101 protein-coding genes and 3 pseudogenes (1 of these 104 running past the window's edge) are annotated in these 115,343 nt (G+C 73.1%); 35 read left to right on the top strand and 69 right to left on the bottom strand.

Annotated features, from left to right (window positions below; all coding sequences use genetic code 11):
* The 14 genes from D7044_RS24555 to rimP all read right to left on the bottom strand — a co-directional run.
* Positions 1–1,283, bottom strand: the 5' portion of a protein-coding gene (locus tag D7044_RS24555; RefSeq protein WP_120677140.1) for a polyribonucleotide nucleotidyltransferase. Its footprint begins 1,075 nt before the window's first position; 1,283 of the gene's 2,358 nt are visible here — the first part of the coding sequence; the start codon lies at positions 1,281–1,283; its stop codon lies beyond the left edge, outside the window.
* Between the two features lie 226 nt (positions 1,284–1,509).
* The gene (gene rpsO / locus D7044_RS24550) at positions 1,510–1,779 is read right to left on the bottom strand and encodes a 30S ribosomal protein S15 (RefSeq protein WP_120677142.1); all 270 of its coding nucleotides are present in this window, start codon (positions 1,777–1,779) and stop codon (positions 1,510–1,512) included.
* Positions 1,780–2,029: 250 nt separating this feature from the next.
* Entirely contained in the window at positions 2,030–2,959 is a 930-nt protein-coding gene (locus tag D7044_RS24545; RefSeq protein ID WP_120677144.1) for a bifunctional riboflavin kinase/FAD synthetase, read from the bottom strand.
* Between the two features lie 83 nt (positions 2,960–3,042).
* Complete coding sequence (gene truB / locus D7044_RS24540; protein ID WP_120677816.1) at positions 3,043–3,927, bottom strand: tRNA pseudouridine(55) synthase TruB; 885 nt, start codon at positions 3,925–3,927, stop codon at positions 3,043–3,045.
* A gap of 116 nt (positions 3,928–4,043) precedes the next feature.
* A complete protein-coding gene (locus D7044_RS24535) occupies positions 4,044–5,363 on the bottom strand; it encodes an MATE family efflux transporter (RefSeq protein WP_120690327.1) in 1,320 nt (439 codons plus the stop codon).
* A gap of 667 nt (positions 5,364–6,030) precedes the next feature.
* Complete coding sequence (locus D7044_RS24530) at positions 6,031–6,240, bottom strand: DUF6186 family protein (RefSeq protein WP_199716764.1); 210 nt, start codon at positions 6,238–6,240, stop codon at positions 6,031–6,033.
* Entirely contained in the window at positions 6,240–6,647 is a 408-nt protein-coding gene (locus D7044_RS24525; protein ID WP_120677150.1) for a hypothetical protein, read from the bottom strand. Before D7044_RS24525 ends, D7044_RS24530 begins: the two co-directional genes overlap by 1 nt.
* 91 nt (positions 6,648–6,738) lie before the next feature.
* A complete protein-coding gene (locus tag D7044_RS24520; protein WP_120677152.1) occupies positions 6,739–7,812 on the bottom strand; it encodes a DHH family phosphoesterase in 1,074 nt (357 codons plus the stop codon).
* Positions 7,809–8,294: a 30S ribosome-binding factor RbfA gene (gene rbfA, locus D7044_RS24515; protein ID WP_120677818.1), complete on the bottom strand. Its 486-nt coding sequence runs from the start codon at positions 8,292–8,294 to the stop codon at positions 7,809–7,811. The genes D7044_RS24520 and rbfA overlap by 4 nt, the downstream gene beginning before the upstream one ends.
* Positions 8,295–8,451: 157 nt before the next feature.
* The gene (locus D7044_RS24510; RefSeq protein WP_120677154.1) at positions 8,452–8,745 is read right to left on the bottom strand and encodes a DUF503 domain-containing protein; all 294 of its coding nucleotides are present in this window, start codon (positions 8,743–8,745) and stop codon (positions 8,452–8,454) included.
* A gap of 90 nt (positions 8,746–8,835) precedes the next feature.
* A complete protein-coding gene (infB, locus tag D7044_RS24505) occupies positions 8,836–11,853 on the bottom strand; it encodes a translation initiation factor IF-2 (protein WP_120677156.1) in 3,018 nt (1,005 codons plus the stop codon).
* Between the two features lie 93 nt (positions 11,854–11,946).
* Entirely contained in the window at positions 11,947–12,279 is a 333-nt protein-coding gene (locus D7044_RS24500) for a YlxR family protein (RefSeq protein WP_120677158.1), read from the bottom strand.
* Positions 12,280–12,294: 15 nt separating this feature from the next.
* Positions 12,295–13,338 (bottom strand): transcription termination factor NusA, encoded by a 1,044-nt coding sequence (gene nusA / locus D7044_RS24495; RefSeq protein WP_120690326.1) that lies wholly within the window; start codon positions 13,336–13,338, stop codon positions 12,295–12,297.
* Positions 13,335–14,006, bottom strand: coding sequence for a ribosome maturation factor RimP (rimP, locus tag D7044_RS24490; RefSeq protein WP_120677162.1), 672 nt, complete (start codon positions 14,004–14,006; stop codon positions 13,335–13,337). Before rimP ends, nusA begins: the two co-directional genes overlap by 4 nt.
* Before the next feature lie 173 nt (positions 14,007–14,179).
* Between rimP and D7044_RS24485 the strand changes: the two genes are divergently transcribed.
* The 7 genes from D7044_RS24485 to D7044_RS24455 all read left to right on the top strand — a co-directional run bounded on the left by D7044_RS24485 (position 14,180) and on the right by D7044_RS24455 (position 20,860).
* Complete coding sequence (locus D7044_RS24485; protein ID WP_233563115.1) at positions 14,180–14,683, top strand: hypothetical protein; 504 nt, start codon at positions 14,180–14,182, stop codon at positions 14,681–14,683.
* Positions 14,680–15,129, top strand: coding sequence for a ferritin-like domain-containing protein (locus D7044_RS24480; RefSeq protein WP_120677164.1), 450 nt, complete (start codon positions 14,680–14,682; stop codon positions 15,127–15,129). The genes D7044_RS24485 and D7044_RS24480 overlap by 4 nt, the downstream gene beginning before the upstream one ends.
* Positions 15,130–15,195: 66 nt before the next feature.
* Positions 15,196–15,795 carry a PadR family transcriptional regulator gene (locus D7044_RS24475; protein WP_120677166.1) on the top strand — a complete coding sequence of 200 codons (600 nt, stop codon included), beginning with the start codon at positions 15,196–15,198 and terminating at the stop codon, positions 15,793–15,795.
* The gene (locus tag D7044_RS24470) at positions 15,792–16,526 is read left to right on the top strand and encodes an ABC transporter ATP-binding protein (protein ID WP_120677167.1); all 735 of its coding nucleotides are present in this window, start codon (positions 15,792–15,794) and stop codon (positions 16,524–16,526) included. The genes D7044_RS24475 and D7044_RS24470 overlap by 4 nt, the downstream gene beginning before the upstream one ends.
* Complete coding sequence (locus tag D7044_RS24465; protein WP_233565114.1) at positions 16,523–19,330, top strand: ABC transporter permease; 2,808 nt, start codon at positions 16,523–16,525, stop codon at positions 19,328–19,330. Before D7044_RS24470 ends, D7044_RS24465 begins: the two co-directional genes overlap by 4 nt.
* Before the next feature lie 86 nt (positions 19,331–19,416).
* Positions 19,417–19,911: a nitroreductase family deazaflavin-dependent oxidoreductase gene (locus D7044_RS24460; RefSeq protein ID WP_120690325.1), complete on the top strand. Its 495-nt coding sequence runs from the start codon at positions 19,417–19,419 to the stop codon at positions 19,909–19,911.
* 211 nt (positions 19,912–20,122) lie between these two features.
* Positions 20,123–20,860, top strand: coding sequence for a nucleotidyltransferase domain-containing protein (locus D7044_RS24455; RefSeq protein ID WP_233563117.1), 738 nt, complete (start codon positions 20,123–20,125; stop codon positions 20,858–20,860).
* Positions 20,861–20,879: 19 nt separating this feature from the next.
* Here the strand turns inward: D7044_RS24455 and D7044_RS24450 are convergent, their stop codons facing one another.
* Positions 20,880–21,596, bottom strand: coding sequence for a VIT1/CCC1 transporter family protein (locus D7044_RS24450; protein WP_120677171.1), 717 nt, complete (start codon positions 21,594–21,596; stop codon positions 20,880–20,882).
* A complete protein-coding gene (gene map, locus D7044_RS24445; RefSeq protein WP_120677173.1) occupies positions 21,593–22,450 on the bottom strand; it encodes a type I methionyl aminopeptidase in 858 nt (285 codons plus the stop codon). Before map ends, D7044_RS24450 begins: the two co-directional genes overlap by 4 nt.
* Before the next feature lie 93 nt (positions 22,451–22,543).
* On the opposite strand from map, the gene D7044_RS24440 reads away from it, so the two are divergent.
* Positions 22,544–22,858, top strand: a complete 315-nt coding sequence (locus tag D7044_RS24440) for an STAS domain-containing protein (RefSeq protein ID WP_199716758.1) — start codon at positions 22,544–22,546, stop codon at positions 22,856–22,858.
* An 85-nt stretch (positions 22,859–22,943) separates the two neighbouring features.
* Here D7044_RS24440 and D7044_RS24435 read toward each other — a convergent pair whose 3' ends face one another.
* The 8 genes from D7044_RS24435 to pcaF all read right to left on the bottom strand — a co-directional run bounded on the left by D7044_RS24435 (position 22,944) and on the right by pcaF (position 34,509).
* Entirely contained in the window at positions 22,944–25,343 is a 2,400-nt protein-coding gene (locus tag D7044_RS24435) for an ATP-binding SpoIIE family protein phosphatase (protein ID WP_120690369.1), read from the bottom strand.
* Positions 25,344–25,555: 212 nt separating this feature from the next.
* A complete protein-coding gene (locus tag D7044_RS24430) occupies positions 25,556–26,323 on the bottom strand; it encodes a 3-oxoacyl-ACP reductase (protein WP_120677175.1) in 768 nt (255 codons plus the stop codon).
* A gap of 5 nt (positions 26,324–26,328) precedes the next feature.
* Entirely contained in the window at positions 26,329–27,684 is a 1,356-nt protein-coding gene (locus D7044_RS24425) for an aldehyde dehydrogenase family protein (RefSeq protein ID WP_120690368.1), read from the bottom strand.
* A gap of 153 nt (positions 27,685–27,837) precedes the next feature.
* Complete coding sequence (locus D7044_RS24420) at positions 27,838–29,199, bottom strand: glutamine synthetase family protein (protein ID WP_120690324.1); 1,362 nt, start codon at positions 29,197–29,199, stop codon at positions 27,838–27,840.
* Positions 29,200–29,536: 337 nt separating this feature from the next.
* A complete protein-coding gene (locus tag D7044_RS24415) occupies positions 29,537–30,037 on the bottom strand; it encodes a DUF456 domain-containing protein (RefSeq protein WP_120690323.1) in 501 nt (166 codons plus the stop codon).
* Between the two features lie 177 nt (positions 30,038–30,214).
* Positions 30,215–32,380 carry a putative bifunctional diguanylate cyclase/phosphodiesterase gene (locus tag D7044_RS24410; protein WP_120690322.1) on the bottom strand — a complete coding sequence of 722 codons (2,166 nt, stop codon included), beginning with the start codon at positions 32,378–32,380 and terminating at the stop codon, positions 30,215–30,217.
* A gap of 5 nt (positions 32,381–32,385) precedes the next feature.
* A complete protein-coding gene (locus D7044_RS24405) occupies positions 32,386–33,195 on the bottom strand; it encodes an SAM-dependent methyltransferase (protein ID WP_120677183.1) in 810 nt (269 codons plus the stop codon).
* A 108-nt stretch (positions 33,196–33,303) separates the two neighbouring features.
* Positions 33,304–34,509, bottom strand: coding sequence for a 3-oxoadipyl-CoA thiolase (gene pcaF / locus D7044_RS24400; protein WP_120690321.1), 1,206 nt, complete (start codon positions 34,507–34,509; stop codon positions 33,304–33,306).
* Between the two features lie 126 nt (positions 34,510–34,635).
* On the opposite strand from pcaF, the gene D7044_RS24395 reads away from it, so the two are divergent.
* The 4 genes from D7044_RS24395 to D7044_RS24380 all read left to right on the top strand — a co-directional run bounded on the left by D7044_RS24395 (position 34,636) and on the right by D7044_RS24380 (position 39,031).
* Positions 34,636–35,601 carry a glutathione S-transferase family protein gene (locus D7044_RS24395; RefSeq protein ID WP_120690320.1) on the top strand — a complete coding sequence of 322 codons (966 nt, stop codon included), beginning with the start codon at positions 34,636–34,638 and terminating at the stop codon, positions 35,599–35,601.
* Positions 35,594–36,325 (top strand): DUF998 domain-containing protein, encoded by a 732-nt coding sequence (locus tag D7044_RS24390; protein ID WP_120690319.1) that lies wholly within the window; start codon positions 35,594–35,596, stop codon positions 36,323–36,325. Before D7044_RS24395 ends, D7044_RS24390 begins: the two co-directional genes overlap by 8 nt.
* A gap of 203 nt (positions 36,326–36,528) precedes the next feature.
* Positions 36,529–37,824 (top strand): dicarboxylate/amino acid:cation symporter, encoded by a 1,296-nt coding sequence (locus tag D7044_RS24385; RefSeq protein WP_199716763.1) that lies wholly within the window; start codon positions 36,529–36,531, stop codon positions 37,822–37,824.
* Between the two features lie 139 nt (positions 37,825–37,963).
* Positions 37,964–39,031 (top strand): NADH:flavin oxidoreductase/NADH oxidase, encoded by a 1,068-nt coding sequence (locus D7044_RS24380; protein WP_120690317.1) that lies wholly within the window; start codon positions 37,964–37,966, stop codon positions 39,029–39,031.
* An 88-nt stretch (positions 39,032–39,119) separates the two neighbouring features.
* Here the strand turns inward: D7044_RS24380 and D7044_RS24375 are convergent, their stop codons facing one another.
* The 3 genes from D7044_RS24375 to D7044_RS24365 all read right to left on the bottom strand — a co-directional run bounded on the left by D7044_RS24375 (position 39,120) and on the right by D7044_RS24365 (position 44,966).
* Positions 39,120–42,686: an ATP-binding cassette domain-containing protein gene (locus D7044_RS24375; protein ID WP_120690316.1), complete on the bottom strand. Its 3,567-nt coding sequence runs from the start codon at positions 42,684–42,686 to the stop codon at positions 39,120–39,122.
* 173 nt (positions 42,687–42,859) lie between these two features.
* Positions 42,860–43,699: a GNAT family N-acetyltransferase gene (locus D7044_RS24370; protein ID WP_120677198.1), complete on the bottom strand. Its 840-nt coding sequence runs from the start codon at positions 43,697–43,699 to the stop codon at positions 42,860–42,862.
* A 55-nt stretch (positions 43,700–43,754) separates the two neighbouring features.
* Positions 43,755–44,966: an MFS transporter gene (locus tag D7044_RS24365; protein ID WP_120690315.1), complete on the bottom strand. Its 1,212-nt coding sequence runs from the start codon at positions 44,964–44,966 to the stop codon at positions 43,755–43,757.
* A 159-nt stretch (positions 44,967–45,125) separates the two neighbouring features.
* Here D7044_RS24365 and D7044_RS24360 point away from each other — a divergent pair, with 159 nt between their 5' ends.
* On the top strand, positions 45,126–45,713 hold the full coding sequence (locus tag D7044_RS24360; protein WP_407663345.1) for a PadR family transcriptional regulator: 588 nt from the start codon (positions 45,126–45,128) through the stop codon (positions 45,711–45,713).
* A 142-nt stretch (positions 45,714–45,855) separates the two neighbouring features.
* On the opposite strand, the gene ispG is transcribed toward D7044_RS24360, so the two are convergent.
* From ispG to D7044_RS24340, 4 genes are all read right to left on the bottom strand, one after another.
* Positions 45,856–47,028: a flavodoxin-dependent (E)-4-hydroxy-3-methylbut-2-enyl-diphosphate synthase gene (ispG, locus tag D7044_RS24355; protein WP_120677204.1), complete on the bottom strand. Its 1,173-nt coding sequence runs from the start codon at positions 47,026–47,028 to the stop codon at positions 45,856–45,858.
* Between the two features lie 9 nt (positions 47,029–47,037).
* A complete protein-coding gene (locus D7044_RS24350; RefSeq protein ID WP_120677206.1) occupies positions 47,038–48,288 on the bottom strand; it encodes a M50 family metallopeptidase in 1,251 nt (416 codons plus the stop codon).
* Complete coding sequence (dxr, locus tag D7044_RS24345; RefSeq protein WP_120690314.1) at positions 48,288–49,499, bottom strand: 1-deoxy-D-xylulose-5-phosphate reductoisomerase; 1,212 nt, start codon at positions 49,497–49,499, stop codon at positions 48,288–48,290. Before dxr ends, D7044_RS24350 begins: the two co-directional genes overlap by 1 nt.
* 202 nt (positions 49,500–49,701) lie before the next feature.
* Positions 49,702–50,169, bottom strand: coding sequence for a MarR family winged helix-turn-helix transcriptional regulator (locus D7044_RS24340; protein ID WP_120677210.1), 468 nt, complete (start codon positions 50,167–50,169; stop codon positions 49,702–49,704).
* Positions 50,170–50,388: 219 nt separating this feature from the next.
* Between D7044_RS24340 and D7044_RS24335 the strand changes: the two genes are divergently transcribed.
* The gene (locus D7044_RS24335) at positions 50,389–51,234 is read left to right on the top strand and encodes an SDR family oxidoreductase (RefSeq protein WP_120690313.1); all 846 of its coding nucleotides are present in this window, start codon (positions 50,389–50,391) and stop codon (positions 51,232–51,234) included.
* Between the two features lie 230 nt (positions 51,235–51,464).
* Here D7044_RS24335 and D7044_RS24330 read toward each other — a convergent pair whose 3' ends face one another.
* Positions 51,465–51,956, bottom strand: coding sequence for a YcxB family protein (locus D7044_RS24330; protein ID WP_147434713.1), 492 nt, complete (start codon positions 51,954–51,956; stop codon positions 51,465–51,467).
* A gap of 134 nt (positions 51,957–52,090) precedes the next feature.
* Between D7044_RS24330 and D7044_RS24325 the strand changes: the two genes are divergently transcribed.
* Entirely contained in the window at positions 52,091–53,686 is a 1,596-nt protein-coding gene (locus D7044_RS24325; protein ID WP_120690311.1) for a phytoene desaturase family protein, read from the top strand.
* Between the two features lie 61 nt (positions 53,687–53,747).
* Here the strand turns inward: D7044_RS24325 and D7044_RS24320 are convergent, their stop codons facing one another.
* Positions 53,748–54,368 carry a TMEM175 family protein gene (locus D7044_RS24320; protein ID WP_120677831.1) on the bottom strand — a complete coding sequence of 207 codons (621 nt, stop codon included), beginning with the start codon at positions 54,366–54,368 and terminating at the stop codon, positions 53,748–53,750.
* A gap of 152 nt (positions 54,369–54,520) precedes the next feature.
* Positions 54,521–56,101 (bottom strand): Rieske 2Fe-2S domain-containing protein, encoded by a 1,581-nt coding sequence (locus D7044_RS24315; RefSeq protein ID WP_120690310.1) that lies wholly within the window; start codon positions 56,099–56,101, stop codon positions 54,521–54,523.
* A gap of 289 nt (positions 56,102–56,390) precedes the next feature.
* On the opposite strand from D7044_RS24315, the gene D7044_RS24310 reads away from it, so the two are divergent.
* Positions 56,391–56,615, top strand: coding sequence for a DUF2631 domain-containing protein (locus D7044_RS24310; protein WP_120677221.1), 225 nt, complete (start codon positions 56,391–56,393; stop codon positions 56,613–56,615).
* Between the two features lie 116 nt (positions 56,616–56,731).
* On the opposite strand, the gene D7044_RS24305 is transcribed toward D7044_RS24310, so the two are convergent.
* The 8 genes from D7044_RS24305 to D7044_RS33105 form a co-directional block, all read right to left on the bottom strand.
* Positions 56,732–58,036 (bottom strand): DivIVA domain-containing protein, encoded by a 1,305-nt coding sequence (locus tag D7044_RS24305; RefSeq protein ID WP_120690309.1) that lies wholly within the window; start codon positions 58,034–58,036, stop codon positions 56,732–56,734.
* A gap of 31 nt (positions 58,037–58,067) precedes the next feature.
* Positions 58,068–59,216 (bottom strand): dual-specificity RNA methyltransferase RlmN, encoded by a 1,149-nt coding sequence (gene rlmN / locus D7044_RS24300; RefSeq protein WP_120677225.1) that lies wholly within the window; start codon positions 59,214–59,216, stop codon positions 58,068–58,070.
* A gap of 145 nt (positions 59,217–59,361) precedes the next feature.
* On the bottom strand, positions 59,362–60,984 hold the full coding sequence (locus D7044_RS24295; protein ID WP_120690308.1) for a phosphatidate cytidylyltransferase: 1,623 nt from the start codon (positions 60,982–60,984) through the stop codon (positions 59,362–59,364).
* 345 nt (positions 60,985–61,329) lie between these two features.
* Positions 61,330–61,887 (bottom strand): ribosome recycling factor, encoded by a 558-nt coding sequence (gene frr, locus D7044_RS24290; protein WP_120677228.1) that lies wholly within the window; start codon positions 61,885–61,887, stop codon positions 61,330–61,332.
* Positions 61,888–61,968: 81 nt separating this feature from the next.
* Positions 61,969–62,736 (bottom strand): UMP kinase, encoded by a 768-nt coding sequence (gene pyrH, locus D7044_RS24285; RefSeq protein ID WP_120677230.1) that lies wholly within the window; start codon positions 62,734–62,736, stop codon positions 61,969–61,971.
* A 150-nt stretch (positions 62,737–62,886) separates the two neighbouring features.
* Positions 62,887–63,714, bottom strand: coding sequence for a translation elongation factor Ts (tsf, locus tag D7044_RS24280; protein WP_120677232.1), 828 nt, complete (start codon positions 63,712–63,714; stop codon positions 62,887–62,889).
* Positions 63,715–63,849: 135 nt separating this feature from the next.
* Complete coding sequence (gene rpsB / locus D7044_RS24275; RefSeq protein WP_120677234.1) at positions 63,850–64,680, bottom strand: 30S ribosomal protein S2; 831 nt, start codon at positions 64,678–64,680, stop codon at positions 63,850–63,852.
* Between the two features lie 282 nt (positions 64,681–64,962).
* Positions 64,963–66,258 (bottom strand): hypothetical protein, encoded by a 1,296-nt coding sequence (locus D7044_RS33105; protein ID WP_233565113.1) that lies wholly within the window; start codon positions 66,256–66,258, stop codon positions 64,963–64,965.
* 254 nt (positions 66,259–66,512) lie between these two features.
* On the opposite strand from D7044_RS33105, the gene D7044_RS24265 reads away from it, so the two are divergent.
* The 6 genes and pseudogenes from D7044_RS24265 to D7044_RS24245 all read left to right on the top strand — a co-directional run bounded on the left by D7044_RS24265 (position 66,513) and on the right by D7044_RS24245 (position 72,279).
* Positions 66,513–66,872: a YraN family protein gene (locus D7044_RS24265; protein WP_120677236.1), complete on the top strand. Its 360-nt coding sequence runs from the start codon at positions 66,513–66,515 to the stop codon at positions 66,870–66,872.
* 33 nt (positions 66,873–66,905) lie between these two features.
* Positions 66,906–68,426, top strand: a complete 1,521-nt coding sequence (locus D7044_RS24260; protein ID WP_120690307.1) for a YifB family Mg chelatase-like AAA ATPase — start codon at positions 66,906–66,908, stop codon at positions 68,424–68,426.
* Positions 68,427–68,638: 212 nt separating this feature from the next.
* Positions 68,639–69,838, top strand: a complete 1,200-nt coding sequence (locus tag D7044_RS24255) for a DNA-processing protein DprA (protein ID WP_120690306.1) — start codon at positions 68,639–68,641, stop codon at positions 69,836–69,838.
* Positions 69,839–69,913: 75 nt separating this feature from the next.
* Positions 69,914–70,331, top strand: a pseudogene (locus tag D7044_RS33585) (site-specific integrase); the annotation flags it as partial.
* Positions 70,332–70,555: 224 nt separating this feature from the next.
* Positions 70,556–71,053: pseudogene (locus D7044_RS33580) on the top strand (tyrosine-type recombinase/integrase); the annotation flags it as partial.
* A 44-nt stretch (positions 71,054–71,097) separates the two neighbouring features.
* The gene (locus D7044_RS24245; protein ID WP_120690304.1) at positions 71,098–72,279 is read left to right on the top strand and encodes an aminotransferase class V-fold PLP-dependent enzyme; all 1,182 of its coding nucleotides are present in this window, start codon (positions 71,098–71,100) and stop codon (positions 72,277–72,279) included.
* Between the two features lie 36 nt (positions 72,280–72,315).
* Here D7044_RS24245 and D7044_RS24240 read toward each other — a convergent pair.
* A pseudogene (locus D7044_RS24240) lies at positions 72,316–72,837 on the bottom strand (murein hydrolase activator EnvC family protein); the annotation flags it as partial.
* Positions 72,838–73,108: 271 nt separating this feature from the next.
* On the opposite strand from D7044_RS24240, the gene D7044_RS24235 reads away from it, so the two are divergent.
* Both D7044_RS24235 and D7044_RS24230 read left to right on the top strand, forming a co-directional pair.
* The gene (locus D7044_RS24235) at positions 73,109–73,744 is read left to right on the top strand and encodes an SAM-dependent methyltransferase (RefSeq protein WP_120690303.1); all 636 of its coding nucleotides are present in this window, start codon (positions 73,109–73,111) and stop codon (positions 73,742–73,744) included.
* 199 nt (positions 73,745–73,943) lie between these two features.
* Positions 73,944–75,074: a sulfite oxidase gene (locus tag D7044_RS24230; RefSeq protein WP_120690302.1), complete on the top strand. Its 1,131-nt coding sequence runs from the start codon at positions 73,944–73,946 to the stop codon at positions 75,072–75,074.
* 170 nt (positions 75,075–75,244) lie between these two features.
* Here the strand turns inward: D7044_RS24230 and D7044_RS24225 are convergent, their stop codons facing one another.
* From D7044_RS24225 to D7044_RS24165, 13 genes are all read right to left on the bottom strand, one after another.
* Positions 75,245–75,568, bottom strand: a complete 324-nt coding sequence (locus D7044_RS24225; RefSeq protein WP_007075222.1) for a DUF2469 domain-containing protein — start codon at positions 75,566–75,568, stop codon at positions 75,245–75,247.
* The gene (locus tag D7044_RS24220; RefSeq protein ID WP_120690301.1) at positions 75,565–76,539 is read right to left on the bottom strand and encodes a ribonuclease HII; all 975 of its coding nucleotides are present in this window, start codon (positions 76,537–76,539) and stop codon (positions 75,565–75,567) included. The genes D7044_RS24225 and D7044_RS24220 overlap by 4 nt, the downstream gene beginning before the upstream one ends.
* Complete coding sequence (locus D7044_RS24215; RefSeq protein ID WP_120690367.1) at positions 76,533–77,099, bottom strand: NUDIX hydrolase; 567 nt, start codon at positions 77,097–77,099, stop codon at positions 76,533–76,535. The genes D7044_RS24220 and D7044_RS24215 overlap by 7 nt, the downstream gene beginning before the upstream one ends.
* Before the next feature lie 48 nt (positions 77,100–77,147).
* Entirely contained in the window at positions 77,148–77,780 is a 633-nt protein-coding gene (gene lepB / locus D7044_RS24210) for a signal peptidase I (protein ID WP_120677251.1), read from the bottom strand.
* 10 nt (positions 77,781–77,790) lie between these two features.
* Complete coding sequence (lepB, locus tag D7044_RS24205) at positions 77,791–78,663, bottom strand: signal peptidase I (protein WP_120690300.1); 873 nt, start codon at positions 78,661–78,663, stop codon at positions 77,791–77,793.
* Between the two features lie 181 nt (positions 78,664–78,844).
* On the bottom strand, positions 78,845–79,201 hold the full coding sequence (gene rplS / locus D7044_RS24200; RefSeq protein ID WP_120677256.1) for a 50S ribosomal protein L19: 357 nt from the start codon (positions 79,199–79,201) through the stop codon (positions 78,845–78,847).
* 143 nt (positions 79,202–79,344) lie between these two features.
* Positions 79,345–80,118, bottom strand: a complete 774-nt coding sequence (trmD, locus tag D7044_RS24195) for a tRNA (guanosine(37)-N1)-methyltransferase TrmD (RefSeq protein WP_120677258.1) — start codon at positions 80,116–80,118, stop codon at positions 79,345–79,347.
* A gap of 39 nt (positions 80,119–80,157) precedes the next feature.
* Positions 80,158–80,712, bottom strand: coding sequence for a ribosome maturation factor RimM (gene rimM, locus D7044_RS24190; RefSeq protein ID WP_199716762.1), 555 nt, complete (start codon positions 80,710–80,712; stop codon positions 80,158–80,160).
* Positions 80,713–80,714: 2 nt separating this feature from the next.
* The gene (locus D7044_RS24185; RefSeq protein ID WP_199716757.1) at positions 80,715–80,975 is read right to left on the bottom strand and encodes an RNA-binding protein; all 261 of its coding nucleotides are present in this window, start codon (positions 80,973–80,975) and stop codon (positions 80,715–80,717) included.
* On the bottom strand, positions 80,950–81,396 hold the full coding sequence (gene rpsP / locus D7044_RS24180) for a 30S ribosomal protein S16 (RefSeq protein WP_120677264.1): 447 nt from the start codon (positions 81,394–81,396) through the stop codon (positions 80,950–80,952). Before rpsP ends, D7044_RS24185 begins: the two co-directional genes overlap by 26 nt.
* A gap of 331 nt (positions 81,397–81,727) precedes the next feature.
* Positions 81,728–82,375 carry a ribonuclease FAU-1 family protein gene (locus D7044_RS24175; RefSeq protein ID WP_120690299.1) on the bottom strand — a complete coding sequence of 216 codons (648 nt, stop codon included), beginning with the start codon at positions 82,373–82,375 and terminating at the stop codon, positions 81,728–81,730.
* Positions 82,376–82,444: 69 nt separating this feature from the next.
* A complete protein-coding gene (gene proS / locus D7044_RS24170) occupies positions 82,445–83,851 on the bottom strand; it encodes a proline--tRNA ligase (protein ID WP_120690298.1) in 1,407 nt (468 codons plus the stop codon).
* 177 nt (positions 83,852–84,028) lie between these two features.
* Positions 84,029–85,108: an amidohydrolase family protein gene (locus tag D7044_RS24165; RefSeq protein WP_120690297.1), complete on the bottom strand. Its 1,080-nt coding sequence runs from the start codon at positions 85,106–85,108 to the stop codon at positions 84,029–84,031.
* Between the two features lie 586 nt (positions 85,109–85,694).
* On the opposite strand from D7044_RS24165, the gene D7044_RS24160 reads away from it, so the two are divergent.
* The 4 genes from D7044_RS24160 (at position 85,695) to D7044_RS24145 (ending at position 91,185) form a co-directional block, all read left to right on the top strand.
* Positions 85,695–86,021, top strand: a complete 327-nt coding sequence (locus tag D7044_RS24160) for a hypothetical protein (RefSeq protein WP_120677272.1) — start codon at positions 85,695–85,697, stop codon at positions 86,019–86,021.
* 64 nt (positions 86,022–86,085) lie between these two features.
* Positions 86,086–88,194, top strand: a complete 2,109-nt coding sequence (locus tag D7044_RS24155; protein ID WP_120690296.1) for an NB-ARC domain-containing protein — start codon at positions 86,086–86,088, stop codon at positions 88,192–88,194.
* On the top strand, positions 88,191–89,900 hold the full coding sequence (locus tag D7044_RS24150; RefSeq protein ID WP_120690295.1) for a hypothetical protein: 1,710 nt from the start codon (positions 88,191–88,193) through the stop codon (positions 89,898–89,900). Before D7044_RS24155 ends, D7044_RS24150 begins: the two co-directional genes overlap by 4 nt.
* Positions 89,901–89,931: 31 nt before the next feature.
* Complete coding sequence (locus D7044_RS24145; RefSeq protein ID WP_147434712.1) at positions 89,932–91,185, top strand: hypothetical protein; 1,254 nt, start codon at positions 89,932–89,934, stop codon at positions 91,183–91,185.
* On the opposite strand, the gene ffh is transcribed toward D7044_RS24145, so the two are convergent.
* The 8 genes from ffh to ftsY form a co-directional block, all read right to left on the bottom strand.
* Complete coding sequence (ffh, locus tag D7044_RS24140; protein ID WP_120677280.1) at positions 91,151–92,692, bottom strand: signal recognition particle protein; 1,542 nt, start codon at positions 92,690–92,692, stop codon at positions 91,151–91,153. The two genes, D7044_RS24145 and ffh, sit on opposite strands and share 35 nt — an antisense overlap.
* Positions 92,693–92,846: 154 nt before the next feature.
* Positions 92,847–93,503 carry a response regulator transcription factor gene (locus tag D7044_RS24135; RefSeq protein ID WP_120690293.1) on the bottom strand — a complete coding sequence of 219 codons (657 nt, stop codon included), beginning with the start codon at positions 93,501–93,503 and terminating at the stop codon, positions 92,847–92,849.
* On the bottom strand, positions 93,500–94,627 hold the full coding sequence (locus D7044_RS24130) for a sensor histidine kinase (protein WP_233563119.1): 1,128 nt from the start codon (positions 94,625–94,627) through the stop codon (positions 93,500–93,502). Before D7044_RS24130 ends, D7044_RS24135 begins: the two co-directional genes overlap by 4 nt.
* Positions 94,628–94,949: 322 nt before the next feature.
* Positions 94,950–97,253, bottom strand: a complete 2,304-nt coding sequence (locus tag D7044_RS24125) for a [protein-PII] uridylyltransferase (protein ID WP_120690292.1) — start codon at positions 97,251–97,253, stop codon at positions 94,950–94,952.
* Positions 97,254–97,265: 12 nt separating this feature from the next.
* The gene (locus D7044_RS24120) at positions 97,266–97,604 is read right to left on the bottom strand and encodes a P-II family nitrogen regulator (RefSeq protein WP_165947298.1); all 339 of its coding nucleotides are present in this window, start codon (positions 97,602–97,604) and stop codon (positions 97,266–97,268) included.
* 24 nt (positions 97,605–97,628) lie between these two features.
* The gene (locus D7044_RS24115; RefSeq protein ID WP_120690290.1) at positions 97,629–98,993 is read right to left on the bottom strand and encodes an ammonium transporter; all 1,365 of its coding nucleotides are present in this window, start codon (positions 98,991–98,993) and stop codon (positions 97,629–97,631) included.
* Between the two features lie 271 nt (positions 98,994–99,264).
* Positions 99,265–100,104, bottom strand: a complete 840-nt coding sequence (locus D7044_RS24110) for a phosphotransferase (protein WP_222864357.1) — start codon at positions 100,102–100,104, stop codon at positions 99,265–99,267.
* 29 nt (positions 100,105–100,133) lie between these two features.
* The gene (gene ftsY, locus D7044_RS24105; protein WP_120690289.1) at positions 100,134–101,321 is read right to left on the bottom strand and encodes a signal recognition particle-docking protein FtsY; all 1,188 of its coding nucleotides are present in this window, start codon (positions 101,319–101,321) and stop codon (positions 100,134–100,136) included.
* Positions 101,322–101,472: 151 nt separating this feature from the next.
* Here ftsY and D7044_RS24100 point away from each other — a divergent pair, with 151 nt between their 5' ends.
* The 5 genes from D7044_RS24100 to D7044_RS24080 all read left to right on the top strand — a co-directional run bounded on the left by D7044_RS24100 (position 101,473) and on the right by D7044_RS24080 (position 106,478).
* On the top strand, positions 101,473–103,185 hold the full coding sequence (locus D7044_RS24100) for an alkaline phosphatase D family protein (RefSeq protein ID WP_120690288.1): 1,713 nt from the start codon (positions 101,473–101,475) through the stop codon (positions 103,183–103,185).
* A 24-nt stretch (positions 103,186–103,209) separates the two neighbouring features.
* Positions 103,210–103,647, top strand: a complete 438-nt coding sequence (locus D7044_RS24095; RefSeq protein WP_120677296.1) for a MarR family winged helix-turn-helix transcriptional regulator — start codon at positions 103,210–103,212, stop codon at positions 103,645–103,647.
* Positions 103,648–103,802: 155 nt separating this feature from the next.
* Complete coding sequence (locus tag D7044_RS24090; protein WP_120690287.1) at positions 103,803–105,404, top strand: MDR family MFS transporter; 1,602 nt, start codon at positions 103,803–103,805, stop codon at positions 105,402–105,404.
* A gap of 10 nt (positions 105,405–105,414) precedes the next feature.
* Positions 105,415–105,909 carry a universal stress protein gene (locus D7044_RS24085; RefSeq protein WP_120677300.1) on the top strand — a complete coding sequence of 165 codons (495 nt, stop codon included), beginning with the start codon at positions 105,415–105,417 and terminating at the stop codon, positions 105,907–105,909.
* A gap of 47 nt (positions 105,910–105,956) precedes the next feature.
* A complete protein-coding gene (locus D7044_RS24080) occupies positions 105,957–106,478 on the top strand; it encodes a DinB family protein (RefSeq protein WP_120677302.1) in 522 nt (173 codons plus the stop codon).
* A gap of 65 nt (positions 106,479–106,543) precedes the next feature.
* Here the strand turns inward: D7044_RS24080 and D7044_RS24075 are convergent, their stop codons facing one another.
* The 3 genes from D7044_RS24075 to D7044_RS24065 form a co-directional block, all read right to left on the bottom strand.
* Positions 106,544–107,164, bottom strand: coding sequence for an HAD family hydrolase (locus tag D7044_RS24075; protein WP_120677304.1), 621 nt, complete (start codon positions 107,162–107,164; stop codon positions 106,544–106,546).
* Positions 107,161–110,757 carry a chromosome segregation protein SMC gene (gene smc, locus D7044_RS24070; protein ID WP_120690286.1) on the bottom strand — a complete coding sequence of 1,199 codons (3,597 nt, stop codon included), beginning with the start codon at positions 110,755–110,757 and terminating at the stop codon, positions 107,161–107,163. The genes D7044_RS24075 and smc overlap by 4 nt, the downstream gene beginning before the upstream one ends.
* A gap of 379 nt (positions 110,758–111,136) precedes the next feature.
* The gene (locus D7044_RS24065) at positions 111,137–111,331 is read right to left on the bottom strand and encodes a hypothetical protein (RefSeq protein ID WP_076470495.1); all 195 of its coding nucleotides are present in this window, start codon (positions 111,329–111,331) and stop codon (positions 111,137–111,139) included.
* 372 nt (positions 111,332–111,703) lie between these two features.
* On the opposite strand from D7044_RS24065, the gene D7044_RS24060 reads away from it, so the two are divergent.
* Together D7044_RS24060 and D7044_RS24055 are read left to right on the top strand one after the other, a co-directional pair.
* Positions 111,704–113,158, top strand: coding sequence for a CAP domain-containing protein (locus D7044_RS24060; protein WP_411710996.1), 1,455 nt, complete (start codon positions 111,704–111,706; stop codon positions 113,156–113,158).
* A gap of 171 nt (positions 113,159–113,329) precedes the next feature.
* Positions 113,330–114,181, top strand: coding sequence for an endo alpha-1,4 polygalactosaminidase (locus tag D7044_RS24055; RefSeq protein ID WP_120677837.1), 852 nt, complete (start codon positions 113,330–113,332; stop codon positions 114,179–114,181).
* 11 nt (positions 114,182–114,192) lie between these two features.
* Here D7044_RS24055 and mutM read toward each other — a convergent pair whose 3' ends face one another.
* A complete protein-coding gene (gene mutM, locus D7044_RS24050) occupies positions 114,193–115,050 on the bottom strand; it encodes a bifunctional DNA-formamidopyrimidine glycosylase/DNA-(apurinic or apyrimidinic site) lyase (RefSeq protein ID WP_120690284.1) in 858 nt (285 codons plus the stop codon).
* Positions 115,043–115,343, bottom strand: a 301-nt coding sequence (locus D7044_RS33100; RefSeq protein WP_233565112.1) for a putative dsRNA-binding protein, incomplete at its 5' end; no start/stop codon positions are given. The genes D7044_RS33100 and mutM, both read right to left, overlap by 8 nt.

Raw genomic sequence — 115,343 nt, 5'->3', positions numbered from 1 at the left:
CCGATCTCGCGCCGCTTCGGCGAGCCGACCCGGCCGGTCTCACCGGTGGAGTACGGCGGGAAGTTGTAGTTGTGCATGTAGCGCTTGGACTTCTCCGGGGAGAGCGTGTCCAGCGCCTGCTCCATGCGGAGCATGTTGAGCGTCGTGACGCCCAGGATCTGGGTCTCGCCGCGCTCGAAGAGCGCCGAGCCGTGCACCCGGGGCAGCACGCCGACCTCGGCGGTCAGCGGACGGATGTCACGCGGGCCGCGGCCGTCGATGCGGATCTGCTCGCGCAGCACCCGGTTGCGGACCTCGGACTTGGTGAGCGACCGGAAGGCGGCGCTGAGCTCCTTCTCCCGGCCCTCGAAACGCGGACCGAGTTCCTCGGCGACCCGGGCCTTCACCCGGTCGAGGGCCTCCTCCCGGTCGGCCTTGCCGGCGATCTGAAGCGCTTCGGCGACCTCGGCGCGAGCCAGGTCGGCGACCGCCGCGTAGGCGTCGTCCTGGTAGTCCAGGAAGACCGGGAACTCGGTGACCGGCTTGGCGGCCACCTCGGCGAGCTCGCTCTGCGCGCGGCACAGCTCCCGGATCGCCGGCTTGGCGGCCTCCAGGCCGCTGGCCACGATCTCCTCCGTCGGCGCGGTCGCGCCGCCCGAGATCAGGGTGACGGCGTTCGGCGTCGCCTCGGCCTCGACCATCATGATCGCGACGTCGCCGTCCGGCAGGGCGCGACCGGCCACGACCATGTCGAAGGTGGCCCGGGCCAGCTCCTCCAGGGTCGGGAAGGCGACCCACTGGCCGTCGATGTGCGCGACCCGGGTCGCTCCGATCGGGCCGGAGAACGGCAGGCCGGAGAGCTTGGTCGACATCGAGGCGGCGTTGATCGCCACGACGTCGTACGGGTGCTGCGGGTCGAGCGCGAGGACGGTCTCGACGACCTGGACCTCGTTGCGCAGGCCCTTGACGAACGACGGGCGCAGCGGCCGGTCGATCAGCCGGCAGGTGAGGATGGCGTCCTCGCTGGGCCGGCCCTCACGGCGGAAGAACGAGCCGGGGATCCGGCCCGCGGCGTACATCCGCTCCTCCACGTCCACGGTCAGCGGGAAGAAGTCGAACGACTCCCGCGGCTGCTTGCTCGCGGTGGTGGCGGAGAGGACGACGGTCTCGCCCAGCTGGGCGATGACCGAACCGGCGGCCTGACGGGCGAGGCGGCCGGTGGAGAAGGTGATCTCACGGGTGCCGAAGGACCCGTTGTCGATCACGGCGGTGCGGGTTTCGGTGCCGAGTTTGGTCTCGGTCATGGTGCGGTAGTGCTCCTTCGCATCGGAGGGCTCGCGACGCGGGAAGCTGCTCAGAAGGCCGGTCTTCGATCGAAGCGCCCGGGCCACGGCGGTAAGCCGGGTACCCCGGGGGCCACTACCGGAGACCGGTACTGACCGGCTCCCCTACTTGGTTGGTCGCGCTGCCCTGTTCTCTTTCTGCGGTACCGGAGCGGGGGAGCGGCCGGATGGCCACTCCCCCGTCACGTCACCGACGCAGACCGAGCCGCTCGATGAGCGACCGGTAGCGGTTGATGTCCTTCTTCTGGACGTAGTTGAGCAGCCGACGGCGACGGCCGACCAGCAGCAGCAGCCCACGGCGGCTGTGGTGGTCGTGCTTGTGCACCTTCAAGTGCTCGGTGAGCTCGGCGATCCGCTTGGTGAGGACCGCGACCTGCACCTCGGGCGAACCGGTGTCGCCCTCGGCGGTCGCGTACTCCGCGCGGATCTTGGCCCTGGCTTCCTGGTCGAGCGCCATGTTCTCCCTGTTTCGATGGGTTGATCACTGATGTCCGTCGCTCCGGTCGATGGACCGGAGCCGGACCGGCACCTCGCACCCGCGGCGTCGAGCAGGCACGCGAGGCCCCGTCGGTCGTCCGACGTCCCCGCCAGACTACCAGCCGCGGCCGCGCCCACCGGTCAAGGGCCGTGCGGCGCTACGCGGGTGCCGCACGCGGACACCCCGTGCCGAGCCCCCGACGCCGGTCGCCGACCTGGTCGAGGGCGGTTCAGCCGAGCGCCTTGCGGGTCCGCTCCACGTCCTGGTGCATCTGGGCGATCAGCGGCTCGATCGAGTCGTAGCGGATCTGGCCGCGCAGGTGCGCCACGAAGTCCAGCGCCAGTCGCTCGCCGTAGAGGTCACCGTCGAAGTCCAGGGCGTACGCCTCCACCCGCCGCTCCCGACCGGAGAAGGTGGGGTTCGTGCCGACCGACACCGCCGCCAGCAACGGTTCCCGCCGGCCCCGACGGACCAGCCGGGCCGCGTACACCCCGTCGGCGGGGATCGCCGCGTACCGGTGGCAGAGCAGGTTGGCGGTGGGGAAGCCCAGCTCGCGCCCGCGCTGGTCGCCGCGGACCACCACCCCCTCCACCCGGTGCGGCCGGCCCAGCGCGGCCGCCGCCGCGCCGACGTCCCCGGCGTCGACGCAGGAGCGGATGTACGTCGAGGAGAAGACCGTGCCCTCCTCGGCCACCAGCGGGCCGCCCTCGACGGAGAATCCGAACGTCGCGCCCAGCCGCTCCAGCAGCGCCACGTCACCGGCGGCCCGATGCCCGAAGCGGAAGTTGTTCCCCACCACGACCCGGGTCGCGTGCAGGTTCTCGACCAGCACGTCGTGCACGAACGCCTCGGCCGGCAGCCGGGAGAACTCGGGTGTGAACGGCACCACGCAGAGCACGTCGACGCCGAGCTCCTCGATCAGCTCCGCCTTCCGGGCCGACTCGGTGAGCACCGCCGGGTGCGAGCCGGGCCGGACCACCTCGGCGGGGTGCGGGTCGAAGGTGAGCACCACCGACTGCACCCCGAGTTCCCGCGCGCGCGTCACGGCGTGCCCGATGGTCGCCTGGTGCCCCCGGTGCACACCGTCGAAGACACCGATGGTGACGACCGACCGCCCCCACCCACCGGGTGCCGCGTCGTACCCCCGCCACCGTTGCATGCCGATCCTCCCCTTTTCCTCCGCCGGTTCCTCCCCGGCGGCCACTGCCTCGCCCGACGCCGACCACCGCCGGCCGCCGCCCGTCAGGCCGGCGCGAGCACGATCTCCGCGCGGGCCCGCCCCTCCCGCTCGCTGACGATAGCGATCAGGCCGCCGGCCGGGTCGAAGACGGCGTACGGACCGGCGATCCCGGCCGGATCCAGCGGCCCGCCGTGCGAGAGCACCGTCGCCTCGGCGGCGCTGGCGTCGCGACGCGGGAAGAACCGCTCGGCCGCTGCGGCGAGCGGCAGGGTCACCACCTCGGGCGCGCGCCGCTCCAGCTCGTCGAGGGTGACGGCCTCGGCGAGGGGGAAGCCCCCGACCGCGGTACGCCGCAGCGCGGTCAGATGCCCGCCAACCCCGAGCGAGAGGCCCGCGTCCCGGGCGATGGCCCGGATGTACGTGCCGGAGGAGCAGGTCACGTCGACGTCCACGTCGACGACGTCGGGCTGGTCCCGCCGGACGGCGAGCAGGTCGAGCCGGGAGACGGTGACCCGGCGGGCCGGCAGCTCGACGCTCTCCCCCTCGCGTACCCGCTTGTACGCCCGCTGACCGTTGATCTTGATGGCGCTGACCGCGCTGGGCACCTGGTCGATCTCCCCGGTCAACGCGGCGAGCGCGTCCCGAACCGCCTCGTCGCCGACCTCACCGGCGGGGACGCTGCGGATCACCTCGCCCTCGGCGTCGTCGGTGACGGTCGCCTGACCGAGGCGGATGGTGGCGGTGTAGCTCTTGCCCGCGCCGATCACGTAGGTGAGCAGCCGGGTCGCCCGTCCCACCCCGATGACCAGCACACCGGTCGCCATCGGGTCGAGCGTGCCGCCGTGCCCGACCCGCCGGGTCCGGGCCAGCCGGCGCACCCGCGCCACCACGTCGTGCGACGTCATGCCGCCCGGCTTGTCCACCACGATCAGACCGTCTGCGCTCACGACCGACAAGCCTGCCAGAAGCACTCTTCGGGGCCCGCGTCGACACCGGCGGCGGCGGCGGACGTCACCGGGACCGCTGCGGGGCGGCGGAGGCGAGCGGGGCGGGACGGCTGCGGTCAGCGGACCGCGCCGACGACCGCCCATCTGCCGGAGCGCAGCCGCAGCAGCAGCGCGATCAGGCGGAGCACCACGAAGAGGGTGAGGCCGGCCCAGATCCCACCCAGCCCGAGGTCGAGCCCGTACGCGAGCCAGATCGCGGGGAGGAACCCGCCCAGCGCCGCCACCACTGTGAGGTTGCGCAGGTAAGCCACGTCCCCCGCGCCGATCAGCACGCCGTCGAGGGCGAAGACCACCCCGGCCAGCGGCTGCATCGCCGCGAACCACGGCCACGCCACCATGGCCTGCTCGCGTACCAGCGGATCGGAGCTGAACAGGGCCGGGACGACGCCCGCGCCCGCGCCGATCAGCACCGCGAAGGCGACCCCGCAGGCACCGCCGAGCAGGCCGATCCGGCGGGCCAGGGCCTTGGCGCCCGCCTCGTCACCGGCGCCGAGCGCCGCGCCGACCAGCGATTGTGCGGCGATGGCCAGCGCGTCGAGGACCAGCGCGGTGAAGAACCAGAGTTGCAGGGCGATCTGGTGCGCGCCCACCGCCGCCGCACCGAAGCGGGACGCCACGGCCGTGGCGGAGAGGAAGCTGGCCTGGAAGGCCGCACCTCGGATCAGCAGGTCCCGGCTGAGCACCAACTGCTGGCGGATCTGGTGGAGCCGGGGCCGCAGCGGGACCCGTTCGCGGACCAGGGCCGCGGCGAAGAGTGCGCCGCCGAGGGTCTGGGCGACGACGTTGGCGACCGCCGAGCCGGCCAGGCCGAGCCCGACCGGGTAGACCAGCAGCGGGCAGAGCACCGCGGAGAGCAGGTTGGGGCCGAGCACGAAGAAGAGCGGACGGCGGGTGTCCTGGACGCCGCGCAGCCAGCCGTTACCGGCCGCGGCGAGCAGCAGCCCGGGGGCGCCGAGCGCCGCGATCCGCAGCCACTGGGCGGCAGCGTCGGCCACCTCGCCGGAGCTTCCGACGAGGGTACGCGCCAGCGCCCCGCCGCCGAGCTGCATGGCCAGGGCGACCAGCACTCCGACGCCGAACGCGAGCCAGGACGCCTGCACGCCCTCGGCGACGGCGGCCGCCCGGTCCCCCGACCCGAACCGGCGGGCCGAACGCCCTGTCGTGCCGTACGCCACGACGGTGCCGAGCCACGCGGTGAGCGTCATGACCGTGCCGCCGACGGCGAGCGCGGCGAGCGGGGCCCGGCCGAGGTGACCGACCACCGCGGTGTCGACCAGCACGTAGAGGGGCTCGGCGGCGAGTACGACGAGGGCCGGCAGGGCGAGCCCGGCGATCCGGCGAGCCGCGGCGGGTGGGGCGGGGGCGGTCTGTGTCATCGCCGCCGATCCTGGCACGCGCGACGTAAGGATCGCAAGACAGGTGAGAACTTACCGCGCGGGGCGACTTCGGGGCGCGGCGCGGCCGGGTCCGGATGATCGACTCGACTTCCATGAAGTCGGGGTCATCTCCCGCCCTCGACACCCCGACTTCAATGACCTCGAGTGGATCATTGAACCGCCGAGGTGCCTTCCGGCCGGGCGGTCGGGCCAGCCCGGCGGTCGGGCGATGGGCGCGCCCGGGGCGGTGACGCGGTCGGCGCGGGACGCCGGTCGCGTCACCACCGGCCGGTACGGGTCACTGACGCGTGTCCATCGACGTCTGCAGCGCGCGGCGGAGCTGCTCGCGGGCCTCGTCGACGGGCTTGGGCTCGGGCTTGGGCTTGCTCGACATCGTGGTCTTCCCTTCCAGGGTGTGCGCCACCGACAGGCGGCGGCCCGCACGGGCGATCCTGCGAAGCGCCGTGACGGCGGTCCGGGGTCACCGGAGCGGCCGGTCGGGCGGCGCGGGCCCGGGTCTGTCGACCCTGGAGGGAGGCGGGGCCGGGTGCGGCACCACCCCCACGACCTGCGCCGATGAGCACGACGCCGGCCGATTCCCAAATTAGCGTTCAGTCAGCCGCGTCCGCGTACGGTTCCCGGCATGCGGACGGTCGGGTCTGCGCGTTCAGCGGGCCAGGAAGTGCCAGCCCAGCCACCACCAGAAGCCGAAGAGTCCGATCCGGCCCACCGGAACCGGGCCCACCTCGTAGCGCATCACGTAGGCGCACAGGTCGCCGAGCGTCGGGATCCGCGACCCCTCCCGACGAGCCAGCCACTCCATCACCGCGAAGAGCGCCAGCGCGGCGAGGAAGCCACCGATGGCCAACGCCCGCATCATCGCCGCACCAGCTCCCAGAACGCGGCCAGCCAGGCGAACCAGGCCACCGAACGGAGCAGATGATCCTCCAGCAGCGGATCGGCCAGCCGGGAGAAGGTGGGGAAGTCGTCACCCGCCGCGACCACGAAGGTGACGCCCTCGAAGATCCCGAACACCACGATCGGCAGGCTCCACCACACGGTGCCGGAGCCGAGCCGGGTGGGAGCCGGGCGCCGCGGCACCCGGTTACTCAGACCGAGCCAGATCAGCAGGCCGCCGGTGCCGAGGATGTAGAGATTGGCCTCGGTGGAGAAGGAGGCGAACCGGCCACCCACCAGGGAGAGGCAGGCCAGCACGGGAATGGAGACGGTAGGACGGTCCCAGGCGCGGGGCGCCTCGACGGTGAGCTCGTTCGGCTGCTCCATCCCATGATTCTCCCCGCGCCGGGCCGCTGCGGAAAGGCCGGCGTTTTCCCGGCGTGCCGCGCGGCGGCACGGGGCGGCGAGCCGTCCCGGATCAGGACCCGGCGGACGGGATCACCGCGGCGTCGAGCTGGCCGCGGATGCGGTCGACGACCTCCTCGGCCGTGCCCCTTCCGGTGAATCCGGCGGCGAACCGGTGCCCGCCGCCGCCCAGCGCGAGCGCCACCCGGCTGACGTCCACCGCGCCCTTGCTGCGCAGCGAGACCGCCCACTCACCGGGCGCGGTCTGCTTCAACACGCAGCTGACGTCCGCCTCGGCCGTGCACCGCACCGAGTCGATCAACGCCTCCAGCACGTACGGGCGCTGATCGTGCCGGACCAGGTCGTCCAGGGTGGCCCACGTCCAGACCAGCCCTCGGCCGTCGGCCGCGACCGGCTCCAGCCGGGCCCGGCCGAGCACCTCGCCGAAGAGCCGCACCGCGCCGAACGGCCGGGTGTCGAAGACCCGCCGCGAGATGTCGCCGGGACGGATGCCGGTAGCCAACAGCCGGGCCGCCAGCTGGTGCACGGCCGGGGTGGTGGCCTCGAAGCGGAACGAGCCGGTGTCGGTGGTGAGCGCGACGTAGAGGCACTCGGCGATCCCGGCGTCCAACCCGACGCCGAGTCGGGTCAGCAGCTGCTCGGCCACCACCGAGGTGGCCGCCGCGTACGGGTCGACCAGATTCACCTCGCCGAAGTGGGTGTTCGAGGCGTGGTGGTCGAGCACCAGCGACGCACCGGCGGTGTCCAGCCGGTCGACCAGTTCGCCGAGGCGCGACTCACTCGCCGCGTCGAAGCAGATGACCAGGTCCGGGGCAGGGTATGCCTCGGTCGCCGGCACCAGCAGATCGAGCCCCGGCAGTCCCTGCAGCGGCACAGGCACCTCCGGAGGGCCCGGGAAGGTGGCCTGCATCCGGCGTACGCCGAGCCGTTGCAGGCCCAGCGCGAACCCGAGCATGCTGCCCAGGGCGTCGCCGTCCGGGTTCACATGGCAGACGAGCAGCACCCGCGCCTCGGGAGAGAGGTTGCGCAGCAGCGACTCCGCCGCCGCCCAGTCGCCCGCGCTCGGGCCGGAGTCGGCCGGCGCCGCCTCGACGACGGAGCCGGCCGTGCCGGACGGCCCGGTCACCGCCGGTCCCCGCCGGCGGGCGGGGTGTCCTCGGCGTCCTCGGTCTCCTCGGCGTCCTCGTCGTCCTCGTCGAGCCGGTACGGCTGCGCGTCGCCCGCGTACTGGGCCTGGGCGGCGATCCGCTGCACCTCGGCGTCGGCGTTGCGGGCCGCCGCGAGCAGGTCGTCGATGTGCTTGACCTGATCCTGGACGTCGTCGAGGACGAAGGTCAGGGTCGGGGAGTGCCGCAGCCCGAGCGCCTTGCCGACAGTGCTGCGCAGCATGCCCTTCGCGCTCTCCAGCGCGGCGGCGGTGCCCGCCTGCGCCGCCGCGTCGCCGAGGACCGTGTAGAAGACCGTGGCGTCGCGCAGGTCGGCGGTGATCCGGGCGTCGGTGATGGTGATCATGCCGAGGCGCGGGTCCTTGATCTGGCTCCGCACCACCGACGCGACCAGTTCGCGCACCCGCTCCGCGTGCCGGCGTACCTTGGCCGGATCCGTCATCTTCGCCACCTCCACGGTGTCCCGCTCCCGGCCGGGACGCGGCCAGCTGACGCACCGCCGGCCCGACCGGCCAACATCTCGAACATTACCCGCGCGGTGTGACCCGGCGCGCGGAGCCGGCGGCGGCCCCACCGCGGGGCGACGCCGTTCACAGCCGTCAGTCGTCCTCGCCGTAGAGCCGACGACGGACCGAGAGCAGCTCGGTCTCGGGACGGTTGGCGACCAGACGCTCGCAGGAGTCGAGCACCTCGTGGACGTGTGCCGCCTCGGCGGCCACCACGGCCACCGCCAGTTGGGCTCGACCGTGCAGGTCGAGCGCCCCCACCTCGGCGGCGGAGACCTCGAAGCGACGCAGCGCCGCGACGATGGGTCGTACGTACGATCTCTTCGCCTTCAGCGACCGGGAGTCGCCGGGCAGCAGCAGGTCGAAGACCACGGTTCCGGTGAACATCGCCCCGGACGATACCCGCAGCCCACCCCACATGATCAAGGGGTTTACGCCGGACGGCGTAAACCCCTTGATCAGCGTGTCAACACGGGATCAGGCGCGCGGCTTCTCCCGCATCTCGAAGGTCTCGATGATGTCGCCGACCTGGAGGTTGTTGAACCCACCCAGAGTCAGACCACACTCGAAGCCCTCCCGGACCTCCGTGGCGTCGTCCTTGAACCGCTTCAGCGAGTTGATCGTGAGGTTCTCCGCCACGACCGCCCCGTCCCGCAGCAGACGCGCCTTCGCGTTGCGGCGGATGAGTCCGGAGCGGACGATACAACCGGCGATGTTGCCGATCTTGGACGAGCGGAAGACGTCGCGGATCTCCGCGGTGCCGAGCTCGACCTCCTCGTACTCCGGCTTGAGCAGCCCCTTGAGCGCCGCGTCGATCTCCTCGATGGCCTGGTAGATGACGGTGTAGTACCGGATCTCCACGCCCTCGCGGTCGGCGATCTCCCGGACCTTGTTGGCGGCCCGGACGTTGAAGCCGATGATCGTGACCGCCTCGGTCGAGGCGCTCGCGAGCATGACGTCGCTCTCGGTGATCGCACCGACGCCCCGGTGGATGATCCTGAGCTGGACCTCCTCGGGGATGTCGAGGTTGAACAGCGCGTCCTCGAGGGCCTCCACGGAACCGGAGACGTCGCCCTTGAGCACCAGGTTGAGCGAGGTCTTCTCGCCCTCCTTGAGCTGCTCCATGAGCGTCTCGAGGGTGGCCCGGCCGCGCGAGTTGGCGAAGGACGCCGCCCGCCGCCGTGCCTGCCGCTGCTCGGCGATCTGCCGCACCGTGCGGTCGTCCTCGGCCGCCAGGAACGTGTCGCCCGCCCCCGGCACCGCGGTCAGACCGAGCACCAGCACCGGACGGGCCGGTCCCGCCTCGGCCACCGCGTTGCCGTTCTCGTCGAGCATCGCGCGGACCCGGCCGTGCGCCCCACCGGCGACGATCGAGTCGCCCGCCCGCAGGGTGCCCTTCTGCACCAGCACCGTCGCCACCGCACCGCGGCCCTTGTCCAGGTGCGCCTCGATGGCCACACCCTGCGCCGGCCCGTCGATCGGAGCGGTCAGCTCCAGCGACGCGTCGGCGGTCAGCAGGACGGCCTCGAGCAGGTCGTCGATGCCGATACCGGGCTTGGCTGCCACGTTGACGAACATGGTGTCGCCGCCGTACTCCTCGGCGACCAGGCCGTACTCGGTCAGCTGCTGGCGGACCTTGTCCGGGTTCGCCTCCGGCTTGTCGACCTTGTTGACCGCCACCACGATCGGCACGTCGGCCGCCTTGGCGTGGTTGAGCGCCTCGATCGTCTGCGGCATCACGCCGTCGTCGGCCGCCACCACCAGCACCACGATGTCGGTGACCTGGGCACCACGGGCACGCATGGCGGTGAACGCCTCGTGACCCGGGGTGTCGATGAAGGTCACCGCCCGGTCCTCGCCCTCGTGCGGGACGTGGACCTGGTAGGCGCCGATGTGCTGGGTGATGCCACCCGCCTCGCCGGCCACCACGTTCGCCTTGCGGATCGCGTCGAGCAGCTTGGTCTTACCGTGGTCGACGTGACCCATGACGGTCACCACCGGCGCACGGCTGACCAGGCGGTCCTCCGCAACCTCGGCGTCGAGGTCGATGTTGAACTGCGCGAGCAGCTCGCGGTCCTCGTCCTCCGGGCTGACGATCTGCACGTTGAAGCCGAGGTGCTCACCCAGCAGCAGCAGGGTGTCGTCAGAGCAGGACTGGGTCGCGGTGACCATCTCGCCCAGGTTGAACATCTCCTGGACCAGCGAACCCGGGTTGGCGTTGATCCTGTCGGCGAAGTCCGAGAGCGAGGCGCCACGGGAGAGCCGGACGACCTGACCCTGACCCCGGGGGGCACCCGAGCTCATGGTCGGGGCCGACAGGTTGTCGAACTCCTGTCTGCGCTGCTTCTTGGACTTGCGGCCACGGGTCGGCCGACCACCGGGACGCCCGAAGGCACCCGCGGCGCCACCGCCACGGCCACGACCGCCGCCACCGGGACGACCGCCGCCACCGGCCGGGGCACCCGGACGGAAACCGCCGCCGGGAGCACCGCCGCCGCCACCACCGGGACCGCCGCGGTAGCCACCGCCACCGCCGCCGCCACCGGGGCCACCGCGGTAGCCACCGCCACCGCCGCCGCCACCACCGGGACCGCCACGGAAGCCGCCACCGCCGCCGGGACGGCCAGCGCCGCCACCGGGGCCGCCACGACCGCCACCGGGACCACCGGGGCGACCCGTGGTGGGGCGCTGGCTCGGCATGGAAGCCGGGCTGGGCCGCGGCGGCATGGAGGCCGGGCTGGGCCGCGGCGGCATGCCGGCCGGGCTCGGCCGGGGACCGCCGGCACCGGCGGCCGGCGGCCGCTGCTGCTGGCCGCCCTGGATACCGAACGGGTTGTTACCGGCGCCGCGCGCCGGCGGACGACCGCCCGGCCGGGGACCGGGGCCCGGGGTCGGGCCACCGGGACGACCGGCGGCCGGGGCGCCCGTACGCGGCGGCGCCGCGTTCGGACCCGGACGCGGACCCGGACGGGGACCGCCCTCGGCCGGGGGCTCCCGGCGGACGTTCTCCCGCTGCTGCTGGCGGGCGGCCTGCGCGGCCTTGACCGCGGCCTCCTGCTCAGCCTTGAGGGCGGCGGCGCGCGCCTCGGCGGCCGCCACCTCGATGTCGTGCGCGCTCGCCGGCTTGGCGACCGGAGCCGCCGGCTGCGGCGGGCCGGGGACCGGGCCCTTGGGCTTCGGTCCCGGGGTCGCCGCGGCCGGACGCCGGGGCGGCATGGGCCGGGCCGAGACCCGAGGGGCACCCGGGGTCGGCGTCGGCGAGGGTGTCGGGGTCGGAGTCGGCGCCGGGCTCGGGGCCGCCGCCGGAGCGGACGGCGCCGACGAACCGCCGGCGGACGCGACGAATGCGCCCCGCAGCCGTCGGGCGACAGGCGCCTCGACGGTGCTGGACGCTGACTTCACGAACTCGCCCATCTCCTTGAGCTTGGCGAGAACGGTCTTGCTTTCGACCCCGAGCTCTTTCGCAAGCTCGTGTACGCGGGCCTTACCTGCCACTGCACTCCTCACTCCGAGGTCGTGCGGGCAGCACCCGCAGCGACCTCACTCGTGCACTTGAAGCCTGGTCATTTCTGCGACTTCATCGTGTGCTCATGTCGGTCGTCCTACCCTGCTAGCGACCCGCGCCCGGTCGGGTTGACCGGACGTCGTGGTTGGCGCATCGATGTGCTCCGCAAGCTCACCGTCGTCAAGGACCCCGGTGACGCGCAGCGCCCGCCCGAAGGCGCGTCGCCGCACTGCCAGCGCGAAGCAGGCCGGATCCGGGTGCATGTTCGCTCCCCGACCCGGCATTCTGCGGTTCGGATCGGGCCGGAGGCTGTGACCAGCCCCGTCGCCGACCGCTATCACCCGCAGTAGATCACCGGCCGGCGCTCGCCGCCGGCAACCCACACAGGTGCGCTCCGGCTGCGCGCGTCGTGCCACTGAGAAAGTCTACCCCTAGCTGCCGGAGATCGCGCTGCCCGGCTCCCGCACGTGATCAGCTCCGCTCCGGCCGGCCGGCGCGGCCTGCTCCGCATCTGAACGGATGTCGATGCGCCAACCGGTCAGTCGGGCCGCCAACCGGGCGTTCTGCCCTTCCCGGCCGATCGCGAGGGAGAGCTGAAAGTCCGGCACGGTCACCCGGGCGGTCCGGGTGGCCAGGTCGACCACCTCGACCCGCAGCGCCTTGGCCGGCGACAACGCGTTACCGACGAAGTTGGCCGGGTCGTCCGACCAGTCGATGATGTCGATCTTTTCGCCGTGCAGTTCGCTCATCACGGCCCGGACCCGCTGACCCATCGGGCCGATGCAGGCGCCCTTGGCGTTGACGCCCGGGGCGGTCGAGCGTACGGCGATCTTCGTACGGTGACCTGCCTCACGCGCGATGGCGCCGATCTCCACGGTGCCGTCGGCGATCTCCGGCACCTCCAGCGCGAAGAGCTTCTTCACCAGCGCCGGGTGCGAACGGGACAGGGTGATCTGCGGTCCGCGGACGCCCTTGGCGACGTGCACCACGACGCAGCGAAGGCGCTCACCGTGCACGTAACGCTCGCCGGGCACCTGCTCGGACTGCGGCAGCACGCCCTCCAGCTTGCCCAGGTCGACGCTGACGATGCCCTTCTCGGCCCGCGCCTCGTGCGCCTGCACCACGCCGGTGACCAGGTCGCCGTCGCGGCCCACGTACTCACCGAAGTGAGCCTCGTCGGTGGCCTCCCGCAGCCGCTGGAGGATCACCTGCTTGGCGGTCATGGCGGCGATGCGGCCGAAGTCGTGCGGAGTGTCGTCCCACTCCCGCACCACCGCGCCCTCGTCGTCCAACTCCTGCGCGTACACCGAGGCCGCGCCGGACTTGCGGTCGATCTCCACTCGTGCGTGCGTTTCGGCGCCTTCGGTGTGCCGGTACGCGGTCAGCAGCGCGGTCTCAATCGCCGCGAGGATCGTGTCGAACGGGATCTCCCGCTCGCGCTCGAGTGCGCGCAGCGCCGCGAGGTCGATGTTCACCTCTCCTCGTCCTCCACATCTTCGTCGTCGATCTCGTCTGAATCACCGGCATCGCCGGCCTCACCGAACTCCGCCTCGTCGATCTCGTCGAGACGGTTGAACTCGACCTGCACCCGCCCCGGGCCGAGCTGGGCGTAGGCCCACTCGGCGCGGCCGGTGTCGGTCTCCAGCGCCACGCGCTCGTCGTCGGCCGAGACGATCCGGCCGGTGACCTGCCGGTCACCGGCGGGCTGCTCAGCGCGCTGCTCCGGCAGGGCCGCAGCGGCCCGGGTGGTCACCTTGACCAGCCGGCCGACGTTGCGCCGCCAGTGCCGGGGCAGCGTGAGCGGCCGGTCCACGCCCGGCGAGCTGACCTCGAGCTGGTACTCGCCGGCGACGATGTCGCCACCGGTCTCCTCCGCGGCGTCGAGCGCCGCGGAGACCGCCCGGGAGACGTCCGCGACGCCGTCCAGGTTGATCCCACCGTCGGCGTCCACGATCACCCGGACCACGTGCCGCCGGCCGGCCCGCGAGACGGAGAGGTCCTCGAGGTCGTAGCCCGCGTCGACGACCACCGGCTCGATCACAGCCCGCAACCGGTCACGCCGGGCGGCGAGGTCGCCACCGCGGGGGCGCTCCGCGCCGCGGGGCCGCCCAGTCGGCCTGGTCGCACGGCCACGCTGCGTCATCTCGCACTCTCTCCCACTCGACGGCGACCCTTGTCCCGCCCCATGCCGGCACGCCACCGGGGCGATCGCGCCCGGTGGCTGCGCAGAGCGTAACGCGCCGGGCCACCCCCCGGCCGAGCGGCGCACCGACGGCGATGACCCACGCACCGCGACGGATGGTGTTGACTTGTGCGGTGGCCAGAGGCACGACAGCACAGCGTATCGACGCAACCCGGCATTCCCGGCGCCATCTACTGCGCGTCGGAGGGCTGCTGGCCCTCGGTGCGGCGGCGGGACCGCTGACCGCCTGCGACCCGTTCGGTCGCGACGAGACGCCGCCGCCCCCCGATCCGCTGCGACCGCTGCTGGACGAGTCGCTGGCGCTCGCCACCGCGTACCGCGACGCCGCCGCGGCGCACGTCGACCTGGCCGCGCGGCTCACCCCGATCGCCGACGCGCACCAGGCGCACGCCACCGAGCTGGCCCGGCTGCTCGATGTCGACCTCCCGTCGACCGGGCCGACGCCGGGCGGCGCCGCCCTCCCCGACCCGGACGCCGCCCTCACCGACCTGCGCCAGCGGGAACGCGTCGGGCGGGACGCCGCCGTCACCGCCTGCGCCTCGGCGCCTGCGGCGCGGGCCGCGCTCGTCGGATCGATCGCCGCCGCCCGCGCCACCCACCTGGAGGCACTGAAGTGAACGAGCGCGCGGCACCGCCGACCTCCGCCGAGGCACTCGCCGCGGCGCTCACCGCCGAGTACGCGGCGATCTACGCGTACGGGCCGATCGGCGTGCGGCTCTCCGGCAGCGCGCGTACGGCCGCCCGGCAGGCCGAGGCCGCGCACCGGCGTCGCCGGGACGCGCTGGTCGTGCAGCTCACCACGGCGGGCGCCAGCGTCCCGCCGGGCCAGGCCGGGTACGCGCTGCCGTTCCCGATCACCGACCGGGCGAGCGCGCTGCGGCTCGCCGTCGAGGTGGAGGAGCGCACGGCGGCGCACTGGCGGGCGGCGCTCGCCGCCACCACCGGCGCTGACCGGGACCAGGCGCTGGACGCCCTGATCGACTACTCCGTACGGGCCACCCGCTGGCGACGAACGGCGAAGATCAGCCCGCTGACCGTGCCGTTTCCCGGTCGCCCCACCTGAACCGGCCGGCGCGGCGCAGATCACCTTCGGTTGCGAGTCGCATACCAGGTATGCATACTCCGGGCCATGTCCATCCGTCACGGGCTGCTCGCCCTGCTCGAACGCGGCCAGATGTACGGCTACCAGCTGCGCGCCGCGTTCGAGGAGTCGACCGGCTCGACCTGGCCGCTGAACATCGGGCAGGTGTACACCACGCTCGCCCGTCTGGAGCGGGACGGACTGGTGCGTTCCCTGCCGGAGAGCGAGGCGGGGCAGCGCCCGTACGAGATCACCGACGCCGGCCGGGCCGACCTCACGCTCTGGTTCGCCACCCCGGTGAGCCGCACCGACCGGCCCCGTGACGAGCTCTCCATCAAGCTGGCCCTGGCGCTCACCACCCCCGGGGTCGACGTCCGGTCGGTGGTGCAGACCCAGCGCGCCGCGACCATGCGGACGCTGCAGGAGTTGACCCGGTTGAAGTACGCCAGCGACCAGCCGGAGGAGCTGCCCTGGCGGCTGGTGCTGGACGCGATGGTCTTCCAGGCCGAGGCCGAGGTGCGCTGGCTCGACCACTGCGAGACCAGCCTCGTGCGGTACCGGCCCACCGTTCCCGGGCGGCGACCACCGGTCGCCGCGGACGGCTCCGCCGAGGCGGTGGTACCGGCCGACGAGGAGGCGCGGCGGTGAGCGGAGCGGACGGCACGATCCTCGACGTACGTGACGTCCACCGCACCCACGGCGCCGGACCCGCGGCCGTGCACGCCCTGCGCGGGGTGAGTCTGGCCGTCCGGCCCGGCGAGCTGGTCGCCGTGATGGGCCCGTCCGGCTCGGGCAAGTCGACCCTGCTGGCGCTCGCCGGCGGTCTGGACAGCCCCACCGCCGGTGAGGTGCGCGTCGACGGGCAGCCGCTGGCCGCGCTCGACCGGCGGGGGCTGGCCCGGCTGCGCCGCCGACGGGTCGGCTACATCTTCCAGGACCTGAACCTGCTGGGCAGCCTGACCGCGGTGGAGAACGTGGCACTCCCCCTCGAACTCGACGGCACCGGCGTACGGCGTGCCCGCGCGCTGGCCCTCGCCGCGCTCGCCGAGGTGAACCTCGCCGAGCTGGGCGACCGTTTCCCGGACCAGCTCTCCGGGGGCCAGCAGCAGCGGGTGGCGATCGCCCGGGCGCTGGTCGGCGAACGGCGGCTGGTGCTCGCCGACGAGCCCACCGGCGCGTTGGACTCGCAGACCGGCGAGGCGGTGCTGCACCTGCTGCGCCGCCGTGTGGACGCCGGAGCGGGCGGGCTGCTCGTCACCCACGAGGCGCGGCACGCCGGCTGGGCGGACCGGGTGGTCTTTCTCCGTGACGGGGTGCTGGTCGACTCGACGGCGCCGCTGGGCAGCGTCGAGCAGCTGTTGAGTGGCAGCGGCCGGTGACGCTCCGACCCGCCGGCCGCCTCCGGGCCGGCTCGCGTCCGGCGCGCACGCCCGAACCACCGCCGCCCGCTCTCGGCCGGCGGCGGCACGCGGCCGAGCTGATCGCCTCGTGGCGGGCGGCGCTGCGGATCGCCCGCCGGGAGGCCCGCCGGGCCCGCGGGCGTACCGCCCTGGTGCTGGCAATGATCACGCTGCCGGTACTGGTGTTGACGTTCCTCGCGGTCAGCTACGACATGTCGGAGCTGACCCACGCCGAACGTGTCGACCGCCTGCTCGGGGCCGCCGACGCGAAGCTGACCTGGGTCGGCGACTTACCGGTCACCCAGGACGAGCGAGGCGAGAACTGGTCGCCCCGGGACCACGGGCCCGTGGGCGAGGGCCCACCGCCCACCACCGGTCAGATCACCCAGCTGCTCGGGCCGGGGAGCCGGGCCACGGAGACCCGCGGCTGGGTGCCGCTCGCCCTGCGGGTGGCCGGCCACCGCAAGGCCGCCAGCTTCAACGGCCGGGTACTCGACCTCACCGATCCGCTCACCCACGGCACGTTCCGGCTGCGGCAGGGCCGGGCCCCGGTCGCCGCCGGCGAGCTGGCGGCGAGCCCGGTCGCGCTGCGCGAGCTGGGTGCCCGACTGGGCGACACGGCCACCGCCACCGACGGCAAGAACACGTACCGGATCGTCGGGGTGGTCGAGTTCCCGGACGACCTGGGTCCACTCGTCGCCCTGCACCCGGCCGCGGACCCGCGCGCCGAGCGCGCGACGGCGGAGACGAGCTGGCTGGTCGACCTGCCGGCGACGATGGACGCCGACCTGGTCCGCCGGCTCAACGAGCACGGCGTGGTGGTGATCAGACGCACCGCGGCCCAGGAGCACACGGCCCTGCGGGGGTGGCCCGACGCCGGCGCCACCAACCTGGACGAGCTGGGCAGCGGCGTACTGGTCAGCGGGCTCGGTCTGCTGGAGGTGGTGCTGCTCGTCGGGCCCGCCTTCGCGGTCGGGGTACGTCGGCGGCGGCGCGACCTCGCCCTGGTCGCGGTGGCCGGCGGGGACGCCGCGCAGCTGCGCAGGGTGGTATTGGCCGACGGGGTGGTGCTGGGTCTCCTCGGCGCCGCGGCCGGCCTGCTGCTCGGCGTCGTCACGGCGTTCGCCGCCCGCCCCCTCGTCGAGGAGTACGTCTTCTCCGCCCGCTTCGGCGGATACCGCTGCTGGCCGGCGGCGCTGGTGGCGATCGGCGGGGTCGCGGTGCTGGCCGGGGTGCTCGCCGCGCTGGCGCCCGCCTGGACGGCCGCCCGGCAGGACGTGGTGGCCGGGTTGGCCGGCCGGCGCACCCCGCCCCGCAACCGCGGCCGGTGGTTGGCGCTCGGCCTGGCCCTGACGGCCGGCGGCGCGCTGATCGCCGCGTTCGGCGCCGCCCGCAGCGTCCCGTCGCTGATCCTCGTCGGTCTGATCCTCGGCGAGCTCGGCCTGGTCTTCTGCACCCCCACCCTGATCGGGCTGCTGGCCCGGCTCGGTCGGCTGCTGCCGTTGGCGCCGCGGATCGCCCTGCGCGACGCGAGCCGCAACCGGGCGTCCGCGGCGCCCGCCATCTCCGCCGTGATGGCCGCCGTCGCCGCGAGCGTCGCGCTCGGCACCTACCTGACCAGTGACTCGGTCCGCAACGTCCACAACAGTCGGCCCACGCTGCCGGCCGGAACCGCGCAGCTCTACTCGACCGAGCAGCACGCCGAACCAATACCGCTGGCCGCGGTCGTCTCGGCGGCCGGCACCCACCTCCGCGCGGGCGCCGTCGCGCCGCTGAGCTTCGCCGAGTGCGATCCGGGGCGCGAGCCCGCCGGCGCCTGCTCCGTCGACGCGGTTCTCCCGCCGGAACAGGTCTGCCCGTGGCGGCCGAACGACCGGATGACCGTGGAGCAACGCCGTCTCGCCCGCGCCGACCCCCGCTGTCAATTTCCGTCCCCCGACTTCTACAGCCCCTACCTTCAGATCCTGGTGGACGACGGCACCGGGCTACCCGTCCTCACCGGCGCGTCGCCCGCACAGACGGCGGCGGCCACCGCCGTACTACGGGCCGGTGGCGCGGTGGTGACCGATCCGCGCTATCTGCACGAGGGCTCGGTGGCGGTCGCGGTGGACCGGAGCGCCGAGAGAGCGGGCGCCGAGACCACGGACCGCACCGTGAGCGTGCTGACCGGGTACGCGCTGCCCGACGCGGTCGGCTCCCCCCGGCTGCTGCTCTCCCCCACGGCGGCCACCCGGCTCGGGCTGACCTCGTTCACCCAGTCCTGGGCGATCACGGTGCCCGCCGCACCGGACGAGGAGCAGCAGCAGCGGCTCGCTGACGCGCTACGACCGTACGGCGAGTTCGTGCTGGATCTGGACCAGGGCCAGACCCCCTCGAACGACGCGCGGCTGCTGCTCCTGCTCGCCGCGGCGGCCGGGGTGATCACCGTGGGCGCGGCCGGGATCGCCACCGGGCTCGCCGCCGCGGAGGGCCGCGGTGACCTCTCCACCCTCGCCGCGGTCGGGGCCAGTCCACGGGTACGTCGGCTGCTCGCGCTCTGCCAGGCCGGGGTCATCGCCGGTCTCGGTTCGGTGCTCGGCATCGGGGCCGGCCTCGGCACCGCCGTCATCATCCTGACCTCCATCAACCGGCAGTACGCGGAGAGCTGGCCGGTCATGAATCCGTACCCCCTCGTCGTGCCCTGGGCGACGCTCGGCGTGCTGGTGGTGGTGCCAGTGGTGGCGATGCTCGGCGCGGGGCTGCTCACCCGGTCGCGACTGCCGATCGAGCGGCGTCTCGACTGAACCCGCGCGCCGCCGCGCGCCGGGCCTCGCGAGCCCCGGCGCGCAGAGGGGTGTCGCCGTGACGTGACAGGCGGCAGACTGTGCGCGTGTCCGTGCTCGGAACCATCACCCGCCGCGTCGGCCACCATCGCTGGTTCGGCGCGGTCGCGCGTCTCCTGGTCCCCGCCGACCGGGCCGTCGGTCGACTCACCCGGGGTCGGGTGGTGGCGCTCGGCCTCGTTCCGTCGCTGATCCTGACCACCACCGGCCGACGCTCCGGCAAGCCCCGCAGCAATCCCCTGCTCTACGTGCCGGACGACGACGCGTACGTGGTGATCGGCTCGAACTGGGGCCAGACGCACCAGCCCGGCTGGTCGATGAACCTGCTCGCCGATCCGGCGGCGGAGGTGGCCGTGAAGGGCCGCCGGATCCTTGTGCGTGCCGAACCGGCCGAGGGCGCCGAACGCGACCGTCTCTGGCGGCTGCTGGTCACCGAGTGGCCCGCGTACCGGACGTACGAGCGGCGGGCCAGCGGCCGGGAGATCCGCGTCTTCCGGCTGGTTCCGGTCGGGCGGGACGCGTCGCTCGGCGGCCGCGGCTAGCGCGGTGCGCGGTGACGTCGGCGGCGACGCGGCGACGTCCGGGCGGCGCGGCCCGCCGAACATCGCCGGAGACCGCACTACTGTGATGCGCAGCGGGGCGGACGGGTGTGGCCGGCCGGCGGCACCCGAGGTCGGGGCGAGCGGCGCGGGCCGCGCATCGACGTCCTGACCGGCAGCGGACGCGGCGCGCGCGTCCACGATCGTCGCGGGAGTGGCGGGCTTGAATGCCAACAGCGAGGCCGATTCGCACCTGACCGATCCCCGGTGGACGGTCGCCGAGCGGGTGGCGCAGGCCGCGCTCCGCCGGTTCCCCGCCGACGTGCTCGCCGTCGCGGTACACGGCCCGCTGGCCCACGGTGACGACGACGGCGGCGGGGACGGCGAGGTCGGGATGCTGGTGGTGACCTACCGCCCGGGTGCCGGACCGGCCCCCTGCACCCGTCGAGTCGACGGGGTGCTCGTCGACCTGACGGTGGCGGGCGCCGAGGACTACCTCGGTCAGGCCCGCGTGATCAACTCACTGTGGCCGCTGACCGCCGACCGGTACGTCACCACCCGGCCGCTGCACGACCCGACCGGCTGGCTGCGCACGCTGCGCGACGAGCACCTCGGTCGGTTGGCCCGGGCCCGGCCCGCCGAGTTCAGCGCCGCCGCCCGACAGGCCTGGTACCGGGGCTACGCGGCGCACGCCCGGGCCGCCAAGCTCGCCGAGTGGTACGAGACGGACCAGGCGCTGCTCATGCTCGGCGAGGCCCGGCTGGCGGCGGCCACGGTCAACGGCCTGCTGGCCCGCACGTACTTCCGTGACCCGGGCGACGCGGTCCGGCGTACCGGCCTGGCCGGTGCGGACATGACCGAGGTGGGCACGGTGCTGGCCCGGCACTCCGAGGAGCTGGCCGCCCGCGGTCAACCCGTCGACGGCACCGTCGAGGATCTCCTCACCCCGTGAGGGGGCCGGGCGGACGGGGTCAGCCGATGCCGCCCTGGACGCCGATCAGGGTGCCGATCGCGTACGTGGCGGCGGCGGCCAGGGCGCCCAGCAGCAGCTGACGCAGCCCACCGGACCACCAGGGTCGGCTGGTGAACCGGGCCACCACCGCGCCGGCGAGGAAGAGGCCGAGCCCGCCGACGCCCAGTGCGAGCCAGAGGCTCGTGAAGCCGAGCAGGTAGGTCAGCAGCGGCACGAACGCCCCGACGGAGAAGAAGAAGAACGAGGAGACGGCCGCCGCCCACGGGCTGGGCTGGTCGTCCGGGTCCACGCCCAACTCCTCCCGGACGTGCACCCGCAGCGCCTCCTCCGGGTTGCGCCGTACCGCCTCGGCGACCTGCTGGGCGAGGTCCCGGGGGAGCCCTCGGGCCACCCACGCGTCGGCCAGTTCCCGGGCCTCCGCCTCGGGGTGCCGCTCCAGCTCCCGCCGCTCCTTGGCCACCTCGGCGGCGACCTGCTCGTTGGCCGACCGGACGCTGGTGTACTCGCCGAGCCCCATCGAGATCGCGCCGGCCACCAGCCCGGCCGCGCCGGTGAGCACGATGCTGCGCGGCGACACCCCGCCGCCGCCGACCCCGGCGATCAGGGCGATGTTGGTGACCAGCCCGTCCATGGCGCCGAAGACGGCCGGCCGGAGCCAGCCACCGGAGACGTCGGCGTGGTGCGCCTCGCGCAGCGCGGCGGGAGCGTCGGTCACGGCAGGGTCAGGATCTCGTGGCCGTCCTCGGTCACCAGGATGGTGTGCTCGAACTGGGCCGTCCACCTACGGTCCTTGGTGACCACGGTCCAGCCGTCGTCCCACATGTCGTACTGGTAGGTGCCGAGCGTGATCATCGGCTCGATGGTGAACGTCATGCCCGGCTCGATGACCTCGGTCGGCCGCGGGCTGTCGTAGTGCGGCACGTAGAGCCCGCTGTGGAAGGCCTCGCCGATGCCGTGGCCGGTGAAGTCGCGCACCACGCCGTAACCGAACCGCTTCGCGTACGACTCGATGACCCGGCCGATCACGTTGATCTGCCGGCCCGGGGCGACCGACCGGATGCCCCGCATCATCGCCTCGTGGGTGCGCTCGACCAGCTGCCCGGCCTCCTCGCTCACCTCGCCGACGCAGAAGGTGGCGTTCGTGTCGCCGTGCACCCCGTTGAGGTACGCGGTGACGTCGACGTTGACGATGTCGCCGTCCTGCAGCGCCGTCGAGTCCGGGATGCCGTGGCAGATGACCTCGTTGAGGCTGGTGCAGCAGGACTTCGGGAAGCCCTTGTAGCCGAGCGTCGACGGGTACGCGCCGTGGTCGCAGAGGAACTCGTGCACCACCCGGTCGATCTCGTCGGTGGTCACGCCCGGCTTGCAGTGCTCCCCGGCGAGCTGGGTCGCCTGCGCGGCCAGCCGGCTGGCGACCCGCATCTTCTCGATCGTCTCCGGGGTCTGCACGTGCGACCCGCGCCACTGCTTGGGCGCCTTCTTGCCCACGTACTCCGGGCGGGTGATGCGGGCCGGAACCGCTCGCATCGGGGAGAGCGTGCCTGGGGTCAGCGGCGCACGGACGGTCATGGTCCAAGCCTATCGCCGCGACCCGGCGCGGTCCCTCGCGGTGGACGTCCGACGGTGGTTGCCCTGTCTGCCCCGGTGTGCCATGGTTGCGGGGTGGATCTAGGGGCCCCGCCGCCCGTCTTCTCGGCCACCGTCGAGAGCACCGGCGACCACGTCCGGGTGACGGTGACCGGCGAGGTCGACATGGCCACCGCGGACACGATGTTCCAGACGGCGCTGCGCGAGCCCGCCGGCCGGGTCACCCTCGACCTGCGTGCGGTCACCTTCTTCGACTCCGCCGCGATCCACGCGCTGGTCCGACTCGCCCGGCAGCTCCCGAACGCGCTCACCGTGCTGCCGTCCCGGCAGGTCCGGCGGGTCCTCGATATCTCCGGCCTCGGCGAACAGGCCTGGCTACGCCCGGAGTGACCCCCGCCCGCCCGGCCCGCCGCCGTGCCGTCGGGGACCTCGGCCGCCGATAGGGCCGCCGCTGCGAGCCTTCGTCGGCGGCCGCTCACTCCTGCAACCGCCGGCGCAGCGTCACCTCCGTCCCCGTCGGGGTGCGCCCGACGGAAAGCTCCCCCAGCGCCCGGATCAGCGCCAGCCCCCGGCCCCGGAAGCCGGTACCTGTCGACTCCCGCCACCGTCCGCTGTCGCGGACGGTGGCGACCACCGTGCGGTCCTCGATCGCCACCTCGACGCCGATGGTGGGCTCCGCCGGGTCGACCGGGTGCTCGATCGCGTTGGCGGCGGCCTCGGAGATCGCCACGGTCAGGTCGAACAGATCCGTCTCGCCGACGTCGTGGGCCACCAGGAAGTCCTCCAACCGCTTGCGCAGCAGGCTGAGCCGGGTCGGGTCGGCCGGCAGACGCAGGCTGAACCGGTGCGGCTCGGCCGCCTCCAGCGCGAGCACCGCCACGTCGTCGCGCCGCGGCCGTCCCTCCACCCGCCCCAGCACGGTGTCGATCAGGTCGGCCAGGTGCTCGCTCGGGCCGGCCGCGTCGGCGCGGAGCTGTGCCAGCGCCTCGTCGAGGTCGAGTTGCCGCTCCTCGATCAGGCCGTCGGTGTAGAACAGGATCCGGCCGCCGACCGGCAACTCCCCCTCGATGCTCCGGTACGCGGCGTCCGCCACCGCGCCGACCGGCGGGCCCAGCGCCCGGTCGTAGAGGAGGGTCACCTCCTCCCCGCCGATCAGCAACGGGGACGGGTGGCCGGCGCTCGCGTACCGCACCCGTCCGGTGTCCGGGTGGAACAGCAGGCAGACCACGGTGGCGAAGGAGTTGTGCCCGGTCGACCCGACCAGGCGGTTCAACCGGGTCAACGACTCACCCGGGCCGTAGCCCTCGAGCAGGTAGGCGCGCAGCGCGTTGCGCAGTTGACCCATCGCGGCCGCCGCCTGCACGCCCTTGCCGACCACGTCCCCGATGACGAGCACCAATTCCCGCTCGTCCAGGACCATCACGTCGTACCAGTCACCGCCGACCTCGACATCGGTGGTGCCCGGCAGGTACCGGCTGGCCACCAGGGCGCCGGCCAGCTGCGGCAGCGACCGGGGCAGCAGGCTGTGCTGCAACGTCGTGGCGACCCGGTGCTCGGCCTCGAAGAGCTGGGCGTTCTCCAGCCGCACCCCGACCAGGCGCGCCAGCTGGGTGAGCGCCGCGTCGTCGGTCCTCGCGCCGTCGGTGGGCGGACGCCATACCCGCAGCTCTCCGAGCGGCGCGTCGCCGGTGTCGGCGAGCGCCAGCACCAGCGAGGGGTCTGCCGCGGCGTCGCCCCCGGCGTCCGCCTCGACGCGGTGCTCACCCGCGGTGATCAGCACCCGGACGGCGTCGACGAGGTCGAGGGCGTGCCGGGCGGCGACGCGGAGCACGTCCGCGGTCGAGCGGGCGGTGTTGACCGCCACCGCCGCGTCGGCGAGCAAGCGGAGGCGGCGGACGACCTGGCCGCGCTCCACCGCGCGGGAGATCTGGACCGCCACCAGGTCGAGGAAGTCGTGGTAGCCCTCGGTCGACGGGAGCCGGTCGGACACCCCGACGACCAGCGCACCCACGGTCTGGTTCGTCGCGGTGATCGGCAGCAGGAGCGCCCGGTCGCCGGCTTCGGCCGGCGGCGTGTCGAGCAGGTCACTCACGGGGGCGCTGCGGCGGGAGTCGCCCAGCGCCCGGTCGAGCACCGCCTCCGCCGTGACCGGTGGCACCCCGCCGCTGCCACCGGCGAGGGTGAGCCGCTTCGCGTCGTCACGCAGCCAGATCTGGGCGAAGGGCACGTCCGCCCGGTACCGGTCGAGCACCGTGGCGGCGGCCCCGCCGAGCGCGGCAGCGGTACCGACATCGGCCAGTTCGGTGCCGAGTTCGGCCAGCAGGCGCAGCCGTCGCTCGCCCAGCACCCGGCCGGTGGTCTCGTTGACGATGCAGAAGACGCCGCCCACCGAGCCGTCGGCCACCCGGATCGGGTCGTACGAGACGGTGAAGTACGTCTGCTCCAGGAACCCGTGTCGGTCGATCAGGAACGGGTGGTCCTCGGCGTGGTAGGAGCGTCCCGTGCGGCGTACCCCCTCCAGCAGCGGAGCGAGCACGTCCCAGGTCTCGGCCCAGTGCGTCCGGGCGGGCCGGCAGAGCACGTCCGGGTGCTTGCCGCCGATGGTGGGCCGGTAGGCGTCGTTGTAGAAGGCGAGCTGCTCATCACCCCAGAACATGACGATCTGCGCGCTGGAGGCGAGCATCATGCCCACCGCACCCACGAGAGCAGCCGGCCAGTCCCGGGGGTGTCCCAGTGGCGTACCCGACCAGTCGAAGGTCGCGAGACGGCGACCCATCTCACCGCCATCGGCGAACATCGCAGCCAACGGTGGGGGCAGTTCGCCGTCGGCGGCGCGTAGTCGCCCCGCGCCCGCGCCCCCCAGCGCCGAACTCATGCAGCCTCCCGGTCCGGCCTCCACGCGGATGATCTTCACTCCCCTGTGCATCGCCTTGTACCCCCGCGGGAACACGACGTAACACATTCGCCGCGCGGCGCGCTGCTATCGGTCTCCGCCCGGCCCGCGCCGCTGACCGTGAACTCCGCCCGCCGGGCGGGGCGGCCGTCACCCGCGGCCTCGCCGAGAGGCGCCCGGGGGTGACGAGGATCTCAGAGCGGGGTGACGTACGCGCCCGTGATGCCACCGTCCACCACGAACTGCGCGGCGGTCATGAAGGACGCGTCGTCGCTGGCCAGGAACGCCACCGCCGCGGCGATCTCGTCCGGGCTGCCGAACCGGCCCATCGGCACGTGCACCAGCCGGCGGGCGGCTCGTTCCGGGTCGGCCGCGAAGAGTTCGAGCAGCAGCGGAGTCGCGACCGGGCCGGGACAGAGCGCATTCACCCGGATCCCCTCCCGGGCGAACTGCACCCCCAGCTCCCGGGTCATCGCCAGCACCCCACCCTTGCTCGCGGTGTACGCGATCTGCGAGGTGGCCGCTCCCATCAGCGCCACGAACGAGGCGGTGTTGATGATCGAGCCCTTGCCCTGCCGGCGCATGTGCGGAATGACGTACTTGCAGCACAGGTAGACGCTCGTGGTGTTGACCCGCAGCACCCGCTCCCAGGCGTCGAGCCCGGTCTCCAGGATCGAGTCGTCCTCCGGCGGGGAGATGCCGGCGTTGTTGAACGCCACATCCACCCGGCCGTGCCGCGCCACCACCCCGTCGAAGAGGTCCCGCACGGCGTCCTCGTCCGCCACGTCGGCCACCACGGCCTCGCCGTGCGCCTCGGCAGCGGCCCGCTCGCCCGCCTCCGCGTCGATGTCCACGCAGACCACCAGGGCGCCCTCGGCGGCGAACCGCCGCACCGTGGCCAGCCCGATCCCGCTGCCCGCGCCGGTGACGACGGCCACCCGGTCCCGCAACCGATCACGCACTTCGCTCACTCCTCCGCCGCGATGAAGACGTTCTTGACATCGGTGAACGCGTGCAGCGCGTCGGGGCCCAACTCCCGGCCGAGGCCGGAGTGCTTCATGCCGCCGAACGGGGTCCAGTAGCGCACCGAGGAGTGCGAGTTGACGCTGAGGTTCCCGGACTCGACGGCCCGGGTCACCCGGATCGCCCGGCCCACGTCCCGGGTCCAGATCGAGCCGGAGAGGCCGTGGTCGCCGTCGTTGGTGAGCCGGATCGCCTCCGACTCGTCGTCGAACGGCAGCACCGACACGACCGGGCCGAAGATCTCGTCCCGCCAGTGCCGGTCCGCCGTCGTGTCGGTCAGCAGCACGGTCGGGGCGTACCAGAAGCCAGGGCCGGCCGGCCGGGAGCCGGTGAAGGCGACCCGGGCGCCCTCGACGTAGCCGGCGACCCGGTCCCGGTGGGCCGCCGAGATCAGCGGACCCATCTCGGCCGTCTCCCGGGCCGGGTCCTCCACCCGGAATGCGCGCACCGCCGGTTCGAGCAGCTCCAGGAACCGGTCGTACGCCGAGCGCTGCACGAGGATCCGGGAACGGGCGCAGCAGTCCTGGCCGGCGTTGTCGAAGACGGCGTACGGGGCGGTGGCCGCCGCGCGTGGCAGGTCGGCGTCGGCGAAGACCACGTTGGCGGACTTCCCGCCCAGCTCCAGCGTCAGCCGCTTCACCTGCGCCGCGCAGCCGGCCATGATCCGGGTGCCGACGGCGGTGGAGCCGGTGAAGCAGATCTTGCGGACCGCCGGGTGGGTGACGAGCCGCTCGCCCACCACCGCGCCCTCGCCGGGAAGGACTGTGAACACGTCGTCGGGCAGGCCTGCCGCACGGCCCAACTCGGCCAGGCGCAGCGCGGTGAGCGGGGTCAGCTCGGCCGGTTTCAGCACGACGGTGTTGCCGGCGGCGAGGGCCGGAGCCAGCGCCCACGCGGCGATCGGCATCGGGAAGTTCCACGGCACGATCACCCCGACCACGCCGAGCGGCTCGTGGAAGGTGACGTCGAGCCCGCCGGGCACCGGGATCTGCCGGCCGGTGAGCCGCTCGGGCGCGCCGGCGTAGTAGTCGAGCACGTCCCGGACGTTGCCGGCCTCCCAGCGGGCGTTGCCGATCGTGTGCCCGCTGTTACGAACCTCCAGCTGCGCCAACTCCTCCCGGTGCGCGTCGACGACGGCCGCGAACCGGCGCAGCAGCCGCGCCCGCTCCCCCGGCGCCGTCCACCGCCACCGCTCGTACGCCGCCGCGGCCCGGGCGACGGCGACGTCGACCTCCTCGGCCGAGGTGGCCGGCACCTCCCCGATCTCCGTCCCGGTGGCCGGGTCGACAAGCGTCGTCACGCCCACCGCCCCGGCCCGTCGATCCGGCGCTTCAGTGCAGCCCCGCCCGGACCTCCGCGACCGCCGGGCCGGGTGGGCCGGTCAGCAGCGTTCGAAGCCACGGAAGAGCTCCCGGTCGGTGACCGCGGGGTCGAAGGCGGCGAGCTCGATCCGTCAGAGGCGTTCGAAGCCACGGAAGAGCTCCCAGTCGGTGACCGCGGCGTCGAAGGCGGCGAGCTCGACCCGAGCGTGGTTGGCGTAGTGGGCGACCACCTCGGGGCCGAAGGCGTCGGCGGCCGGCCCGGAGGACTCCCAGAGGGCGAGCGCGTCGCGCAGCGTGCCCGGCACCCGCTCGACGGACGGATCGTCGTAGGCGTTGCCGGTGCACTCCTCGCCGAGCTCCAGCTCCCGCTCGAGGCCGTACACCGCCCCGGCGACCAGCGCGGCGATCGCCAGGTAGGGGTTCACGTCCGCGCCGGGCACCCGGTTCTCCACCCGCAGATCCGCCCCGTGCCCGACCAGACGCAGGGCGCAGGTGCGGTTGTCGGTGCCCCAGTGCAGCGCGGTGGGTGCGAACGAGCCCGGCTGGTAGCGCTTGTACGAGTTGATGTTCGGGGCGAAGAAGAGGCTGAACTCGCGCATGGTGGCGAGCAGCCCGGCGAGCACCCGTCGGCCGGTCACGCTTAACCGGGCCGGCCCGTCGCCGAGCAGCGCCGGGTCGCCGTCGGCGTCGCGCAGCGAGAAGTGGATGTGGCAGGAGCTGCCCTCCCGCGCGTTCGGCTTCGCCATGAAGGTGATCGCCATGCCCTCCTGGGCGGCGATCTCCTTCGCGCCGTTCTTGTAGACGACGTGATGGTCCGCGCAGGCGACCGCCTCGTCGTAGCGGAAGGCGATCTCGTGCTGGCCGAGGTTGCACTCGCCCTTCGCGCTCTCCGGGGTCAGCCCGGCGCCGGCCATCTCGAGGCGGATGCGTCGCAGCGGCGGCTCCACCCGGGCCGTGCCGAGCAGCGAGTAGTCCACGTTGTACTGGTTGGCCGGGGTCAACTCCCGGTAGCCGCGCTGCCAGGCGTCCTCGTACGAGTCGCGGTAGAGCACGAACTCCAGCTCGGTGCCGGCGTACGCGGTCAGCCCGTGCCGGCTCAGCCGGTCGAGCTGTTGGCGGAGGATCTGCCGTGGCGAGGCGACCACCGGCCCGGAGCCGTCCAGCCACTCCAGGTCGGCGAGGAGCAGCGCCGTCCCCGGCTGCCAGGGCACCCGGCGCAGCGTGCCCAGGTCGGCCTTCATCGCGAAGTCGCCGTAGCCCCGCTCCCAGCTCGACATGGCGTAGCCGTCGACGGTGTTCATCTCCACGTCGACGGCGAGCAGGTAGTTGCACCCCTCGCTGCCGTGCCCGACCACGTGCTCGAGGAAGTAGGGGGCGTGGAACCTCTTGCCCTGCAGCCGGCCCTGCATGTCGACGAGCGCCAGCACCACGGTGTCGATCTCCCGCTCGGCGACGGCGACCCGGAGCTGCTCCAGCGTCAGGGGTGCTCTCATCGGCGGGCCTCCATTCCCAAGGTCTACTGGCAAACCCGACGGCCGTCAATGCCCATGCCGCCAGGCGGAGCGGAATTCCGGTTGCCCGCGGGCTCGCCGCGGCGCATCCTTGAGCCTGTGACCAGGCCCGATCGCCACGGGCCAGCGCCGGGCGCTCGGACCGCCCGGCAGCGCGGCGACGCGGGGCGGTCACCTCTCTCTCACCCGTACGGCGATCCGCCGTACGCGACGCAGGCCCCGCGTCGCCGCCGTCTCCTCGGCAGCCGCCATCCTTTCGCTTTCCTCGGCCGCTGTGCCGGGCAGACGGGCGACCCGGCCGGCGGCCGCGCCACCCGGGTCAGGTGAACAGCAGCCCGAGCACCCAGAGCACGGCGATCACCAGCCCGGAGAGGAACTCCAGCAGCATCGACAGGCCGGCCGCCGCGACCGCCCGCTTCGTGGCCGGCCAGGCGAGCCGCGAGTCACCGAGCCGCAGCCGCTCCGCCACCCAGACCCCGGCCACGAAACCGAGCACCAGCCCGATCACGGGGATGACGAAGAAGCCGACCAGGCCGAGCAGCCCTCCGGCGAGCAGTGAGGAGGTGGGCACGCCGCTGCGTTTCAGGTTGCGCCCCGGCCAGGCGTACTTGACGACGGTGCCGCCGACGGCGACCAGCGTCGCGGCGGCGAGCACCAGCCACCGCCCCCCGCCCGTGCCGCCGACGATCGCCCAGAGCAGCACCCCGGCCCAGCAGAGCGGCAACGCGGGCAGGCCCGGCACGATCACTCCGGCCAGCCCGGCCAGGATCGCCAGGGCCGCGACCACCGACACGGCGGTCTCGGAATCCGTCAGGCTCATCGGAGCCACCCTCCGTTCGCGACTACGGGGCGGGCGAGCGCGGCACGCCCGAACGCCCGAGCCGTTGCGTCAGTGGTCGCCGGACGCGCCGACTCAATCCTCACCCGTACCGGCGGCCGTCGGGTCCTCCCCCGCTCACCCGGGACCATCGCCGCACCGGCCGGACGCCGGCGGGGCTCACGCCGCCTCCGCGCCGGCCAGCCGGGCCGCGATCCGGTCGGCCGGCATCGGCGCGCCGAAGAGCCGCCCCTGACCGGTGTCGCAGCGCAACGCCCTGAGCCGCTCGGCCTGCACGCCCGTCTCCACCGCCTCGGCGGTCACCCACAGCTCCAGCGCGTGTGCCAACCGGACGAGCGCGTCCACGATGCGCTCGTCCCGACGGTCGGCCACCGCGTCCGCGTCGTCACCCCGGATGCCCTCGACGAACGGGCCGGCCAGTTTCAGGCAGTGGATCGGCAGCCGACGCAGGTACGCGAGGTTCGAGTAACCGGTGCCGAAGTCGTCGATGGCCAGCCGTACGCCCAGCGCCGCGAGCCGGTGCAGCGCGCGCAGCGGCTCCCCCGCGGTGCCCATCACCGCGCTCTCGGTCAACTCCAGCTGCAGCAGCTCGGCCGGCAGCCCGCTGGAGGCCAGCGCGTCCGCGACCGTCTCCACGATCGTCGGGTCGTCGGTCTGCCGGGCGGCCAGGTTGACGCTCACCACCAACCGGGCGTCCGGGAAACCGCGCCGCCACTGCTCCGCGTCACGGCAGGCCCGCCGGAGCACCCACTCGCCGAGCCGGACGATCAACCCGGTCTCCTCGGCCAGCCCGATGAACCGGTCCGGTCCGAGCAACCCCAGTTCGGGGTGCTGCCAGCGGACCAACGCCTCGACGGCGAGCATCCGACCTTCGAGCAGAGACACGATCGGCTGGTAACGGAGCACGAACTCGCCCCGGTCCAGCGCGGTGGGCAGCTTCGCGGCCAGCGACGAGCGGGCGATCTCCCGGGCGCTGCGTTCCGGGTCGTAGACGGCCCACCGGCCGCGCCCCTCGGCCTTCGCCCAGTAGAGGGTGGTGTCCGCGGCCTTCATCAGATCCGACGCGTTGGTCTCGCCCGCCGGGCACTCGACGATGCCGACGCTCGCCGAGACGGTGAGCTGCTGGTCGCCGATGTACACCGGGGTGGCGACCGCGGCCAGCGCCGCGTCCGCCACGGCCACCGCGTCGTCGAGCCCGTCGCCGCCGTCGACCAGGATGACGAACTCGTCGCCTCCCATCCGGGCGACGAGGTGTCCGTGGTCGGCGACGCAGTCGGCGAGCCGGCGGGCGATCACGACGAGCAGGTTGTCGCCCAGGTCGTGCCCGAGGCTGTCGTTGATCGCCTTGAACCCGTCGAGGTCGAGGAAGCAGACGCCGACCCGCTGCTCCGGGCCGGCGGTGTCGAGGAGCCGGCCCAGCGTCTCGAAGAAGAGGGTCCGGTTGGGCAGCCCGGTGAGCGGATCGTGCAGCGCCTGGAAGCGGAGCCGCTGCTGCAACGCGTACCGCTCGGTGATGTCCTCGATCATCGCGACGGTGAACCGTGGTCGGCCGTCGTCGTGCCGGACGAGTGAGACGGCCAGGTCGGTCCAGAGGCTGCTGCCGTCCTTTCGGTGGTAGCGCTTCTCCACCCGGACCGAGTCGCGCTCGCCGTCGATGAGCCCCTGGTAGAGCTCCCGCATCCCGGCGGCGTCGTCGGCGTGGAAGAGCGAGGCCACGTTGACGTGGCGCAGCTCCTCCACCGCGTACCCGAGCATGTCCGCGAACGACTGGTTCACCTCGATGATCCGGCCGTCGAGGTCGGCGATGCCGATCCCGATCGCCGCGCCGGTGAAGACCGCCCGGAACCGCGCCTCGCTGTCGCGCAGTGCCCGTTCCACCTGGTCGCGCGCCTGCCAGGCCGAGCGGGCGATCCGCTCCTGCTGGGCGAAGGTACGGTCGCGCAGCGCGCGGGCGAAGCCGGCGGCGAGCGCGCCCTGCAGCCCCGCGACCCGCTCGGAGGTGTCCCGCGCGGCCGCTCGGGCGGGCAGCGCCCGGGCCGCGAGGTTCTCGCCGAGGGCGCGAACCGACCACTCCAGCAACCGCGGTTCGGTCAGGTGCGCCTCGACCAGTGCCCGTCCGACGTCCGCGGCCGGCTGGTCGGAGAAGGGCTCGGCGCGCAGCGCCTGCGCGAGCCGCACGGTGTGCACGAGCAGCAGCCGCTCGGTCTCGGTCGCGCTGAGCGGCACGAAGCCGAAGCGGCGTGCGGCGCCGGCCCACTCGGCGGCGTACCCCTGTGCGCCGGAGAGGCTGACGTCGTCTCCGGTGGAGTCCGGGACGCCGGCCACGACGGTCAGCCCGCGAGGGGCCGGTCGTGGCGCGCCACCCCACAGAACGCGCCGAACCGCTCGGGGTGATCGTCCACGTCGGACGGGGCGTCGGGACGCCAGAGGGGCATGTGCACCACGCCGGGATCGAGGAGCGTCCAGTCGCCGAAGAGCCCCGTGACCTCGGCCCGCGAACGCAGGGTGATCTCCGTGTCGGTGCGCGCCGACAACCGCTGCGCGTCGAGCATCTCCTGCGGCTGGTCCTCGAAGGTCGAGTGGGAGATCACCAGGTGGCTGCCGGGCGCGGCGGCGGCCCGCAGGGTGGCGAGGAGGTCGGCGGGGCGGTCCGCGTCCGGAACGAAGTGCACCACCCCGGCGAGCAGGATGCCGACCGGACGGCCCAGGTCGAGCAGGCCGCGAGCCTCGGCGAGGATCCGCTCCGGCTCCCGCAGGTCCGCGTGGACGACGGTGGTCAGCTCGTTGCCGGCGAGCAGCTCACGGCTGTGCGCGACCGCCACCGGGTCGATGTCCACATAGACCACTCGCGCCTTCGGGTCGGCCCGCTGGGCCACCTCGTGCACGTTGCCCACGGTGGGGATGCCGGAGCCGATGTCGAGGAACTGGTCGATGCCCGCGTCCAGCAGGACCCGCACTGCCCGGCGCAGGAACTCACGCCCCGACCGCATGGTGGCCGGCAGGTGCGGCGTCATCGCCGCGATCTGCTCGGCGAGCCGCCTGTCGATCTCGAAGTTGTGCGCCCCGCCCAGGAAGTAGTCGTACACCCGGGCGGCGCTCGGCCGGGTCAGGTCGATCTCGGTCGAAGGTCCGTCCGGCATCTGCGCGCTCCCCAGTTCTTCGCCGCGCGGGTCGGCACCGGCCTCGGGATGCGCGCCGGCAGGCGGCGGCCCACGGGCCGACCCGCTGAGGGTGTGGTGAAGAACACTCTAGGCTGCGAACTCCATCATCAGGGAGATCCCTTGCCCGACCCCGATGCACATGGTGGCCAGCGCCCGCCGTCCACCCCGGCGACGCAGTTCGAGCGCGGCGGTGAGCGCGAGCCGGGCACCGCTCGCGCCGAGCGGGTGACCGAGGGCGATCGCGCCGCCGTTCGGGTTGACGTGTTCGGCGTCCTCGGGCAGGCCGAGTTCGCGCAGCACGGCGACGGACTGGGCGGCGAACGCCTCGTTCAACTCGATCACGTCGACGTCACCGACACCGAGACCGAGGCGGTCCAGCAGCTTGCGGGTCGCCGGCACCGGCCCGACGCCCATGATCCGGGGCGGCACGCCGGCCGCCGCGGCGCCGGTGACCCGGGCCAGCGGGGTCAGGCCGTACCTGCTGACCGCCGCCTCGGACGCGACCAGCAGCGCGACGGCGCCGTCGTTGACGCCGGAGGAGTTGCCGGCGGTGACGGTGCCACCCTCGCGGAACGGTGTGGGCAGCGCGGCGAGCTTCTCCAGCGAGGTCTCCCGCGGGTGCTCGTCGACGTCGACCAGCTTCGTCTCCCGCTTGCCGGCCGGCACCGTGACCGGGACGATCTCCTCGGCGAGCCGGCCGTCGGCCTGCGCCTTCGCCGCGCGCTGCTGCGAGCGGAGGGCGAACTCGTCCTGCGCCGCCCGGTCGACGCCGAACTCGGCGGCCACGTTCTCCGCCGTCTCCGGCATCGAGTCGATGCCCCACTGCTTCTTCATCAGCGGGTTGACCAGCCGCCAGCCGATGGTGGTGTCGTAGATCTCCGCCGCCCGCGAGTACGCCGTGCCGGCCTTCGGCATGACGAACGGCGCCCGGCTCATGCTCTCCACACCGCCGGCCACGATCAGCTCGGCCTCGCCGGCCATGATCGCCCGGGAGGCGATGGCGAGAGCGTCCAGGCCGGAGCCGCAGAGCCGGTTCACGGTGCTGCCGGGCACCTGATCGGGCAGCCCGCCGAGAAGCGCGGCCATCCGGGCGACGTTGCGGTTGTCCTCGCCGGCCTGGTTGGCGCAGCCGAGGATCACGTCGTCCACGCGCTCCCAGTCCACCGTCGGGTGCCGGTCGGTCAGTTCGCGGATCACGTGCGCGGCGAGGTCGTCCGGGCGTACCCCGGCGAGGCTGCCGCCGTAGCGACCGATCGGGGTGCGGACACCGGCCACCAGGTATGCCACGGTCATCGCGAGTCCTCCGGGGGTGGGAGAGGCAGGTCCTCGGGGTGGGGGGACGGGGGTCGAGCGTCCACCGGGTCGCGGGGAACGCCCGGCCGCCAGGATATCGGCGGCCGGAACGGATAGGTTGACGGCATGGCCCGGGCCCAGTTCAACGCGGAAGTCGGTGCGAGCGGCGAGTTCGTCCGCCAGGCCAACCGGTTCACCGACCGGGTCACCCCGCACTCGACGTCCCCACCCGGTGGCGGGCCGGACGAGCAGGGGCGTTGGCCGCTGGAGGCCGGCCGTTACCGGCTGATCTGGTGCCGTGCCTGCCCGTGGGCGCATCGGGCCCGGATCGTCCGGAGCCTGCTCGGCCTGGAGGACGTCATCTCGCTGGGCACCGTCGACCCGATCCGCGACGAGCGGGGCTGGCGGTTCGCCCTCGACCCGGACGGGTTCGACCCGGTGCTCGGTATCGGCTTCCTCTCCGAGGCGTACCTCGCCACCGACCCGGACTACTCCGGTCGGGTGACCGTGCCCGCACTGATCGACACGGTCACCGGGCGGGTCGTCACCAACGACTACCCGCAGCTCACCCTGGACCTCTCCACCGAGTGGCGGCGTCTGCACGCCCCGGACGCGCCCGACCTCTACCCGGTGGAGCTGCGGCCGGAGATGAACGCGTTGATGGCGGAGATCCACCGGGACGTCAACAACGGCGTCTACCGGTGTGGCTTCGCCACCTCTCAGGAGGCGTACGACGAGGCGTACACGGCGCTCTTCGCCCGGTTGGACGCACTGTCGGAGCGGCTGGCCGGGCGGCGCTACCTGATGGGCGACTCGATCACCGAGGCCGACGTCCGGCTCTTCACCACGCTGGTCCGCTTCGACGTGGCGTACCACGGGCACTTCAAGTGCAACCGGCAGAAGCTCACCGAACTGCCGGTGCTCTGGGCGTACGCCCGTGACCTGTTCGCCACGCCCGGCTTCGGCGAGACGGTGGACTTCGACCACATCAAGCGGCACTACTACGCCACCCACCGCGAGATCAATCCGACCGGGATCGTCCCGCTCGGCCCGGACACCTCCGGCTGGACCACGCCGCACGGGCGTGGCTGAGCCGGACCGGCCCGGGCCGCCCACGCCGCGTGCCGCCGCCGCGTCGGCCGCCGCCGGCTGCATCCTCGCCGGGACGGCCGCCGTCACCATCGCGGTGCTCGCCGGACCCGGCCCGGGTTTCGTCGGGTACGTGAGCGAGGCCGGCATCGCCGGCAGCGGCCATGCCCTGACCTACCGGATCGGGGTGTACGCCCTCGCTGCCGGCGTGCTGCTGCTCGCCGCCGCGTTGCCGCCGCAGCTGCGGTTGGCCGCCGCGCTGCTCGGTGCCGGCAGCCTGAGCACGGCGCTCTCCGGCACGGTGACGTGCAGCGTGGGCTGTCCGCTGCCGCCGTTCGAACGCGCCACGGTCGGCGACCTGGTACACGGCGGCGCGAGCATCACGGCCACCGGCGCGATCGTCCTCGCGATGGTCGCGGTCGCCCTGCACCGGGACGCCGACCGGCGGCTGCGGGGGCTCGCCGCCGGTGCGGCGGCGGTCGCGCTGCCGCTCTGCGCGACGGTCGGTCTGGCGATGCTGCTGGTCGGTCGCGGGGGCCTGGTGGGCGTGCTGGAGCGGGTGGTGCTCGCCGTCGCGGTGCTCTGGGGAGTGGCCACGGCCGTCGTGCTCGGCTTCAGGGGTCCCCCGGTCGGGCTCGTCAGAACGGGCGGGGCCGGCGCAACGGGCGACGGCGACCGGGATCCACCCTCGTCAGCGGGTGTCGACCATCGACGGCCACCTTCGTAAGGTTCGTCACGGCGCTCGCCTCTTCCGCCTCCGGGGTCCCGGGCGTATCGTCGGGCGGCGATGACCAACATCTGGTGCCTGACCGTTCGCCTGTACGTCGATCTTCGACTGCAGGCCAGCGGCGTCTGTCCGGCGCAGCCTGCTCTCTGACGCTGCCCCCGACCGACTCACCAGACCTTGGACACATCTCCATGCCTATCGCCCTGCGCAAGATTCCCTTCTCCGTGCAGATCCTTCTCGGCCTCGTCCTCGGCGTGGCGCTCGGCTTCCTCGCCCGCTCCAACGACCTCGGCTGGCTGACCGAGACCCTGCACACCATCGGCAGCCTCTTCGTCCAGCTGCTGAAGCTCGCCGTGCCGCCGCTGGTCTTCACCGCGATCGTGGTCAGCGTGGTCAGCCTGCGTGGCGTGGCCAACGCCGCCCGGCTGGCGGTCAAGACGCTGCTCTGGTTCGGCATCACCGCGCTGATCGCGGTGGGCGTCGGCATCGGCCTCGGCCTGCTCACCAACCCGGGCCGGGGCGTCACGCTGGACCTCGCCGGCGCCACCGAGCCGAAGCACACCGGCTCCTGGACGGACTTCCTCACCGGCATCGTGCCGACCAACCCGATCGGGGCCTTCGTCGAGGGCAACGTGCTCCAGATCGTCTTCCTGGCGCTCGTCGTCGGCGCGGCCGCGATGCTGATCGGTGAGAAGGCCGAGCCGTTCGTGGCGCTCAACCGCTCCCTGCTGGAGATCATCCAGAAGGCGCTCTGGTGGGTGATCCGGCTCGCCCCGATCGGCACCCTCGGCCTGATCGGCAACGCCATCGCCTCGTACGGCTGGGACCTGCTGGCCCCGCTGGCCAAGTTCACCACGGCGGTCTACATCGGCTGCGCGATCGTGCTGCTGGTGGTCTACCCGCTGGTGCTGCTGGGCGCCGGCCGGCTCAACCCGCTGCGCTTCTACGCCGGCGCCTGGCCCGCCATCGAGCTGGGCTTCGTGTCGCGCTCCTCGGTCGGCACCATGCCGGTCACCCAGAAGGCCGTCGAGCGGCTCGGTGTGCCCCGTGAGTACGCCTCGTTCGCGGTGCCGTTCGGCGCGACCACCAAGATGGACGGCTGCGCCGCGATCTACCCGGCGCTCGCCGCGATCTTCGTGGCTCAGGTCTTCGGCATCCACCTCGGGGTCGGCGACTACCTGCTGATCGCGTTCGTCTCGGTGATCGGTTCGGCGGCCACCGCCGGTCTGACCGGTGCGACGGTGATGCTCACCCTGACCCTCAGCACGCTCGGCCTGCCGCTGGCCGGCGCCGGGCTGCTGCTGGCCATCGACCCGATCCTGGACATGATGCGCACCGCCACGAACGTGGCCGGTCAGGCGCTCGTGCCGACGGTCGTCGCGGCTCGCGAGGGCACCCTCGACCGGACCGCCTACGACTCGGCCGGCCGGCGCGAGCTCGTCGACCCGGAGCCGGCGGAGAGCGGCCGCACGGAGGGGCTGGCGCCGGTACCGGCCTGATCCGTCGCCGTGCCGGCCCGGCGGTGTGGCCGGGGCCGGAGTTGTGCGGCAGCACCCGCCGGCAACGGGGCCGGGAAGAACTGAATCGGAGGAGGGCCCCTGAAGGGGTCCTCCTCCGCGCGTTTCGAGAGGGTGTGGCATGAGCAAACTCTTCGCCCCGCTCGCCCTGCGCGCGGTCACCCTGCCGAACCGCATCGCGATGGCGCCGATGTGCCAGTACACGGCCGGTCCGGACGGCCTGCCCAGCGAGTGGCACCTGGTGCACCTGGGCGCCCGCGCGGCCGGCGGGGTCGGCCTGGTGCTCAGCGAGGCGACCGCGGTCCTGCCCGAGGGGCGGATCAGCCCGCAGGACACCGGCATCTGGTCCGGAGCCCACGTGGACGCCTGGCGTCCCGTCGCGGCCTTCCTGACGGCGCACGGGGCGGTACCGGCCATGCAGCTCGCGCACGCCGGTTTCAAGGCCTCGACCTACCGGCCGTGGGCCGCCGAGCGGGGCGGGGTCCCGGACGCCGACGGCGGTTGGACGCCGGTGGCACCGGGCACCACCCCCTTCGCGCCGAACTACCGGACGCCGACCGCGCTGGACGCGACGGGGATCTCCGAGGTCGTCGAGGCGTTCGCGGCCGGCGCCACCCGTGCGCTGGACGCCGGTTTCGCCGCCGTGGAGATCCACGCGGCGCACGGCTACCTGCTGCACGAGTTCCTCTCCCCGCTCACCAACCACCGCACGGACGAGTACGGCGGTGACCGGGCGGGCCGGATCCGGCTCACCCTGGAGGTCGCCCGGGCGGTACGCGCCGCGGTGGGCGAGGAGGTCCCGGTGCTGGCCCGGATCTCCAGCATCGACTGGGTGGAGGGCGGCTGGACGGTGGACGACAGCGTGGTGCTCGCCGCCGAACTGGCCGGCGCCGGGGTGGACCTCGTCGACACCTCCTCGGGCGGCGTCAGCCCGGCCCAGCAGGTGCCGCTCGCCCCGGGATACCAGGTGCCGGCGGCCGCGCGGATCCGGCGCGAGGCCGGCGTACCGACCGGTGCGGTCGGGCTGATCGTGGAGCCGGAGCACGCCGAGCAGATCGTCGCCGACGGCGAGGCCGACCTGGTGCTGCTCGGCCGGGAACTGCTGCGCGACCCCTACTGGCCGCTGCGCGCCGCCGCCAAGCTGGGCGCCGCTGCTACCTGGCCCAACCAATACCTCCGCGCCACCTGACCCCCCATTGCCGTGATCAAGAGGTTTGCGTCACCGGAGCAGCCGGATCCGACGCAATCCTCTTGATCGACACGGTGGGGTCGGCGGGTCAGCCGGCCAGGTGGGACCAGTCGGGCGCCAGGTCGCGCCAGGGGCCCTGGGCCGCGACCGTGCCGTCGATCAGCACCACCACGTGGTCGGCGCGGACCAGCGCCGCCCGCTTCGAGGTCGAGCCGACCACGGTGACCCCGTGCTCCCGCAGCGCCGCCCAGAGCGCCAGCTCGGTCGTGACGTCCAGCGCGGAGGAGACGTCGTCGGCGACCAGCAGCTCGGTACGCGGCGCGAGGGCCCGGGCCAGCGCCAGCCGCTGCAACTGCCCCCCGGAGAGCCGGGTGCCCTTGTGCCCGATCAGCAGCCCCAGCCCACCGCCGGCCGCGGCCAGGTCGTGTTCCAGCTGGGCGGTGGCGACCGCCGCCGACGCGTCGACCTCGTGACCGAGTGCGATGTTCTCCGCGACGGTGCCGGAGAGCACCCGGGGCAGCTGTCCCACGTACCCGACCTGGTTCGGTCGCAGGAACAGCTCCGGCTCGGTGACCGGCTCCCCGTTCCAGCTCAGCCGGCCGGTGTGGTGCACGATGCCGGCCAGGGCCCGCAGCAGCGACGACTTACCCGCGCCGACGGGGCCGACGACCAGCACCAACTGTCCCCGCTCGACGGTGAGGTCCACGTCCCGGACGGCGAGCGTCCCGTCGGTGTGCAGGGCCCCGAACCCGGTCAGCTCCAACCGGCGCAGCGGACGCCGCGGCGGCACCTCCGGCGCGGGCGCCGTCCCGTTGGTGAGGTCCACTCCGGGCACCGCCGCCGTGTAGTCGGCGATCCCGCTCATCGCCACCGTCCGTCGGGTCCAGACCCGCGCGGACGGGTAGTGGGAGACCAGCGAGGCCGTGGTCCAGGCGAACCAGCGGGCCGCGCCGAGCGTGGAGACGGCCACCAGCGTCGCGCCGGCGGAGAGCCCGCCGGCCAGGTAGAGCCCCCACGCGCCGATCGGCAGCAGCCCGCTGACCACCGACGGGGTGGAGCGCGCCCACACCTGCATGGAGATCTCCCGGCGCTGCCGGTCGCTGCGTACCGTGTCCAGCTTCGCCAGATGGTTCAGCACCGGCGCGCTGGCGCCCGCGAGCTTCACCGTACGGGCGGCGGAGAGCGCGGAGACCAGGGCGGTGGCGAACGCGGCGCGCGCCTTGACGGTGCCGCCGGCGGTGCGCTCCAGCCGGGGCCCGAAGAGCGTCGCCGCCAGCCCGGAGACCACCATCGTCCCCAGGAAGAAGAGCGCCGGTACGAAGCTGCCGGTCACCACTGTCATCGCGACCACGATCACCAGCGAGATCAGCTGGTCCATCAGGTTGTCGGCGAGCTGCACCACGCGCTCGGTGTCACCACCCTGGGCGACCACCTCGGCCGGGGTGTGGGCGCTGACCCGGCGCGGCCCGGTCTGCCCGTGCACCAGGCGCAGGCTGATCCGCAGCAGCTGGCGGATCCACCACTGCGGGAACCACAGATTGGTCAGGTAGGGCAACGGCAGCACGACCAGCAGCGCGGCGGCGATGCCGAGCGCCGGCAGCCAGGGGTCGCCGCCGTCGACCACGTCCGCCCAGAGCCACGGCAGCACCGACCCGTCCAGGCCGAGCAGGGTCAGCACCGTGAACATGGCGATGGAGACCAGCCCGAACCGCGGGTCGTTGACGCCCAGCCGCAGGATCTGCCGCATGGTTCGCGCGGGTGGCGGCGCGGCGGCCGGCGGCGGGTCGGTCCTCGGTACGGCGACCGGCCGCTGCGCCGTCGCCGGCTCGACAAGTCCGCTCGGCTCGACAGGTCCGCTCGGCTCGACAGATCCACTCGGCTCGACGGATGCGCTCGGCTCGGCAGGTCCGGTCGGCTCGGCGAGATCCCATCCCGGGTCCCGCGCCGGCAGCAGGTCCACCCCGCCCCGCCCGCCCGTTCCGGCGTAGGCGCTCGCGCCCGCGGTCGCCAGCAGCTCGGCGAAGCGCGCCGACTCCCGCAGCGGCCCGGCCTCCAGCACCGCGCCGTCGGCGAGCACCACCACCTCGTCGCAGCGGCGCACCGACGAGAGCCGGTGCGCGATGACGATGCCGATGCGACCGGCGAGCAGCCGTTCGGTGGCCTGCCGTACGCGGGTCTCGGTGACCGGGTCGAGCCGCGCGGTCGCCTCGTCGAGGATCACCACCTGGGGGTCCCGGACCAGGATCCGGGCGAACGCGACCAGCTGTTCCTGCCCGGCGGAGAGCACGTGGCCGCCCTCGCCGAGCCGGGTGTGCACCCCGTCGGGCAGCTCGGCGATCCACCCGGCCAGCCCGAGCTCCGCCAGCGCCCGCTGCGCGTCGTCGAGCAGCTCCGGGTCGAAGAGCGCGACGTTCTCGGCCAGCGTGCCGGCGAGGATCTCGGTGCGCTGCGGCACCACGGCGATCCACCGGCGCAGCAGCTCGACGTCGAGGTCGACGAGGTCGGTGTCGCCGAGGAAGACGGTTCCCCGGGGCACGTCCACGGCGCGGGTGAGCACCTTGGCCAGCGTCGACTTGCCCGAGCCGGTGCGCCCGACCAGGGCGTACGACCGCCCCCGGACGAAGGCCAGCCGGACGTCCCGCAGCGCCGCACCCCGCTCGTCGTCCGAGCCGTAGCGGAAGGTGAGGCCCCGGAGGCTCAGGTCGCCGTCGGTCGGCGTCACCCCACCGGTCGGCTCCTGGACCGCGGCGGAGAGCAGCTGCACCCGGGCCCAGGCGCCGAGCGCGTACTGCAGGTGCGGCACCCAGCGGGCCATGTGCTCGACCGTCGCGCCGAAGGCGATCGCGAGCAGCCAGATGGCGGTCAACCGGGCGCCGTCGACGCGGCCGCTGGCCAACGCCCACGCTCCGGCGAGCACCACGGCGGCGATGCCGGCCCGGATCCCGCCGGCGGCGATGGCGGTCACCCGGGCCGACATCCGGAACACCCGGCCCGCCCGGGCGATCACCTCGGCGGCCCGCCGGGCGTAGAGGCGCAGCACGTAGGGCCGGGCCAGGCTGGTCCGGACGTCGTCCTGCCCGTGCACCGCCTCCTCCATCACGGCGGCGAGGTCGGACCAGGCCTCCTCCTCGGCCATCCGGGCCGGGGCGATGCGCCCGGTGGGTCGACGCAGGACGAGCGTGAGCAGGGTGGTCAGCACGACCATCCCCACGCCGGCCGGCCACCACACGAAGAGCGCGCTCACGGTCGCGAGCAGGCACACCGCGACGCCCTGGACCAGCCGTACGCCGGTGTTCCGCAGCTCGGCGGCGACCTGGTAGACGTCGTTGTCGATGCGGTCGAGCAGTTCGCCGACCGGGGTGGTCTCCAGGGTGGGCAGATCCTGCCCGAGCGCCACCCGACACAGACGCCGCCGGACGTCGGCGGACCAGTCGGCGGTCACCCCGGCCATCAGCAGACCGACCACGACATCGGTCACGACCGCGGCGACCAGCGCGACGGCCAGACCGGTGAACCAGCCGGAGGAGTGGTGCACAAGCACCGGACCGGCGAGCGCGGAGGCGGCCGCCTGACCACCGGCGCCGACCACGACGAGCAGGAGAACCGCCCACATTCGGCGCGGTGCGGTGGCCCAGAGGTCTCGGAGCAGGCGCATGACAGTCCTCCGGACTCTGCTGGGGTGGGGGCGGTGCTGCCAGACTCACTCAGCCGAGCCGGGCGTTCAACACATTTTTCGCAGCTCCGGACCCGCGCACGGGCCACGCGATCGACGTGGATCAGCGTTCGGCGCACCGGACGAGGAGCCGCCGACGGGGCGAGCGCCGGCGGTCAGAAGAGCACGGTGGCGAGCGTGCCGACCGGGCGGAAGCCACACCGTTCGTAGACCCGGCGAGCGGGCAGGTTGAAGTCGTTGACGTAGAGGCTGACCGTCGGCGCGACGCGCAGCAGGGCGTCGCGGACCACGGCCGCCATGGCCGCCGTGGCGATGCCTCGCCCCCGCCACTCGGGGGCCACCCAGACGCCCTGGATCTGCGCGGTCCGCCGGGTCACCACCGCCAACTCGGCCTTGAAGATCACCCGTCCGTCGACGAAGCGGGCGTACGCCCGGCCGCCGCGGACCAGCTCGCTGACCCGCCGGCGGTAGCTGCGCCCGCCATCCTCGGCCAGGGGTGAGACCCCGACCTCCTCGGTGTACATCGCCACGGCCGCCGGGAAGAGCCGGTCGACCTCCCCGGTGCGGACGCGGCGGACCTCCGGGTCGGCGGGGACCACCGGCAGCGCCTCGGTGGCCAGCAGCGGTTGGTTGGGGCGTACGTCCCGGGCCGGCCCCCACACGTCGCAGAGGCGGTCCCAGAGCCCGAGGACAGCGTCGGCCCGACCGACGATCGACGAGCAGAGCCGCTCCTCGCCGGCGAGCAGGTCGGCGAACGCGTCGACGGCCGGGTCGGTGGCGAGCACCGGGGTCAGGTTGCCGCCCAGCCAGCAGATCGATTCGAGGTTGCGTCGGGCGCCGTAGCCGAGGATGCGACCCTCGGCCCGCCACCAGGAGAGCCCGCGCGCGGCGATCCGCTCGGCGACCTGCGCGCCCGCGTACGGGTCGAGGTCGAGTAGGCGCTCGACCGCGCGTCGTTCCGATTCCCCCAGTTGCCGTACCGGCACCGTCAGCACGCCTCCAGCGTGCCAGATCCGCCCCCTGGCCCGCGGGCTGAGTACCGACTCCGTGTCACGCGGCCACCGGCTGCGCCACCCGGGTGCCCTCGGCCCACCGCACCACCGGGGGCACCAGGGCACCGACGGACAGGAAGAACACACCGAGGACCAACCAGCCCGGTACGCCCCAGCCGACCGCGAGCGTGGTCACCACGGCGGGTGCCACCATCGACCCGAGCTGCATGCCCATTCCGTACGCGCCCTGGTACTGACCCTGCGCGTCCGCCGGGGCGAGACCGAACGAGATGCCCCAGCCGGCCGCCGAGTGCCACAGTTCGCCCACCACGTGCACCAGCGACCCGGCGAGCAGCAGCGCCACGGCGGCCGGTCCGGGGACGGTGCCGCTGGCGGCGAAGAGCAGGCAGGCGGCGGCGATCACCACCCCCGCGCGGCGGGCGGCGCGGCCGGCTCCGGCCAGCTCCTCGGTGCCGCGGGAGGCACGGACCTGGAAGAGCACCACCATCACCGTGTTGACCAGCATGCAGGCGGAGATCAGCCAGTGCGGCGCTTCGGTGTGCTCGGCGATCCAGAGCGGCAGGGCGATGTTCAGCAGCCCGAAGTGCATCGACATCAGCCCGTCGAGCACGGTGAAGGCGAGGAACGGGCGGTCCCGCAGGGCCACCAGCCGTGGCCCGTGCGTGGGCGCGGGGACCGGCGGTACGACCGGCAGGCGGAGCAGGATCGCCGCCGCCAGCAGGTAGGTCGCGCAGTCCAGCAGGATCAGCGCCACGTACGCGGCCCGGGTGTCGGCGGCGAGTCCGACACCGGCGACCACCGCGCCGACCGAGATCCCCACATTGGTGACGGCGCGCAGGTAGGCGCGGGTGCGTACGCGCTGTTCGGCGGGGACGGCACCGGCGATCAGCGCGCCTCGGGCACCCCGGTTCGCCGCGTCGGCGATCGCCATGAGCATGCCGACCAGCAGGAAGGTCGGGAAGGACCGCACGGTGACCAGGGCGGCGGTGCACGCGGCGGAGGCGAGCAGCGCGGCGAGCTGGACGCCGCGCGGGCCGCGCCGGTCGGCGAGGTAGCCCATCGGGGTGCTGGCGATCAGGCTGACCAGCGCCGTGAGGGTGAGCCCGAGGCCGACCTGGGCCACGGTCAGTCCGACCGAGCGGGTCAGGAACAGGGCGCTGGCGGTCAGCCAGGTGCCCCGGCCGACGGTGTTGATCAGGGTCGAGAGGGCGAGGGTCCGGGCCGGTCCGGGGTCGGGAAGCAGTCGCACGGTCGGCAGCCTAGCAAGACGTACGTACGGTTTGCAGGCTCACCTTGTCGCCGACACATTGCCGATATATCGTTGATGCATCAGCGATACTTAGACAGGGAGCGGAACATGAGATTCCACCGCGGGCACCACGTGATGCACGAAGCGATGCACGAGGCGATGCACGGCGCGATGCACGGGGCCGTGCACGGCGCGATGCGGGAGGTCCGGATGCGGGGCGGCGGCTTCGGCTTCCCACCCGTGCCACCCATGCCGCACGGGCACGGCGGCGGCCACGGCTGGGGCGGACGGGGCCGTGGCAGGCGACGTCGGCCGAACGTGCGGGCGGCCGTGCTGGCGCTGCTCACCGAGCGCCCGATGCACGGCTACGAGATGATCCAGGAGATCGACTCCCGCACCGGGGGCGCCTGGCGGCCCAGCCCGGGCTCGATCTACCCGACGCTCCAACTGCTGGAGGACGAGGGCGTCATCGCCGCGGCCGAGGACTCCGGCGGCGGGCGGAAGCGGTTCACCGTCACCGAGGCCGGCCGCGCCGAGGCGACCGAGGCAGCCGAGAACCCGCCGTGGTCGGAGCTGGCCCAGGACACCGTCAACAGCTGGCACGACATTCGTGACGCCGGCGGGCAGGCGATGCAGGCGCTGCGGCAGGTGATGATGACCGGCACCGACGACCAGCGCGAGCGGGCCGCCCAGGTGCTCGACGAGACCCGGCGCAAGCTCTACGCCATCCTCGCCGAGTCCGACTGACCCCTCGCCCCGAGCCGCCGCGCGCATGCCACGGGGCAGGTTGGGGCAAATACACGGAAAGAGTGGTCATTCCCGCGGGAATGGCCACTCTTTCCGTGTAAGCGTGCCCTGCCCTTCGGGCGTGGGGCGCGGAGGCGGGAGGTCAGTGGACGGTGACGGTGGGGCTGGTGACCAGGCCGCGCAGCTCCTCGGGCAGCTCGGCGCCCATCTCCTCGGCCAGCCGGAGCGCCTCCTCGATCAGCGTCTCCACGATCTGCGCCTCGGGCACGGTCTTGATGACCTGCCCCTTCACGAAGATCTGGCCCTTGCCGTTGCCGGAGGCGACGCCGAGGTCGGCCTCCCGGGCCTCACCCGGACCGTTGACGACGCAACCCATCACGGCGACCCGCAGCGGCACCGGCAGCCCCTCCAGGCCGGCAGTGACCTCCTCGGCGAGCTTGTAGACGTCCACCTGCGCGCGTCCGCAGGACGGGCAGGAGACGATCTCCAGGCCACGCTCCCGCAGCCCCAGCGACTCCAGGATCTGGCTGCCGACCTTGACCTCCTCCACCGGCGGCGCGGAGAGGGAGACCCGGATGGTGTCACCGATGCCCTCGGCGAGCAGCGCGCCGAACGCCACCGCCGACTTGATGGTGCCCTGGAAGGCGGGGCCGGCCTCGGTGACGCCGAGGTGCAGCGGGTAGTCGCACTGCTCGGCGAGCTGCCGGTACGCCCGGATCATGACCACCGGGTCGTTGTGCTTCACCGAGATCTTGATGTCCCGGAAGCCGTGCTCCTCGAAGAGCGAGCACTCCCAGAGCGCCGACTCGACGAGCGCCTCGGCGGTGGCCTTGCCGTACTTGCTGAGCAGCCGCTTGTCGAGCGAGCCGGCGTTGACGCCGATGCGGATCGGCACCTTGGCCTCACCGGCCGCCTTCGCGATCTCCTTGACCTTGTCGTCGAACTGGCGGATGTTGCCCGGGTTCACCCGGACGGCCGCACAGCCCGCGTCGATCGCGGCGAAGACGTACTTCGGCTGGAAGTGGATGTCGGCGATCACCGGGATCTGCGACTTCTTGGCGATCGCGGGCAGCGCCTCGACGTCGTCCTGGGAGGGCACCGCGACCCGGACGATCTGGCAGCCGCTGGCGGTGAGCTCGGCGATCTGCTGCAGCGTGGCGTTGACGTCGGCGGTGAGGGTGGTGGTCATCGACTGCACCGAGACCGGCGCGCCACCACCGACTGGCACGGAGCCGACCATGATCTGGCGGCTGGCCCGGCGCGGCGCGAGCGGCGGAGGCGGCACGGGAGGCATTCCGAGGCTGACTGCGGTCACTTCAAACACTCACCTTGAGAAGAGCGTGATCGGGTTGACCACGTCCGCGGTGATGGTCAGCAGCGTGAAGACGCCACCGATCAGGATCACCGCGTACGTGAAGGGCATGAGCTTGAGGTAGTCCACGCGGCCCGGGTCCGGGCGGCGCAGCCGCGCGAACAGCCAGGAGCGGGCCCGTTCGAACCAGGCGATGGCGATGTGGCCGCCGTCGAGCGGGAGCAGCGGCAGCAGGTTGAAGACACCGATGAAGAAGTTCAGCGAGACGAAGAGCATGAAGAAGACCAGCCAGGCGTTGTTCTCCACGGCCTCGCCGCCGAGCCGGCTGGCGCCGACCACGCTGATCGGGGTGTCCACGTCCCGCTCGCCACCGGTGATCGCGTGCCAGAGCGCCGGAACCTTCTGCGGGATCCGCTGCAGGGCCTGCACGGTGCCGACCGCCATCTCGCCGGTGAAGTCGGCGGTGGCGCCGAACGCCCCGACCGGCCCGTACGTCACCCGGGTGGGTGTGCTCGGGATGAGCCCGACGCCGAGCGCGGCGACCGGGCCGACCGCGCCCTCCGGGTCGTCCAGCGGCGGCCGCTCGGTCCGGGCGAGCGTCGCCCGGGTCTCGGCCGGCTGCCCGTCGCGGACGTAGCCGATGGTCGCGGTGCTGCCGGGCTGGACGCCGCGCAGCGCGGTGAGCAGCTGGCCGTAGTTCTCGATCGGCTGACCGTTCAGCGAGGTGATCCGGTCACCGTCGCGCAGCTGGGCCTGCGCGGCGGGGCTGGCGGCGTCGCCGGGCGCGCAGGCACGGGCGGCGTTCTCGGGCACCACGCAGTCGCTGAGCGCGACGACCGCCGGCTCCTGGCGGACCTGCTCCTCGGTGCTGGGGAAGTTCGGGTTGGGCAGGCCGGCGGAGATGGCCAGGATCCAGAGCGTGACCAGCGCGATCGCGAAGTGGGTGATCGAGCCGGCGGACATCACGATCGTCCGCTTCCAGACGGGGTAGCGCCACATCACCCGCTTCTCGTCGCCCGGCTCGACGTCGTCGTCCTGCGGGGTCATCCCGACGATCTTGCAGAAGCCGCCGAGCGGGACGCCCTTGAGGCCGTACTCGGTCTCACCCTTCCGGAAGGACCAGACGGTGGGGCCGAAGCCGACGAAGTACTTGGTGACCTTCATCCCGAACGCCTTGGCGGTGATCATGTGCCCCGCCTCGTGCAGGCTCACCGAGATGAGGATCGCCAGGGCGAAGAGGACCACCCCGATCAGGTATGCCATCAAGCTCCTTCCACCGCCTCGGCGATGATCTCCTGCGCATGCGTACGCGCCCACGACTCGGCCGTCAGCACGTCCTCGACGGTACCTGGTTCGCCGAAGTCCGGAGCGTCGTCCAGGACCCTGGCGAGGGTGTCCACGATGCCGAGGAAGGGCAGCCGGCCGGCCACGAACGCGGCCACGCACTCCTCGTTCGCGGCGTTGTAGAGGGCCGGGCGGCAGCACCCGGCCTCACCCGCGGCCTTGGCGAGGGCGACCGCCGGGAACGCCTCGTCGTCCAGCGGGGCGAACTCCCAGGTGTGGCCGGTCGTCCAGTCGACTGCGGCGGCGGCGTCCGGCACCCGATCCGGCCAGCCGAGGCCGAGGGCGATCGGCAGCCGCATGTCCGGCGGGCTGGCCTGCGCGAGGGTGGAGCCGTCGGCGAACTCGACCATCGAGTGGATCACCGACTGCGGGTGCACCATCACCGTGATGTCGCCGTACGGGACGTCGAAGAGTTCGTGCGCCTCGATCACCTCGAGCGCCTTGTTGACCATGGTCGCGGAGTTGATCGTGACGACCGGGCCCATGTTCCAGGTCGGGTGCGCCAGCGCCTGCTCGGGCGTGACCTGGGTCAACTCGTCGCGCCGCTTACCCCGGAACGGGCCGCCGCTCGCGGTGACCACCAGCCGGCGCACCTCGCCCCGCGTACCGCCGCGCAGGCACTGGGCGAGCGCCGAGTGCTCCGAGTCGACCGGCACGATCTGCCCCGCCCGGGTCACCGCGGCCTTGACCAGCGGGCCGCCGGCCACCAGCGACTCCTTGTTGGCGAGCGCGAGCGTACGGCCGGCGCGCAGCGCCGCGAGGGTCGGCGCCAGCCCGAGCGAGCCGACCACCCCGTTGAGCACCACGTCACAGGGCCACTGGGCCAGCTCGGTCATGGCGTCCGGCCCGGCCACGATCTTGGGAAGCTTGAAGTCGCCGCTGGCCCAGCCACGCCGGCTCGCCTCGGAGTAGAAGGCGAGCTGGAGGTCCTGGGCGGCGGAGGCCTTCGCCACGCCGACCGCCTCGACGCCGAGTTCGAGGGCCTGGGCGGCGAGCAGCTCGACGTTGCCGCCGCCCGCGCCGAGCGCCACCACCCGGAACCGCTCCGGGTTGCGCCGAACGATGTCGATGGCCTGCGTGCCGATCGAGCCGGTGGAACCGAGCAGGACGAGCTCTCGCACGGAAGTCACCCGGCCATTCTTCCCCAGCCGCGCTGTACGTCCGCTGAGAGCCTCAAACTTCGCCGTTGACCTGCTCCGGAGCTGCCCTCGCGGCCTAGCGCGGCGGCGATGATCGACACGAGCTCATGGAAGTCGGGGCATCCACCTGCCCCGGATACCGCGAATTTCATGAAATCGAGTGGATCACCCCTGAAGTCGGGTGGATCGCTGCTCAGCCCTCGGCGTCCCGGCCGCCCGCCGGGAGGCTCGTCGTGCCCTGCTGCAGCACCTCCCGGAACGCCCGGTAGCGGTCCGCACCGATCGCGTCGGAGAGGTCCTGTTCGATCTGGTTCACGAGGGCGTCGGAGACCTCCATGAACCTGAGTCCACGCTCGGTCGGCATGATCAGCCGGGCGCGGCGGTCGGCCGGGTCGGGGGCGCGCCGGACGTACCCCAGGCGCTCCAGCTCGTCGAGGATCGCCCCCATCGTCTGCTTGTTGCGGCCGGCCAGCCGGGCGAGTTCGCCGGGGCGCGTGCCCTCGGCGTCCAGATACGCCATGACCGCCCCGTGCCGGGGCCGGACGTCCTCGAATCCCTGTTCCGCGGCGCGGGCGAAGAGCGCGCGCTGGACCCGCGCGGAGAGCTGGACGGCCAGGATGCCGAGGTCGGGATCCTGCTCCTTACGTGTGCTGCGCCTCATCTTTAGTCCAATCATTGGACGGTCTAATATTTGGACTATACCGTGGTCGACGGCATCACCGCCCGGACCTGCCTGACAGTAGGCGGCCCGGTGCCACGTGACAGCGGCCACCCACTCGCCCCCGGCCGATCCGGGCCGGCGCGGGGCGGCACGTAGCGCAACCCGCCGCGGACCAGCCGCAGCAGGATCACGACCCGGGTAACCGTGGAGGAGAGAGTCATGACCATTCTGGTGACCGGCGCGACCGGCATGGTGTCGAGCGAGGTCCTCCGGGCGCTCGCCGGCAAGGCACCGGTACGCGCCCTCGTTCGGGACAAGTCACGCGCCCCCCAGATCGACGGCGTCGAGTACGTCGAGGGTGACCTCGACCGCCCCGCCACGCTGCCGGCGGCGTTCGACGGCGTGACCACCCTCTGGCTGCTGACGCCGATGGGCCCGCTCGCGCCGAGCCAGAGCGCGAACGCGGTGTGGGCCGCCAAGCAGGCCGGGGTGCGGCACATCGTGCGGCTCTCCGCGATCGGCGCCGCGCACGACGCCCCCACCCGCAACGGCCGGCTGCACGCGCTCTCCGACGCCGAGCTGCAGAACTCGGGTCTGGGCTGGACGATCCTGCGACCCACCAACTTCATGCAGAACCTGCTCTCCACCCTCAACGGCGAGGAGCTGTACGGACTCTACGGCGAGGGCCGGGTCAACGGCATCGACGTCCGGGACATCGCCGAGGTCGCCGCCGAGATCCTCACCGCGCCCGAGTCACATGCGGGCAAGATCTACACCCTCGCCGGCCCGGCGAGCATCACCCTGCATCAGGCGGCCGAGGAGATCAGCCACGCGGTCGGGCGACCGGTGCGGTACGTGTCGCAGACCCCGGGCGAAACCCTCGACGGCCTGCTCCAGGCGGGGCTAGACGAGTGGATGGCGGAGGCACTCGCCGAGTACAACGCCGCCTACGGCATCGGATTCGGTGACGTGACCAACGACCATGTCAGCAGCGTCATCGGCCGGTCGCCGCGGAGCATCGCGGAGTTCGTCCGCGACCACCGGCAGCACTTCGCCGGGGCCTGATCGACCACGGCCCCGGGACGGCCCTTCGGTGTGGGTGCGAGCACCGAAGGGCCGCCCCGGCCGCCGGTACGGCGCCGCGCCCTGCCACGGCTTCGGACCAGCGCGCCGATGATCGACACGTGATCGCTGATGTCCGGCATCCAGCCGCCCGGGACACCGCGACGTGGATACATCGACTGGAACAGGCTGCAGCTGCGCCGGCGACACCCCGGACCACGCGGCCTTTGCCGTCAGCCCGTGATCGCGGCGCCCTCCGGAAGCAGGCCGCGGCCACGGAGATAGCCGGCGAGCGTCTCGCGGTCGACCGGGGTCAGCCCGGCGATCGTGACCGGAACGACCTGCTGCCGGTTGATCTTCAGAAGCAGCTGGCCGGGAATGGGTTCGACCGACTCCAGCGCCTCCCACCGGATCAGGCTTTCCATCAGCGCCGAGTCCATCCGCACGCCGGCGTCGGAGAACTGCCAGGCGATCGGGATGCCGTACCCCTTCCAGCTCGCCTGGACCGCGCTGCGAACCACCACCGCCGGCAGCGCCCAGAAGACGACGGCCCCCGCCAGCCATCCCAGCCCCACCAGCGGATCGTCGGTGAGCAGCGCGGCCGCCGCCGGCAGCAGGAGGATGAAGCCGCAGAGCGTGAAGAGGCGCAGGCTGCGACGGAGCGTACGGCGCAACGCCTGCGTCAGCAGCCGCCGGTCCGGCCGCGTCTCGAAACTGATCATCACGACCCCAGACGATACGACCTCCCGCCCTTCCCCCGGTGATCATGAAGTTATCGCCCGTTGGGAGCGCTCCGTCGGGCAACAACTTCATGATCGCGGGGCTCGGTGGGGGGCGATTCGGTCTAGGGTGCGAGGGCATGAGGAGTGAGATCCCGGCTCGCGCCGACGTGGTGATCGTCGGCGCCGGGCACAACGGCCTGGTTTCCGCCATCCTGCTGGCCCGCGCCGGGCTCGACGTGCTGGTGCTGGAGGCCGCCGACGTGATCGGCGGGGCCACCCGCACCGAGAACCCGTTCCCGAAGGTGCCGGGGCTGCGCCACTCCACCGGCTCGTACCTGCTCGGGCTGATGCCGCCGGAGCTGCTCGCCACGCTCGACGTGAAGATCCCGGTGCTGCGCCGCGACCCGCACTACTTCCTGCCCACGCCGGGCGGCCTGGGCTCGCCGTACCTGCTCTTCGGCAGTGACGCGGCGGCGAGCCGGACGCAGCTCGCCGAGTTCTTCTCCCCCGCCGACGCCGCCGCCGACGACGCCCTCCAGACCGAGCTGGCCGCGCTGCGGGAGGACCTGGCGCCCGCCTGGCTCAGGGAGCCGCTGCCCGTCGAGGAGACCGCCGAGCGCCACGTCCGTCCGGCGCTGCGACAGGTCTTCGTCGACCTGGTCCGCGGCTCCGTCGCCGACTACCTGGCCCGGTTCGACTTCCGGTCCGAGCTGCTGGTCAGCATGTACGCCGTCACCGACGGCCTCTCCGGGCTGAACGCCGGACCGGACGACCCGGGCACCGGCCACAACTTCCTGGTGCACAACATGTGCCGCCTCCCCGGCTCCGGGGGCACCTGGATGATCGCCGAAGGGGGCATGGGCACGGTCTCCCGTACCTTCGCCGAGGCCGCCCGGGCCGCCGGGGCGCGGATCGTTCCCAGTGCGCGGGTCGACGCGATCACCCTGGACGGCGGCGCGGCGAGCGGCGTGGTGCTCGCCGACGGCCGGGAGGTGGCCGCCCGGGTGGTGCTCGGCGCCTGCGACCCGTACCGGCTGATGGAGCTGCTGCCCGACGGCGCGCTCCCGGCCCCGCTGAGCGCGCGCATGGCGGCGGTACGGCGACCCGGCACCACCCTCAAGCTGAACCTGGCGCTCACCGGGCTACCCCGCTTCTCGTGCCTGCCGGCGGACGCCCCGAGCCCGTTCGGCTCGACCATCCACCTGCTGCCCGGCTCCACGTCGCTGGTGGGCGGCGGCGGGGAGTCACCGATGGCGGCCCTGCGCGCCATGTGGGCGCAGGTGCAGGCGGGCCACCTGCCGGCGGAGCCGACCATCGAGTGGTACCTGCACACCACGGTCGACCCGTCGCTCTCCGACGGCCAGGGGCACCACTCGTCCGCGCTCTTCGTGCAGTCGGTCCCCTACGAGCTGGCCGGCACCACCTGGGACGCGGCGCTGCCCGGCTACGTCGACCGCCTGGTCGGGATCTGCGAACGGTACGCGCCCGGCACGGCCGACCTCATCGCGGACGCGGTGCCGCTGCCGCCGCCGGGCATCGAGGCGCACTTCGGCATCACCGGTGGGCACATCCACCACGTGGACAACACGGTCTCCTTCACCGACCGCATGCCGCACGCCACCGGCGTCGACGGGGTGTACGCGGGCAGCGCCGGCTGCCACCCGGCCGGCAGCGTGATCGGTGCGGCCGGCCACAACGCCGCCAACCGCATCCTCGCCGACCTGACCCACTGATCCGGCCCCGGAGCGGTGCGTCGGCGTGGCCGTACACCACCACGGCGATCCCCGGCAGTGGTCAGCGGGCGTAGGAGGGGAGGTCGCCGGGCCCGCGAAGCAGGTAGACGCCGACCAGCACCAGGTAGAGGCTGAGGCTGAGGATCGGGTTGACGAAGACGAAGGCGAACGCGATCAGGTAGAGCAGCGGCCCGAGCAGGAATCGGCGGGCCACCAGCCGGGCCAGCCGGGGATCCAGGTCGGGGTGCAGCAACCCGCGTCGACGCGCCCACCACCAGCTCAGGTTGAAGAAGAGCGCCTCACCGAGCACCGCGCTGACGTAGAGCCCGGCGCTCAGTCGCTGGTCCGCGGCGGGCCCGCGCAGATGGTCCGCGAGCAGGTCCGCGGCGAACGGGATGGCCGCCACGAAGAGCAGCAGGGCCAGGTTGAACACGAGCAGCACCTGGTCCACCCGGACGACGTACCGCCACATGTTGTGGTGGGTGAGCCAGACCTGACCGACGATCGCGAACGTGATCACGTACGCGAGGTACGCCGGCCACTCATGCCGGAGCGCGCCGACCAGGCCCGATCCGTCGGTGCGGGCCGGGCCGAGCTGAAGCAGGTCGACAGCCATCAGCGTCAGCACGATCGCGATGACCGCGTCGCTGAACGCCTCCACCCGGGAGGCGTCCCGGGCCATCTCGCGGTTCCGTCCGTACCGGTACCGCGCCTCGTCGTCCCCCTCGGTCACGCCCCGCTCCCGCCGATCACCCGGAGGTGGCGTCCACTAGGCGTTCCCGTGGTTCACCACAGCTCCAGGATCGGCCCCGGCGGGGCGGGACGGGACCGAAATCAGCTCGCGGCCTCGGTGGCCTGTGCGGCGTCGGCGCGGTGCGCACGGATCTTGTGGCCCACGCTGGTCAGGCAGCGGCCGCTGGCGAGGTCGAATCGCCAGCCGTGCAGCTGGCAGGTCAACTGGTCCCCGTCGACGATCCCGAACCGGCTCAGGTCGGCCTTCAGGTGTGGGCACCGCCGCTGCACCACCCAGTCGCCGAGGGTGATGTCCTCCGCGTCGACGGCTCGCTCGTGCTCGTCGTACCAGCCCTCGGCGTACTGGAGCCGCTCCTCGGAGAGGCACTTGAAGAAGGCGTAGACGAACTCGTTGTACTGGCCGATCCGGGCCGCCGAGAAGCGGCAGGAGAGGAAGAGCGAGTTGACCCAGTCCACCTCGTCGATGAAGAGCAGGTGCTCGATCAGCGACCGGTCGGTGCGGAACCGGTAGCGGACCTTCTCGTCCGCGTACGGCCGCACCTCCTTGCCCGGGAAGTCCACCACGATGGATTCAACGGCCTCCCCGCCCGAGCTGTCAGTGCCGACCAGGTCGAAGCGGACCGGACCGCCGACGCCCTTGGCCAGGTAGATCGACTCGTCCAGCAGCGGCTCGATCCGGCGCTTCATCTCGCCGAGCACGTCGACCTCGGGGTGCCGCCAGGACGCCTTCTCCGCCTCGATGATCGGACGCTTGCGCTCCCGCATCTCCTCCAGGTGGGCGACCTTGTTCGCGAAGAACTCCTCGACCGGCACCGGGTGGATGGTGGTCGCGCCCTCGGTGGTGACCTCGGCGACGCTGCCCGGCAGCAGCACGATGCCGTTGGTGCCGCCGACCTTGGCGTACTCGCTCAGGAACACCGACTGGTCGGGGAAGATGTTCCCCTCGTCGCCGAAGATGTCGTTGAACTGCCACAGCTCGTCGTCGAGGAAGCACGGCGGGCCGGCGATCGGGAAAACGTGCGACGCCTTCAGGTCGTCGATGTAGCGCCAGGTGCGGTCGAACTGCCGGTCCCGCTTCTGCTTGCCGAACGCGGTCTTGGCCGCCTGCGGCAGCTCGTAGACCATCGGGTACCAGATCGCGCCGGAGAACTGGAGCAGGTGCGCGTGCACGTGCCCCAGCTTCGCGAAGGCGGTCAGGTCGGTGGGGCGGGCGTCGTTCTGGTTGAGCAGCCGCACGCCGTCGTACTCGACCCAGAGGGACGAGTCACCGATCGGTCCGTCGGTCGGGCTGGTCAACGCCTGGATCATGATCTTCAGGCCGCCCGGAAGCTCGACGACCTGCTCGTTCGGCGCCTTGATGAACTTGGTGAAGCCCAGCGCCCGGAACTCGTCCTCCATCTCCGAGGTGGGGAACTCGGGAAGCAGCACGGTCGCGTCCTTCGACACGAAATCCCGCAAGTGCTTCGCGTCGAAGTGGTCCCGGTGCAGGTGGGAGACGTACAGGTAGTCGACCTGGCCGAGGGCCTGCCAGTCGAGCAGCGAGTTGTCGGGAAACGGGAACCAGGAGGCGAAATAGGCCGGATTGACCCACGGGTCGCACAGGATGCTGCCCGCGGCCGTGTCGATCCGCATGCTGGCGTGCCCGGTACCGGTCACTCGCACCGCAGTTTCCCCCTCAAAAAGACGTATCAAGGTGTACGCCAAACGCTACCGGAGTGGTCGGGGCCCCCGGTCCGCGACGCCGGTAGTGCCGTCGTACCCGCCCGGACACCGCGCCGGCGCGTGCTCGTACCGTCTCGCGGCGGGTTTCCCGCACCTCGCCCGCCGCCTCCGAACGGTGTCCGGTCGTCCTCGCGGGTCACCTGCGCCCCATCAGATCGGACCCTGCGCCACGGCCGGTACGGGGCGTGCCAGACTAACCGGAGATCCGATCGCGAGGGAAGGACCGACAGTGGCAGGAAGCGAGCCGGTAACCGCGCCAGATCAGCACAAGCCCGGACACCGCAAGTCCGGACGGATCGGGGCGGTGCTGTCGGCGGCGGTGCTGGTCCTCATGGCGTTCTGCGGCAACCATGAGGGCAAGGTCGAGGAGATCTGGCTGGTCGGCCTGGCCGCCGTACTTCTGATCATCGTCATCGGCGACTCCGTGCTGCGGCGCAGCGGCCTGCGGTCCTGACCCGGGCGCCGGCGCCGGGTCCGCCCGGTGTGTGACCATGCGCGAGGGCCCGCCCTTCCCGATCGGGAAGGGCGGGCCCTCGTCGTACGCGGCGTGGCCGTCGCGCCGCCGGAGCGTCAGCGGCCGAAGAGGATGTCCTGCACGTCCTTGAGCGCGGCGTCGACCTCCGCCTCGAAGTAGCCGCCGGGTACGAGGCCGAAGCGCAGGGTGTCCAGGTCCTTCGGGTTCACCGGCATCTGATTGCGGCCGGCCATGCCGCCGAGCAGGCTCTCGAAGAACCGGTCGACCTGGTCCGGGTCGTATCCGCTGCCGAAGCGGCGCACCTGGAAGCGACGGCGGATCTGGTCCACCCGGTAGAGGTCACTCCCGGGCGGCCCGGCCATCGGCGGGCCACCCGCCGGGGGACCACCGACCGGGGGGCCGCCCATCGGCGGACCACCGACCGGGGGGCCGGCCATCGGCGGCGGGCCGGGCACGGCGGGCGGACCGCCCATCGGCGCGCCACCGTAGCCCTGGTGAGGCATCGGCGGCGGGCCGGCCGGGCCACGGCGCAGGTCACGGGGGTCCCGCTCGGGCATCATGTCGCGCGGGTCCCGCTCCGGCATCCGGATCTCCGCGGTCATGTCGGGGCGGGCCCGCCGGCCGGCCTCGAAGCCGTCGAAGCGCGGTTCGTCCTGGCCGTAACCGCTCGGGCCCGCGGGAAGGCCACGCTGCGGGAGGGGCGCTCCACCGCCCGGGCCGCCCATCGGCATGCCGGGGCCGGGGCCGGCCGGCGGGCGCGGGCCGTCGAAGCCGCCGCGGGGGGCGTCGTACCCGCCGGAGAAGGCGCCGGTCGGCTCGTCGTAACGGCCGTAACGATCGGTGGGCGGGCCGGCCTGCGCGGGCATCGGCCGCGGCGGAAGCGGCTGCGGGACCGGAGGCATGCCCCGCTCGTCGCGCATCGGTGGCCCCATCCGGTCGGGCGGACCCATGCGGTCCGGCGGCCCCATCCGATCGGGCGGCCCCATCCGGTCCGGCGGACCCATCCGATCGGGCGGCCCCATCCGGTCCGGCGGCCCCATCCGGTCCGGCGGCCCCATCCGATCGGGCGGCCCCATCCGATCCGGCGGACCCATCCGATCGGGCTGACCCAGTCGGTCGCCCATGCCGGAGTCCCCGCCGCGTCCGAGGGCGCCGCCGCGCTCCTCCAGCTCGGCCAACTGGCGCTCGACCCGGTCGAGGTGCAGGTCGACCTGCCACTCGTCGTAGCCGTTGAACCGGACCCGGAAGACGACGTCATGGACCTCCTGCGAGGCCACGGGCGCGCCCACCGGCTGGCCGGCGAGCGTCGCCTCCACCCGGTCGAGGAAGGCGTCCACCTCGTCGACCTTGTATCCCCGGCGGACCGCTTTACGCCGGAAACGCTGACCCTGACTCGCCACTATGTCTCCTGGTTTCCTTCGCCACGCCTGGTCACGCCGATGCCGCTGCGGCGCGGTCGATGTCGCTGTCCTCCGCGGCGGCGAGCTGCCCACACGCCCCGTCGATCTCACGCCCCCGGGTGTCCCGCACGGTGGTGGACACCCCGGCGGCCCGCAAGCGCCGGACGAACTCGCGCTCGACCGGCTTCGGGCTCGCGTCCCAGCGGCTACCCGGCGTCGGGTTGAGCGGAATGAGATTCACATGTGCCAACTTGCCGGCCAGCAGCCGGCCGAGCAGGTCGGCGCGCCACGGCTGGTCGTTCACATCCTTGATCATCGCGTACTCGATCGACACGCGGCGTCCCGTCCGGGCCGCGTAGTCCCACGCTGCGTCCAGCACCTCGGCCACCTTCCAGCGCTGGTTGACCGGCACCAGTTCGTCGCGCAGCTCATCATCAGGGGCGTGCAACGACAGCGCAAGAGTCACCGACAGGTCTTCGCTGGCCAGTCGGCGAATGGCCGGCACCAGGCCGACGGTGGAGACGGTGATGTGCCGCTGGGACAGGCCGAGCCCCTCGGGAGCCGGGGCGACCAGCCGGCGGATCGCCGCGACCACCCGGGAGTAGTTCGCCAGCGGCTCGCCCATGCCCATGAAGACCACGTGCGAGAGGCGGGCCGGGGACCCGGCCACCGCGCCGGAGGCGGCCACGCCGGCGAGGTAGACCGCCTGGTCGACGATCTCGGCCGTGGAGAGGTTACGAGTCAGCCCGGCCTGGCCGGTGGCGCAGAACGGGCAGGCCATGCCACAGCCCGCCTGGCTGGAGATGCAGACCGTCACCCGGTCCTCGTACCCCATCAGCACGCTCTCCACGAGCGAGCCGTCGTGCAGCCGCCACAGCGCCTTACGCGTCGCGCCGTCGTCGCAGGTCAGCTCCCGCACCGCGGTGAGCAGCCGGGGCATCAGCCGCTCGGCCAGCCGCTCACGGGCGGCGGCGGGCAGGTCGGTCATCAGCTGCGGGTCACGGACCAGCCGGCCGAAGTAGTGGTTGGAGATCTGCTTCGCACGGAACGCCGGCTCGCCCAGCTCGGCGACGAGCGCCTGGCGGCCCGCCAGGTCGAGGTCGGCGAGGTGCTGCTGGGGCAGGGCGGCGCGGCGCGCGGGCTTGTCCGGCACGGCGGGGATCAGGGGCAGGCTCGTCATGGCGGGTCCAGTCTGTCACGCCGAACGGCGTACGCACCTGTCCGGAGGTGCCGAACCGACCCCCGCCCTCCGGTCAAGGGGTCCTCCTGGTGGCGGAGCACTCCGCCTCCGTCCGACCGGTCCGCCCCGCCGGCGCTCGGGCAGCTCACCCGGCCACCGGCACGAGGACGGCCAGCAGCAGGTACGCGGTCGGCACCGCGAAGAGGATCGAGTCGAGCCGGTCCATCAGCCCGCCGTGCCCCGGCAGAAGGTTGCTCATGTCCTTCACCCCGAGATCCCGCTTGATCATCGACTCGGCGAGATCGCCGAGTACGGCCGCGCAGGAGATGGCGACCCCGAAGACCGCGCCCCACCACGGGGCCACGTCGAACACCAGCCAGAGGAGCAGCGCGCTGCCGAGCGCCGCGGCCGTGACGGAACCGCCGAAGCCCTCCCAGGACTTCTTGGGGCTCACCGTGGGGGCCATCGGATGCTTTCCGAGGAACACGCCCGCGGCGTACCCACCGGTATCGGAGAGCACCACCGCGATCAGGGCGGCCAGGATCCGCCACGGACCGTCGTCGGGCGCCGCCGCCAGTAGCGCCGCGAACCCGCCGAGGAACGGCACGTAGACCGCGATCAAGGTGGAGGCGGTCAGGTCGCGCTGGTAGCCGGCGGGCCCGTCCCCCAGCCGCCAGATCATCACCCCGAGCACGGTCACCAGCAGACCGAGGCTGAGCGCGTCCGGGCCGGCGAACCAGGCCAGCCCCACGGTGAGCGCGCTGCCGGCGACCAGCGGGACCAGCGGTGGATTGGCGCCGCTGCGCCCCACGGCCCGGGTCAGCTCCCAGACCCCGATGCAGACGGCGGCGACGACGACCGCCAGGAACAACGGCGGGTAGAGGAAGAGCGGCAGCAGGATGAGGGCGCCGAGACCCAGCCCGACGCCGATGGCGGCCGGCAGGTTACGTCCGGCCCGGCCGGAGGCCTGCAGGGTGGCGGGACGATCCGCGCTGGCGCGCCGCTTGCCCGGGCCGCGGCGGCCCGGCGTCCGCTCCGGCTCAGGGGCCGGGGCGAGGTCGGCCCGGACCGGGTCCGGAGCGAGGTCGGCCCGGATCGGCTCCAGCTGCGCGGTCGGGAAGCCGGACTCGTCGTCGTACCGTCCGGTCCGCTCGTCGGCGTATCCCTGCTCGTCGGCGTATCCCTGCTCGTCGGGATACCCGCGCTCGCCGGGATGGCGGCGCTCGCCGGGATGGCGGCGCTCGTCGGGATACCCGCGCTCGCCGGGGTGACGGCGCTCGTCCGGATACCCTCGCTCGTCGGGCCGCTCCCGGTACGGGTCACGGCCACGGTCGTCGTCGTAGCGGTCGGCGTACGGCTCGTCGGAGTACCGCTCACGGAGCGGGGCGGGCGGGCCGCCCTGGTAGCGCTCGTCGTCACCGTACGGATCGGCCCGCCGGTCCCGGTACCGGTCCCGCTCGCCGTGCGACGGTCCACCCCGCCCGGGGCGCGCCGGGCCCGAGTGCCGCCCGTCGTCGTACGGATCCGGCGGGTACGGCCCGTCACGGTCGTCGTACGGGCCCGCCGGGTAGGAGCCGCCGTCGTCGTACGGGTCGGCCGGTGGCCGGGAACGGGTCCGAGGCTCGGCGTAGAGCTCCGGCCCGGGTGCGGGGTTGCGCGTCCACGGCCCCGGATCGATCTCGGGATCCGGCCACGGCAGGGCCGCCGGCCGGTCCGGCCGGTCCCAGCCTCGGGGCTCAGCGCCGCTGTAGGGGTCGAGGGGGGACATCACGCACCGCGACGCGGCACGAGGACCACCACATGACGCAAGACCACAAGCATCCCCTACACACGTGCGACGGCTTCTTCGGATTGACCGACCCGACGGGCGGTCGATCCCCGGCGTTCACCGTCAGGTGGCCGGGAATCCTGCCGAGCCTACTGCACCGGCCACTCCGGCACGGCGGACGAGGCTCGGCCGCAGCGGTGCGCCCGGGGCCGACGACCGCTGGGCGGCGCCACTGACCCCCGCGACCACCAGGACCGTCCGGAGCCCCGCCGCCGAACAACCGAGGCCCGCCCCCGCGATCGGGGACGGGCCTCGTGACACCTCCGACGCCCAGCGGGCGACGATTCAGACCTCGAGCAGCTCGGTTTCCTTGTGCTTGACCAGCTCGTCGACGCTCGCCACGAAGCGCTGGGTGAGATCGTCCAGCTCCTTCTCGGCGCGACGACCCTCGTCCTCGCCGGCCTCGCCGTCCTTGACGATCCGGTCCAGCTCCTCCTTGCCGCGGCGGCGGACGTTGCGGATCGCCACCTTGGCCTCCTCGCCCTTGTGCCGAGCCACCTTGATCATGTCGCGGCGGCGCTCCTCGGTCATCTGCGGGAGCACGATGCGCAGCTGGTTGCCCTCGTTGTTCGGGTTCACGCCGAGGTCCGAGTCGCGGATCGCCTTCTCCATGGCGTTGATCTGCGAGTTGTCGTACGGCTTGATGATCGCCATGCGCGGCTCGGGGATCGCGACGGACGCCATCTGGGTCAGCGGCGTGGGCGTGCCGTAGTAGTCGATGATGACCTTGGAGAACATGGCCGGGTTGGCCCGACCGGTCCGGATCGCGCCGAACTCCTCCTTGGCGTGCTCGATCGCACGCTCCATCTTCTCCTCGGCCTCGAGGAGGGTGTCGTCGATCACCGGTCTCCTCGCCTCCTTCTGTGCTCGTGGTGGGCTCTGCTGTGTGTCGGAGGACCGCTGCCGTCGCCAGGGGGCGACCGCTCAGGCGGTGATCAGGGTGCCGATCTTGTCGCCACCGACGGCGCGCACGATGGTGTCCTCCCCCTGCGCGCCGAATACCAGCATCGGCAGGCCGTTCTCCATGCAGAGGCTGAACGCCGCCGCGTCCGCCACCCGAAGATTGCGGCGCAGCACCTCGGAGAAGGTGATCGAGTCGAACTTGCTGGCGGTGGGGTCGATCCGGGGGTCGGCGGTGTAGACACCGTCGACGCCGTTCTTGCTCATCAGGACCACGTCGGCGTGGATCTCCAGAGCGCGCTGCGCCGCGACCGTGTCGGTGGAGAAGTACGGCATGCCGGCGCCCGCGCCGAAGATGACCACCCGTCCCTTCTCGAGGTGCCGGATGGCGCGCAGCGGGATGTAAGGTTCGGCCACCTGGGCCATGGTGATGGCGCTCTGCACCCGGGTCTCGATCCCCTCCTTCTCCAGGAAGTCCTGGAGGGCGAGGCAGTTCATCACGGTGCCGAGCATGCCCATGTAGTCGGCGCGCGCCCGGTCCATGCCACGCTTCTGCAGCTCGGCGCCGCGGAAGAAGTTGCCGCCGCCGACCACCACGGAGACCTGCACACCCCGACGGACCACCGTGGCGATCTGCCGGGCGATGGCCTGGACGACGTCCGGGTCGACACCGATCGCGCCTCCGCCGAAGACCTCGCCGGAGAGCTTGAGCACCACCCGACGAGCCCGGCCAGGCGGCGGGGCGGTGGGGTCTTCCACCGCCAGCGTCCGGTCACTCACAACCTGCGTCATCCGCCCGCCCTTTCCCACACCGGCGCGTCGTGCGCCGCGAAACTGCCGTTGCCGACCCTATGGGACGAGGAGGCCGCGGTGCCTGTCACGTACACCGGCGACCTCCTCGTCGACGTTCCTGCCCACGGGCGCCGAGGCGCCCGTGGCGGCTCAGGCCTGGCCGACCTCGAACCGCACGAAGCGGGTGACCTCGATGCCGGCCTCGGCCAGCACCTGCTTCACCGACTTCTTGTTGTCGGTCACCGACGACTGCTCCAGCAGGACGAAGTCCTTGTAGAAGCCGTTCACCCGGCCCTCGACGATCTTCGGCAGCGCCGCCTCGGGCTTGTTCTCCTCGCGGGCGGTCTGCTCGGCGATGCGGCGCTCGGACTCGACGACCTCGGCCGGCACCTCCTCGCGGGCGAGGTACTGCGGGCGCATCGCGGCGATCTGCATGGCCACACCGCGCGCGTCGGCGTCGCCCGCCTCGTCGGTCTTGCCGGCGTACTGCACCAGCACACCGACCGCCGGGGGCAGGTCCTGGGCCTTACGGTGCAGGTAGACGGCGGTGGTGCCGTCGAGCTTGGCGAACCGGTTGAGCACCAGCTTCTCGCCGATCTTGGCCGACTGCTCCTGGATCAGGTCGGCGACGACCTTGCCGTCCAGCTCGCTGGCGAGCAGCTCCTCGGCGTTGCTGACACCGGAGCGGACGCCGTGCTCGACCAACTGCTGGGCCAGCGCGATGAACGAGTCGGTCTTGGCCACGAAGTCGGTCTCGCAGTTGAGCTCGAGCAGCGCCTGGCCGGAGTGCGCGATCAGACCGTTGGCGGCCGTACGGCCGGCCCGCTTGCCGACGTCCTTGGCGCCCTTGACGCGCAGGATCTCGACGGCCTTGTCGAAGTCGCCCTCGGCCTCGGTCAGCGCCTTCTTGCTGTCCATCATGCCGGCGCCGGTGAGGTCGCGGAGCTTCTTCACATCCGCGGCGGTGAATTCAGACATGGCTCTCTCTTCGATGTTGAGACGGCGGGTGGATGGTCGGAGGTGCCGATTACCCGGATCCGGGCCGAATGTGCCCGACCGGGCCGCCGCTGCCCGCCGTCGTCAAAGAGCGGACGGCGGGGCAGCGACGCGCGGTCACTCGGCGGCGGCCGCCGCCGGCTGCTCCTGCTCGTCGGCCTTCTTCGGCTCCTCGAGCAGCTCGCGCTCCCACTCGGCCAGCGGCTCGTCGGAGGCGACACCCGGCTCGGGCTTCTCGTCGGTGCCCCGGCGACGGCCGGAACGGGCGATCAGACCGTCCGCGACGGCGGCGGCGACGACCTTGGTCAGCAGCTCGGCCGAGCGGATGGCGTCGTCGTTGCCCGGGATCGGGAAGTCGACCTCGTCCGGGTCGCAGTTGGTGTCGAGCACGGCGATCACCGGGATGCCCAGCTTGCGGGCCTCGTCGACGGCGATGTGCTCCTTCTTGGTGTCGACCACCCAGATCGCGGCCGGGAGCTTCTGCATGTCCCGCAGACCACCCAGGGTGCGGGAGAGCTTGTCCTTCTCGCGGGAGAGCTGCAGGGTCTCCTTCTTGGTGTAACCGGCGGCGGTGCCGCTCAGGTCACCGAGGGCCTCAAGCTCCTTCATCCGCTGCAGCCGCTTGTACACGGTCTGGAAGTTGGTCAGCATGCCGCCGAGCCAGCGGTGGTTCACGTACGGCTGGCCGACCCGGGTCGCCTGCTCGGAGATCGCCTCCTGAGCCTGCTTCTTGGTGCCGACGAAGAGGATGCTGCCGCCCTCGGCCACCGTGGTGCGCACGAAGTCGTACGCCTTCTCGATGTAGTCGAGGGTCTGGCGCAGGTCGATGATGTAGATGCCGTTGCGCTCGGTGAAGATGAAGCGCTTCATCTTCGGGTTCCAGCGCCGGGTCTGGTGCCCGAAGTGGACACCGCTCTCCAGCAGCTGACGCATGGTCACGACGGCCATGTTGGTACTCCTTGTTGTCCCTGGTTGTCCCGCCCGGCCGGCGGCCGGGCGTCCTGGCGCCCGATCGCCGGCCATGATGGGCCCGACCAAGATCGGGACCAGGGAGGCCGTCGCCCCACGACGAACCGTGGAGAGGGCACGCGAGGTCGACCGCGCGTGGCGGTCGCCAGTCGACCAGTGTACGCCCCTTGCCCGCTGCGCAGCCCGCGGGTGCGCGGCAGGGAGCGCCGCGTTCCGGGGCACGGCGCGAGCCGCACCGGAGCCCCGCGAGCGCGGTACCGGTCAGCCGGCCGCGAGCGCGGCCGCGACGAAGAGCACCAGGGCCACCGTCAGGTAGGCCGTCGGTGGCCGCAGCCAACCCCGGCTCCCCTCGGCCAGGGACAATCCGCCGGTACGGAGCCCGTACAGCCCGATTGCGAAGATCGGCAGCCCGGCCACCAGGAACGTTCCGGCCACCACGTTCCCCGCGGAGACCGGATCTCCCGTCACCCCGTGCGCCAGCAACCGCAACGCCGGGGCCTCGAAGACCAGGACCAGCAGCGCGAAGAAGACGGCGAGAACCGGACGACGCGTCCGATAGACCCCGTCGCCGGTCGGCCGGGCGCCCGGGTCCGGCACGCCGCTCGCCAGGTAGGGCAGTTCGCCTCGCGGACCGACGGACGGCATCGGGCCGGTCGGCACGTCCAGCGCGGGCGACGGTTCCCCCCGGCCGGCGTCGACGATCGGGTAGCCGGCCAGCGGGGACGACGGCACGGACTCGACGGCCTCGGCCGGGGCGGCGCTCGCGCTCTCCCACGCCGCGTCCGAGCCCGCCACCTCCCGGAGCGCACGACGCCCGCTCAGGTCACCCGAGTCCGACGTGTCCGAATCAGTGCCCGAGGCCTGCTCCGCCCGGTAACCGGACGACTTGGCTCGCTCGTCGCCGGCCACCCCGAGCTGCGCCGCCTCGAACCGGCCCGGCTCGTCGAGACGCGCGTTGACCGGAAACCGTGCCGACTGGTCCTCCGCGCGCGAACCCGCGCCGGAACGCCCCGGCTCGACCTCCCCGCGCGAGCCCACCGGCAACCGCACCGCCTCGCCGGCGGCGCTGAACCGCTCGGGCTCGGCGGCGGCGCTGAACCGCTCCGGCTCGACGGCGGCATGCCGCCGGGACTCCCGCTCCGGCGCACCGTGGCGCGAGTCCGTCGTCCCGAGCTGGCCGGTCGCCGGCTCGGGCCGCCCACCGTCGGAGTTCACCGCGGGGAAACGCAGTGAGTCCGGATCGTTCGCGCCGAACCGTCCGGCGTCCGACTCCCCCGCCGCGAACCGGCCGGACTCGCCCCCCGGCGCCCGCCCCGGCAGGTCGGCCGGAGCGAACCGGGCGGGCTCGGCGTCCGCGCCGAAGCGGACCGGCTCGCGGTACGGGGTGCCGTCGCCGTACCGGGGCTCCTCGGTGGCGCCGCGCTGCTCCGGCACGCGGGACTCCTCGTCCCGCTGGCGCTCCGCAACGCCGGGCCAGTCCGGCTCGTAGTCACGGCCGCGCTCGTCGGCGTACCAGCGCAATTCCTGATCGTCGGGGAAGCTCCGTCGTCCGTCCACGTGCCGCACCGTATGCGAAGTGTCTCGGCGGCCGTCAGCCCACCCCGGCGCGCGGCGACCGCGCACACCTGGTTCGCATCCGGCGGCGTCCCGCCCGGCGCACGGCGTCCCACCCTGCACGTACCGGCGTGAGCGACGGTCCCCTGTAGCACGAGACCAGCATGATCATCCGGTTGTGCACAGCGCGGCCGTCGTCCACAGGCGGGCTCGCCCGGGATCGCCGAGCACGTCCCCGGAGCGGCATCGTCGCGGCCATGACGACGCGGAACCAGGCGGTCGGCGCGTACGGCGAGCGGTGCGCCCTCCGGCACCTGATCGCAGCGGGGCTACGCCCGGTGACCCGAAACTGGCGCTGCCCGAGCGGCGAGATCGACATCATCGCCTGGGACGGGCCGGTGCTCGCCTTCTGCGAGGTGAAGACCCGGCGGGGCGGCGAGTTCGGCAGCCCGGCGGAGGCGGTCGTACCGGCCAAGGCCCGGCGGCTGCGCGGCCTCGCCGCCCGCTGGCTGGCGCAGACCGGTACGACGGCCGACGAGATCCGCTTCGACGTGCTCTCGGTGCGACTTCCCGACGCCGGCCCGGCCCGGGTCGAGCACCTGAAGGGGGCGTTCTGAGATGGGCGCTCGCACCGTGGGCGCGGGTGCCCGATGAGCTACGCGAAGGTGCTCTGCGTCGGGTTGGTCGGGGTCGCCGGTCACCTCGTGGAGGTGGAGGCCGACCTCGCCGCGGGACTGCCCGCAGTGGTGATCTCCGGGCTGCCGGACACCGCACTGCACGAGGCCCGGGACCGGGTACGGGCGGCCGTGGTCAACTCCGGTCAGCGCTGGCCGAACCGCCGCATCACCCTGAACCTCCTGCCGGCCACCCTGCCGAAGTTCGGCTCGGCGTTCGACCTGGCGATCGCGGCGGCGCTGCTCGGCGGCTCGGGTGAGCTCCCGCTGCTGCCCCTCGATCGGGTGGTGGTCCTCGGTGAACTGGGGCTGGACGGCACCGTCCGCCCGGTGCGCGGAGTGCTGCCGATGGTCGCCGCCGCGGCCCGGGCCGGGATCGAGCGGGTGATCGTCCCGGCGGGGAACGCGGCCGAGGCGGCCGTCATCCCCGGCGTGCGGGTACGTGCCGTCGACACGCTGCACCGGCTGGTCACCTTCGTACGCGACGGCGCGCCGTTGATCGAGCCACCCGTCGGGGAGTCGCCGCCGATCGGCGACGGGCCCGACCTGGCCGACGTGGCCGGGCAGGAGCTCGGGCGACGCGCTCTCGAGGTCGCCGCGGCCGGCGGACATCACCTGGCGCTGCTCGGGCCCCCCGGCGCCGGCAAGACCATGCTCGCCGAGCGCCTCCCGTCGATCCTGCCGGAGCTCGACGACGAGGCCGCGTTGGAGGTCACCGCGCTGCACTCCATCGCCGGGCTGCTCCCACCGGGGGGTCGGCTGCTGCGCCGGCCACCGTTCCAGGCGCCGCATCACACCGCGACCGTGCCGTCGCTGGTCGGCGGGGGCTCCGGTCTCGCCCGTCCGGGCGCGGTGTCGCTGGCCCATCGCGGGGTGCTCTTCCTCGACGAGGCGCCCGAATTCGGCAAGGGGGCCCTGGAGGCGCTGCGTCAGCCGCTCGAGCACGGCCGGGTCCAGCTCGCCCGTACCCGGGGCGGCACCGAGTACCCGGCGCTCACGCAGCTGGTGCTGGCGGCGAACCCGTGCCCGTGCGCGAAGCCCGCCGGCGACGCGTACTGCGAGTGCAGCCCGCTCGCCCGGCGGCGCTACCTCGGCCGGCTCTCCGGGCCACTGCTGGACCGGATCGACGTGCAGGTCCGGCTGCCGGCGGTACGGGCCGCCGAGCTGCTGGCGGGCGCGGGTGACCGGGAGTCGTCGGCGGTGGTGGCGGGCCGGGTGGCGGCGGCCAGAGCGGCGGGAGCGGAGCGCTGGGCGGGCCTCGGCCATCAGCTCAACGCCCAGGTTCCCGGGCCGCACCTGCGCCGGCCGCCGTGGCGGCTGCCCGCGCCCGACACGGCCGAGTTGCGTGCCCGACTCGACTCCGGCTCGCTCTCGGCGCGGGGCTTCGACCGGGTCCTCCGGCTGGCCTGGACCATCGCGGACCTGGACGGCCGGTCCCGACCGGCCCGCGACGACGTGCTGGAGGCGATTCAATTGCGAACGGGAGACGCGACATGAGCGAACGATCCATCCGACCCGGTGCTCGTGCCGGCACGCAGCGCCGCGGAGCGCCGACATGAGCGAGCGGATCTTCGGACCCGGCACGGACGTGCCGCAGGCCGGCACGCCCTCGAACCCGTCGGACACGACGCAGCGCAGCGGAGCGCCGACATGAGCAAGCGGATCATCAGACCCCGTGCGGACGTGCCGCGGGCCGGTGGAGCGCCGGCATGAGCGGGCGAGAGGAACGGACGCTGGCCCGGATCGCGCTGGCCTGGCTGACCGAGCCGGGCACCCGGTCGGTGCACCAGCTGGTGGACGAGCTTGGGCCGGTGGCCGCGCTGGAGCTGCTCCTCGACGGTGGCGCGCCGGACCGGAAGCTCCGGGCCACGGTGGCCGCGCGGATGGCCGGCGGCGATCCGCGGGCTTTGGCGGCCGAGGCGGTGGAGCGCACGGCGCGGCTCGGCGCGCGCATCGTCACGCCGGAGGACGAGGAGTGGCCGGCGCGCGTTGCCGACCTGCACGGCCTCCAGCTGCCCGAGGCGTATCGCCGGGTGGACACCGAGACCGCGCCGCCGCTCTGTTTCTGGGTGCGTGGTGCGTGGCCGTTGGCCGAGGCGCTGGAGCGCTCGGTGGCCGTGGTGGGTGCGCGGGCCGCCAGCGGCTACGGCACGCACGTCGCCACCGAGCTCGGCTACGGTCTGGCGGACCGGGACTGGACGGTCGTCTCGGGTGGCGCGTACGGCATCGACGCCGCCGCGCACCGGGGCGCGCTCACCGCGGGTGGGCTCACCGTCGCGGTGCTCGCCTGCGGGGTGGACCGGCCGTATCCGATGGGCAACGCCGCCCTCTTCGAGCGGATCGCGGAGAGTGGGCTGCTGGTGAGTGAGTGGGAACCCGGGGCGGATCCGCTGCGGTCCCGGTTCCTCATCCGCAATCGGGTCATCTCCGCCGGGACGCTCGGAACTGTGGTCGTGGAGGCGGCGGCGCGCAGCGGTGCCACCCAGACCGCGCACCGGGCCCTCGCCATGGAGCGTCCGACGATGGCGGTGCCGGGGCCGGTCACGTCGGCGATGTCCGTGGGGGTCCACGAGCTGATGCGCGAACATCCGAAGACCCGCCTGGTCACCGGCGTGGCGCACGTGCTGGAGGAGGTGGGTCGGATCGGGGTGGACCTGGCGCCGCCGGCGCGTGGCCCGGACCGGCCGACCGACCCGCTCGACGACGAGGCCGGGTCGGTGCTGGAGGCGATGCCGCGCCGCGGCACGGCCGGGGTGGAGCGGCTCGCGGCGCGGGCCGGCCTGGACCTGCGGACCACGCTGCGGAAGCTGTCCCTGCTCGAGGAGCTGGCCCTGGTGGTGCGCCGCGAGGAGGGTTACGCCCTGGCTCCTCCGCCCCGGTCGACAGCTGTCCGGGCGGCGGGCCCGTAGGCTCTGCGCATGCCAGCCGACGATCGGGCGCACGCCGAACGGTCGCGCTCCGGGCACTTCGATGGCGCGGGGGCGGTGAGCGGGGCGGCACGCGGCACCCGCGCCCTCCACGCGGCGCTGCCGCCGCCGCTGCGGGACGCCGTGGACGACTTCGCCGACCACCTGGCCGGGGTTCGTAACCGCTCCGCGCACACGGTGCGGGCGTACGTCACCGACGTGGTCTCGCTCCTCGACCACGCCGCCCGGATGGGCTGCGCTGACGTCGCGGCCGTGGACCTTGCGGTGCTGCGCAGCTGGTTGGCGCGGCTTCGGACGACGGGGGCCGCCCGCAGCTCGCTGGCGCGGCGGGCGGCTTCGGCCCGGGTGTTCAGTGCGTGGGCGCACCGGTCCGGCCGCTCGCCGTCCGATGTGGGTGCGCCGCTGGCCAGCCCGCGCGCGCATCGGGAGCTGCCCGGGGTGCTCCGCGCCGACCAGGCGGCCGCGCTGGTCGAAGCCCCCGGTCGGCTCGTCGACGACGCGGCGCCGCAGGGTCGCCGACCATCCGCCGGCGGGGTGGCGGCAACCGACGGCTCCGCGGCGACGGGTTCGCGCACCGGACGCGACGCCGACGGCGCAACGGCCGACGCCACCGACCCGGCCGGCGCCGGTGACACCGACCTCGGCTCCGCCGATGGCCGCACGGGTGGAGGGCCAGTAGACGGCGTCGACGAGGCGGTGCTGTTGCGGGACCGGGCGCTGCTGGAGTTGCTCTACGCCACGGGCGTACGGGTCAGTGAGGCGTGCGGGCTGAACCTCGCCGACGTCGACCACACGCGCCGGGTGATCCGGGTGCTGGGCAAGGGCGGCCGGGAGCGCGTCGTGCCGTACGGGGCGCCAGCCCAGCGTGCGCTCGACGACTGGCTGCGGCACGGTCGCCCGACGTTGGCGGCGCGGCACTCGGCGGACGCGCTCCTGCTCGGCGCGCGCGGTGGCCGGCTCAACCCGACGACCGCCCGACGGATCGTCGGTGGCTACGCGGAGGCGGCGGGGCTCCCCCGGACCAGCCCGCACGGGCTGCGCCACTCGGCCGCCACCCATCTGCTCGAAGGCGGCGCGGACCTGCGCGCGGTGCAGGAGCTGCTCGGGCACTCCTCGCTGGCCAGCACCCAGATCTACACGCACGTCTCGGTGGAGCGGCTGCGCTCCGCCTACCGGCAGGCCCATCCCCGCGCCTGACCGATCCCCGCCGTCGATGATCGACCCGCCGTTACGATCACCGGGTGAGCGTCCCGCAGCCACCGGAGCCGATTCCGGGCGCCCGTCTGCTCTTCTCCCTGGATCCGGCGGTCAGTCACCTCAACCACGGCTCGTTCGGTGCGGTGCCGATCGTCGTGCAGCGTGCCCAGCAGCGGCTGCGCGACGAGATGGAGGCCAACCCGCTGCGTTTCTTCACCCAGGGACTCAACGATCGGGTGGCGCACGCTCGCCGGCACCTGGCCACCTTCCTCGGCGCGGACCCCGACGGCACCGCGCTGGTCGGCAACGCGACAACCGGCGTCGCCGTGGTGCTCCAGTCGCTCGGGCTGCGTCCCGATGACGAGATCCTGAGCACGGACCACGGGTACGGCGCCGTCACGCTCTCCATCGACCGGGAGTGCCGCCGCACCGGGGCGGTGAGCCGGGTGATGCCGGTGCCGCTGGACGCGACGAACGAGGAGGTCGTCCAGTCCGTGCGGGACGCCCTGCGCCCGGGCCGGACTCGCCTGCTCGTCGTCGACCAGCTCACCTCGGCGACGGCCCGGCTCTTCCCGGCCGCCGCCATCGTCGCGGTGGCGCACGAGCAGGGAGTGCCGGTCCTGGTCGACGCGGCGCACGTGCCCGGGATGCTGCCCACGACCGTGGCGAGCGTCGGCGCCGACTTCTGGGTGGGCAACCTGCACAAGTGGGCGTACGCCCCGCGCGGCACCGCGGTGCTGGTCGTGGCGCCGTCGTGGCGGGAACGGATCGAGCCGCTGGTGGTCTCCTGGGAGCAGGAGGCCGGGTTTCCCGCCCGACTGGAGTGGCAGGCGACCCAGGACTACACCTCGTGGCTGGCCGCCCCGGTGGGCGCGTTCGCGCTGCGCAGCCTCGGTGTCGACCGGGTACGCGCCCACAACGCCCGACTGGCCCGGTACGGCCAGCGGGTGGTCGGGGACGCGCTCGGGGTAGCGCCGGAGTTGCTGCCGGACCCGGGCGGGCCCGAGGTCGCCATGCGGCTCATCCCGCTGCCGCCGAACCTCGCCACGACCATCGAGGCAGCGCGGACGTTGCAGCAACGCATCGCCGAACGGCTCGCCACCGAGGTGGCGGTGATGTCCTGGAACGGCGAGGGCTGGCTGCGCCTCTGCGGGCAGGTCTACAACTCGCCCGACGAGTACGAGCGCCTCGCCGTTCGGCTGCCGCCGCTGCTCGCCCAGCGCTGAGGGGGCCGCACCGGCGGGCTGCTCGGCGCTCCCGATCGGCGAGCCGTTGAGAGGAAGCAGCCGGACCGGCCCGAGGCCGAGCAGCGCGAGCGGGTCGAGGTACTCCGCGCCGCGGCGCAGTCCCCAGTGCAGGCAGGCCGCCGCCGGGCAGCCCGGATGGCCGGTCTCCAGGACGCCGAGCGGCGCCCCGGCGGGGACCGGGTCGCCGGGGGTGATCGACGGCCGCACCGGCTCGTAGGTCGTCCGCAACCCGTCGGCGTGCCCGACGGTGACCACCGGCCGCCCGGCCACCATCCCGGCGAAGAGCACGGTGCCCGGCCCGGCGGCCCGCACCGGCGAACCCGCCGCGACCGCCAGGTCGACGCCCCGATGTCCGGGCAGCCACGGCCGCGGCGGGGGGTCGAAGGGGCGTACCGGCCGGGGCGGCCCGTCGACCGGCCACCGGAACCCGCTCGCGGCCGGCAGCGGCGAACGTCCTGCCACGGTGGTGTCCGTCGATGGGCGGTCGCCGTCGCTGGGCGCGGCCACCGCGGCCGGCGGCGTGGCTAGGAGGAGCATGACGCTGAGCGATATCGGCAGCCTGCACCAGGCGGCCCTGCGGCACGACCGTGGCGCGGTACGGGGGTGTGCCGGGGCGGCATGACGCGGCGGCGCGGTACGGCGGAGCGCGGCGGTACGGATCGGCGGGGGCGGTCGCATGAGCCGCAGTTTGCCGCGCGTCGACGGGCGGCGACGCGGCTCCCACCTCCCCTGTGGACGGGCAGGCGTCTTGTGGACAGTGCCCGCCCGATGCGGTCGCCGTGCTATGCGCCTCGCCTAGGCTGACGCGATGAGTCGGGACTGGTACGCGTGGCACGACGACTACGACCGGCCGGGCTCCGCACTCGCCCGACGGCTGACCGAGGTACGACGGCACCTCCGTGACGCGCTGGACCAGGCCCCGGCCGGCCCGCTGCGCGCCGTCAGCCTCTGCGCCGGTCAGGGGCGGGACCTGATCCCGGTGCTCGCCACCCATCCGCGCCGGGACGACGTGACGGCCCGCCTGGTCGAGCTGGATGCCCGCAACGCCGAGATCGCGGCCGCCGCCGCGACCGCCGCCGGCCTGCCCGGGGTGCAGGTGGTGGTCGACGACGCCGCCCGCACCGATGTCTATGCGGACCTCGTCCCGGCCGATCTCGTGCTCATGTGCGGTGTCTTCGGCAACATCTCCGACGCGGACGTCCGTGCCACCGTCCGGCACTGCGCGTCGCTCTGCGCGACCGGTGGCACCGTCTTCTGGACCCGGCACCGACGCGCGCCCGACCTGGTTCCCGCGATCTGCGACTGGTTCGCGGAGGAGGAGTTCACGCCGGTCGCGGTGATCTCCCCGGCCGACCGGGTCGGCGTGGGCGTGCACCGTTTCCTCGGCGAGCCTCGGCCGCTCCCCGCCGGCGAGCGGATTTTCGAGTTCGTCGATCACGGCTGAGCGAGACCCGGGGATGAGACACCCGGCCCGGGTGTCCCGGCGGCGATCGGCTCGGACGCGGGCCATGGCGACCGTCACACCCGGGAGCAGGTGCACTCCGGTCCCCACCGGCCCCGAGGGCGCGGGTGCTGGACGGCGGCGACCCGGCCTAAGCTGGGGCGGCACGGTGGAGCAGCCGCCGTGGGGACGGGGGTACACCATGACCGCGGTCGACGACCTGGACCGGCCGGCCACGGCCGAGGTCAGCGGGCCCTCCCGGCTTGCCGAGCGCGGGGAGGGAATCAGCGGCGAGGAGCTGCAGCTGGCCGCCCGTAACCACGGCATCCCGCTGGAGGCGCTGCGCTACGACGTCACCCCGGCCGGGCTGCACTACCTGCTGATCCACTACGACATCCCGGAGCTGGACGGGGCGACGCACGCGCTCACCGTCGACGGCGTGGTGGACCGGCCGCTGACGCTGAGCCTGGCCGAGCTGCGCGAGCGTCCCCGGGTCACCCGGCGGGTCACCCTCGAGTGCGCCGGTAACGGCCGGGCGCTGCTCGACCCCCGGCCGGTGAGCCAGCCCTGGCTGGTGGAGGCGGTCGGGAACGCGGAGTGGACCGGTACGCCGCTCGCACCGCTGCTGCGTGCGGCGGGGATCTCCGCCGACGCGGTCGACGTGGTGTTCACCGGCGCCGACCACGGCATCGAGCGCGGCGTGGAGCAGGACTACCAGCGGGCGCTGCCGGTGGCGGAGGCGCTGCGCGAGGAGGTGCTGCTTGCGTACGAGATGAACGGTGCTCCCCTGCTGCCGCAGCACGGCGCCCCGCTGCGGCTGATCGTTCCGGGCTGGTACGGCATGGCGCACGTCAAGTGGCTCCACTCGATCAGCGTGCTGACCGAGACGTTCGAGGGCTACCAGAACGCGCAGGCGTACCGGCTGCGGCAGAACGCGGACGACCCGGGTGTGCCGGTGACCCGGATCGAGCCGAGGGCCCTGGTGCGGCCGCCCGGCTTCCCCGACTTCATGTCCCGCGCCCGGGTGCTCCGGCCGGGACTGTGCACGCTGGACGGTCGGGCCTGGTCGGGCCACGCACCCGTGGTGTCCGTCGAGGTGACCACCGACGGCGGCGAGACCTGGGCACCGGCCACTCTGGACGAGCCGACCGACGGCGACTTCGCCTGGCGGCGCTGGCGCTACGAGTGGTCGCCGCAGCCCGGCCGCTATGTGCTCAGCGCGCGGGCCACGGACGCCTCGGGGCGTACGCAGCCGGTGGAGCAGCCGTGGAACCGGGGCGGTTTCGCCAACAACATGGTCCAGCGCGTCGCGGTGACCGTGGTTCCGGAGTAGCTGCCGGTGGCCGGGGCCGGCGGGCTAGGTCGTCCGCCGGTGCCGGCGGGCGGGGGCCGGAGTTGCCGATGGCACGGAGCGCGAGGCTCGGGTTCGGGAGTGCTCCGGCGGCGGGTGGGGACGCCGACGTCGCGGTGACCGGCGGCGAGCCGCCGGTGGGGGCGTACCGGTCAGCCGCCGAAGCCGGAGTCGGCGGGCAGCGAGATGTCGGGCTTCTCCAACTCCTCGACGTTCACATCCTTGAACGTCATAACCCGGACGTTCTTCACAAACCGGGCGGGACGATACATGTCCCACACCCAGGCGTCGTGCATCTCGACCTCGAAGTAGACCTCGCCGTCGGAGTTGCGCACGTGCAGGTCGACCTGGTTCGCCAGGTAGAAGCGGCGCTCGGTCTCCACGACGTAGGAGAACTGGCGGACGATGTCGCGGTACTCCCGGTAGAGCTGCAGCTCCATCTCGGTCTCGTACTTCTCGAGATCTTCCGCGCTCATCGCTCTCCGCCTTCCATGACCACATCTTCCCCCACCGGCGCCGACGGTCGAGGCCGCTCGCCCAACGCCACGCCGACGGTACTCCCTGCCGGGCAAGAGCGCTCCATCGGCTCGTGCGCCTCGTCGGCGGACGACGCCGTCCCGTCGCCGGAAGGCGCCCCCGGATCGGCGCCGGGGCGCGTACCCGGTGCCGCGCCGAGCTCTCCGCCGGCGTGGGCGAGGAACGCACCGGGATCGTCGCCGAAGAGGGTCTCCGGGGCCTCGGGCACGCTCGCCCGCCGGCCGGCGCTCACCGGCCGCCGGGCACGCGGCGGGCTGCCGTCCCGACCCGACACGCTCGCCACGTTCACGTACGAGAAACGGTGCTCTCGGCACGGGCCGTGCTCCCGCAGCGCGGCGGTGTGCTCGGGCGTGATGTAACCCTTGTGCTCGGCGAAGCCGTATGCCGGGTACGTCCCGTCCAGCTCCACCATGATCCGGTCCCGGGTGACCTTCGCGAGGACGCTGGCGGCCGCCACACAGGCCGCCACCCGGTCGCCCTTCCAGACCGCCAGGCCCGGCACGTCCAGGCCGTCCACCCCGAAACCGTCGGTCAGCACGTACTCCGGCCGGGTACTCAGCGAGGCGAGCGCCCGGCGCATCGCGGCGAGGTTGGACACGTGCAGCCCTCGGGCGTCGACCTCCTCGGCCGGAATGATCACCACGGCGTACGCGAGGGCCCGGGCCACCACCTCGTCGTAGATCCGTTCCCGGCTAGCCGGGGTGAGCAGCTTGGAGTCGGCGAGGCCCTCGATCTCACCGCGCCGTCCCTCGGGGAGGATCGCGGCGGCGGCGACCAGCGGGCCGGCACAGGCGCCCCGACCGGCCTCGTCGGCACCGGCCACGTACCGGAAGCCACGCCGTTGCAGCGCCCGCTCCAGCGCGTACAGGCCGGCCTCCCGGCGCACGATCGTGCGCGGCGGGGTCAGCACGGCGCACCGCCCACGCGGTCGCCGGCCGCGTCGGCCGCGCTCGACCCGCCGGCCGGGGTGTTCGCGCCGGTGGTCTCCTCCGCGACGGTCGCGCCGGCCGGGTCGCCCGGGGCTGCCACGCGGGACAGGATGGCGGGCAGGTCCCTCGGGTAGTACACCTCGTCGCTCGCCGTCAGCTCGGCGGCCGACCACCAGCGGTGCCCGGTGACGCTCGCCTGCTCGATGTCGTTGAAGCCCGCCGTGTCCACCTCCCACGACGACACCCGGACCAGGAAGAACTCCTGCTCCTGGCGGTACCAGACCCCGTCGAAGGGGTACTCGACCGTCTCCCGCCAGACCGGCTCACCCAGCTCGGCCGGGGGCAGCCGGAGCCCGGTCTCCTCGGCCAGCTCCCGCGCCGCGCCGGCCGCCGGGGACTCGTCCGGGTCGAGCCCGCCGCCCGGCGTGAACCAGTACCGGTGCTCGGGACGAGCCGGATCGAAGCCGGCGAAGAGCAGCACCCGGCCGTCCGCGTCGACCAACAGCACCCGGGCCGCGTGTCGAGGGGTGTAGACGGTCACCGCCCCAGCCTGCCAGACCGGCCGCCGAACGCCCACGCCCGCCCGGGGTCAGGAGTTCGGGATGCCGTCGTACTGCTTCGGCACGCTCAACCACTTCGCCCGGTTGACCGGCCAGAAGATGGTGAAGGCCCGCCCGACGACCTCGTCCTCGTCGATGGTCGCGGCGTCGATGTCCTGACCGGACTGCTGCCAGTGCTCCAGCGAGTCGCCGGAGGCCGAGCGGTGGTCGCCCATCACCCACAGCCGGCCTTCGGGCACGGTGATGTCGAACTCCTGGTCCGCGGGCCGGTCCTGCTGCCCGTTGGCGGAGAAGATGTAGGGCTCGTCCAGCGGCTGACCGTTGATCGTCAGGCGGTCCTGCTCGTCACAGCAGATCACGTGGTCCCCGCCGACGCCGATGACGCGCTTGATGAAGTCCTCGCCTTCCCGGCCGCTCCACTCGACCGGCGCCTTGAAGACGACGATCTCGCCGCGGTGCGGCGCCCGGAAGTCGTACACCAGCTTGTTGACCAGCACCCGATCGTCGATCTGGAGGGTGTTCTCCATGGACTGGGAGGGGATGAAGAAGGTCTGCAGCACGAAGAAGCGCACCAGCACCGCGACCAGGATCGCCACACCCAGCAGAATCGGCAGCTCCTTCCAGAAGGAGCTGCGCGGCTTGTCGGTCTGCTCGTCAATCACGCCAAGGAGCCTACGACGCCCGGCTGAACGGCACCGACCGGAACGCGCGAGAACGGCCCAGCGCGATCGCCAGCGGCAGGACCAGCAGCGCATCACCCTGCGGGGTCGGCCGCACGGGAGGCGGGCCGGAAGGGGACGCGACGGCCGGGCCCGACACGTCGTCGAAGGTCGCCGGGACCGAGAGGTCGTTCCACCGGGACGACGGCCAGACCACCAGGAAGGCCCGTCCGATGACGTTGTCGATCGGCACCGGCCCCTGGCAGCGGGCGTCCTGGGACACCAGCCGGTGGTCGCCCATCACGAAGATCTGGCCGGGTGGGACCACCACCTCGTCGAAGCGCCGCGACCGGCACTCCTTCGGGTTGGGCGGGACGTCCAGTGGTGAGTCCTCCAGGACGTACGGCTCGTCCAGCGGGGTGCCGTTGACGGTCACCCGGCCCTGCTCGTCGCAGCAGCGCACCCGGTCCCCCGGCACGCCGATGACCCGCTTGATGAAGTCCTTCTCGCCGGGGCGGCTCACCCCGACCAGGTCACCCACGGTACGGCCGAGCTTGCCGACGAGGCCGATCTGCTGCTCCCCGTCGACCTGCGGCGCCCACCTGTCGGTGCCCCGGAAGACCACCACCTCGCCGCGCACCGGGTCGCGTACGTCGTAGACGACCTTGTTGACCAGTACCCGGTCACCGACGAGGAGGGTGTCCTCCATCGAGCCGGAGGGGATGAAGAAGGCCTGGAGGAGGAAGGTGCGGATCAGCACCGCGAGGCAGAACGCGACCACGAGCAGCAGCGGCAGCTCCTGCCAGAGCGGCATCTGGCGGCGGCTGCGGCGGACCCGGCGGCGCCACGGGTCGACGGTGCCGTCCTCGTCAATCGACTGCGCCACGCCACTCCCCAGTCCCCAGAAACGACACCACCGCCCGGGAGCCTCGGTGCGGCTCCACGGGCGGCAGTGAACGACTCCCCGCGACGTCGCGGGGTGATGGCCTCGCTGCGCCCGCGCCGCCCAGGGTAGTGCGACCGGTCCGGCGCGGCATAGCTGCAGCTCAGGCGTGGCGAGCGGGAAGTCAGCTCGGCTGCTTCTCCCGCTTCTCCTTGATCTTGGCCTTCTTGCCCCGCAGCTCGCGGAGGTAGTAGAGCTTGGCCCGGCGGACGTCACCGCGGGTCACGACCTCGATCCGGTCGATGGCCGGGCTGTTCAGCGGGTAGGTCCGCTCGACGCCGACACCGAAGCTGATCTTGCGGACCGTGCAGGTCTCGCGCAGCCCGTCACCCTGGCGGCGGATGACCACGCCCTGGAAGATCTGGACACGGGACCGGTTGCCCTCGACGACCCGCGCGTGCACCTTAACGGTGTCACCGGCACGGAAATCGGGAAGGTCGACCCGCTTCGACTGGGCGTCAAGGGCGTCCAGGATGTTCATCGCTGCGTCCTCGTAAGGCTCACGGCGCACCGTCAGTCGGTGCGCGAATGGGTGATTCTGATCCTCGGGTGGCGGTCGGTCGAGCCGACCCCGGTCGAGGATCCTCGCAGCCGCCCGCGGCGCGGCCGGCTGCGGCAACCCCTCTACTTTGCCACATCCCCCGGGGGCAGCTGAAATCCGGCCCGGTCCAGCGCCGCGCGGTCCCGCTTGTCCAGGCTCTCCGGGTCGATCTCGGCGAGCATGTCCGGGCGGCGCGCGGCGGTACGCAGGAGCCCCTCCTCGCGCCGCCAGCGGGCGATCCGACCGTGATCGCCGGAGCGGAGCACCTCGGGCACGTCATGCCCCCGCCAGCCCGGCGGCTTCGTGTAGACCGGCGCCTCCAGCAGCCCGTGGGCGTGCGACTCCTCGTCCAGCGAGCCCGCGTTGCCGAGCACCCCGGGCAGCAGCCGGGTCACCGCCTCCAGGATCACCAGCACCGCTACCTCGCCGCCGAAGAGCACGTAGTCGCCGAGGGAGACCTCGGTGACCGGCATCCGCGTCGCCGCGTGGTCGAGCACCCGCTGGTCGATGCCCTCGTACCGGCCGCAGGCGAAGAGCAGGTGCTCCTCGGCGGCGAGCTGGTGCGCCATCGCCTGGGTGAAGGGCGCGCCCGCCGGCGACGGCACCAGGAGCCGGGGCGGGGACGCCTCCGGCGGAACGAGGGCGTCGAGCGCCTCCCCCCACGGCTCCGGCCGCATCACCATGCCCGGTCCGCCGCCGTACGGGGTGTCGTCGACCGTGCGGTGCACGTCGTGGGTCCAGGTCCGCAGATCGTGTACGGCCAGCCGCAGCGTGCCGCCGGCCCGGGCCCTGCCGATGAGCGACAGCTCCAGCGGCGAGAAGTACTCGGGGAAGATCGACACGATGTCGACGCGCATGACGGGGTGCTCCAGCGGGTCCAGGGCCGGCTACCGGCCCTACAGGTCGAGCAGGCCGCCGGGCGGGTCGACGACGACGCGACGGTTGGCGAGGTCGACCTCGGGAACGATCGCCTTGACGAACGGGATCAGCGCCGTCTTCCCCTCCGGGCGGCGCAGCACCAGCAGGTCGGAGGAGGGCGCGTGGTCGATGCGGGCCACCTCGCCCAGCCGTTCACCGGTCGGGGTGACCACACTCAGCCCGACGAGCTCGTGGTCGTTGAACTCCTCCGGGTCCTCCGGAGCGGCGACCTCGGAGCTGTCCACCCCGATGAGGGTGTCGCGCAGCGCCTCGGCGACGTCACGGTCGAGGACACCCTCGAACGCGACCAGGAGCCGCCCCTGGTGCCAGCGGGCCGACTCGATGACCAGCTCGGCCGGGACCCGGAACGGCACCCCGGGGCCGGCGTCGGGCGACGTGCGGGGCGTCGCCCCCGGCTCGGTGCGAAGCACTGAGCCGGGGGCGAACCGCGCGTCCGGTTCGTCGGTCCGCACCTCCACGGTGACCTCACCGCGGATCCCGTGCGGCTTACCGATCCTGCCGACGATGAGCAGCATCAGTACGAGTCGACGATGTCGACGCGTACGCCGCGCCCGCCGATGGAGCCGATGACCTGGCGCAGCGCCTTGGCGGTCCGGCCGGACCGCCCGATCACCGTGCCGAGGTCCTCCGGGTGCACGCGGACCTCGAGCCGCTTGCCCCGGCGAGAGTCGATCAACCGGACGCGCACGTCGTCCGGGTGGTCGACAATCCCCTTGACGAGGTGCTCCAGTGCGGGACGCAGTGCCACGTCAGGCCTGCTCGCCGGAGTCCGCACCGGCCTGCTCCTCGGTCTGGGCCGGCGCCTCGGCGGTCTTGGCCGCCTTCTTCGCCGGCTTCGCCTCGGGCTCGCCCAGCCCAGCCGCGGCCTTCGCCTCGGCCTCGTAGGCGGCCGTCCGGTCGGCCTTCTCGGCGGCGACCTTCAGCGGCGGCGGCGCGGGGAGGCCCTTGAACTTCTGCCAGTCACCGGTCAGCTCCAGCAGCCGCTGCACCGCCTCGCTCGGCTGAGCGCCGACGGACAGCCAGTACTGGACCCGGTCCGACTTGACCTCGATCACCGAAGGGTCTTCCTTCGGCTGGTAGATCCCGACGAACTCGATCGCCCGGCCGTCACGCTTGGTGCGCGAGTCGGCAACGACGATGCGGTACTGCGGGTTGCGGATCTTGCCCATCCGCAGAAGCCGGATCTTTACGGCCACGGTTGTTTCGCTCCTGTTGCGATCTCACCTGCCCCGGTGGGGCGGTGTGCACGGGTGAGCGCCGACCGGCACAGTGGGGTTGGGCCGGAGACTACTCGGTGGACTGGCGACGCGCCCGGGTTAGAGGGCGCCGGAACGCGCGCCGGATACCAGCGCCCCATTCTGCCAGATCCGACGCCGATCTCTCACACCGGAGGCGTTACGAGCCTCTCCGGGTCGCGTCGGGGGTGAGGCGTACCACAGCGACCCGACCTGGATCGGCCCTCCGACGCCCCGTCCCGGCGCACCGCCTCCCGGGAAGAGGGCAGGCCGTGGCCGGAGGATCGGCCGGTCAGCGCACCGGGGGACGGTCCCAGCCGGCCGGCAGCGCGTCCTGCACGCCCCACTCCGGGGGTGGGGTGAAGTCACGCCACGTCCCGTCGAAGGGGAAGTCACCGGCCTCGGCGAGCGCGATCACCCGCTTGCCCTCGGCGCGGACCGCCGCCTCGTCGGTCACCCAGTAGTCGTCGGGGTAGGCGAGCCGCTCGACGAACTCGTCCTCGTCCTTCCACTGCCAGCTCCGGTCCGGGTAGATCACCACGTCCAGGTCCTGGTCGACCACGTCCACCCCGGCGACGGCGCCGTCGTCCCAGCGCACGCCCGGTTCCTCCAGGTTGACGTACCAGTGGGCGAATCGGCCCCGCGCGTCCCGGAACCACCAGACCGAGTGCGCGGCGCCCGTCGGCAGGAACTTCAGCAGCGGCGGTCCGTGCCAACGTCCGACCTCCAGCCGGTACGTCGAGGTGATCCACTCGGCGAACGGCATCGCCCGCATGCCCCGCCCCGCCTCGGTCACCTCACTGGCGACCGGCGTGTCGCGGGCCAACCAGAGCAGCAGGCCCCGCTCGTCGTCGCTGACCACCCGCACCGGGCGGACCCAGCCGATCCGGCCGTGGCGGACGTTGCGGTGCACGATCAGCCGGCCCGGCTCGAAACGCACGCCAGCCACCCCCGTCGTTGACAGGGCCCCCGCCCGCCGCCGGAGGCGTCGGGAAGGGGCCCTTTCGGCTCAGTAGGAGCGGGCGAGGATCGCGACCAGGTCGGGCTCGTCCTCGGTGTCGGGAACCGAGCCGTCGGCGCGCAGCAGGCAGCGCACGGTGACGCCCTGGCCGTTCGCCTCGGCCTCGCCCTCGGCGCCGACCGCGGACCACGGCACCCGGGCCCAGCCGGTGGCGGCCGCCTCGATCGCCTCGGCGAGGGTGTTCACCGCGGTGGTGTGCGACTCCCGGAAGGCCAGCGCCTCGTCGTGCAGCGCCTGCTGGTCGCTGTCGAGCGCGGCCAGCACCGCGCCGACCACGTCGGCGACCGGCGTCGGCGCCTTCGTGCCGTCGATACGGCGGACCACCACGGCGTTGCCCGCGGCGAGGTCACGCGGGCCGACCTCGACGCGTACCGGGTAGCCGCGCAGCTCGGCGTCGACGGCCCGGCGGCCGAACGGGGTGTCGGTGCGGTCGTCGAGCGCCACCCGCACGCCGGCGTCGCGCAGCGCGTCGCGCAGCTTGGTGGCGGCCTCGCCGACCCCCTCGCCCTCCTTGACCACCATGACGTACGCCTGCACCGGCGCCAGCCTCGGCGGCACCCGCAGGCCGTTGTCGTCGCCGTGGCACATGATCAGACCGCCGAGCATCCGGGTGGAGGTGCCCCAGGAGGTCGTCCAGGCGTGCTCCCGGCCGCCCTCGGCCGAGGAGTAGGTGATGTCGAAGGCCTTGGCGAAGTTCTGGCCCAGCTCGTGGCTGGTGCCCAGCTGCAGCGCCTTGCCGTCGCCGGTCATGCCTTCGCAGGTGTAGGTGGCGATCGCCCCGGCGAACCGCTCCCGGGAGGTCTTGAGCCCGACGAGCACCGGGATGCCCAGCACGTTGACCATCAGGTCCTCGTACGCCTCGTGCAGGATCCGCCGGGCGTACGCGCGCGCGTCCTCCCGCGTGGCGTGCGCGGTGTGCCCCTCCTGCCAGAGGAACTCGCTGGTGCGCAGGAAGATCCGGGGGCGCAGCTCCCAGCGGACCACGTTCGCCCACTGGTTGAGCAGCAGCGGCAGGTCGCGGTACGAGTCGACCCACTTGGCCATGAACTCGCCGATCACCGTCTCGCTGGTGGGGCGCACCACCACCGGCTCGGCGAGCTGCTTGCCGCCGCCGTGGGTGACCACCGCCAGCTCCGGCGAGAAGCCCTCGACGTGCTCGGCCTCGCGCTTGAGGTAGTTCTCCGGGATGAAGAGCGGGAAGTACGCGTTCTCCGCGCCGGCCGCCTTGATCCGCGTGTCCATCTCGGCCTGCATCCGCTCCCAGATGGCGTAGCCGGCCGGTCGGATCACCATGGTCCCTCGGACCGGGCCGTTGTCGGCCAGCTTCGCCTTGGCGATCAGGTCCTGGTACCAGCGGGGAAAGTCCTCCGCACGGGGAGTGAGCACGCGTGCCATGACCGCACATCCTATGCGCCCCCACCCCCGGCATCGGGCACGCCCCACCCACCCCGCCGACTCGCGCCACCCCGCCCTCAGCCCGCCCAGCTCGTTGATCAAGAGCTTCGCGTCAGGACCACGACGGATTCCGACGCGAACCTCTTGATCACCGGGGTGGGGGCAGAGGGCAGGGGGTCAGCGGATCACTCGGCCGCGTAGCACGATGCGGGTGGGGGTGCGGACGACGCGCAGGTCGGCGCGTGGATCCTCGGGGTAGACGACCAGGTCGGCGAGGCCGCCCTCGACCAGGCCAGGGAAACCGAGCCACTCCCGGGCGCGCCAGGAGGCCGCCGCGAGCACGTCCACGGCGGCCATCCCGGCCTGCTCGTGCAGGAGCAGCATCTCCTCGGCGGCCAGCCCGTGGTCGATGCCGCCACCGGCGTCGGTGCCCACGTAGATCGGCACGCCCGCCTCGTACGCGGACCGGACCACGGTCGGGAAGCGGTCGCGCAGGGCCAGCATGTGGTCGGCGTACCCGGGGAACTTGCCGCGCGCCTGGTCGGCGATGCCACCGAAGGTGCGAATGTTGATCATCGTGGGGACCAGCGCGGTGCCCTGCCGCGCCATGAGGTCGACCAGCTCCACGCTCAGGCCGGTGCCGTGCTCGACCGAGTCCACCCCGGCGCGCACCATGATCTCCACGGCCGACTCGGAGAAGGTGTGCACCGCCGCGCGCGCTCCGGCGGCGTGCGCCGCCTCGACCGCGGCGGTCATGGTCTCCGCGTCCCACGCCGGCGCGAGGTCACCCACTCCCCGGTCGATCCAGTCCCCGACCAGCTTCACCCAGCCGTTGCCGGCCCCGGCCTGCTCGGCCACGGTGGCGGCCACCTCGCCGGCGCCGACCTCCACCCCGATGTCCCGCAGGTAGCGCTTGGGCGGGGCGACGTGCCGGCCGGCGCGGGCGAGGCGCGGCAGGTCCTCCGCGTCGTCGAGTTCGGGGTACGGGTACGGGGAGCCGGCGTCGCGGATGGCGAGCACCCCGGCGTCGCGGTCGATACGGGCCAGCTCGCGGGCCTGGTCGACGGAGGTGATCGGAGCCCCGCCGCGGGCGATGCCGATGTGGCAGTGCGCGTCGGTCAGCCCGGGCAGCACGAAGCCCCCGTCGGCCACCGTCTCGGCGCCGGGCACCGGCTCGAAGGTGACCCGGTCACCCACCAGCCACAGGTCGCGGACCTCGTCGTCCGGAAGCAGCACACCGCGCACATGCAGAGCCATGTGCACAGTCCTACCGGATCGTCCTGGGCCGCGGCCGTCGGGTCCGCGTTCGTACTCACCCGCGGAACTTCGAACCCGGGGAGCGCGCGGACGACGACGCGGGAAGCGCCCGACGATCATGGTGGACCCGATACGGCCGGAGTCCGGCCGGAATGCTCCTTCGCCAATCGCGATCCGAAACAAGTGGCTGCCTGTCGAATATCCGACAAGGGCGGCAATAATCGCGGGTTCCCGTCGCGGCCGCCATTGAGTCACGTCACGCGCATTCCCGACTGTTCCGGGACGCCTTCCCTGGTGGCGGCGCGGATCAACGTCCGGGCCAGCGCAGCTCGACAACGCGAGGCTTTCTTCGGGTCGCGCCACTCGGTAATGTTGCCTCCGCGCACCATCCACCCCTTCCCGCCCTTCCCGCACGACTGGCCCAACGGCCACCAGTGACCGCAGAAGAATCGGATGCCCGGCACCGGAGCGCGACGCGCGTTCAGGCTTCCCCTCGGCGTTTCCCCGATATCCGCGCCGGGACCGGCGGCCCCGACACCGATACCGCGCCGATCGCCATCCACGTCGACCGTTCAGGAGGCGCGAAATGATCGAGGCCATCGTTGCCGCGGCACTAGTCAAGATCGCGGAGGGTTCGGGGGCCGCCCTCGTCGAGGCGATTCGACAGCGCTTCACCAGGAAGGACGAGCCGGAGGAGGTCGTGCGCGCCCTCGACCGGACCGCGCAGGGAACCCCCTCGGAGGAGGAGACCGCACGGCTCGGCGCGGTCCTCACCCGGTACGCGGCCGAGGATCCGGAGTTCCTGCGGGCGCTGCGGCACGTAGCCGCCCCGGCCGCAGCGACCAACACGGTGAACTCCAGCAACGTCGGAAAACTGATCCAGGCCCAGAACGTCGGAGACGTCACCATGTAGTCGGGCGCGCGGAGCGAGCGCCGTCGATCGTCGCGAAAGGACGCTGCACCGGGAGGACAGAGGCATGGACCCCGTCGCCGAGAACTCGCCGCAGAACGTTGCCAGAGGAGTCGCGGCGAACCAGGTCCTCCAGGTGGGCAGCTCCGGCGCGATCTACGTTCAGCAACCGCATTCGACGGTCTGGTCGGCCAATCGGCCGCACATGCTCCCGGGCGGCATCGGAAGAATCGTCGGCAGGCACCATCTGCTGCAGGCGATGGACGAGGCCATGGAGGGCACCGGATCCCGCTCCTGCATGCTCTGGGGCCTGGCCGGGTCGGGGAAGACGACGCTCGCGCTCGCGTGGGCGAGTTCGCGCATCGACAACTACCCGGACGGCCAGTTCTTCGTCGACATGCGCGCCTACTCGGGGACGCCACGGATCGAGGCCCGGGACGCGGTCCGCACCTTCCTGGCCACGCTCGGGATCAAGCGGGCCGACCTGCCCGACAACGAGGACGAGTGGGGCGGGGTGTTCCGGGCTGCCACCGCCGGCAGGCGTTGCCTGGTCGTCGTCGACAACGTGGGCTCCTACGACCAGGTGCGGGACCTCGTTCCGGGCTTCGGCTCCGGCCTGGTGGTCACCAGCCGTCGCGCCATTCCGGAGATGAGTGTCCGGCACGAGGCGAAGGTGCTCAAGCTTCCCCTGCTCACCACCGACGAGGGGGTCGAGCTGCTCGCGGAACGGGTCGGCTTCATCCGCGTCACGAAGGGCGACAGCAGCGCGAGGCGCATCGTCGAGCTCCTGGAGGGCCATCCGCTGGCGCTCGCCATCGTCTCCGCGAAGCTCGCCATCCACACCAGCTGGACGGTCCGGGACGCCGTACGCGGAATCGAATCGGAGCGCAGTCCGCTCCGTTTCCTCGACGGGGCCGGGCTGGGCATCGAGGTCGGTCGGGTGATCTCGTGGTCGGTGGAGGACCTGGACGCGTCGACGAAGCGGGTCCTCTACATCGCGTCGATGCTGCCGAGCAACGAATGTTCGCTGTCGGTGCTGGCCCTGATCCTCGACGTGCCCACGCGCGACTGTGACCGCATGCTCCAGGCCCTCTGCATGGCCTCCCTCGTCGACGAGGTCACCGTGGGCCACTACCGCATGCACGACATCATCAAGGCCTACCTCGCCGAGACGCGTTCGCGGGTGATGAGCGACGAGGAGCAGGCCGAGGTCGGCCGGCGAGTCCGCACGGTCTACCTGGCGCTCAGCTACGCCGCCGACTCCGCCGTCGACCCTCACCGGCACCCGCTGCGACTCGACGAGGAGACGGCGGGCATCGCCGCCACGGCACGCTTCACCGTGGCCGAGGCGCTGGCCTGGTTCGAGTCGCTCACTCCCGCGATCAACCACCTGATCGAGGAGGCCGAGTCAGCCGGGGAGTTCCCGTTCGTCACCCGGTTCGCGCGGTCGGTGAACACGTTCCTCTACTGGCGGCAGGACGTGACGAGGACGCTCTCCGTCCAGGAAGCGGCCGTCGCCGCGGCGGTCGCGGGCGATACGGCGATGGAGGCTCTGTCGCGGCGCGCGCTCGGCCGGGCCCTCGCCGACGCCGGGCGGCTCGCGGAGGCGAAGGAGGAGTTGCACGCCTCGATGGCGCTGGACGCCGCGCAGGGCGACGAGACCGGGGTGGCCTCCGCCCAGCACGCGATGGCGGAGCTCGCGCTCCGCTCGGGTCAGCACGGTGAGGCGCTCCGGTGGGGCGTACGCGCGGCCCGCGAGTCCCGCCGGACCGACAATCCGGTACGCGAGGCGCGTGCGCTGTACGACGCCGCCCGCGCGCTGAACGAGTTGGGGCATCACGCCTGGGCGCAGGCGCTCGGGCTGCGCAGCCTCTCGATCTGCGAGGACCGGGGCAACGCCTACGGCCGGGCGCTGGCGCTGCGCCTGCTCGGCGAGGTGGGTCTGCGCTCCGGCGACCTCGAGGAGGGGTGCACCTGGCTCGAGCGCGCCTGGCGGGTGGAGGAGTCCCTCGGTAACGCCCGGTCGGTGCGGACGATCCTGCAGCAGCTCGAGAGCGCCTACGGCGAGCTGGGCGACGAGGGCGCGGGCGACGAGGTTCGACGCGCCCTGGCGGGCCTCGAACGCTACCCCGACCTGACCCAGTCGACGGTTGTGATCGGGACGGTGACGCCATGAGTCCGCGCTACGCACCCCTCGTCCCGGCCGAGGAACTGGCCAGCCCGATGGCGTACCGGCAGCTACGCCGGCCGCGGGAGAGCGCCGACTTCCGCCGCGAGGTCGAGGAGCTGGTCAGGCAGGCGTGCCGGGAGCAGGAGGCGGGAGACCTCCTGGCGGACGCGTTCGTCTCGATGAGCGCGAACCTCGCCGGCGAGGGCGCGCTGAGCTTCACCGGGCTGGTGCCGGCACCACGGTTCGTGCGGGCGCGAACGGCGTACGACTCGGCGATGCGTGCCGAGGGCAGCCGCGGTTCGCTGCACAGCTACCTGAACGCGGCTCAGTCCAGCCTGCTGGTCGGCGATCCACACTTCCGGGAGGCCTTCGCCCATCCGCTCCTGGTGGCGCTCATCGCCCACATCCTCGGCGGGCCCGTGAAGATCGTCGACCTGCGCGCCAAGGACACCCAGCCGCTCGACGTCGTCGCCCGGGACAACACGCTGCACATCGACAACAACCCGTTCATGGACGAGTTCAAGGTGATCGTCACGTGGACGTCGGGAACGGAGCGCGGCCCCGCCGGGCAGGGGCTCACCTATCTTCCGCGCACGAACCGGCTCTTCCGGCAGTGTCAGGTGGGGCCGCGGGGTGAGGCGTGGAGCGACGAGGACAGCTGCATCTTCCCGACCCGCACCCGGGTCGACGAGGCGCTCGAAGCCCAGGCGCGCTTCTACGACGACCGACTGCCCCGGGTCGTCCACCTCAAGGACCTGCCGTTTCCGTGTCACACCATCTTCGCTGCGAGCCGACTGGTCCATCACCGCTACCGGACCTCCACCGGAGCCCCGCGAAGCGCGATCATGGCGTCCTTCCACCGCACCGACGACGGCGCGGACCGGCTCGGGGTCGGGGACCTGATCGGTACGGACCTCGACAGGTCGTTGCTCTCCGGGGTGGTCGGCCCCGGCTTCCTGGCGGCGCTGCGCAGCGAAGCGACGGAGATCGTCGACGCGTTGCGGCTCTCGGTCAGCCGGCCCGACCTCGTGGTCGATCCGGACCGGCACCTCCTCGAAGGTGACGGCCTGCACGGCTGGTACGCGCGCCTGAGCGAGGGGGTCTCGCTCAACCGGCTTCGCGAGGCCACCCTGGCCGGCTCCCGGGACGGTGACGCGCCGGCCGTGGAACGACTGGTGCTGCGCGTGCAGTACGACCTGCAGGGCCCGCTCAGCATGCCGCTCTACGCGGACCTGAGCGAGGAGGACCGTAAGCGAGCCCGCATCGTGATCCGGGAGTTGGCACCGGAACGGATCCGTCACTTCGTGACGCGGCTGCGGGCTGACCGGATCGGGCGGGGTGCGCCCGCACCCGTCCGCCTGCCGTTCGACCGGAGCGTCGAGGAGCTGCTCCACGGTCTGCGGACCCTGGACCGGGCCATGGGGAGCGCCGAGCCCTCCGGGTACGTCGACCCGGTCTGGGGGCCGACCGACGGGCACCGGGTCGTCCGCTCGCTGCACCGCTTCGTCGTGGATCTCGCGCGTACCGCGGAGCGCACCGAGGACGAGGACTCCCTCGTCACGGCGAGCGCGTTCGGTGCGCTCAGCGCGGCCCTCGCCACCGACCTGCTCGTGCTCGGCGCGCAGGGCCGGGACCTCGCGGCACGCTTGTTCACGCTGTATCTGGGCCTGGTGGCCCCGGACGTCCCGGAGCGCGAGTCCGATGCGCCCTGATCGGCGGGGGCTCGAGTCGTACCTGCGGTGCGTGAACGAGGAGATGCAGACGGCCAAGTTGGCGTCCGAGGTGTGGCTGCGCAGCGCCCCGGCACAGGTGGTCGTGGAGAACGACCACTTCGTACGGTCGCTGGTGCGAAGCGGTCTGCCGCCGGGCGACCCAGACCGGGATCCGGACGGCCTCGACGCGATCGCCGCGGATCCGGTCGTGCTGCGGGAGCAGTACTGGCGGCGGGTCGTGCGGGCGAAGCCCGTGGCGGTCCATTTCGGAGCGGCCGACCACGACGACCTGGACGACTACTTCACCGTGGCGGCCGAGCGGAGCACCCGGGCGACGCTGGAGCGGGCCCGCACGACGACCGGTCCGGGTTCCCCCGCCGATCTCCTGCTCCGCAGCATCGACCTGCTGGCTGCGAAGAAGGGCAGCTCACCCTCCGAAGCGTGCCGGGACGCGATGCGCCTGCTCGCCACGGCCTGGCCGGAACTCGTCGAACGTGCCCGTCCGGCACCGGAGGCCGCGACCCCCACCGTGGAGAGCGTCCTCGCCGCGTTCCACGACGACCTCCGCGCCGGTCACCTCGGGAAGGGTCCCGCGGCCGGCCGCGCGGGGGCGCACGACGGGCCGGTCGACGCGCGGCTCACCCGGGTCGAGGTGGGGGAGTTGGCCCGTCTGTATCTGCTGGCTCGGCTGTGCTTCACGGACGAGGAGGTGCACCTGGCCCAGCGGTTGGCCCGGCACCCGCGCCTGCGGTACGCATTGCTCGCCACGCACCTCCGCCTGGTCGCCGAGTCCTCGGCGACGGCGGTGCGGCTCGTCGCCGACTGGGGTACGACCCGGGTGCTGCTGCCCTTCACGGAGGCCTTCGTGAACCGGGCCGGGTACGCGTCCCCGGTCATCGACCTGGCACCCAACCCGAAGCTGATCACCGTGCTCTGCAACAACGTCCTGCCGGCGGTGGCGGGCGAGTTGATCGGCAGGAACGCCGACGAGGACGCCCTGGATGCCGAAGTGCTCGCCGCCGGCGTCCAGGCGGCCGCCCGGCGGGGCGTCTTCGCCGTCACGATCGGGCTCTTCGGGGAGACCGAGCGGCGGGACGTCGCCTCGCTCTCCGGCTTCAGCCGGCGGGTCTGCCCGGCCGCCACCCCGTTCGCCGCGTTCTGCCGGCAGTGGCTGCCGTACTACTTCGACCGCTGTCCCGGCGCGTCCGCACGCCGGGAGCCGTCACGGCCGGACGCGCCGGAGACGTCGATCAGCCGCGCTTCTCCCCCTTGCCGAACTTGTTGAAGTCGATCTTCGGCAGCTTGAAGCCGGGCGGCAGCCCCTGGTTCGCGAGATCGTTCGGGTCCATCCCGGCCGGCAGCTGCGGCATTCCGCCCGGGAAGCCGCCGGGCAGCCCGGCGCCGGTGCGGGGACGACCGCCGCCCTTCGTGCCCTTGCGCTTGTTCTTCGGCGACTTGGTCGCCTTGCGCCGCCCGCCGGGCAGGCCCATCATGCCGCCCATCTGCTTCATCATCTTCTGCGCGTCGGCGAAGCGGTTGAGCAGCTGGTTGACGTCCATCACGGTGACCCCGGAGCCGTTGGCGATACGCGCCCGGCGGGAGCCGTTGATGATCTTCGGGTTGGTGCGCTCGGACGGGGTCATCGACCGGATGATCGCGGTGACCCGGTCGAAGTGCTTGTCGTCCAGGTCGGCGAGCTGGTCCTTCATCTGCCCCATGCCGGGCATCATGGCCAGCACGTTGGCGATCGGGCCCATCCGACGGACCGCGATGAGCTGATCGAGGAAGTCCTCCAGGGTGAACTGCTCCCCGCCCATCAGCTTGGCGGTCATCTTCTCCTTCTGATCGGTGTCGAAGGCCGCCTCGGCCTGCTCGATCAGAGTGAGAACGTCGCCCATGCCGAGGATCCGGCTGGCCATTCGGTCGGGGTAGAAGACGTCGAAGTCCTCGAGCTTCTCACCGGTGGAGGCGAAGAGGATCGGCTGCCCGGTGACCTCCCGGACGGAGAGGGCCGCACCACCGCGGGCGTCACCGTCGAGCTTCGACAGGACGACGCCGGTGATGCCCACCCCGTCGCGGAACGCCTCGGCGGTACGCACCGCGTCCTGACCGACCATCGCGTCGATGACGAAGATGACCTCGTCGGGGTCGACCGCGTCGCGGATGTCGGCGGCCTGCTGCATCATCTCGGCGTCGATACCGAGCCGACCGGCGGTGTCGACGATGACGATGTCGCGGGCCGCCCGTCGGGCGTGCTCGATCGAGTCCCGAGCCACCTGGACCGGGTTGCCGACGCCGTTGCCGGGCTCCGGGGCGTACACCTCGACGCCGGCACGGCCACCGAGCACCTGGAGCTGCCCGACGGCGTTGGGACGCTGCAGGTCGGCGGCGACGAGCAGGGGCTGGTGCCCCTGGGCCTTGAGCCAGCGGGCCAGCTTGCCGGCGAGGGTGGTCTTACCGGAACCCTGGAGACCGGCCAGCATGATCACGGTCGGCGGCTGCTTGGCGAACTGGAGCCGCCGGCCTTCGCCGCCGAGGACGTTGACCAGCTCGTCGTTGACGATCTTGATGATCTGCTGGGCCGGGTTCAGCGCCTGCGAGACCTCCGCGCCGCGCGCCCGCTCCTTGACGTTGGCGATGAAACCCTTGACGACCGGCAGCGCGACATCCGCCTCCAGCAGCGCGAGGCGGATCTCGCGCGCGGTGGCGTCGATGTCGGCGTCGGTGAGCCGACCCTTGCCGCGGAGCTTGGTGAAGATCCCGGAGAGGCGGTCACTCAAGGTGTCAAACACGCGAACATCCCGTTTGTCAGTGTTTCGGCGGGTACGAGCCGGCCGGCGCGCACGTGGCCGGCCACCGCAAGGGTAACCGTCCCGCCTTCCCGGTGCTTCCCACCGGCCCAGCCCCGCGATCGGCCACCGCCCCGGCCTCGTCGCGGTGAGCCGGTCACGAACGCACCAGGCCGGACTGGTACGCGAAGACGACCAGCTGAGCCCGGTCGCGGGCGGCGAGCTTGACCATCGCCCGACTGACGTGGGTACGCGCCGTGGCCGGGCTGACCACCAACCGCCCGGCGATCTCCTCGTTGCTCAGCCCCTCACCGACCAGCCCCACCACCTCGCGCTCCCGGTCGGTCAGCGCGCCGAGCCGAGGGTGCGGGCGGGGCGCCCGGGCGGGGCGGGTGGCGAACTCCCGCACCACCCGCCGGGTCACCGAGGGCGAGAGCAGGGCCTCCCCCTCGGCCACCAGCCGGATCGCCCGGAGCAGCTCGGCCGGCCGGGTGTCCTTGGTGAGGAACCCGCTCGCCCCGTGGCGCAACGCGTCGAAGACGTACTCGTCCAGCTCGAAGGTGGTCAGCACGATCACCCGGGTACCGGCCAGCTCCCGGTCGGCCACGATCCGGCGGGTCGCCTCGATGCCGTCCACCCCGGGCATCCGGACGTCCATCAGGACCACGTCGGGGCACTCCCGCCGGGCGACCTCCACGGCGGCCAGCCCGTCCGCGGCCTCTCCCACGAGAGCCAGGCCCTCCTCGCTCTCCACCAGGGCCCGCAGCCCGAGCCGCACCAGGTCCTGGTCGTCGGCGATCAACACCTTGATCATGAGCGCTCCTCCAGCGGCAGCCTCGCGTGCACCCGGAAACCGCCGTCGGCGGCGGGGCCGGCCGCGAACGACCCGCCCAGCGCGGTGACCCGTTCCCGCATGCCGGCCAGCCCGGAGCCGGCCGGAACGCGCCCGGCCTCGGCGACGCCGCGACCCGTGTCGGTCACCTCCACCTCGACCTCCGTCGGGGCGTACCGGATCCGCACCGCGGCGGTCGCCGGGCCGGCGTGCCGCAGCACATTGGTCAACGACTCCTGGACCACCCGGTAAGCGGCCAGGTCCAGCGCGACCGGCAGCGCCGACGGCTCCCCCTCGGTCCGCACGGTGACCGGCAGCCCGGCGCCGGCCAGCCGCTCCCGCAGCGCCGGCACCTGACCCAGCCCCGGCGCCGGTGCGCGCTCGGCCGCGTCGCCGCCCCGGCGGACCACCGCGAGCGTGACCCGCAGCTCGTCGAGCGCCTCCTTGCTGGTGCCGCTGATCGCGGCGAGCGCGGTGTGCGCCTGCTCGGGCCGCTTCTCCAGCAGGTGCAGCGCGATCTCGGCCTGCATGTGGATCGCGGCCAGGCCGTGCCCCACCACGTCGTGCACCTCCTGGGCCACCCGCAGCCGTTCCCCGTCGGCCAGCCGGCGGGCCTCCTCCGCCCGGCCGCGGGCGGCGGCCTCCCGGCTGAGCCGCACCGTGCTCCCCACCGCGAACGGCACCACCACCCACGCCGCGGCGGGCATCAACCCCAGCAACCCCGGCGAGCTGGGACCGACGAAGACGTGCACGGTCAACAACGCGAGCGCGACCGCGGCGCCGATCGCCGCCGGCCGCAGCGCACGGTGCGCAGCGACGGTGTAGACCGCGACGAGCAGCGACAGCAGGATCGGCCCGTACGGGTAGCCGAGCACCAGGTACGCCGTGGCCGCCAGCACGGTCACCGCCAGCGTGCCGAACGGCCATCGGCGTCGGACGGCCAGCGCCAGCGCGGCAACCACCACCGGCGCGTACGCCGCGCCGTCGGCCGTCACGCCCTGCTCGGCGGTGGCCGGCCCGGTGCCGACCAGCCCCACGGCGAGCAGCGCGAGGGCGAGCGGTACGTCGGCGGCGGTCTCCCGCCACCCGGAACGTCTGCGCTCCACGCCGCTCCTCCCGTCCAGCCCCATCGTGCCCACCCGTCAATCGATGCCCGGCCGATCTCCGAGACGTCCGGCGCTCCGGCGTGCGAACCGGGGTGGCTCCTGCTGCGCCGACCGGCCCGGCCGCGGCGGGCGGTTGAGCAGATTCTGCACCCCGGAGCGCCCGGACCGGCGGCGCCGACCATGCCGTAAAGGGTTCCGCGCGTCGGATTCGCGCGCGTCGGCCGGTGGGCGGCTCTTCGACTACGCGCCACGACGTAGCGGCCGGCGGAGGTGAGGTCGGTTGCGGCCTGTGGCGCACCGCGCCGACGAGGCGGTCGCCGCCTCAGACCGCACCCAGCACGGCGACCTCCAGCCGCGCCCGGGTCGCCTCGTCGGGCCCCTCCCCGACCAGGTAGAAGACGTCGACCACGGACCCGCCGAGGGTGGCGATGCGGGCGGCCCGGACCTGAGCGCCCGCGTCGTCGAGCGCCCGGGTCACCCGGTAGAGGAGCCCGGCGGCGTCGGCGGCGCGCAGCTCCAGCAGTACCGCGTCGGTGGCGGCCTCCCGGTGCCAGACCACCCGGGCGGCGGCGCCCGACGCCCGTCCGGCGAGAGCCCGGCCAGCCAGCCGCCGGAGGACCGACACGTCGCCGGCGACCGCCCGGCGCAGGTCGGCGCCGACCGCGACCGGATCGGGCGCCAGCCCGTACCGCGGCTGCACCCGGCACTCGACCAGGGCCCGCCCGTCGACCGCCGTGGCGTCCGCCGCGACCACGTCGAGCCGGTGCAGGGCGAGGCAGCCGGCCACCGTGGCGAGCAGGCCGCGCCGGTCCGCCGCGGCGACGGCCACCCGGTCACCGCCGACCTGGATCACGGGCAGCGGTTCGGCCAGCAACGCCGGGTCGGGCGCGGGCGGCGCGGGCAAAGCACCGGTGTCGAGCACGGTCCTGACCCGGGCGACCAGCTCGGCGACGAGCCGGCCCTTCCACCGCGACCAGGCGGCGGGTCCGGTGGCGGCGGCGTCCGCCCGGACCAGCGCGTGCAGCAGGTCGAGGGTCGCGGGGTCACCGACGGCGGCCGCCACCGCGGAGATGGTGACCGGATCGGCGAGATCCCGCCGGGTCGCCACGTCGGGCAGCAGCAGGTGCAGCCGGACCAGCGCGCCGATCAACGCCACCTCCGGCTTGCCCAGTCCGATCCGGGCCGCCACCGCCTCGGCGATCGGGACGCCCGCCGTGCTGTGGTCCTCGGCGCCCGCACTGACGACCCCCTTGCCGACGTCGTGCAGCAGCGCGGCGAGCAGCAGCAGGTCGGGGCGCTCCACGTCACGGGTGTACCGGCTCGCCTCGCAGGCGGTCTGCACCAGGTGCCGGTCGAGGGTGAACCGGTGCACCGGATTGTGCTGGGGCAGGCTGCGCATCCGGGTCCACTCCGGCAACCAGCGGTCGACCAGCCCGTACCGGTCGCAGGTCTCCCAGGCGGGCACCAGGCCGGGACCGGCGCCGAGCAGGGTGATCAGGGCGGTCCGGGCCTCCGCCGGCCAGGGGGCGGGCAGCGGCGGGCAGTACGCGGCCAGCCACTCGCAGGTGGCCCGCGCGATCGGCAGCCCGGTGGTGGCCGACGCGGCGGCCACCCGCAGCGCCAGGCTGGGATCAGGGCGGGCGTCGATGGCGGTACGGGCCAGCACCAGCTCCCCGTCGTGCTCGACGACGTCCCGGGCCACCGGGCGGCGTACCGGGCGGGCGACGCCGCTCCCCGACCGGCCGGCGCGCAGCCGCTCGGCGGCGCGGAACGCGTCGTCGAGGGCGTGGCTGACGGTCCGGGCGTCCCCGGCGACCCGGCGCAGCAGGACGTCACCGTGGTGTCCGCCGAGCCGGGGGTGCCGCAGCCCGAGCCGGTCGGCGACGCCGTCGCGTTCCTGGGCGACCAGCCGGTCCACCCGGCGGCCGGTCTGCTCGTGCAGCGCGTCGCGGACGTCCAGCAGCCGCAGGTGCGCGGCCCGTACGGCGGGGCGCAGCGCGTCGGTGACCCCGGCGGTCGCGATGGCGCGCAGGACGGCGAGGTCGCGCAGCCCTCCGGCGGCCTCCTTCACGTCGCCCTCCAGGAGGAAGGCGAGTTCGCCGTGCGCCTGCCACCGGGCGGTGGTGATCTCGCGGAGACCGGGCAGTCGACGTACGGCGGTACGCCGCCACTGCTCCGCGGCGGCGTGGACGAGGGACTCGGCGAGCGCCGCGTCCCCGGCGACCAGGCGGGCGTCGAGCAGGCCGAGCGCCACCTTGAGGTCGTCGCGGGCCACCGCGAGCGCCTCGGCGACGGTACGCACCGAGTGGTCGAGCCGGAGACCGGCATCCCAGACCGGGTACCAGATCGAGGCGGCCAGCTCCTCGATGCCGGGCACGCCGGCGTGCACCAGCACCAGGTCGAGGTCGCCGTGTGGGGCGCACTGGCGGCGGCCGAGCCCGCCGACGGCGATCAACGCGACCCCGGGGCGCAGTGGCGAGAGGGCGGTGAGGAACCGGTCGTACCCGTCGGCCCGACGCCGTCGGGCCTGCTCGCCGACGCCGGATACGACGACGACCTCGCCGCCCGGGCGACCGACGGCGGCAGCGGGGGCTGCCGGCGCGCCACGCCCGGTCGACGAGGTCATCGCGTCCGTCCTCTACACGGCGTCGAGGCCGCGCTCGCCGGTACGCACCCGGACGACCTCGTCGACCGAGGTCACCCAGACCTTCCCGTCACCGATCTTGCCGGTGCGTGCGGCGCCGACGATCGCATCGACGATCTTCTCGACGTCGATCTCGTCGGTGAGCACCTCGACACGGATCTTCGGCAGGAACTCGACCGTGTACTCGGCACCCCGGTAGACCTCGGTGTGCCCCTTCTGGCGCCCGTACCCCTGGACCTCGCTGACGGTCAGCCCGGCCACGCCGAGGGCGTGCAGGGCCTCCTTCACCGCGTCCAGTTGGTAGGGCTTGATGACCGCGGTCACCAGCTTCATGTCCAACCCCTCCATCCGAGAACGTTAACCGGCGACCTTCTCGCCGACCGGCGCGGCGGTCTCGCCGGCCGGCTTGCCGCCGCCCGCCGTGGGCGCCCCGATGCCGGCCATCGCGAACGCCCCGCCGCTGCCGCCGGCCGGGGAGAGGTCGTACGCGCTCTCCGCGTGTTCCGCGATGTCGATTCCGTCGGCCTCGGCCTCGGCGGCCAGCCGGAACCCGACGGTCTTCTCGATCAGGAAGGCCAGGGCGTAGGCGATCACGAAGGAGATCACGGTGACGATCAGCGCGCTCAGCGCCTGGACACCGAGTTGGGTGAGCCCACCGCCGTAGAAGAGCCCCTCGCGGGAGACGAGGGAGCTGACCGAGCTGGTGCCGAAGAAGCCGATCCAGAGACAGCCGATCCAGCCGCCGACGAAGTGCACGCCGACCACGTCGAGCGAGTCGTCGTAGCCGAGCCGGTACTTCAGGCCGATCGCGAGCGCGCAGACCGTGCCGGCCACGAGGCCCAGCAGGACGGCGGCCCAGGGAGCGACGAAGGCGCAGGCCGGCGTGATGGCGACCAGACCGGCGATCGCGCCGGAGGAGGCCCCGACCAGGGTCGGCTTGCCGTTGCGCAGCCACTCGACGACGATCCAGCCGAGCACTGCCGCGCCGGTGGCCACCTGGGTGTTGAGGAAGGCGATGGCGGTGGTCGAGTCGGCGGTCAGCTCCGAACCGGCGTTGAAGCCGAACCAGCCGAACCAGAGCAGGCCGGCGCCGAGCGCGACCATCGGCACGTTGTGCGGCTTCATGGCGTCGCGGGGCCAGCCCACCCGTTTGCCGAGCACCAGCGCGAGCGCGAGCGCCGCGGCGCCCGCGTTGATGTGTACGGCGGTGCCACCGGCGAAGTCGAGCGCGCCGAGCTTCGCGCCGATGAAGCCGCCACCCCAGACCATGTGTGCGACCGGGAAGTAGACGAGCGTCGCCCAGCCGAAGGCGAAGAGCAGCCAGCCGGAGAACTTCGCCCGGTCCGAGACGGCGCCGCTGATCAGCGCGACCGTGATGATCGCGAACATCATCTGGAAGGCCATGAAGACGTAGAGCGGGATGCCGGTCTCACCCCACAGGTCGGTCTCCGCCATGAACGTCTTGGTGCCGAGGTACTGGCCCGGGTCGCCCCAGATGCCGTTCTGGTCGTCGCCGAAGGCGACCGTGAAGCCGTAGAACAACCAGAGGATGGAGATGAGCCCCATCGACGAGAAGCTCATCATCATCATGTTCAGGACGCCCTTGGACCGGTTCAGCCCGCCGTAGAACAGCGCCAGACCCGGCGTCATGAGCAGCACGATCGCGCTGGAGATCAGCAACCACGCGGTGTTACCGGTGTCGATCGTCGGTGCGTCAGGCACGCTGGCCTCCTATAGGTGGAATTCCCTCCTTAGCGGCTTCCGGGGCAGCGTCGCCCGTGGGCCGGCTGCGGGAAGCCTCGTCGTCAGCTGTTTCACCCGGGGGCTCCGACGGGTTTCCGTTCCGTGACGGGTTGTTTCGAGCCTGTGACGGCAGGTGTCCGCCCGGGAACACAGGCGGATACCTGGAACACAGGCGGATACCTGATTGCCGGGGCTCGACGCGCGGTCGCGGCACCCCACCGAGGGGCCGGCCGGGGTGCCGTGGCGCTGGTCAGCGCAGCGCGTCCTCCAGGACGACCCGCTCGTAGTCGAGCAGCCGCAGGTCCCGCATCGGCCGGCGCAGGTGCCCCTTGTGCACGATCCGTACGAACGCCGGGTCCCCGGCGGCGGCCATCCGGCGGATGCCCTCCACGTGGTCGACGATCCGCTTGCGGATGGTGCGGATCAGCCGGTGCCGGTCGCGGGGGATCAGCCCGTACGCGTCGGCGAAGAGGCGCAGCCGGCGCGGCCGGTCCGGATGCTTCCAGCCGAGGGTGATCGAGTCCCGGTCGGAGAAGATGGGCACCCAGGTCCACGCCGCGTAGGCCACGTCGTAGATCCGGGCGCCGGGCGAGGCGAGGTCGAAGTCGATCAGACCGAGCGTGCCGTCCGGCCGCCAGATGACGTTGTGCGGCGCGGCGTCGTGGTGGCAGATCACCTCGGTGTCCGGCGGTGGCGGCCCGAACGAGCGCCACACCGCGTTCGGTGGGGGCACGAAGCCGTACTGGGCGTCGTGGAACATCCGCAGCATGGTGGCGACGGTCACCAGCGCCTCGTCGGTCACCCAGTGCCGGGCGAGCGGGTACTCCCCGCACTCCCCCTCCAGGTACGACAGGACCTCCCGGTTGCGCTCGTCCATGCCGAGCGCGCGGGGCGCCCCGGTGAACCCGACGTACTCCAGGTGGCGCAGCAGGGCGTGCACCGACGGGGTCCACGGCCCGGCGTTGCGCCGCACCGTGTCTCCGACCCGGACGACGGTGCTCACGTTCCCGCCGTGCAGCGGGATCTCCTGTGACGTCACGTACGGTCTCCCCAGGCGTCGCGAGGAGTGGCTCGGGTCCCGCCAGTCCAGGTATCCGCGATCGTCAGTGCCCACCGAGCCTACGCGTCCCGTGCGGCGGGCTCGGTACCCAGAAGCGCGTCGACGAACTGGGCCGGGTCGAACGGCGCCAGGTCGTCCGGCCCCTCGCCGAGGCCGACCAGCTTCACCGGAATGCCGAGCTTGCGCTGCACGGCGATCACGATGCCGCCCTTGGCGGTGCCGTCGAGCTTGGTGAGCACCACGCCCGTCACGTTGACCACCTCGGTGAAGACCCGCGCCTGCTCCAGGCCGTTCTGGCCGGTGGTGGCGTCCAGGATGAGGATCGTCTCGTCGATCGGGCCGTGCCGCTCCACCACCCGCTTGACCTTGCCGAGCTCGTCCATGAGGCCGATCTTGTTCTGCAGGCGACCGGCGGTGTCGATCAGTACGGTGTCCACGCCGCTGTCGATGCCGCGCCGGACCGCGTCGAAGGCGACGCTCGCCGGGTCGGCGGCCTCCGGGCCGCGGACCGTCTCGGCGCCGACTCGACCGCCCCACGTCTCCAGCTGGTCGGCGGCGGCGGCCCGGAAGGTGTCGGCCGCGCCGAGCAGCACGCTGCGGCCGTCGGCGACCAGCACCCGGGCGATCTTGCCGCAGGTGGTGGTCTTGCCGGCGCCGTTGACGCCGACCACCATCAGCACCGCCGGTACGCCGTCCTTGCGGGCGGTCTTCAGCGAGCGGTCGAGGGTCGGGTCGAGCGCGTTGACCAGCTCGGCGGCGAGCAGCGCACGCAGTTCACCGCCGGTACGCGTGCCCAGCACCCGGGTGCGCTCGCGCAGCCGGTCGACGATCTCGCGGGTGGCGTCGACGCCGACGTCGGCGGTGATGAGGTTGTCCTCGATCTCCTCCCAGGTGTCCTCGTCGAGGTGGTCGCGGCTGAGCAGGCCGAGCAGCCCCTTGCCGAAGACGGTCTGCGAGCGGGACAGGCGGGTGCGCAGCCGGACCAGCCGGCCGGCGGTCGGCTCCGGGACCTCCAGCGCGGGCGGGGCCTCCACGACGGGCGGCGCCTCGACGAGCACGCCGGTGGCGAGGTCCGACTCGGGGGCCTCGACCGGCGGGCCGGCCAGATCCTCCTGCGCCCGTGTGTCGATCTCCGTCGTCGGTAGCGGTGGCTCCGGGCGGCGGCGCAGGCGCGGCACGACCAGCCCGAGCGCGCCGAGGATCAGCACACCGAGCAGGGCGAGTGCGATGAGGAGGTAATCCGTCATGCCGAAATCCTGTCAGATGCCGGCGGCGGCGTCCCAGCCACCGCACCCGGGCCCGCCCGGCGACGCCGGTAGTCTCGGTCACAACCAGCAGTGGTGCGACCGTTGGCCGGGTAGGGAAAGATGAAGTCCGCTCATCTCGGAGGTTCCCGCCATGCCTGCCGCCCACCTGCTCATCGGCCCGCTGCTGCGGCGGGTGGTCGGGACCCGCGCCACGATCTGGGTCGAGACAGCCGCACCCGCCGTGGTCACCGTCCGGACCGCCGACGGGGCCACCGGCAGCGCGCACACCTTCACGGCCTTCGACCACCACTACGCGCTCGTCGTCGTCGAGGGGCTGAACCCTGACAGCGCCACCACGTACGAGGTGCTGATCGGCGACGAGGTGGTGTGGCCGGTGCCCGACTCCGGGTTCCCGCCGAGCGTGATCCGCACCCGGGCCGCCGACGACCTGGACCAGCCGGTCCGGCTGCTCTTCGGCTCCTGCCGGGAGACCACCCAGCACGCCACCACCCGGAAACTGCCGCCGGACGCGCTGGACGCGTACGCCCGGCGCCTGATGGCCGACTTCGAGCCCGCCGCCCTGCCCGACCTGCTGGTGCTCCTCGGCGACCAGGTCTACGCGGACGAAACCTCACCGACGGTGCGCCGACTGCTCAAGCGGCGTCGGCGGCGGCCGCGCGGGGCGCCCGCCGACCAGGTGGTCAGCTTCGACGAGTACACCAAGCTCTACCTGGAGTCCTGGCGCGACCCGGAGATCCGCTGGCTGCTCTCCACCGTGCCGAGCGTCATGATCTTCGACGATCACGAGATCATCGACGACTGGAACACCTCGGCGTCCTGGCGGGCCGAGGCCCGGCGGCAGCCGTGGTGGGCCGAGCGGATCGGCAGTGGGCTCGCGTCGTACTGGGTCTACCAGCACCTCGGCAACCTCGCCCCCGAGGAGATCGCGGCCGACCCGCTCTTTGCCAAGATCGCCGCGGCCGAGGACGCCACCGGGCTGCTGCGCGAGTTCGGCGAGCGGGTCGACAAGGAGTCCGACCTGGCCCACGACACCGAGCGCTGGCGTGCGGTGCAGTACCAGTGGAGCTACGCGCTCGACCTGGGCCGGACCCGGCTGGTGATGCTGGACAACAGGTGCAGCCGGGTACTCGACCGGAACAACCGGGCGATGCTGCCGCCGGGTGAGTGGTCCTGGTTCCTCGACCAGGCGCACGGCGTCTACGACCACCTGCTCGTCGGCGCCTCGCTGCCCTGGCTCCTGCCGCCGGGCATCCACCACGTCGAGGCGTGGAACGAGAAGCTGGCCGACTCCCGGCGCCCCTGGGTGGCCGGGGTCTCCGAGAAGCTGCGCCGCGGGCTCGACCTGGAGCACTGGGCGGCGTTCCGCCGCTCGTTCGAGGGCCTCGCCGCGACGTTCGCCCGGATCGGCAGCGGCAGCCCGGGGCACACCGGTGACCGGGTGGGCGCCGGGCCCGCGTACGCCCCACCCGCGTCGATCAGCGTGCTCTCCGGCGATGTGCACCATTCGTACGTGGCGCGGGCCCGCTTCGACGATCCGGCGATCACCACGCCGGTGCACCAGCTCACCTGCTCCCCGATCCACAACCAGGTGCCGGCCTTCATGCGCCCGTTGATGCGGCTCGGCTGGTCCCCCGGGCCGGCCGGGGCGACCTGGGCCCTGGCCCGCTCGGCGGGCGTACGCAGCCCCGGTGTGCGCTGGCGCAAGCTGGCCGGGCCGTACTTCGGCAACGCCATCGCCACCCTCGTGCACCGGGGGCGCGACGCCGAGGTGACCATCGAGGGCACGACGAGCGACGGGCACCTGCAACAGGTCATGCGTCAGCGGCTCACCGACACGAACTGACCTCGGCCCCGTACCCTCTAGGCCGTGGACGAGCACGCGGAGACGCTGCGGGCGGTCGAGCACGAGCTGACCGCCCTACTACGGCGCGGTCGGGCGGTCTCCTGGGAAGTCGCCCGCGAGGTGCACCAGAACCTCGAACCGAACGCGTACGGGCTGCTGCTGTGGCTGCGCAGGTACGACTCGGTCCGACTCACCGACCTGGCGAGTCGACTCCGCATCGGCAAGGGCACGTTGAGCCGGCAGATCCGCGGCCTGGAGGCGCTCGGTCTGGTCCGCCGCACGCCCGATCCGACCGACCGACGCGCGTCCCAGCTGAGCCTGACCGAGGAGGGTCAGCAGCGCTTCGACGCGGCGCGGGCCGCGCGGATGGATCACATCCGGCGGGTGCTGGACAGCTGGCCGGCGCAGGACGTGGCGGAGTTCGCCCGCCTGCTCGACAAGTTCAACAACGCCTGGTCCTGACCTTCCCCGGAGCGGGAATATCGGATACGCCCGGATTGGTTGTTGCTTCAGGCAACCAGAAGTTGCCTCAGGCAACTCCCCGCGCGGACGCCACCGCCGCCATCCGCCGGGCGTCGCCCCCCGCATCCCCTCGAAGACCCCGGAGGCCCGGACAGATGAGCCAGGCGACAGCGTCTCCACCGGCGACCGCCCTGAACATGTCCCACCGCCAGATCCTGCAGGCCCTCTCCGGCCTGCTGCTGGGCATGTTCGTCGCGATCCTCTCCTCGACGGTCGTCTCGAACGCGCTGCCGCGGATCATCACCGACCTGGGCGGCGGCCAGTCCGCGTACACCTGGGTGATCACGGCGGCGCTGCTCGCGACCACGGCAACCACCCCAATCTGGGGCAAACTGGCCGATTTGACCAGCAAGAAGGCGCTGGTCCAGCTCGCCCTGCTGATCTACGTCCTCGGCTCGGTGCTCGCCGGCGCCGCGCAGGGCACCGGCGAACTGATCGCCTGCCGCGTGTTGCAGGGCGTGGGCGCCGGTGGCCTCACCGCCCTCGCACAGGTGATCATGGCGACGATCATCGCGCCCCGCGAGCGGGGCCGCTACAGCGGCTACCTCGGCGCCGTCATGGCCGTCGGCACCATCGGCGGCCCGCTGGTCGGCGGCGTGATCGTCGACACCTCGTGGCTCGGCTGGCGCTGGTGCTTCTACGTCGGCGTCCCGTTCGCCATGGCCGCCCTCGTCGTGCTCCAGAAGACGCTGCGCCTGCCCGTCGTGAAGCGCAAGGCACAGATCGACTGGTGGGGCGCCACGATGATCACCGCAGCCGTCTCGGTGCTGCTGATCTGGGTCTCCCTCGCCGGTGACCAGTTCGCCTGGGCGTCCTGGGCGACCGTGGCCATGGTCGGTGGCGCACTGCTGCTCGGCGCGCTGGCGATCCGGATCGAGACCCGGGCCGCCGAACCGATGATCCCGCCCCACCTGTTCCGTTCCCGGACCATCACCCTGGCCACCGTCGCCAGCATCGCGGTCGGCATCGGCATGTTCGGCGCCTCCGTCTTCCTCGGCCAGTACTTCCAGCTCAGCCGCGGCGAGAGCCCGACCATGGCCGGCCTCATGACGCTGCCGATGATCCTCGGCCTGGTGGTCTCCTCCACGCTCACCGGCCGGGTGATCAGCCGGACCGGCCGCTGGAAGCGATTCCTGGTCGTCGGCTCGGCCCTGCTCACCGCCGGATTCGCACTGCTCGGCACGCTCCGCGCGGACACGAACTTCGCGCTGCTCAGCTGCTACATGGCGCTGGTCGGCATCGGGCTCGGCATGACCATGCAGAACCTGGTGCTGGCGGTGCAGAACACCGTCAGCCCGCGCGAGCTCGGCGCGGCCAGCAGCGTGGTCGCGTTCTTCCGCAGCCTCGGCGGCGCGGTCGGGGTCTCCGCGCTCGGCGCGGTCCTCGCCCACAAGGTCACCGGCTACCTGGCCGACGGATTCGCCCGGCTCGGCGTCCCGGCCACCGGCACCGGCGGCGGCGCCCTGCCGGACCTGCACACCCTGCCCGCCCCGATCCGGACGATCGTGGAGAACGCGTACGGCCACGGCGCAGGCGACATCTTCCTCGCAGCCGCACCGTTCACCCTGCTCGCGCTCATCGCCGTGAGCTTCATCAAAGAGGTGCCCCTGCGCCGGCACAACGACGAGATGCCGAACGTTGACACGGAGAGGAAACTGGCGGTGGCCACCGCCACGCGTACCGACGAGCAGAGGTGAGGGAGAGGTCATGAGCGTCGGAGCCCCCGACCGTGAGCAGTACGGCCCGCAGGCCCAGCCCCGGCCCTTCGAACGCGGCACCGACGGCCCCCGGGTGGTGCTGGTCGGCGTCGACGGCACCCGCACCTCCGAGCGGGCCGGCTGGTACGCGGCCGGCCTCGCCCGCCGGCAGGGAGCCTCGCTCGTGGTGGTCTTCGTCAACGCGCCGAACGGCCTCGTCGCCATGATGCCCGGCGTGGACGCCGCCGCCGTGCAGCGCACCCAGGACGAGCTCACCGCGGAGCTGCGCAAGGACATCAAGCGCGCCGCGCACGAATTCGGCCTGCCCATCACCTTCGAGTGCCGGCGCGGCGACCCGTACACCGAGCTGCGCGACGCCGCCGACGAGTTCCGGGCCGACATGGTCGTCGTCGGCGCGTCCGAGCAGGCCGGCCACCGGCTGGTCGGCTCGGTCGCCACCCGGCTGGTCCGCAGCGGCCGCTGGCCCGTCGTCGTGGTGCCCTGAACGAAACCCGCTCGCCCGGCCACCGAGGCGCCGGGAAGGATGCCGGCATGACGTGGACAGCACCGGACGTCGTCCGGACCCCCGAGATCACCGTCGGCGACGAACGCGCCATGCTCGAGAGCTGGCTCGACTACCACCGCCAGACGCTACTGCTCAAGTGCGCGGGACTGACCGCCGAGCAGCTGCGCACACCCAGCGTCGAGCCCTCCGGGCTGACCCTGCTGGGGCTGGTCCGCCACCTCGCCGAGGTGGAGGCCTGGTGGTTCCGGGAGAACTTCGCCGGCCAACAGGTCGACTACCCGTACTACACGCCGGAGCATCCGGACGCCGACCACGACGTCAGCAACGCCGATGCCGAGGCCGACCTCGGCACGTTCGAGCGGGAGGTCGAGCTGGCACGGGCCGCCGCGGTCGGCCGGTCCCTCGAGGAGACCTTCACCGAGGTGGGTCCGAAGCAGCGCACGTTCAACCTGCGCTGGATCTACCTGCACATGATCGAGGAGTACGCCCGGCACAACGGCCACGCCGACCTGATCCGCGAGCGGATCGACGGCGTCACCGGCGACTGACCCACCGCCACGGGCAGCGTCGGCGCCCCGCGGCACCGACGCTGCCGATCCTCAGGAAACAGACCCTAGAACGCCAGCGCGGCGCGCAGGTAACGCAGGTCGCCGGGGCCGTTCCAGCGGTGGGCGGAGAGCCCGGCCGCCCGAGCGCCCCGCACCGACCAGTCCTCGTCGTCGACGAAGAGCACCCGGTCGGGCAGGGCGGCGACGGCCTGGCAGGCGGCCTGGAAGTACTCCTTCGCCGGCTTGTTCACCCCGAGCCGGTACGAGCTGATCACCGCGTCGAACTCGCCGGTCAGATCGAGCGCGGCCAGGTCCTCCTCCAGCCGGTCGGTGGCGTTGGTGGCCAGGCCGACCCGAATGCCCCCGGCCCGCGCCTCGCGGACCAGGCCGAGCACGTCGGTGTCCACCTCGCCCCGGTAGCTCTGCCACTCCTCGACCGCCGCCCGGGCGCGCTCCGCGCCGCCGGCCGGTTCCGTCAGGGCGTCGACCACGCTGGTCATCCAGTCGGCGTGGCTGACCTGCCCGGTGAGCACCGGCTGGAGCCGCCCCCACTGCATCGCGATCTCGACGAGCACCCCCGCGGCCAGGCCGTAACGCTGCTCCACCCCGGCGGCGACCGCCGGATCCCAGCGCCGCAGTACGCCGTCGAAATCCACCAGGAGCGCCGTCGCGCGTTGCCGACTCACTCGTTCTTCTCCTGCCCGTCATCGGCCCGGTTGAGCCGCTGGCTGATCACCTGGGTCACCCCGCCACGCATGGTCACTCCGTAGAGCGCGTCGGCGATCTCCATGGTCCGCTTCTGGTGCGTGATCACGATGAGCTGGCTCTTCTCCCGCAGCTGGGCGAGGAGCGTGATCAGGCGACCGAGGTTCACGTCGTCGAGGGCCGCCTCGACCTCGTCCATGATGTAGAACGGGCTGGGCCGGGCCCGGAAGATCGCCACGAGCATCGCCACCGCGGTCAGCGACCGCTCCCCGCCGGAGAGCAGCGACAGGCGCTTGATCTTCTTGCCCGGCGGCCGGGCCTCCACCTCCACGCCGGTGGTGAGCAGATCCTCCGGGTCGGTGAGCACCAGCCGCCCCTCACCGCCGGGGAAGAGCACCTCGAAGACCTGCTCGAACTCCCGGGCGGTGTCGGCGAACGCGTCGGCGAAGACCTCCAGGATCCGCTCGTCGACGTCCTTGACCACGGTGAGCAGGTCCCGGCGGGTCGCCTTGAGATCCTCCAGCTGCTCGGAGAGGAACTTGTACCGCTCCTCCAGCGCCGCGAACTCCTCCAGCGCCAGCGGGTTCACCTTGCCGAGCAGGGCCAGTTCGCGCTCCGCCTTGGCGGCCCGCTTCTCCTGCACCGGACGCTCGTAGCGGACCGGCTCCGGCACCGGCAGGCCGTCCCGCTCGGCGGTGTCGACGTCGACCTGGGTGGGCGGCACGAGCTGGCCCGGCCCGTACTCGGCGACCAGGGTCTCCACGTCCAGACCGAAGTCCTCCGCCGCCTTCGCCTCCAGCTGCTCGATGCGCAGCCGCTGCTCGGCGCGGGCCACCTCGTCCCGGTGCACCTGGCTGGTCAGCCGTTCCAACTCGGCGCCGAACCGCTTGGCCGCGCCGCGTACCTCCTGCAGCTCCGCCTCCCGGGCGGCCCGCTCCCGCGCCACCTCGTCGCGCCGCTCCTCGGCCGCGGCGATCGAGGTGGTCAGGCGGACCAGCGCCTCGCGCGCACCCCCGGCGACCGCCCGCGCGATCGCCGCCCCCCGGGTCCGCGCGGCGCGCCGGGCCGCGGCCCGCTCCCGCGCCGCCCGCTCCGCGTTGGCCTGCCGACGCAGGGAGTCGGCCCGGCCGGCGATGGAGGCGACCCGCTCCTCGGCGGTACGCACCGCCAGGCGGACCTCCATCTCGTTCTGCCGTGCCCGCGGCACCATCGCGGCGAGCTGGTCCCGCTCGTCGGTGGAGGGCTCGGCGTCGATCGGCGTCTCCTCGGCCAGCCGGAGCCGCTCCTCCAGCTCAGCCAGGGCCAACAGGTCCCGCTCGCGGGCCGACTCGGCGCGGGCCCGGGACTCGCCGAGCCGGTCGCACTCCGCCTTCGCCGAACGGGCTGCCGCGCCCAGCTCGGCCAGCCGTCTCGCGGCGGCGTTGCGGTGGCTCTCCGCCTCCCGCTTGGCGGCGGCGGCGTGCTGCACCACCTCCTTGGCGGCGGCCACCTCGGTCCGCGCCTCGACGAGCTGCTCCCGCAGCTCGGCCGCGGAGTGCTCGGCCACCGTCCGGTTCGCCCGGGCCTCCTCGACGGCGGCCTGCACCTCGATGTAGCTGGGCGCCTTGGCCGACCCGCCGGCCGCCGCGTACGCCCCGACCACGTCACCGTCGGGGGTGACCGCGCGCAGCTCCGGGTTCTCGCCCACCAGCTCGGCGGCGGCTTCGAGATCGTCGACGAGCACCACGTCGCGCAGCGCGCGGTGCACCGCCGGCCGGAGCTGCTCGGCGCACTCGACCAGGTCCGGGGCCCAGCGGGCACCGTCGGGCAGCTTCGGGCGCAGCGCGTCCGCCGGGCCGTCCATTCCCGGGCCGGCTGGGCCGCCGACCAGCAGGCCGGCCCGGCCGGCGTCGGAGATCTTCAGCAGCCGCATCGCCTCGACGGCCTCGTCGACGCCGGTCATCGCGACCGCGTCGGCCAGGCCGCCCAGCGCGGCGGCGAGCGCCGCCTCGTGTCCCGGCGCGACGGTGAGCAGCCCGGAGAGGCTGCCGAGCAGGCCCGGCACGTCGCCGGCCCGGGCGAGCAGGGCGCCGGCGCCGTCCTTGCGGCGCAGGCCGAGAGCGAGGGCCTCCTCCCGGGCCTTCCAGGTGGCGGCGTCCTTCTCCGCGGCGCGCTCGGCGTCGGTCAGGGAGCGGACGGTCGCCTGGACCCGTTCGTGGACGGCCACCGCCTCGGCGTGCCGCTCGTCGAGATCCGCGTTGTCCCGGTCCGCCTCGGTCGACTGGGCGGCCACCGCGTCCAGGTCGGCCTGGGCCTTCTCGGCTCGGCCGAGCGCGTCGGCGTGGGCGGCGGCGAGTCGTTCGATCTCCTCGCCGGCGCTGGTCGTCCGGGCCCGGGCGGAGTTGACCTGACCGGTGAGGCGGGCCAGCCCCTCTCGCCGGTCCGCGATCGCCTTGGCGGCGGCGACCAGTTCGCGTTCGGCGGCGGCGAGCTGCCGCTCCAGCTCCTGCCGGTGCTCGACCGCCTCGGCGAGCCGGATCTGGTCGTCGGTGAGCGCCGCGCGCAGCTCCTCCTCCTGCTCGCGTACCCGCTCGGCCTCCGCCTCGAGCTGGTCCGGGTCGCGTCCGGGGCGCTCGTCGTCCGGGGTGGCGCTGAGGTGTCGCAGCCGCTCCAGCGCCAGCTGCTCGATGGAGCGGAACCGCTCCTGCAACGCGGAGAGCTTGTACCAGGTGTCCTGCGCGGCGGCCAGCAGCGGGGCGTCCTCGGCGAGGGCGGCTTCCAGCTCGGCGAGGCGCCGCTGCACCTCGGCGTGCTCGGCCTCGACCTGCTCGCGTCGCTCGCGTACCGCCGTCTCGTCGGCGATCTCCCGATCCAGGGTGGTACGGAGCGTGGCGAGGTCGTCGGCGAGCAGCCGCAGTCGGGCGTCGCGCAGGTTCGCCTGGATGGCCGCGGCGCGGCGGGCCACCTCGGCCTGCCGGCCCAGCGGCTTGAGCTGGCGGCGCAGCTCGGCGGTGAGGTCGGTGAGCCGGTTGAGGTTGGTCTGCATCGCGTCGAGCTTCCGCAGCGCCTTCTCCTTGCGCTTGCGGTGCTTGAGGACGCCGGCCGCCTCCTCGATGAAGGCCCGCCGGTCCTCCGGCTTGGCGTGCAGCATGCCGTCGAGGCGGCCCTGCCCGACGATGATGTGCATCTCCCGGCCGATACCGGAGTCGGAGAGCAGCTCCTGGATGTCGAGCAGGCGGCACGAGTCACCGTTGATCTCGTACTCGCTCTCGCCGGAGCGGAACATCCGGCGGGTGATGGAGACCTCGGTGTACTCGATCGGCAGCGCGCCGTCGGTGTTGTCGATGGTGAGGGTGACCTCGGCCCGGCCGAGCGGTGCCCGGCCCGCGGTGCCGGCGAAGATGACGTCCTCCATCTTGCCGCCGCGCAGCGCCTTCGCGCCCTGCTCGCCGAGCACCCAGGCGATGGCGTCGACGACGTTGGACTTGCCGGAGCCGTTCGGGCCGACCACACAGGTGATCCCCGGCTCCAGCTTGAGCGTCGTGGCGGAGGCGAAGGACTTGAATCCCTTCACCGTCAGGCTCTTGAGATACACCTTCTCGATCCTCGTCCGTTGGCCGCCGTACCGTCGCCGGCTGCGCGGACCTGGTGAACTGGCAGACTAACCCGGCGGACCCGGGGCTCGGGTACGCGACCCGCCCCGCTACGCGCGCCCGGCCCGCAGAGGGGCCGGCCGGGATCCTGTGGCGGGCCCGGCGCGACTGCCATCGTCTCCCGACCGCCGGTAAAGACAAGTGCTATTCGCACGGCGGATTCAGCCACCGTTTCCCTCGGTGACGAGTGCCACACGGACCGGTACGACGGCAAGATCGAGAAATGGGAGATCGGAAAGTCGCGAAGACAAAGTTGCGCGCCGGCACAGTCGTGTCGGCGCGCTTTTTGCGTGGTGCGATTCAGTTTTCCCGACGCGATGATCAGGTGAGCGCGGGCTCGGCGAGCCGGAGCAGATCGTCCGCCTCGTTGGCGGCGGCGGCGAGCCGATCATTCTCGGCACGCAGTCGCGTGAGCTCGAACTCCAGGGCCTGAACCCTGGCACGCAGTCGGGTGACCTCGTCGAGCAGACGCCGGTCGGGCGCTGCACCTACGTGGCCGTAGAGGGCCTTCGCCATGCTGACTCCTTGATATGCGCTGCCGGAAAGGCCGGCCAACGCGCGCCCATGTGTCCGCGACTACCATTCCAGGCTGTATCTGGGCATGGCCGGGCGCGACTGGCGACACCTATATATTGGCCGCAAAGCCCCTAGTCGTCAAGTTTTCGCAGGCCGTAGATCATCTCTACGTCGACCTGTCCACTCGCTGGGGGCTGCCACGAGGCACGGACACGCTCTGTCCGGACGCCTTAACGGTACGCCTACGTTGTCTCCGAAGTCTGCCCCGCGGCGTCCGCTATCCCCTTAACTCTTTCTTAGCCACGTTGCCGCAGGTCGTAGCGCACCCGTAGCGTCAGCGCGGCCCGCAACCGACCCGTGGAGGCGACAGGCGTGTACCGCTGGACCGACCCGAACGACCCGGAGGGCGCGAAGCGGCGCCCGGAGACACCGATCGAGGAACCGGCCTGGCTGACCGACCGTCCGGCACCACGGTCGGCGTACCTCTTCGGCGACGACCCCGAGGGGCCGGCCGACGCCTGGCCAGAGCGGCACCCCGCGGAGACCTGGCGCGACGACCGGCCGACGGCTGGGTGGCAGGACGAGCCGACCACCAACTGGGCGGCGGCCGGGCCGACGCCGCAGGGCCTGCAGTCGGACCCCTACCGCGACCGGCCCGAGCAGGCCGCGCCCTGGTCCGCGTCGCACCATGGCTGGTCGGCGGAGGAACCCACCCAACGACCGGCGGACCGACCCGGCGGGTGGCCTGTCGAGGAGACCGGTGCGAGCGCGCCCGCCGGCTGGACCGGCGAGATCCGGCCGGACGAGCACACCGCCGGCTTCGGCGACCGGCCCGGGGAGCCGAGCGGCTGGTCCGGGGAGCCGGTCGGCCGTACCGACGGCTGGTCCTCCGGTCACCCCGGCGAGCACTCCACGTACGGCGTACGGCCGGAGCGGTGGGGCGTCGAGCCGGCGACCGGTTCCCGACAGCCCGCCGTCGACGACACCGCCCCGCTGTATTCGATCCCGGCGGACGGCACCGGCGGGCCGGAGCACGACGCCGTCGCCGGAGAGAGCGGCGTCGAGGGGCGGCACCGCTCCAGGCGGCGGATCCCCCGGCCACTGATCATCGGCGGCGCCGCAGCGGCCGCCACCCTGGTGGTGAGCCTCGGCGTCGGCGCGCTCGCGCTCCCGGGAGGCGGCGGCACCCCGGCCGACCCGACGGCCGTCGACGACACCGTCGCCGCCGCACCGGCTCTGCCCACCGACGCGGCCCCGGTCCCGGCGACCACCTCCGCGGCCCCGACCGCCTCGCCGAGCACCGCCCGCCCCACCCCCTCGGCGAGCCGAACCACCCGGCCCACCCCGTCGGCGAACCGGACCACCGCCCCCTCCCGGCGCAACGCCGAGCGGAGCAGCGCACCGAGCACCGGCGGCGGCACGACGACCGCCCCGAGCGGCGGCGTCAGCGCCCAGGCCCGTGAGGTGGTCGACCTGGTCAACGCCGAGCGGGCCAAGGCCGGCTGCAAGGCGCTGACCATCGACGACAAGCTGATGACCGCCGCCCAGCGGCACAGCCAGGACCAGGCCGACCACCAGAACATGTCGCACACCGGCAGCGATGGCAGCGACCCCGGCGACCGGATCGACCGGGTCGGCTACCAGTGGCGCACCTACGGCGAGAACGTGGCCTGGAACCAGAAGAACCCGGCCGCCGTGATGGACGCCTGGATGAACAGCCCCGGGCACAAGGCCAACATCCTGAACTGCGCGTTCACCGAGATCGGCGTGGGGATCGCGAACAGCAACGGACCGTACTGGACGCAGGTCTTCGCCGCGCCGCGCTGACCGTCGGCGAACACCGGCACGACGCCCCACTCGACTGCGAGTGGGGCGTCGTCGCGTGCACCGGCGAGTCGTACTCGGGTCCGCGCTCGTTTCACCCGGTGAGGTACGCCCGCGTGAGGCGGCGTACCGGTGCGGGCGGCGAGGGCGCCGCCCGGGACCCGGGAGCTGCCGATGCGGATCCGGCTGCGACGACGCGCCGTCCGGCTACGCCGAGCGCTCTCCGCTGGCGCGACGCTGATCCTGCTCGTCCCGGTCTGCGCCTGCCGGGTCGAGCTGACCCCACCCGGGGCACCGACCCCCTGGCCGGCCGCGTCGGCCCGCCACTGGCAGTGGCAGTGGCAGCTCACCGGCCCGGTCGACCCGGACGTCGACGCCGACGTCTTCCTGCTCGACGCGGCCCGTACCACCTCCGCCGAGACCGCCGAGCTGCGCGCCCGGGACCGGCGCCTGGTCTGCCAGGTGCACGTCGCGTCGGTACGATCCGACGACCCGGACGCCGACCGCTTCCCGGAGAGCGCCCAGGGCGCGGCCGGCCGGCGCCCGCAGAGCCGCTGGCTGGACGTACGGCGCTGGGACGCGCTCGAACCGGCCCTGGCCGACCGGTTGCGGCTCTGTCGCGGCAAGGGCTTCGGCGCGGTGGCGCTGGCCGACGCGGACGCCTACCTGTACCGCTCGGGCTTCCCCCTCGGCTTCGACGACCAGCTGCACTTCAACCGCCGGCTGGCAGCGCTCGCCCGGTCCCTGGACCTATCCCCCGGGCTGATGAACGACGTGCCGCAGCTCGCCGCGCTCGCCCCGGACTTCGACTTCGCGGTCAACGAGGAGTGCGTACGGCTCGACCAGTGCGAGAAGCTGTTGCCCTTCGTCGACGCCGGCAAGCCGGTCTTCCACGTCGAGTACACCGGCTCGACCGAGGAGTTCTGCGTCGTCACCGTCGGCTACGGCTTCGCCTCGATCCGCAAGCAGCCCGCCCTCGATGCCTGGCGCGACCCCTGCGTGACCCGCGGATACCCCGACGGCTGACCCTGCGGCGATCAGCCGCGGAGCGACGCTCGGGGCCGCGGCTGGCAGCGCGGGCAGCTGTACGAGGAGCGGTTCATGAACGGTTCGCGGCGGATCGGGGTGCCGCAGCGCGGGCACGGCTCGCCCTCCCGCCCGTAGGCGTTGAGCGCCCGTTCGAAGTAGCCGCTCTCCCCGTTCACGTTGACGTAGAGGGTGTCGAAGCTGGTGCCACCGGACTTGATGGCCTCGCCGAGCACGTCGCGGACGTGCCCGAGCAGCCGCTGGGCGGCCGGACCGGTGAGCGTGTCGGTGGGCCGGGTGCCGTGCAGCCGGGCCCGCCAGAGCGCCTCGTCGGCGTAGATGTTGCCGACGCCGGAGATCAGCGTCTGGTCGAGCAGCGCGCGCTTCACCTCGGTACGCCGCCGGCGCAGCGCCGCCACGAAGGCCGCGTCGGAGAAGAGCGGGTCCATCGGATCCCGGGCGATGTGCGAGATCTCGGCGGGCAGCTCCGCCCCGCCCTCGCTCACCGCGAGCCCGCCGAACGTGCGCTGGTCGACGAAGCGCAGCTCCGGGCCGCCGTCGTCGAAGCGGAACCGGACCCGCAGGTGCGTCTCGTCGGGCGCGTCGGCGGGCTGCATCAGCAGCTGACCGGACATGCCGAGGTGCCCCACCACCGCGTCGCCGCTGTCCAGCGGCAGCCACAGATACTTGCCCCGGCGGCGTACGTCCAGCACCGTCCGTCCCGCCAGCACGTCGGCGAAGTGCACGCCGCCGGGAACGTGCCGCCGCACGGCCCGCGGGTGGCGTACCTCGACGGTGCTGATCCGGCGTCCGGTCACCCACTGGGCGAGCCCCTGCCGGATGGTCTCGACCTCGGGCAGCTCAGGCACGGGGCGAGTCCGTTCCGGCGGCGTCGCCACCCGCCCGGTCGGCCGCGACGCTCTCCGTCTCGGCGCGCTCGCCGTCCGAGTCGCCGTCGGAGTCGCCCTGCCCGGTCCGCTCCGCCTGCTCGGTGAGGGTCCGCCAGGCGGCCTCGGCGGCGCGCTGCTCGGCCTCCTTCTTGCTCCGCCCCTCGGCGCCGCCGTACCGGTTGCCCGCGACCACCACCCAGGCGGTGAACGTCTTCAGGTGGTCCGGCCCGGTGCCCTCGATCCGGTACTCCGGCACACCCAGCCCGAGCGCC

The sequence above is a fragment of the Micromonospora musae genome (assembly GCF_003626635.1).
Classification (GTDB): domain Bacteria; phylum Actinomycetota; class Actinomycetes; order Mycobacteriales; family Micromonosporaceae; genus Micromonospora; species Micromonospora musae.
This window is presented reverse-complemented; position numbering and strand designations above follow the sequence as displayed.

What these genes read in the sequence shown, in the direction of transcription:
- rpsO (WP_120677142.1), bottom strand. Translation starts at nt 1,779, where the DNA reads ATGGCGCTCGACCAGGAAGCCAGGGCCAAGATCCGCGCGGAGTACGCG.
- D7044_RS24545 (WP_120677144.1), bottom strand. Translation starts at nt 2,959, where the DNA reads ATGCAACGGTGGCGGGGGTACGACGCGGCACCCGGTGGGTGGGGGCGG.
- D7044_RS24535 (WP_120690327.1), bottom strand. Translation starts at nt 5,363, where the DNA reads ATGACACAGACCGCCCCCGCCCCACCCGCCGCGGCTCGCCGGATCGCC.
- D7044_RS24530 (WP_199716764.1), bottom strand. Translation starts at nt 6,240, where the DNA reads ATGCGGGCGTTGGCCATCGGTGGCTTCCTCGCCGCGCTGGCGCTCTTC.
- D7044_RS24525 (WP_120677150.1), bottom strand. Translation starts at nt 6,647, where the DNA reads ATGGAGCAGCCGAACGAGCTCACCGTCGAGGCGCCCCGCGCCTGGGAC.
- rbfA (WP_120677818.1), bottom strand. Translation starts at nt 8,294, where the DNA reads ATGACGGATCCGGCCAAGGTACGCCGGCACGCGGAGCGGGTGCGCGAA.
- D7044_RS24510 (WP_120677154.1), bottom strand. Translation starts at nt 8,745, where the DNA reads ATGTTCACCGGAACCGTGGTCTTCGACCTGCTGCTGCCCGGCGACTCC.
- rimP (WP_120677162.1), bottom strand. Translation starts at nt 14,006, where the DNA reads ATGACGCAGCGTGGCCGTGCGACCAGGCCGACTGGGCGGCCCCGCGGC.
- D7044_RS24475 (WP_120677166.1), top strand. Translation starts at nt 15,196, where the DNA reads ATGTCCATCCGTCACGGGCTGCTCGCCCTGCTCGAACGCGGCCAGATG.
- map (WP_120677173.1), bottom strand. Translation starts at nt 22,450, where the DNA reads ATGACCGTCCGTGCGCCGCTGACCCCAGGCACGCTCTCCCCGATGCGA.
- D7044_RS24435 (WP_120690369.1), bottom strand. Translation starts at nt 25,343, where the DNA reads ATGAGTTCGGCGCTGGGGGGCGCGGGCGCGGGGCGACTACGCGCCGCC.
- D7044_RS24420 (WP_120690324.1), bottom strand. Translation starts at nt 29,199, where the DNA reads ATGAGAGCACCCCTGACGCTGGAGCAGCTCCGGGTCGCCGTCGCCGAG.
- D7044_RS24415 (WP_120690323.1), bottom strand. Translation starts at nt 30,037, where the DNA reads ATGAGCCTGACGGATTCCGAGACCGCCGTGTCGGTGGTCGCGGCCCTG.
- D7044_RS24405 (WP_120677183.1), bottom strand. Translation starts at nt 33,195, where the DNA reads ATGCCGGACGGACCTTCGACCGAGATCGACCTGACCCGGCCGAGCGCC.
- pcaF (WP_120690321.1), bottom strand. Translation starts at nt 34,509, where the DNA reads ATGACCGTGGCATACCTGGTGGCCGGTGTCCGCACCCCGATCGGTCGC.
- D7044_RS24395 (WP_120690320.1), top strand. Translation starts at nt 34,636, where the DNA reads ATGGCCCGGGCCCAGTTCAACGCGGAAGTCGGTGCGAGCGGCGAGTTC.
- D7044_RS24380 (WP_120690317.1), top strand. Translation starts at nt 37,964, where the DNA reads ATGAGCAAACTCTTCGCCCCGCTCGCCCTGCGCGCGGTCACCCTGCCG.
- D7044_RS24375 (WP_120690316.1), bottom strand. Translation starts at nt 42,686, where the DNA reads ATGCGCCTGCTCCGAGACCTCTGGGCCACCGCACCGCGCCGAATGTGG.
- D7044_RS24360 (WP_407663345.1), top strand. Translation starts at nt 45,126, where the DNA reads ATGCACGGCGCGATGCACGGGGCCGTGCACGGCGCGATGCGGGAGGTC.
- D7044_RS24350 (WP_120677206.1), bottom strand. Translation starts at nt 48,288, where the DNA reads ATGGCATACCTGATCGGGGTGGTCCTCTTCGCCCTGGCGATCCTCATC.
- D7044_RS24340 (WP_120677210.1), bottom strand. Translation starts at nt 50,169, where the DNA reads ATGAGGCGCAGCACACGTAAGGAGCAGGATCCCGACCTCGGCATCCTG.
- D7044_RS24335 (WP_120690313.1), top strand. Translation starts at nt 50,389, where the DNA reads ATGACCATTCTGGTGACCGGCGCGACCGGCATGGTGTCGAGCGAGGTC.
- D7044_RS24325 (WP_120690311.1), top strand. Translation starts at nt 52,091, where the DNA reads ATGAGGAGTGAGATCCCGGCTCGCGCCGACGTGGTGATCGTCGGCGCC.
- D7044_RS24320 (WP_120677831.1), bottom strand. Translation starts at nt 54,368, where the DNA reads ATGGCCCGGGACGCCTCCCGGGTGGAGGCGTTCAGCGACGCGGTCATC.
- rlmN (WP_120677225.1), bottom strand. Translation starts at nt 59,216, where the DNA reads ATGACGAGCCTGCCCCTGATCCCCGCCGTGCCGGACAAGCCCGCGCGC.
- D7044_RS24295 (WP_120690308.1), bottom strand. Translation starts at nt 60,984, where the DNA reads ATGTCCCCCCTCGACCCCTACAGCGGCGCTGAGCCCCGAGGCTGGGAC.
- pyrH (WP_120677230.1), bottom strand. Translation starts at nt 62,736, where the DNA reads ATGACGCAGGTTGTGAGTGACCGGACGCTGGCGGTGGAAGACCCCACC.
- tsf (WP_120677232.1), bottom strand. Translation starts at nt 63,714, where the DNA reads ATGTCTGAATTCACCGCCGCGGATGTGAAGAAGCTCCGCGACCTCACC.
- rpsB (WP_120677234.1), bottom strand. Translation starts at nt 64,680, where the DNA reads ATGGCCGTCGTGACCATGCGTCAGCTGCTGGAGAGCGGTGTCCACTTC.
- D7044_RS24265 (WP_120677236.1), top strand. Translation starts at nt 66,513, where the DNA reads ATGACGACGCGGAACCAGGCGGTCGGCGCGTACGGCGAGCGGTGCGCC.
- D7044_RS24260 (WP_120690307.1), top strand. Translation starts at nt 66,906, where the DNA reads ATGAGCTACGCGAAGGTGCTCTGCGTCGGGTTGGTCGGGGTCGCCGGT.
- D7044_RS24255 (WP_120690306.1), top strand. Translation starts at nt 68,639, where the DNA reads ATGAGCGGGCGAGAGGAACGGACGCTGGCCCGGATCGCGCTGGCCTGG.
- D7044_RS24235 (WP_120690303.1), top strand. Translation starts at nt 73,109, where the DNA reads ATGAGTCGGGACTGGTACGCGTGGCACGACGACTACGACCGGCCGGGC.
- D7044_RS24230 (WP_120690302.1), top strand. Translation starts at nt 73,944, where the DNA reads ATGACCGCGGTCGACGACCTGGACCGGCCGGCCACGGCCGAGGTCAGC.
- D7044_RS24225 (WP_007075222.1), bottom strand. Translation starts at nt 75,568, where the DNA reads ATGAGCGCGGAAGATCTCGAGAAGTACGAGACCGAGATGGAGCTGCAG.
- rplS (WP_120677256.1), bottom strand. Translation starts at nt 79,201, where the DNA reads ATGAACATCCTGGACGCCCTTGACGCCCAGTCGAAGCGGGTCGACCTT.
- trmD (WP_120677258.1), bottom strand. Translation starts at nt 80,118, where the DNA reads ATGCGCGTCGACATCGTGTCGATCTTCCCCGAGTACTTCTCGCCGCTG.
- proS (WP_120690298.1), bottom strand. Translation starts at nt 83,851, where the DNA reads ATGGCACGCGTGCTCACTCCCCGTGCGGAGGACTTTCCCCGCTGGTAC.
- D7044_RS24165 (WP_120690297.1), bottom strand. Translation starts at nt 85,108, where the DNA reads ATGGCTCTGCATGTGCGCGGTGTGCTGCTTCCGGACGACGAGGTCCGC.
- D7044_RS24160 (WP_120677272.1), top strand. Translation starts at nt 85,695, where the DNA reads ATGATCGAGGCCATCGTTGCCGCGGCACTAGTCAAGATCGCGGAGGGT.
- D7044_RS24155 (WP_120690296.1), top strand. Translation starts at nt 86,086, where the DNA reads ATGGACCCCGTCGCCGAGAACTCGCCGCAGAACGTTGCCAGAGGAGTC.
- D7044_RS24150 (WP_120690295.1), top strand. Translation starts at nt 88,191, where the DNA reads ATGAGTCCGCGCTACGCACCCCTCGTCCCGGCCGAGGAACTGGCCAGC.
- D7044_RS24135 (WP_120690293.1), bottom strand. Translation starts at nt 93,503, where the DNA reads ATGATCAAGGTGTTGATCGCCGACGACCAGGACCTGGTGCGGCTCGGG.
- D7044_RS24125 (WP_120690292.1), bottom strand. Translation starts at nt 97,253, where the DNA reads ATGACCTCGTCGACCGGGCGTGGCGCGCCGGCAGCCCCCGCTGCCGCC.
- D7044_RS24120 (WP_165947298.1), bottom strand. Translation starts at nt 97,604, where the DNA reads ATGAAGCTGGTGACCGCGGTCATCAAGCCCTACCAACTGGACGCGGTG.
- ftsY (WP_120690289.1), bottom strand. Translation starts at nt 101,321, where the DNA reads ATGACGGATTACCTCCTCATCGCACTCGCCCTGCTCGGTGTGCTGATC.
- D7044_RS24100 (WP_120690288.1), top strand. Translation starts at nt 101,473, where the DNA reads ATGCCTGCCGCCCACCTGCTCATCGGCCCGCTGCTGCGGCGGGTGGTC.
- D7044_RS24090 (WP_120690287.1), top strand. Translation starts at nt 103,803, where the DNA reads ATGAGCCAGGCGACAGCGTCTCCACCGGCGACCGCCCTGAACATGTCC.
- D7044_RS24085 (WP_120677300.1), top strand. Translation starts at nt 105,415, where the DNA reads ATGAGCGTCGGAGCCCCCGACCGTGAGCAGTACGGCCCGCAGGCCCAG.
- D7044_RS24080 (WP_120677302.1), top strand. Translation starts at nt 105,957, where the DNA reads ATGACGTGGACAGCACCGGACGTCGTCCGGACCCCCGAGATCACCGTC.
- D7044_RS24065 (WP_076470495.1), bottom strand. Translation starts at nt 111,331, where the DNA reads ATGGCGAAGGCCCTCTACGGCCACGTAGGTGCAGCGCCCGACCGGCGT.
- D7044_RS24055 (WP_120677837.1), top strand. Translation starts at nt 113,330, where the DNA reads ATGCGGATCCGGCTGCGACGACGCGCCGTCCGGCTACGCCGAGCGCTC.